Annotated in this window: 115 protein-coding genes, 21 tRNA genes and 2 rRNA genes; 99 read left to right on the top strand and 39 right to left on the bottom strand. The window is 42.2% G+C overall.

Annotated features, from left to right (window positions below; all coding sequences use genetic code 11):
• From ACFFGV_RS09530 to rocF, 12 genes are all read left to right on the top strand, one after another.
• Window positions 1–104: ribosomal RNA gene (locus ACFFGV_RS09530) — 23S ribosomal RNA — on the top strand; the annotation flags it as partial.
• Window positions 105–224: 120 nt separating this feature from the next.
• Window positions 225–339, top strand: a 5S ribosomal RNA gene (gene rrf / locus ACFFGV_RS09525).
• Window positions 340–403: 64 nt separating this feature from the next.
• Window positions 404–478: transfer RNA gene (locus ACFFGV_RS09520), tRNA-Asn, on the top strand.
• Between the two features lie 4 nt (window positions 479–482).
• Window positions 483–556: transfer RNA gene (locus ACFFGV_RS09515), tRNA-Thr, on the top strand.
• Between the two features lie 19 nt (window positions 557–575).
• Window positions 576–650, top strand: a tRNA-Glu gene (locus ACFFGV_RS09510).
• 9 nt (window positions 651–659) lie between these two features.
• A tRNA-Val gene (locus tag ACFFGV_RS09505) sits at window positions 660–735 on the top strand.
• A 138-nt stretch (window positions 736–873) separates the two neighbouring features.
• Window positions 874–959, top strand: a tRNA-Tyr gene (locus ACFFGV_RS09500).
• A 9-nt stretch (window positions 960–968) separates the two neighbouring features.
• Window positions 969–1040 (top strand) — tRNA-Gln (locus ACFFGV_RS09495).
• Between the two features lie 49 nt (window positions 1041–1089).
• Window positions 1090–1162, top strand: a tRNA-Lys gene (locus ACFFGV_RS09490).
• Between the two features lie 69 nt (window positions 1163–1231).
• Window positions 1232–1306: transfer RNA gene (locus tag ACFFGV_RS09485), tRNA-Gly, on the top strand.
• 6 nt (window positions 1307–1312) lie between these two features.
• A tRNA-Ala gene (locus tag ACFFGV_RS09480) sits at window positions 1313–1385 on the top strand.
• A gap of 248 nt (window positions 1386–1633) precedes the next feature.
• Entirely contained in the window at window positions 1634–2533 is a 900-nt protein-coding gene (gene rocF, locus ACFFGV_RS09475; RefSeq protein ID WP_377347087.1) for an arginase, read from the top strand.
• Between the two features lie 43 nt (window positions 2534–2576).
• On the opposite strand, the gene ACFFGV_RS09470 is transcribed toward rocF, so the two are convergent.
• Window positions 2577–2729, bottom strand: a complete 153-nt coding sequence (locus ACFFGV_RS09470) for an aspartyl-phosphate phosphatase Spo0E family protein (RefSeq protein WP_377347085.1) — start codon at window positions 2727–2729, stop codon at window positions 2577–2579.
• A gap of 201 nt (window positions 2730–2930) precedes the next feature.
• On the opposite strand from ACFFGV_RS09470, the gene sigW reads away from it, so the two are divergent.
• The 7 genes from sigW (at window position 2931) to glmS (ending at window position 10249) form a co-directional block, all read left to right on the top strand.
• Window positions 2931–3494, top strand: coding sequence for an RNA polymerase sigma factor SigW (gene sigW / locus ACFFGV_RS09465; RefSeq protein ID WP_377347083.1), 564 nt, complete (start codon window positions 2931–2933; stop codon window positions 3492–3494).
• Between the two features lie 15 nt (window positions 3495–3509).
• Window positions 3510–4121, top strand: coding sequence for a zf-HC2 domain-containing protein (locus tag ACFFGV_RS09460; protein ID WP_377347081.1), 612 nt, complete (start codon window positions 3510–3512; stop codon window positions 4119–4121).
• A 279-nt stretch (window positions 4122–4400) separates the two neighbouring features.
• Entirely contained in the window at window positions 4401–5219 is an 819-nt protein-coding gene (gene cdaA / locus ACFFGV_RS09455; protein ID WP_377347079.1) for a diadenylate cyclase CdaA, read from the top strand.
• Entirely contained in the window at window positions 5212–6441 is a 1230-nt protein-coding gene (locus ACFFGV_RS09450) for a CdaR family protein (protein WP_377347077.1), read from the top strand. Before cdaA ends, ACFFGV_RS09450 begins: the two co-directional genes overlap by 8 nt.
• A 39-nt stretch (window positions 6442–6480) precedes the next feature.
• On the top strand, window positions 6481–7830 hold the full coding sequence (gene glmM / locus ACFFGV_RS09445) for a phosphoglucosamine mutase (protein WP_377347074.1): 1350 nt from the start codon (window positions 6481–6483) through the stop codon (window positions 7828–7830).
• Between the two features lie 419 nt (window positions 7831–8249).
• Complete coding sequence (locus tag ACFFGV_RS09440) at window positions 8250–8408, top strand: hypothetical protein (protein ID WP_377347072.1); 159 nt, start codon at window positions 8250–8252, stop codon at window positions 8406–8408.
• Window positions 8409–8443: 35 nt separating this feature from the next.
• The gene (gene glmS, locus ACFFGV_RS09435) at window positions 8444–10249 is read left to right on the top strand and encodes a glutamine--fructose-6-phosphate transaminase (isomerizing) (protein WP_377347070.1); all 1806 of its coding nucleotides are present in this window, start codon (window positions 8444–8446) and stop codon (window positions 10247–10249) included.
• Between the two features lie 81 nt (window positions 10250–10330).
• Here the strand turns inward: glmS and ACFFGV_RS09430 are convergent, their stop codons facing one another.
• Window positions 10331–10831, bottom strand: a complete 501-nt coding sequence (locus ACFFGV_RS09430) for a GNAT family N-acetyltransferase (protein WP_377347068.1) — start codon at window positions 10829–10831, stop codon at window positions 10331–10333.
• Between the two features lie 129 nt (window positions 10832–10960).
• Complete coding sequence (locus tag ACFFGV_RS09425) at window positions 10961–11107, bottom strand: YjcZ family sporulation protein (protein ID WP_377347066.1); 147 nt, start codon at window positions 11105–11107, stop codon at window positions 10961–10963.
• 127 nt (window positions 11108–11234) lie between these two features.
• Between ACFFGV_RS09425 and ACFFGV_RS09420 the strand changes: the two genes are divergently transcribed.
• The 4 genes from ACFFGV_RS09420 to cydC all read left to right on the top strand — a co-directional run bounded on the left by ACFFGV_RS09420 (window position 11235) and on the right by cydC (window position 16746).
• The gene (locus ACFFGV_RS09420; protein ID WP_377347064.1) at window positions 11235–12164 is read left to right on the top strand and encodes a DUF2268 domain-containing putative Zn-dependent protease; all 930 of its coding nucleotides are present in this window, start codon (window positions 11235–11237) and stop codon (window positions 12162–12164) included.
• 78 nt (window positions 12165–12242) lie between these two features.
• Window positions 12243–13157: an FAD-dependent oxidoreductase gene (locus ACFFGV_RS09415; RefSeq protein WP_377347062.1), complete on the top strand. Its 915-nt coding sequence runs from the start codon at window positions 12243–12245 to the stop codon at window positions 13155–13157.
• Between the two features lie 149 nt (window positions 13158–13306).
• Complete coding sequence (cydD, locus tag ACFFGV_RS09410) at window positions 13307–15034, top strand: thiol reductant ABC exporter subunit CydD (protein ID WP_377347060.1); 1728 nt, start codon at window positions 13307–13309, stop codon at window positions 15032–15034.
• Window positions 15031–16746 (top strand): thiol reductant ABC exporter subunit CydC, encoded by a 1716-nt coding sequence (cydC, locus tag ACFFGV_RS09405; protein WP_377347057.1) that lies wholly within the window; start codon window positions 15031–15033, stop codon window positions 16744–16746. The genes cydD and cydC overlap by 4 nt, the downstream gene beginning before the upstream one ends.
• Before the next feature lie 54 nt (window positions 16747–16800).
• On the opposite strand, the gene ACFFGV_RS09400 is transcribed toward cydC, so the two are convergent.
• Complete coding sequence (locus tag ACFFGV_RS09400) at window positions 16801–17184, bottom strand: MerR family transcriptional regulator (RefSeq protein ID WP_377347056.1); 384 nt, start codon at window positions 17182–17184, stop codon at window positions 16801–16803.
• A gap of 159 nt (window positions 17185–17343) precedes the next feature.
• Here ACFFGV_RS09400 and ACFFGV_RS09395 point away from each other — a divergent pair, with 159 nt between their 5' ends.
• Entirely contained in the window at window positions 17344–18087 is a 744-nt protein-coding gene (locus tag ACFFGV_RS09395) for an SDR family oxidoreductase (RefSeq protein WP_377347055.1), read from the top strand.
• Between the two features lie 148 nt (window positions 18088–18235).
• Here ACFFGV_RS09395 and ACFFGV_RS09390 read toward each other — a convergent pair whose 3' ends face one another.
• From ACFFGV_RS09390 to ACFFGV_RS09375, 4 genes are all read right to left on the bottom strand, one after another.
• Window positions 18236–19909, bottom strand: coding sequence for a glycerol-3-phosphate dehydrogenase/oxidase (locus ACFFGV_RS09390; RefSeq protein ID WP_377347053.1), 1674 nt, complete (start codon window positions 19907–19909; stop codon window positions 18236–18238).
• Window positions 19910–20162: 253 nt separating this feature from the next.
• Window positions 20163–21653, bottom strand: coding sequence for a glycerol kinase GlpK (glpK, locus tag ACFFGV_RS09385; protein ID WP_377347051.1), 1491 nt, complete (start codon window positions 21651–21653; stop codon window positions 20163–20165).
• Between the two features lie 33 nt (window positions 21654–21686).
• A complete protein-coding gene (locus tag ACFFGV_RS09380) occupies window positions 21687–22523 on the bottom strand; it encodes an MIP/aquaporin family protein (RefSeq protein ID WP_377347049.1) in 837 nt (278 codons plus the stop codon).
• Window positions 22524–22730: 207 nt separating this feature from the next.
• Entirely contained in the window at window positions 22731–23276 is a 546-nt protein-coding gene (locus ACFFGV_RS09375) for a glycerol-3-phosphate responsive antiterminator (protein ID WP_377347047.1), read from the bottom strand.
• Between the two features lie 150 nt (window positions 23277–23426).
• Here ACFFGV_RS09375 and ACFFGV_RS09370 point away from each other — a divergent pair, with 150 nt between their 5' ends.
• Window positions 23427–24542, top strand: a complete 1116-nt coding sequence (locus ACFFGV_RS09370; protein WP_377347044.1) for an NAD(P)/FAD-dependent oxidoreductase — start codon at window positions 23427–23429, stop codon at window positions 24540–24542.
• A 160-nt stretch (window positions 24543–24702) separates the two neighbouring features.
• Window positions 24703–25434 (top strand): ZIP family metal transporter, encoded by a 732-nt coding sequence (locus tag ACFFGV_RS09365; RefSeq protein WP_377347042.1) that lies wholly within the window; start codon window positions 24703–24705, stop codon window positions 25432–25434.
• Between the two features lie 99 nt (window positions 25435–25533).
• On the opposite strand, the gene ACFFGV_RS09360 is transcribed toward ACFFGV_RS09365, so the two are convergent.
• The 3 genes from ACFFGV_RS09360 to ACFFGV_RS09350 all read right to left on the bottom strand — a co-directional run bounded on the left by ACFFGV_RS09360 (window position 25534) and on the right by ACFFGV_RS09350 (window position 27729).
• Entirely contained in the window at window positions 25534–26529 is a 996-nt protein-coding gene (locus ACFFGV_RS09360) for an LLM class flavin-dependent oxidoreductase (protein ID WP_377347041.1), read from the bottom strand.
• Between the two features lie 155 nt (window positions 26530–26684).
• The gene (locus ACFFGV_RS09355; protein ID WP_377347039.1) at window positions 26685–27029 is read right to left on the bottom strand and encodes a sunset domain-containing protein; all 345 of its coding nucleotides are present in this window, start codon (window positions 27027–27029) and stop codon (window positions 26685–26687) included.
• 67 nt (window positions 27030–27096) lie between these two features.
• A complete protein-coding gene (locus tag ACFFGV_RS09350) occupies window positions 27097–27729 on the bottom strand; it encodes a uracil-DNA glycosylase (RefSeq protein WP_377347037.1) in 633 nt (210 codons plus the stop codon).
• A gap of 114 nt (window positions 27730–27843) precedes the next feature.
• Here ACFFGV_RS09350 and ACFFGV_RS09345 point away from each other — a divergent pair, with 114 nt between their 5' ends.
• From ACFFGV_RS09345 to ACFFGV_RS09285, 13 genes are all read left to right on the top strand, one after another.
• On the top strand, window positions 27844–28389 hold the full coding sequence (locus tag ACFFGV_RS09345) for an LOG family protein (protein WP_377347036.1): 546 nt from the start codon (window positions 27844–27846) through the stop codon (window positions 28387–28389).
• Window positions 28390–28646: 257 nt separating this feature from the next.
• Entirely contained in the window at window positions 28647–29219 is a 573-nt protein-coding gene (locus ACFFGV_RS09340; RefSeq protein WP_377347034.1) for a sigma-70 family RNA polymerase sigma factor, read from the top strand.
• Window positions 29209–29817: a hypothetical protein gene (locus ACFFGV_RS09335; RefSeq protein WP_377347032.1), complete on the top strand. Its 609-nt coding sequence runs from the start codon at window positions 29209–29211 to the stop codon at window positions 29815–29817. Before ACFFGV_RS09340 ends, ACFFGV_RS09335 begins: the two co-directional genes overlap by 11 nt.
• A gap of 87 nt (window positions 29818–29904) precedes the next feature.
• Window positions 29905–30258 carry a DoxX family protein gene (locus ACFFGV_RS09330; protein WP_377347030.1) on the top strand — a complete coding sequence of 118 codons (354 nt, stop codon included), beginning with the start codon at window positions 29905–29907 and terminating at the stop codon, window positions 30256–30258.
• Between the two features lie 256 nt (window positions 30259–30514).
• Window positions 30515–31522, top strand: coding sequence for a cation diffusion facilitator family transporter (locus ACFFGV_RS09325; RefSeq protein ID WP_377347029.1), 1008 nt, complete (start codon window positions 30515–30517; stop codon window positions 31520–31522).
• A gap of 72 nt (window positions 31523–31594) precedes the next feature.
• Window positions 31595–32041: a GNAT family N-acetyltransferase gene (locus ACFFGV_RS09320; RefSeq protein WP_377347027.1), complete on the top strand. Its 447-nt coding sequence runs from the start codon at window positions 31595–31597 to the stop codon at window positions 32039–32041.
• Between the two features lie 10 nt (window positions 32042–32051).
• Window positions 32052–32486, top strand: coding sequence for a DUF4385 family protein (locus ACFFGV_RS09315; RefSeq protein ID WP_377347025.1), 435 nt, complete (start codon window positions 32052–32054; stop codon window positions 32484–32486).
• 51 nt (window positions 32487–32537) lie between these two features.
• On the top strand, window positions 32538–32732 hold the full coding sequence (locus ACFFGV_RS09310) for a hypothetical protein (RefSeq protein WP_377347023.1): 195 nt from the start codon (window positions 32538–32540) through the stop codon (window positions 32730–32732).
• 84 nt (window positions 32733–32816) lie between these two features.
• Window positions 32817–33092 (top strand): YkvA family protein, encoded by a 276-nt coding sequence (locus tag ACFFGV_RS09305; protein WP_377347021.1) that lies wholly within the window; start codon window positions 32817–32819, stop codon window positions 33090–33092.
• A 108-nt stretch (window positions 33093–33200) separates the two neighbouring features.
• Entirely contained in the window at window positions 33201–34193 is a 993-nt protein-coding gene (locus tag ACFFGV_RS09300) for an NAD-dependent epimerase/dehydratase family protein (RefSeq protein WP_377347019.1), read from the top strand.
• A 287-nt stretch (window positions 34194–34480) separates the two neighbouring features.
• Window positions 34481–35290, top strand: a complete 810-nt coding sequence (locus ACFFGV_RS09295) for a ZIP family metal transporter (RefSeq protein ID WP_377347017.1) — start codon at window positions 34481–34483, stop codon at window positions 35288–35290.
• A 114-nt stretch (window positions 35291–35404) separates the two neighbouring features.
• Entirely contained in the window at window positions 35405–36715 is a 1311-nt protein-coding gene (locus ACFFGV_RS09290) for a DUF2254 domain-containing protein (RefSeq protein ID WP_377347015.1), read from the top strand.
• A 16-nt stretch (window positions 36716–36731) separates the two neighbouring features.
• Window positions 36732–37538, top strand: a complete 807-nt coding sequence (locus tag ACFFGV_RS09285) for a DUF368 domain-containing protein (RefSeq protein ID WP_377347013.1) — start codon at window positions 36732–36734, stop codon at window positions 37536–37538.
• 124 nt (window positions 37539–37662) lie between these two features.
• Here the strand turns inward: ACFFGV_RS09285 and ACFFGV_RS09280 are convergent, their stop codons facing one another.
• The 4 genes from ACFFGV_RS09280 to ACFFGV_RS09265 all read right to left on the bottom strand — a co-directional run bounded on the left by ACFFGV_RS09280 (window position 37663) and on the right by ACFFGV_RS09265 (window position 39222).
• Window positions 37663–37791 carry a YjcZ family sporulation protein gene (locus ACFFGV_RS09280; protein WP_377347012.1) on the bottom strand — a complete coding sequence of 43 codons (129 nt, stop codon included), beginning with the start codon at window positions 37789–37791 and terminating at the stop codon, window positions 37663–37665.
• A 28-nt stretch (window positions 37792–37819) separates the two neighbouring features.
• Window positions 37820–37933 carry a YjcZ family sporulation protein gene (locus ACFFGV_RS09275; protein ID WP_377347009.1) on the bottom strand — a complete coding sequence of 38 codons (114 nt, stop codon included), beginning with the start codon at window positions 37931–37933 and terminating at the stop codon, window positions 37820–37822.
• Window positions 37934–38243: 310 nt separating this feature from the next.
• Window positions 38244–38684 (bottom strand): OsmC family protein, encoded by a 441-nt coding sequence (locus ACFFGV_RS09270; protein ID WP_377347006.1) that lies wholly within the window; start codon window positions 38682–38684, stop codon window positions 38244–38246.
• A gap of 304 nt (window positions 38685–38988) precedes the next feature.
• Window positions 38989–39222, bottom strand: coding sequence for a glutaredoxin family protein (locus tag ACFFGV_RS09265; protein ID WP_377347005.1), 234 nt, complete (start codon window positions 39220–39222; stop codon window positions 38989–38991).
• Between the two features lie 54 nt (window positions 39223–39276).
• On the opposite strand from ACFFGV_RS09265, the gene ACFFGV_RS09260 reads away from it, so the two are divergent.
• Window positions 39277–39957, top strand: a complete 681-nt coding sequence (locus ACFFGV_RS09260; protein ID WP_377347003.1) for a Crp/Fnr family transcriptional regulator — start codon at window positions 39277–39279, stop codon at window positions 39955–39957.
• Between the two features lie 832 nt (window positions 39958–40789).
• Here ACFFGV_RS09260 and ACFFGV_RS09255 read toward each other — a convergent pair.
• The 7 genes from ACFFGV_RS09255 to ACFFGV_RS09225 are packed head-to-tail and all read right to left on the bottom strand — an operon-like array spanning window position 40790 to window position 47369.
• Window positions 40790–42214, bottom strand: a complete 1425-nt coding sequence (locus tag ACFFGV_RS09255; protein ID WP_377347001.1) for a dihydrolipoyl dehydrogenase family protein — start codon at window positions 42212–42214, stop codon at window positions 40790–40792.
• A 36-nt stretch (window positions 42215–42250) separates the two neighbouring features.
• Window positions 42251–42832, bottom strand: coding sequence for a CDP-alcohol phosphatidyltransferase family protein (locus ACFFGV_RS09250; protein WP_377346999.1), 582 nt, complete (start codon window positions 42830–42832; stop codon window positions 42251–42253).
• A 12-nt stretch (window positions 42833–42844) separates the two neighbouring features.
• Complete coding sequence (locus ACFFGV_RS09245; protein WP_377346997.1) at window positions 42845–43495, bottom strand: TVP38/TMEM64 family protein; 651 nt, start codon at window positions 43493–43495, stop codon at window positions 42845–42847.
• Between the two features lie 9 nt (window positions 43496–43504).
• Window positions 43505–44491: an ABC transporter ATP-binding protein gene (locus ACFFGV_RS09240; protein ID WP_377346995.1), complete on the bottom strand. Its 987-nt coding sequence runs from the start codon at window positions 44489–44491 to the stop codon at window positions 43505–43507.
• Window positions 44488–45297 carry an ABC transporter permease gene (locus ACFFGV_RS09235; RefSeq protein WP_377346993.1) on the bottom strand — a complete coding sequence of 270 codons (810 nt, stop codon included), beginning with the start codon at window positions 45295–45297 and terminating at the stop codon, window positions 44488–44490. Before ACFFGV_RS09235 ends, ACFFGV_RS09240 begins: the two co-directional genes overlap by 4 nt.
• 1 nt (window position 45298) lies before the next feature.
• Window positions 45299–46159, bottom strand: a complete 861-nt coding sequence (locus ACFFGV_RS09230) for an ABC transporter permease (RefSeq protein ID WP_377346991.1) — start codon at window positions 46157–46159, stop codon at window positions 45299–45301.
• On the bottom strand, window positions 46137–47369 hold the full coding sequence (locus ACFFGV_RS09225) for an ABC transporter substrate-binding protein (RefSeq protein ID WP_377346989.1): 1233 nt from the start codon (window positions 47367–47369) through the stop codon (window positions 46137–46139). The genes ACFFGV_RS09230 and ACFFGV_RS09225 overlap by 23 nt, the downstream gene beginning before the upstream one ends.
• Before the next feature lie 150 nt (window positions 47370–47519).
• Here ACFFGV_RS09225 and ACFFGV_RS09220 point away from each other — a divergent pair, with 150 nt between their 5' ends.
• The 4 genes from ACFFGV_RS09220 (at window position 47520) to ACFFGV_RS09205 (ending at window position 49676) form a co-directional block, all read left to right on the top strand.
• Window positions 47520–47843: a thioredoxin family protein gene (locus tag ACFFGV_RS09220; protein WP_377346987.1), complete on the top strand. Its 324-nt coding sequence runs from the start codon at window positions 47520–47522 to the stop codon at window positions 47841–47843.
• Between the two features lie 98 nt (window positions 47844–47941).
• On the top strand, window positions 47942–48526 hold the full coding sequence (locus ACFFGV_RS09215) for a hypothetical protein (protein ID WP_377346985.1): 585 nt from the start codon (window positions 47942–47944) through the stop codon (window positions 48524–48526).
• Window positions 48527–49096: 570 nt separating this feature from the next.
• The gene (locus tag ACFFGV_RS09210; protein ID WP_377346983.1) at window positions 49097–49393 is read left to right on the top strand and encodes a DUF2089 family protein; all 297 of its coding nucleotides are present in this window, start codon (window positions 49097–49099) and stop codon (window positions 49391–49393) included.
• A 4-nt stretch (window positions 49394–49397) separates the two neighbouring features.
• Window positions 49398–49676, top strand: a complete 279-nt coding sequence (locus tag ACFFGV_RS09205) for a hypothetical protein (RefSeq protein ID WP_377346980.1) — start codon at window positions 49398–49400, stop codon at window positions 49674–49676.
• Window positions 49677–49714: 38 nt separating this feature from the next.
• Here the strand turns inward: ACFFGV_RS09205 and ACFFGV_RS09200 are convergent, their stop codons facing one another.
• Window positions 49715–50257, bottom strand: coding sequence for an NADPH-dependent FMN reductase (locus ACFFGV_RS09200; protein ID WP_377346978.1), 543 nt, complete (start codon window positions 50255–50257; stop codon window positions 49715–49717).
• A gap of 117 nt (window positions 50258–50374) precedes the next feature.
• Window positions 50375–51052, bottom strand: a complete 678-nt coding sequence (locus ACFFGV_RS09195; protein ID WP_377346976.1) for an SIMPL domain-containing protein — start codon at window positions 51050–51052, stop codon at window positions 50375–50377.
• A gap of 436 nt (window positions 51053–51488) precedes the next feature.
• On the opposite strand from ACFFGV_RS09195, the gene ACFFGV_RS09190 reads away from it, so the two are divergent.
• The 7 genes from ACFFGV_RS09190 to ACFFGV_RS09160 all read left to right on the top strand — a co-directional run bounded on the left by ACFFGV_RS09190 (window position 51489) and on the right by ACFFGV_RS09160 (window position 55411).
• Window positions 51489–51797 carry a hypothetical protein gene (locus ACFFGV_RS09190; protein ID WP_377346974.1) on the top strand — a complete coding sequence of 103 codons (309 nt, stop codon included), beginning with the start codon at window positions 51489–51491 and terminating at the stop codon, window positions 51795–51797.
• A 203-nt stretch (window positions 51798–52000) separates the two neighbouring features.
• Window positions 52001–52330, top strand: a complete 330-nt coding sequence (locus ACFFGV_RS09185) for a hypothetical protein (RefSeq protein ID WP_377346972.1) — start codon at window positions 52001–52003, stop codon at window positions 52328–52330.
• 18 nt (window positions 52331–52348) lie between these two features.
• On the top strand, window positions 52349–52867 hold the full coding sequence (locus ACFFGV_RS09180; RefSeq protein WP_377346970.1) for a GNAT family N-acetyltransferase: 519 nt from the start codon (window positions 52349–52351) through the stop codon (window positions 52865–52867).
• A gap of 61 nt (window positions 52868–52928) precedes the next feature.
• On the top strand, window positions 52929–53249 hold the full coding sequence (locus ACFFGV_RS09175; RefSeq protein WP_377346968.1) for an ATPase: 321 nt from the start codon (window positions 52929–52931) through the stop codon (window positions 53247–53249).
• A gap of 58 nt (window positions 53250–53307) precedes the next feature.
• A complete protein-coding gene (locus ACFFGV_RS09170; RefSeq protein ID WP_377346966.1) occupies window positions 53308–53523 on the top strand; it encodes a hypothetical protein in 216 nt (71 codons plus the stop codon).
• A 180-nt stretch (window positions 53524–53703) separates the two neighbouring features.
• On the top strand, window positions 53704–54063 hold the full coding sequence (locus ACFFGV_RS09165; protein ID WP_377346964.1) for an SH3 domain-containing protein: 360 nt from the start codon (window positions 53704–53706) through the stop codon (window positions 54061–54063).
• Window positions 54064–54277: 214 nt separating this feature from the next.
• The gene (locus ACFFGV_RS09160) at window positions 54278–55411 is read left to right on the top strand and encodes a serine hydrolase domain-containing protein (RefSeq protein ID WP_377346961.1); all 1134 of its coding nucleotides are present in this window, start codon (window positions 54278–54280) and stop codon (window positions 55409–55411) included.
• A gap of 146 nt (window positions 55412–55557) precedes the next feature.
• Here ACFFGV_RS09160 and ACFFGV_RS09155 read toward each other — a convergent pair whose 3' ends face one another.
• On the bottom strand, window positions 55558–56931 hold the full coding sequence (locus ACFFGV_RS09155; RefSeq protein ID WP_377346959.1) for an alkaline phosphatase: 1374 nt from the start codon (window positions 56929–56931) through the stop codon (window positions 55558–55560).
• A 483-nt stretch (window positions 56932–57414) separates the two neighbouring features.
• On the opposite strand from ACFFGV_RS09155, the gene ACFFGV_RS09150 reads away from it, so the two are divergent.
• From ACFFGV_RS09150 to ACFFGV_RS09125, 7 genes are all read left to right on the top strand, one after another.
• Window positions 57415–58338: an aminoglycoside phosphotransferase family protein gene (locus ACFFGV_RS09150; RefSeq protein ID WP_377346957.1), complete on the top strand. Its 924-nt coding sequence runs from the start codon at window positions 57415–57417 to the stop codon at window positions 58336–58338.
• A gap of 213 nt (window positions 58339–58551) precedes the next feature.
• Entirely contained in the window at window positions 58552–58746 is a 195-nt protein-coding gene (locus tag ACFFGV_RS09145; RefSeq protein WP_377346955.1) for a hypothetical protein, read from the top strand.
• A 105-nt stretch (window positions 58747–58851) separates the two neighbouring features.
• On the top strand, window positions 58852–59007 hold the full coding sequence (locus tag ACFFGV_RS20875; protein ID WP_512700586.1) for a DUF4871 domain-containing protein: 156 nt from the start codon (window positions 58852–58854) through the stop codon (window positions 59005–59007).
• A 297-nt stretch (window positions 59008–59304) separates the two neighbouring features.
• Window positions 59305–59571 carry a CD3324 family protein gene (locus tag ACFFGV_RS09140; protein ID WP_377346953.1) on the top strand — a complete coding sequence of 89 codons (267 nt, stop codon included), beginning with the start codon at window positions 59305–59307 and terminating at the stop codon, window positions 59569–59571.
• 159 nt (window positions 59572–59730) lie between these two features.
• Entirely contained in the window at window positions 59731–60753 is a 1023-nt protein-coding gene (locus ACFFGV_RS09135) for a serine hydrolase domain-containing protein (protein ID WP_377346951.1), read from the top strand.
• Between the two features lie 197 nt (window positions 60754–60950).
• Window positions 60951–61598 (top strand): LysE family translocator, encoded by a 648-nt coding sequence (locus ACFFGV_RS09130; protein ID WP_377346949.1) that lies wholly within the window; start codon window positions 60951–60953, stop codon window positions 61596–61598.
• 175 nt (window positions 61599–61773) lie between these two features.
• Complete coding sequence (locus tag ACFFGV_RS09125) at window positions 61774–62274, top strand: GNAT family N-acetyltransferase (RefSeq protein WP_377346947.1); 501 nt, start codon at window positions 61774–61776, stop codon at window positions 62272–62274.
• Window positions 62275–62529: 255 nt separating this feature from the next.
• Here the strand turns inward: ACFFGV_RS09125 and ACFFGV_RS09120 are convergent, their stop codons facing one another.
• Together ACFFGV_RS09120 and ACFFGV_RS09115 are read right to left on the bottom strand one after the other, a co-directional pair.
• Window positions 62530–63153 (bottom strand): pyridoxamine 5'-phosphate oxidase family protein, encoded by a 624-nt coding sequence (locus tag ACFFGV_RS09120; RefSeq protein ID WP_377346944.1) that lies wholly within the window; start codon window positions 63151–63153, stop codon window positions 62530–62532.
• Between the two features lie 185 nt (window positions 63154–63338).
• Window positions 63339–64925 (bottom strand): BCCT family transporter, encoded by a 1587-nt coding sequence (locus ACFFGV_RS09115; RefSeq protein WP_377346942.1) that lies wholly within the window; start codon window positions 64923–64925, stop codon window positions 63339–63341.
• Window positions 64926–65235: 310 nt separating this feature from the next.
• Here ACFFGV_RS09115 and ACFFGV_RS09110 point away from each other — a divergent pair, with 310 nt between their 5' ends.
• On the top strand, window positions 65236–65487 hold the full coding sequence (locus ACFFGV_RS09110) for a DUF2164 domain-containing protein (protein ID WP_377346940.1): 252 nt from the start codon (window positions 65236–65238) through the stop codon (window positions 65485–65487).
• Window positions 65488–65528: 41 nt separating this feature from the next.
• Here ACFFGV_RS09110 and ACFFGV_RS09105 read toward each other — a convergent pair whose 3' ends face one another.
• From ACFFGV_RS09105 to ACFFGV_RS09085, 5 genes are all read right to left on the bottom strand, one after another.
• Entirely contained in the window at window positions 65529–67646 is a 2118-nt protein-coding gene (locus ACFFGV_RS09105; protein ID WP_377346938.1) for a heavy metal translocating P-type ATPase, read from the bottom strand.
• Window positions 67639–68025 (bottom strand): ArsR/SmtB family transcription factor, encoded by a 387-nt coding sequence (locus ACFFGV_RS09100; RefSeq protein WP_377346936.1) that lies wholly within the window; start codon window positions 68023–68025, stop codon window positions 67639–67641. Before ACFFGV_RS09100 ends, ACFFGV_RS09105 begins: the two co-directional genes overlap by 8 nt.
• 202 nt (window positions 68026–68227) lie before the next feature.
• Window positions 68228–69889: a methyl-accepting chemotaxis protein gene (locus ACFFGV_RS09095; RefSeq protein ID WP_377346934.1), complete on the bottom strand. Its 1662-nt coding sequence runs from the start codon at window positions 69887–69889 to the stop codon at window positions 68228–68230.
• The gene (locus ACFFGV_RS09090; RefSeq protein ID WP_377346932.1) at window positions 69886–70848 is read right to left on the bottom strand and encodes a BMP family lipoprotein; all 963 of its coding nucleotides are present in this window, start codon (window positions 70846–70848) and stop codon (window positions 69886–69888) included. The genes ACFFGV_RS09095 and ACFFGV_RS09090 overlap by 4 nt, the downstream gene beginning before the upstream one ends.
• Window positions 70849–71155: 307 nt before the next feature.
• The gene (locus ACFFGV_RS09085; RefSeq protein WP_377347089.1) at window positions 71156–72142 is read right to left on the bottom strand and encodes an LLM class flavin-dependent oxidoreductase; all 987 of its coding nucleotides are present in this window, start codon (window positions 72140–72142) and stop codon (window positions 71156–71158) included.
• Between the two features lie 174 nt (window positions 72143–72316).
• Here ACFFGV_RS09085 and fabG point away from each other — a divergent pair, with 174 nt between their 5' ends.
• The 4 genes from fabG to ACFFGV_RS09065 all read left to right on the top strand — a co-directional run bounded on the left by fabG (window position 72317) and on the right by ACFFGV_RS09065 (window position 76050).
• Window positions 72317–73060, top strand: a complete 744-nt coding sequence (fabG, locus tag ACFFGV_RS09080; RefSeq protein WP_377346930.1) for a 3-oxoacyl-ACP reductase FabG — start codon at window positions 72317–72319, stop codon at window positions 73058–73060.
• 181 nt (window positions 73061–73241) lie between these two features.
• Window positions 73242–74231, top strand: a complete 990-nt coding sequence (locus ACFFGV_RS09075; protein ID WP_377346927.1) for a sodium:calcium antiporter — start codon at window positions 73242–73244, stop codon at window positions 74229–74231.
• A gap of 157 nt (window positions 74232–74388) precedes the next feature.
• Window positions 74389–75051, top strand: a complete 663-nt coding sequence (locus ACFFGV_RS09070; RefSeq protein WP_377346926.1) for a DUF4396 domain-containing protein — start codon at window positions 74389–74391, stop codon at window positions 75049–75051.
• 90 nt (window positions 75052–75141) lie between these two features.
• Window positions 75142–76050 (top strand): YegS/Rv2252/BmrU family lipid kinase, encoded by a 909-nt coding sequence (locus tag ACFFGV_RS09065; protein ID WP_377346923.1) that lies wholly within the window; start codon window positions 75142–75144, stop codon window positions 76048–76050.
• A 40-nt stretch (window positions 76051–76090) separates the two neighbouring features.
• Here the strand turns inward: ACFFGV_RS09065 and ACFFGV_RS09060 are convergent, their stop codons facing one another.
• Window positions 76091–76699 carry a class I SAM-dependent methyltransferase gene (locus ACFFGV_RS09060; RefSeq protein ID WP_377346921.1) on the bottom strand — a complete coding sequence of 203 codons (609 nt, stop codon included), beginning with the start codon at window positions 76697–76699 and terminating at the stop codon, window positions 76091–76093.
• Between the two features lie 278 nt (window positions 76700–76977).
• Between ACFFGV_RS09060 and ACFFGV_RS09055 the strand changes: the two genes are divergently transcribed.
• From ACFFGV_RS09055 to abc-f, 3 genes are all read left to right on the top strand, one after another.
• Window positions 76978–77442 (top strand): MarR family winged helix-turn-helix transcriptional regulator, encoded by a 465-nt coding sequence (locus ACFFGV_RS09055; protein ID WP_377346918.1) that lies wholly within the window; start codon window positions 76978–76980, stop codon window positions 77440–77442.
• Between the two features lie 67 nt (window positions 77443–77509).
• Window positions 77510–77629, top strand: coding sequence for an RAxF-45 family protein (locus tag ACFFGV_RS09050; RefSeq protein ID WP_377346916.1), 120 nt, complete (start codon window positions 77510–77512; stop codon window positions 77627–77629).
• 232 nt (window positions 77630–77861) lie between these two features.
• Window positions 77862–79709, top strand: a complete 1848-nt coding sequence (gene abc-f, locus ACFFGV_RS09045) for a ribosomal protection-like ABC-F family protein (RefSeq protein WP_377346914.1) — start codon at window positions 77862–77864, stop codon at window positions 79707–79709.
• A 38-nt stretch (window positions 79710–79747) separates the two neighbouring features.
• On the opposite strand, the gene ACFFGV_RS09040 is transcribed toward abc-f, so the two are convergent.
• Window positions 79748–80845, bottom strand: a complete 1098-nt coding sequence (locus ACFFGV_RS09040) for an SDR family oxidoreductase (RefSeq protein WP_377346912.1) — start codon at window positions 80843–80845, stop codon at window positions 79748–79750.
• 147 nt (window positions 80846–80992) lie between these two features.
• On the opposite strand from ACFFGV_RS09040, the gene ACFFGV_RS09035 reads away from it, so the two are divergent.
• The 3 genes from ACFFGV_RS09035 (at window position 80993) to ACFFGV_RS09025 (ending at window position 82752) form a co-directional block, all read left to right on the top strand.
• The gene (locus tag ACFFGV_RS09035; protein ID WP_377346910.1) at window positions 80993–81616 is read left to right on the top strand and encodes an SDR family oxidoreductase; all 624 of its coding nucleotides are present in this window, start codon (window positions 80993–80995) and stop codon (window positions 81614–81616) included.
• 183 nt (window positions 81617–81799) lie between these two features.
• Entirely contained in the window at window positions 81800–82081 is a 282-nt protein-coding gene (locus ACFFGV_RS09030; protein WP_377346908.1) for a glutaredoxin family protein, read from the top strand.
• Window positions 82082–82308: 227 nt separating this feature from the next.
• Window positions 82309–82752, top strand: coding sequence for a YppG family protein (locus ACFFGV_RS09025; RefSeq protein ID WP_377346905.1), 444 nt, complete (start codon window positions 82309–82311; stop codon window positions 82750–82752).
• Between the two features lie 502 nt (window positions 82753–83254).
• Here ACFFGV_RS09025 and ACFFGV_RS09020 read toward each other — a convergent pair.
• On the bottom strand, window positions 83255–83722 hold the full coding sequence (locus ACFFGV_RS09020; protein WP_377346902.1) for a divergent PAP2 family protein: 468 nt from the start codon (window positions 83720–83722) through the stop codon (window positions 83255–83257).
• 315 nt (window positions 83723–84037) lie between these two features.
• On the opposite strand from ACFFGV_RS09020, the gene ACFFGV_RS09015 reads away from it, so the two are divergent.
• On the top strand, window positions 84038–85315 hold the full coding sequence (locus tag ACFFGV_RS09015) for an MFS transporter (RefSeq protein WP_377346900.1): 1278 nt from the start codon (window positions 84038–84040) through the stop codon (window positions 85313–85315).
• 146 nt (window positions 85316–85461) lie between these two features.
• Here ACFFGV_RS09015 and ACFFGV_RS09010 read toward each other — a convergent pair whose 3' ends face one another.
• The gene (locus ACFFGV_RS09010; protein ID WP_377346898.1) at window positions 85462–86316 is read right to left on the bottom strand and encodes a DegV family protein; all 855 of its coding nucleotides are present in this window, start codon (window positions 86314–86316) and stop codon (window positions 85462–85464) included.
• Window positions 86317–86370: 54 nt separating this feature from the next.
• Entirely contained in the window at window positions 86371–87285 is a 915-nt protein-coding gene (locus ACFFGV_RS09005) for a DMT family transporter (RefSeq protein WP_377346895.1), read from the bottom strand.
• A gap of 220 nt (window positions 87286–87505) precedes the next feature.
• On the opposite strand from ACFFGV_RS09005, the gene cshA reads away from it, so the two are divergent.
• Entirely contained in the window at window positions 87506–89008 is a 1503-nt protein-coding gene (cshA, locus tag ACFFGV_RS09000; RefSeq protein WP_377346892.1) for a degradosome RNA helicase CshA, read from the top strand.
• A gap of 95 nt (window positions 89009–89103) precedes the next feature.
• On the opposite strand, the gene ACFFGV_RS08995 is transcribed toward cshA, so the two are convergent.
• Window positions 89104–89871: a rhomboid family intramembrane serine protease gene (locus tag ACFFGV_RS08995; protein ID WP_377346889.1), complete on the bottom strand. Its 768-nt coding sequence runs from the start codon at window positions 89869–89871 to the stop codon at window positions 89104–89106.
• Between the two features lie 134 nt (window positions 89872–90005).
• On the opposite strand from ACFFGV_RS08995, the gene acpS reads away from it, so the two are divergent.
• The 15 genes from acpS (at window position 90006) to ACFFGV_RS08920 (ending at window position 103456) form a co-directional block, all read left to right on the top strand.
• Window positions 90006–90362: a holo-ACP synthase gene (gene acpS, locus ACFFGV_RS08990; protein WP_377346885.1), complete on the top strand. Its 357-nt coding sequence runs from the start codon at window positions 90006–90008 to the stop codon at window positions 90360–90362.
• A gap of 75 nt (window positions 90363–90437) precedes the next feature.
• Entirely contained in the window at window positions 90438–91955 is a 1518-nt protein-coding gene (locus ACFFGV_RS08985) for an NAD(P)H-hydrate dehydratase (protein ID WP_377346882.1), read from the top strand.
• 51 nt (window positions 91956–92006) lie between these two features.
• Window positions 92007–93023: a LolA family protein gene (locus ACFFGV_RS08980; RefSeq protein WP_377346879.1), complete on the top strand. Its 1017-nt coding sequence runs from the start codon at window positions 92007–92009 to the stop codon at window positions 93021–93023.
• Between the two features lie 672 nt (window positions 93024–93695).
• Window positions 93696–94862 carry an alanine racemase gene (gene alr / locus ACFFGV_RS08975; RefSeq protein ID WP_377346877.1) on the top strand — a complete coding sequence of 389 codons (1167 nt, stop codon included), beginning with the start codon at window positions 93696–93698 and terminating at the stop codon, window positions 94860–94862.
• Between the two features lie 254 nt (window positions 94863–95116).
• A complete protein-coding gene (locus ACFFGV_RS08970) occupies window positions 95117–95392 on the top strand; it encodes a CopG family ribbon-helix-helix protein (RefSeq protein WP_377346876.1) in 276 nt (91 codons plus the stop codon).
• Window positions 95393–95395: 3 nt separating this feature from the next.
• Entirely contained in the window at window positions 95396–95746 is a 351-nt protein-coding gene (locus ACFFGV_RS08965) for a type II toxin-antitoxin system PemK/MazF family toxin (protein WP_377346874.1), read from the top strand.
• Between the two features lie 446 nt (window positions 95747–96192).
• Complete coding sequence (gene rsbRA, locus ACFFGV_RS08960) at window positions 96193–97062, top strand: RsbT co-antagonist protein RsbRA (protein ID WP_377346872.1); 870 nt, start codon at window positions 96193–96195, stop codon at window positions 97060–97062.
• Window positions 97063–97067: 5 nt separating this feature from the next.
• Entirely contained in the window at window positions 97068–97424 is a 357-nt protein-coding gene (gene rsbS, locus ACFFGV_RS08955; RefSeq protein WP_377346870.1) for an STAS domain-containing protein, read from the top strand.
• Between the two features lie 4 nt (window positions 97425–97428).
• The gene (locus tag ACFFGV_RS08950; RefSeq protein WP_377346868.1) at window positions 97429–97830 is read left to right on the top strand and encodes an anti-sigma regulatory factor; all 402 of its coding nucleotides are present in this window, start codon (window positions 97429–97431) and stop codon (window positions 97828–97830) included.
• 15 nt (window positions 97831–97845) lie between these two features.
• A complete protein-coding gene (locus ACFFGV_RS08945; RefSeq protein ID WP_377346865.1) occupies window positions 97846–98856 on the top strand; it encodes a PP2C family protein-serine/threonine phosphatase in 1011 nt (336 codons plus the stop codon).
• 64 nt (window positions 98857–98920) lie between these two features.
• Window positions 98921–99256, top strand: a complete 336-nt coding sequence (locus tag ACFFGV_RS08940; RefSeq protein WP_377346863.1) for an STAS domain-containing protein — start codon at window positions 98921–98923, stop codon at window positions 99254–99256.
• Window positions 99256–99735 carry an anti-sigma B factor RsbW gene (gene rsbW, locus ACFFGV_RS08935; protein ID WP_377346861.1) on the top strand — a complete coding sequence of 160 codons (480 nt, stop codon included), beginning with the start codon at window positions 99256–99258 and terminating at the stop codon, window positions 99733–99735. The genes ACFFGV_RS08940 and rsbW overlap by 1 nt, the downstream gene beginning before the upstream one ends.
• On the top strand, window positions 99707–100498 hold the full coding sequence (gene sigB, locus ACFFGV_RS08930) for an RNA polymerase sigma factor SigB (protein ID WP_377346859.1): 792 nt from the start codon (window positions 99707–99709) through the stop codon (window positions 100496–100498). The genes rsbW and sigB overlap by 29 nt, the downstream gene beginning before the upstream one ends.
• A complete protein-coding gene (locus ACFFGV_RS08925; protein WP_377346857.1) occupies window positions 100495–101094 on the top strand; it encodes a SpoIIE family protein phosphatase in 600 nt (199 codons plus the stop codon). Before sigB ends, ACFFGV_RS08925 begins: the two co-directional genes overlap by 4 nt.
• A gap of 193 nt (window positions 101095–101287) precedes the next feature.
• Complete coding sequence (locus ACFFGV_RS08920) at window positions 101288–103456, top strand: Tex family protein (protein WP_377346855.1); 2169 nt, start codon at window positions 101288–101290, stop codon at window positions 103454–103456.
• 23 nt (window positions 103457–103479) lie between these two features.
• Here ACFFGV_RS08920 and cmpA read toward each other — a convergent pair whose 3' ends face one another.
• On the bottom strand, window positions 103480–103590 hold the full coding sequence (gene cmpA, locus ACFFGV_RS08915) for a cortex morphogenetic protein CmpA (protein ID WP_377346852.1): 111 nt from the start codon (window positions 103588–103590) through the stop codon (window positions 103480–103482).
• Between the two features lie 89 nt (window positions 103591–103679).
• On the opposite strand from cmpA, the gene ACFFGV_RS08910 reads away from it, so the two are divergent.
• From ACFFGV_RS08910 to ACFFGV_RS08850, 13 genes are all read left to right on the top strand, one after another.
• The gene (locus ACFFGV_RS08910; RefSeq protein ID WP_377346850.1) at window positions 103680–104129 is read left to right on the top strand and encodes a SprT family protein; all 450 of its coding nucleotides are present in this window, start codon (window positions 103680–103682) and stop codon (window positions 104127–104129) included.
• A 282-nt stretch (window positions 104130–104411) separates the two neighbouring features.
• A tRNA-Asn gene (locus ACFFGV_RS08905) sits at window positions 104412–104486 on the top strand.
• Window positions 104487–104488: 2 nt separating this feature from the next.
• A tRNA-Ser gene (locus ACFFGV_RS08900) sits at window positions 104489–104579 on the top strand.
• Between the two features lie 9 nt (window positions 104580–104588).
• A tRNA-Glu gene (locus ACFFGV_RS08895) sits at window positions 104589–104663 on the top strand.
• A 15-nt stretch (window positions 104664–104678) separates the two neighbouring features.
• Window positions 104679–104755, top strand: a tRNA-Asp gene (locus tag ACFFGV_RS08890).
• 15 nt (window positions 104756–104770) lie between these two features.
• A tRNA-Gln gene (locus tag ACFFGV_RS08885) sits at window positions 104771–104845 on the top strand.
• Between the two features lie 3 nt (window positions 104846–104848).
• Window positions 104849–104921 (top strand) — tRNA-Lys (locus ACFFGV_RS08880).
• A 17-nt stretch (window positions 104922–104938) separates the two neighbouring features.
• A tRNA-Leu gene (locus tag ACFFGV_RS08875) sits at window positions 104939–105023 on the top strand.
• A gap of 88 nt (window positions 105024–105111) precedes the next feature.
• Window positions 105112–105198 (top strand) — tRNA-Leu (locus tag ACFFGV_RS08870).
• Between the two features lie 80 nt (window positions 105199–105278).
• Window positions 105279–105355, top strand: a tRNA-Arg gene (locus ACFFGV_RS08865).
• A 4-nt stretch (window positions 105356–105359) separates the two neighbouring features.
• Window positions 105360–105436, top strand: a tRNA-Pro gene (locus ACFFGV_RS08860).
• A gap of 15 nt (window positions 105437–105451) precedes the next feature.
• Window positions 105452–105525 (top strand) — tRNA-Gly (locus tag ACFFGV_RS08855).
• Window positions 105526–105535: 10 nt separating this feature from the next.
• Window positions 105536–105612 (top strand) — tRNA-Ile (locus ACFFGV_RS08850).
• The last annotated feature ends 135 nt before the right edge of the window (window positions 105613–105747 follow it).

Genomic DNA, 105747 nt, shown 5'->3' with positions numbered 1-105747 from the left:
TAAATGAGTAAGATCCCTTGGAGATGACAAGGTTGATAGGTTCGAGGTGGAAGCGTGGTGACACGTGCAGCTGACGAATACTAATAGATCGAGGACTTAACTAAAAAAACGAAAAGCGCAGGCGACTGCCTAGGGGTTACGCCCCTAGGAGCCGGAGCTAGATCTCGATGCCGGATAATGATTCTTATCTAGTTTTGAAGGTACTTCACCTTCCATAATCGAAGTATGGTGGCTTGAGCGAAGAGGTCACACCTGTTCCCATGCCGAACACAGAAGTTAAGCTCTTCAGCGCCGATGGTAGTCGGGGTTTTCCCCCGCAAGAGTAGGACGCCGCCATGCTTTGTAGGTAACATCTTCGATAAGCATTGTCTCTCATCGTTCTACTGTCTACATATAGAATTATTCCAACGTAGCTCAGTGGTAGAGCAATCGGCTGTTAACCGATTGGTCGCAGGTTCGAATCCTGCCGTTGGAGCCACTTTGCTTCCATAGCTCAGCTAGGTAGAGCGCTTCCATGGTAAGGAAGAGGTCGCCGGTTCAAGTCCGGCTGGAAGCTTTTGATACGAAGTTGTACTGGCCCGTTGGTCAAGTGGTTAAGACACCGCCCTTTCACGGCGGTAACACGGGTTCGAATCCCGTACGGGTCACCATTTACAATTGGAGGATTAGCTCAGTTGGGAGAGCACTTGCCTTACAAGCAAGGGGTCACTGGTTCGAGCCCAGTATCCTCCACCATTTGAGTATTTGTATTTCATTTGGATAGACACAGCTTACGATAAAGTAAGTTAGGGTGAAGTCCCTTGGCGTCATGATATATAGCCAAAACTTGTATAAGTGATAGGTTACTAAACAAATACGCAATGCCTTTTCTATGGAGGGGTAGCGAAGTTGGCCAAACGCGGCGGACTGTAAATCCGCTCCCTCTGGGTTCGCAGGTTCGAGTCCTGCCCCCTCCACCATTTTCTTATTGGGCTATAGCCAAGCGGTAAGGCAACGGTTTTTGGTACCGTCATGCGCTGGTTCGAATCCAGCTAGCCCAGCTTTTTTTATTTTGTCTGTGCTATGATGAACGTCATCATATTATATAGAGAGCCATTAGCTCAGTTGGTAGAGCATCTGACTTTTAATCAGAGGGTCGGAGGTTCGAATCCTCCATGGCTCATCCTTTTTCACATTTACTCGTTGATATTCATACGATGTTGATGTGTTTTTGTTTTTTCTAAAGATTCGTGCGGAAGTAGTTTAGTGGTAGAACACCACCTTGCCAAGGTGGGGGTCGCGGGTTCGAATCCCGTCTTCCGCTCCATATGACGGGGCCTTAGCTCAGATGGGAGAGCGCCTGCTTTGCACGCAGGAGGTCAGCGGTTCGATCCCGCTAGGCTCCATTCTATTACAAGCCTTCTGTTCTCTTAAGAACGGAAGGCTTATTTTTATGTGATACCAGTACAAAGAGGCGGGGGTTCTAGTAGATTATTTCACTCTGTTTAATCCTTGCTATGATAGGAATAGTCAGACATTTTATTTGTAAACGCTTAACGACCTGTCTCGTATATATATACAAGACTTTGTCCAGTTGAGTCATTTCCTCTTTTCTGTCTACAATAAAAGGAAGATAGAAAGGGAGGACGCATATATGAATCGACAATTATCCATCATTGGGGCACCAATGGATTTAGGACAGAACAGGCGAGGGGTAGATATGGGCCCCAGTGCTATACGGTATGCTGGCATTGTAGAGCGCCTAGAGCAATTAGAGTATGATATTGAAGATTTGGGGGATGTTGCTATTCCACGTCCCGATCGCAAAGAGGAGCAGAAGAGTCATCTTCGTAATTTAAAGGAAGTAGCTGAGGGGAATGCTAATTTAGCAAGGACAGTGGATGACGAGGTGAATAAAGGAAGATTTCCGCTCATAATTGGTGGTGATCATAGTATTGCGATTGGTTCTCTTGCTGGTATTGCGAAGCACTATAATCAATTAGGGGTCATTTGGTATGATGCGCATGGAGACTTGAATACAGAGAGTACTTCTCCTTCTGGCAATATTCATGGTATGCCATTAGCGGTAAGCTTAGGAATTGGCCATGAAGAGCTTGTCAATATCGAGTCCTATCAGCCTAAAATAAAGCCAGAAAATATTGTTATTATAGGAGCGCGCTCCTTAGATGATGGGGAGAAGGAATTAATTCAGGACAAAGGTATTAAGGTTTATACGATGCACGAAATTGACCGAATGGGAATGACCTCAGTCATTCAGGAAAGTGTTGACTATTTACAAGATAAATGTGATGGGGTTCATTTAAGTCTTGACTTAGATGGGCTGGATCCTCAGGATGCTCCTGGTGTAGGGACACCTGTAATGGGTGGCATGAGCTACAGAGAGAGCCACCTAGCGATGGAAATGCTGGCAGAGGCTGATATGATTACGTCTGCTGAATTCGTGGAAGTGAACCCTATATTGGATGAGAAAAACAAAACGGCATCAGTTGCTGTAGGCTTAATGGGTTCTTTGTTTGGGGAGAAACTAAAATAATTCATAAAAAAACAGCAGCTTATGCATTAAGTTGCTGTTTTTACTATTTATTAGAACTGCTTTCATATTGATTTAATAAAAAATCCAATTGAGCACTTACTTGGACAACCTCTTTAGAGGAAAGCGGCATACATGTTGCTAGATGTACCATTTTCTCTCTAGTAGATTCTATTTCATTTAATAATTCTTTACTCATAGGCAGATTACCCCCTTGTACCTTTTGCACTATCCATTTACAGTATTATATATCCGATTCTATTACATTTAAACACATTTTATAAAAAATAGAAAAAATATGGGCATTTATTTGGAAAAAAGATATTTTTTTTCATTTTTTGAAACCTGTGCGGGGTGTCTTTCGTAAAGGGAATAACCGCAAGCAGCGGAGGTATAGTAGATGGAGTTATTTATCAAACAGAAAATAAAAAAGGTTAAAAAGGGCGATCAAGCTGCCTTCGAAGAGATTGTTAGTTTCTATCAGAACAAAGTGTACCAGATTTGTTTTCGAATGCTGGGGAATGCACATGAGGCAGAGGATATTGCACAGGAAGCTTTTGTTCGGGCCTATACGAATATCCATTCCTTCGATGAAAATCGAAAGTTTTCCACTTGGTTATATCGTATAGCAACCAACCTGTCCATAGATAGAATCCGTAAGAAGAAGCCAGATTACTTCTTAGACGCAGAGGTAAAGGGGACAGAGGGGTTAACGATGTATTCGCAAATATCTGCGGATCAAGCATTGCCTGAGGAAGAAGTAGAAAGCCTTGAATTACAAGAGTATATTCATACTCAAATTCTAGGGCTTCCAGCGAAGTATCGATCTGTTATCGTACTACGCTACATTGATGAGTTATCTTTACAAGAGATAAGTGACATACTGGATATACCGGTAGGGACTGTGAAGACTAGGGTTCATCGAGGTAGAGAAGCACTTCGCAAAAAGCTTCGTCACGTGTAAAAGGAGTGATGGGAAATGAAATGTCCAAAAGAAGCAGTAGCTTTAATGCATAAATATCTTGACGACGAGTTAACTAAAAACGAAGAAAGAACGTTACGCAGCCACCTAAATGGCTGTGAGACATGTCAGCACCATTTTCATGAATTGAAACGAACGATTGCAATGGTACAAAGTACCAATCAAATACACGCACCGGACAACTTTTCTTCTCGTGTGATGCAAAACTTACCTTCTGAAAAGCGAACGCAAGGGTATAAGCGCTGGTTCCGAGCACATCCAATGATTACGGCCGCAGCTATTTTCTTTCTCTTTATGTTTGGAAGTATCTTCTCCGTCTATAATGGCGATCAGCATTTGAGTGTGTCCAAGCAAAAGGATATTGTTATTGAAGATAATACCGTTATTGTCCCGGAAGGAAAGGTTGTGGAAGGGGATTTAGTGGTGAAAAACGGCAACCTTCGTATTGATGGGAAGGTAGACGGGGACGTTGTTTTAATCAACGGGAAGAACGTAATGGCCTCGGCAGGAGAGGTTACTGGCGAATTGGATCAGGTTAACCAGGTGTTTGAATATATTTGGTATAATGTTAAGAAGTTAACGAAAGAAATATTCTCTCTCGATGAGTAATAGGATGAATGGATGAGATAGAAGTCACTTTTTAAAGTGGCTTCTTTTTTATATCATAAGTCTTCTATATCATATAAGGAATATTTTAGTAAAAATCCAAGCTGTCTTTCCTGTGAAGACGGGTTTAGTTTCCTCTATTTACATAACGTTAATGTTATTGAGGGCGCCGTTGTGTTATTTTTTGTATAGTAAATTATGATATAATGGAAATACTGTTTACATTACATAAGTTGTACAGGACATCGACATTCGAATTAAGGGACAAAAGGAAGTGTAGGCATGCTTGATGGGGGATTTGAAGTTTTAGATTACTTACGAATAATAATTGATGTAGCCCTTGTCTGGTTTGTTTTATATAAATTAATCATGTTAATTCGGGGCACAAAGGCGATTCAATTACTGAAGGGTATCTTTGTTGTGCTTGGGATATGGCTAGTGAGTTATTTCCTTCAACTGAAAACATTAATGTGGTTAATGTCTCAAGCAATTACTTGGGGCTTCTTGGGAGTAATAATTCTATTCCAGCCAGAGTTACGTCGAGCATTAGAACAATTAGGACGAGGGAGCTTCTTCGCCCGTAATTCCAGTGCAGAAGATGATTCCATTAAAACGGTAGAGGCCATTATTAAATCGTGTAATTATATGGCGAAGCGGCGGATAGGTGCCCTCATCACCATAGAGCGAGAAACGGGGATGGGTGATTATGTGGAAACTGGGATTCCAATTGAAGGGCATCTTACCAGTGAACTGCTGACCAACGTGTTTATTCCGAATACACCTTTACACGATGGTGCCGTTATCATAACAGAAAATCAAATAACAGCAGCTGCGTGCTATCTCCCATTGTCTGAAAGTCCATTCATTTCAAAAGAATTAGGGACAAGGCATAGAGCTGCATTAGGGATTAGTGAGGTCACTGATGCGTTAACGATTGTTGTTTCCGAAGAGACAGGAGCTATTTCCTGTACGAAAAACGGTGAGCTTCATCGAGAATTGGATCATGAGGCGCTGCGAGATATTCTGCAAAGTGAATTAGGCGGTATGGCGAAAGATCCTGCTTCCAAGACGTGGAACTGGAGGGGGAAAAAGGATGGATAGATGGTTAAAGAACCCATGGTTTATTCGTGTCTTAGCGCTTATATTAGCTTTGTTACTTTACGCATCCGTTAATCTTGATGAAACTACTACAGAAACGGGCTCGATTTTACCGGAGGGAAACAAAGAATTAACAAGTATGAACAACATCCCTCTTCAGGTTTATATGAATGATGAGAAGTATGTGATTGAAGGAGTTCCTCAAAATGTAACCGTGACGGTCGAAGGACCAAATTCTGAAGTTACGAAAACAGTAAGGCAGAAAAATTTCGATGTCTATGTTGATTTAGAAAATCTGGAGCCAGGCACTCATACGGTGCCAATTGAGCATCGTGGTATTTCTAATCAATTATCTGTGTACATGCAGCCAGAGGAAGTAGAGGTTACGATTGAGGAGAAGTCACAGGCTAGTTTTAATGTGGACATTGATTTTGTGAACCGTGGAAGTATGGAAGAAGGGTTTGAAGTAGGGGATCCTAAGGTAGAACCCGCTAATGTACAAGTAACTGGCTCTAAGACGGAGGTAGCCAAGGTATCGTTAGTAAAGGCTATCGTAAATCTTAGCGGAGCTAGTGAAGATATATCTATTAAGGATGCACCAGTAAAGGTGTATGATCAACAGGGCAATGAGCTAAATGTATTTGTAGAGCCAAATACCGTTCAAGTAGATGCTCCAATAGTGCCTCCTAGCACAGAGGTATCTTTAGATATACAAACAAAGGGGGACTTGCCGGAAGGATTAAGTATTGAGTCTATTACTGCAAACCCAGAGAAAGTGAATGTATTTGGTCCTTCTGATACGCTGGGTGATATAAGCGTCATCGATGGCATAACCGTTGACCTATCTACCATTTCAGAGGATACGACGCTGGATGTGGATGTACCGGTACCAGAGAATGCGACAAAGGTAGAACCAGGATCAGTAAAAGTAAAAGTAGATGTAGAAGAAACTGCAGAAAAAACAGTGAATGATGTTAATCTGGAAGTGAGGAATCTTTCAGAGAACCAGAATATTACGTTTCTGGATCCGGAGAGTAAAAGCGTTAATCTAACCATTCAAGGCACCAAACAAGAACTCGAAGCCATTGAAAAAGATCAGTTCGAAGCTTATGTCAATGCGGAAGATGCAGAAGCAGAAGAAGCGGAACTTCCGATAGAAGTTAAGGGGCCTGATAATGTGAAATGGAATATGAGTACAGAGAAGGCAAGAGTTCGTATAGAATGACAAATAATACATCTGCAAAGATTGAAGGAGCGATAGAAGATGGGAAAATATTTTGGTACTGATGGAGTTCGAGGCGTTGCAAACAAGGAATTAACTCCAGAACTAGCATTTAAAGTAGGGCGTTATGGTGGATATGTATTAACGAAAGAAACGTCAAAACCAAAAATTCTAATCGGACGCGACCCGCGTATTTCAGGAGAAATGTTAGAAAACGCTCTAACTGCTGGCCTACTGTCTATAGGAGCAGAAGTAATGCGACTAGGCGTTATTTCTACACCAGGCGTTGCTTATTTGACGAAGGCGTTAGGTGCAGCGAGCGGTGTGATGATCTCAGCTTCTCACAACCCGGTAGAGGATAATGGGATTAAATTCTTCGGTCCAGATGGCTTTAAGCTGACAGATGAGCAGGAGAACGAAATTGAAGCACTTATGGATCAGGAAGAAGATTCTCTGCCACGTCCGTCTGGAGCTGATTTAGGGCAAATTAATGATTACTTTGAAGGCGGCCAGAAATACTTACAATATTTGAAGCAGACAATTGATTACGATTTTGACGGCATACATATTGCACTTGACTGTGCGCACGGCGCTACGTCTGCAATTGCGTCTCATTTGTTCGCTGACCTTGAGGCGGAGCTATCGTCAATTGGTTCCTCTCCAGATGGATTGAATATCAATGAAGGAGTAGGATCTACTCACCCGGAAACACTACAGCAATTCCTATTAGAAAAAGGAGCAGACATTGGGCTTGCTTTTGATGGAGATGGAGATCGATTGATTGCTGTGGATGAAAAAGGCAATATCATAGACGGAGACCAAATTATGTTTATTTGTGCGAAGCACCTAAATGAAAAAGGCCGTCTTCGTAATAATACAGTAGTATCTACCGTTATGAGTAATATCGGCTTCTACAAGGCCCTTGAGGCAAATGGTATGAAGAGTGATAAAACGAAGGTTGGCGACCGCTATGTAATGGAAGAAATGCGTCGCGGTGGATACAACCTTGGCGGAGAGCAGTCTGGCCACATCATCTTCTTGGATTACAATACAACAGGGGATGGTTTATTATCCGCCCTTCAGCTTGTCAACGTCCTTAAGGAAACAGAAAAGCCGCTTTCTGAGCTAGCAGCGGAAATGCAGAAATTCCCACAAGTGCTCAAGAATGTTCGCGTAACAGATAAGAAAGCAGTATTTGAAAACGAGCAAGTATCCGAAGCAATTAAAGCAGTTGAAGCGGAGCTTGGCGATGACGGTCGAGTACTAGTGCGTCCATCTGGTACAGAGCCGCTTGTACGTGTAATGGTGGAAGCACCAACGGAAGAAGACTGCGAGAAATATGTAGGTCAAGTGGTGAGCGTCGTAGAAGAACAGCTAGGCTTACAAGTTTAATACAGGAACTATGTGCAGTTGGTACTTTTTGTGCCGACTGCGCATATTTTTATAGGGAATGCAGAACAACATCACAGAAACCATTAACGACTGTAATGGTAACGCTTTACTTTGACACAGTGATGCAACAAACATGTAATGAAATAATAATTGACCCTCGTAACATACTAAGATAAAATGAAAGATGTTTCTTGCGCTTTTACAGATAAAGCCATTTATCATGTGAGGAAAAGCACAGAGACACACAATCCCCCGTCCTTGGTTTGAAACGCCATTATATTGGTTAAACAAATGAGGGAGTATGTTGGAATGCATTTCATTTTGTAATATGAGGGGAGGACTAATGATATAGCATTACACTTAAGCGCCTGGACTATCTCTCCCTGGTGAGATTTAGTTGACGAGGAGGAGGTTTATCGATGATCGGCGGATGCCTCCCGGTTGATAACATCTCAATCGAAACGTTCTTTTCTGAAAACAAAGGGGTGACTCTTTGGACAAAAGAAAAGAGCATGATGTTAGAGAAACATAAAACAAACATGAGAAAGGGGCAAACGCTTGCCCCGAAAACAGGTTAAGTTGTTTGCCCCTCATTGAAGGAGGAAACAACACTATGTGTGGAATTGTAGGATATATTGGAACAGATAAAACAGCAGAGATACTGCTTAAAGGTCTAGAGAAGCTGGAATACCGTGGATATGATTCAGCGGGAATCGCTCAATTAAATGAGAACGGTGTTCATATTTCTAAGGTTAAAGGCCGTATTGCAGCACTTCGCGAGGAAGTAGATCAAAAAAGCATTAGTGCAACTATGGGAATCGGACATACCCGCTGGGCGACACACGGTGCGCCAAGCTACGACAATGCGCACCCGCACCAAAGCGCGTCTGGTCGATTCACTATCGTTCACAACGGTGTTATTGAAAACTATGAAGACGTGAAGCGGGACTATCTTGCTGATGTTGAAATGAAGAGTGAAACGGACACAGAAATCATTGTCCAGCTAGTGGAGAACCTACATCATGAATTGGGAGATACTCAAGAAGCTTTCCGTAAAGCTATTTCCCTGTTAAAAGGGTCTTATGCTATCGGAATTATTGATCAAGAAGATCCAGATACCATTTATGTTGCGAAAAACAAGAGTCCTTTATTAGTAGGTCTAGGAGACGGCTTTAATGTTGTTTCTAGTGACTCTATGGCAATGCTGCAAGTGACCGATCAATTTGTGGAATTGGAAGATAAAGAGGTTGTTATTGTTCGCCGTAATAATGTAGAAATCCAGAAGCTAGATGGTTCAAAAGTAGATCGCGAGCCGTTCACAGCAGAAATCGATGCAACGGATATCGAAAAAGGAACGTACCCACACTTTATGCTTAAAGAAATTGATGAGCAGCCGTTTGTTATTCGTCGTATTATCCAGAAATACCAAGACGATAACGATCAAATAAAATTAGATCCAGATGTGCGAAAAGCAATGACAGAATGTGATCGAGTGTATATCATTGCATGTGGTACTAGTTACCATGCAGGTTTGGTTGGAAAGCAGTTTATCGAGAAATTAGCTAATGTTCCTGTAGAAGTACACGTAGCTAGTGAGTTCTCCTACAACATGCCGCTTATTTCCGATAAGCCATTATTTGTCTACATCTCTCAAAGTGGAGAAACTGCTGATAGCCGTGCAGTGCTTGTAGAGACAAAGGCAAAAGGCTATCCATCCTTAACGATTACAAACGTACCTGGTTCTACCCTTTCTCGTGAATCAGATTACACACTGCACCTTCATGCAGGCCCTGAAATTGCTGTAGCCTCCACAAAGGCATACACAGCTCAGCTAGCTGTTCTAGCTATTCTCGCTGTAGATACAGCACAGGCAAAAGGAATCGAGCTGGATTTCGATCCGATGAAGGAATTAGGCATTGTAGCCAATGCAATGGAAGCTCTATGTGATCAAAAAGAAGAAATTGAACGTGTAGCAGCAGAATTCCTGCCAACTACTCGTAACTGCTTCTTTATCGGTCGCAGCGCAGACTATTATGTTGGGTTAGAAGGAGCTCTAAAGCTAAAAGAGATTTCTTACATCCAAGCAGAGGGCTTTGCCGGCGGTGAGCTAAAACACGGAACTATTGCACTAATTGAAGAAGGTACACCGGTTGTAGCTCTTGCTACTCAATCCAATGTAAACTACTCCATCCGCGGCAACGTGAAGGAAGTAGCTGCTCGTGGAGCAAACCCTTGCATCATTAGTATGAAGGGCATGGATCAAGAAGGAGACACATTTGTACTGCCAGAGGTACACGAATTATTGACTCCCCTTGCATCTGTTGTACCACTTCAGCTTATTGCTTATTACGCAGCACTACACCGCGACTGTGATGTGGATAAACCACGTAACCTTGCTAAGAGTGTGACAGTGGAATAGGATAGTATAATATAGTTTTAACATAACGGGCTACAGACAATCTGTAGCCCGTTATGTATGTTACATAATGAAAAGTTCCTGCTATAGCCTCATTTGATACCTACTATGTCCATCCTCGAATCCAACCAGTTCAAATCCATTATTCCGATAGAAGGCATTCAATTTGAAGTTATCTGCAACACAATCAAGTCTGAGATACTCTGTTCCGTCCAGATGATGCTGCATCCATCCTAGCAGTTCGCGGCCTACGCCCTTGTTCATATAGAGGGGGGAAAGGGCAAGTCTATGTAAGTACACGGATGGAAAGGTTGAGTCCTCTCCCCACATTTTCTTGTCCCATTCACTTTGTTTGGAGAGTAGAGTAAACGTAGCGGCTGCTTTGTCGTTGTCTAACACTATGTATGTGTCTCCATTCACAATAGCCTGTTCGATTTCCTCATCGTCCCCTCCTGCTAAAAGAAACCTCCATTGCTGAATACCGTTATCTTTCATCCATTGGGCACTTTCCTTTAGCAAATCCATTACAGAGCTACAATCTTCCGTACCAGCCTTTCGAATCGTTAATCCTTTTACCAAATCCATATTGCCACATGCCTCCTTTACTAAAATGTCTTCGGCATGAGAAGGACCTATCCCTGCTGTTTGTATATAAGTTTATAAGTGAAACAAACCCTATCCTTTTGAGGATAAGGTTTGTTTACTCCTATTGAATTAGCAAATGAAAGTTGCACCAACAATGATTAATAGGATAAACAATACGACGATTAAAACAAATCCGCCGCCATATCCATATCCACCTTGTTGTTTTCCACCGTAACAGCATCCGCCGCCGCCGAAACCACCGTATCCGTAACTCATAGATATCTCTCCTCTTTCCGTATTTGTAAGTGGAGGAGGCGTTTCTCCATCCTCGCTCTCTCTATATAGTATGTAGAGGGTTCGTTTTCGTATGGGTGTACAACTAGGGAGAGGATAATTAGTAGGGATGCTTGTCACAATTGCCGCAGGGCAATGCACGTTAACGATAGACGATGGATATATATGGAGTATCTCAAGATGTGGAGCGGTGATGATCATGTCCGTTATAAATACAAGACGCTGGCTAGAGGAGTTCGTAGCTAAATGTGAAAAGGGGTCTTCCTTTCAGGCAGAGTCCTATCAACGGCAGACGTTGATCAAACGATTGATCAACTATTTTCCTGATTTAGATGCTAGTACACTGCAAGGGCAACTGCAGGAGTATGGATTATTCCAGCCAAGAGAATGGAAAAAGATGAAGAAGATAGGAAAAGCGTTAGAGAAGGAGCGCACATTGGAATTAGCGCAAAAAGAGTTTCGCAGGCTCCAGAATGAATGGCAGGGACCAGACGTTCCGATTTTTATTTTTCCGATTACACGGGCTGAGGCAGATGAGGAACGGGTTTCTACGAACAAAAGTGGAGTCGCCTATGACCACATTATCTTTTTATTTGTCTCGCCTGGTTTGCCTCGCGAAAGCTTATATGCGTTATTAGCTCATGAATATAATCATGTATGCCGTTTACAGCACCTTGGCATTAGTCCTCGTGATTTAACGTTAAAGGAGTTGGTGGTATTAGAGGGGATGGGGGAATACGCCGTGAAGGAACAGTATGGAGATAAATGGCTTGCCCCATGGTCTAGTATGTACACGGTAAAGGAAGCGAAGCAGAGCTGGAAGCGGTTGTTTGTTGACGACTTACAGCTAGATGACCGGAAAAAGCATAATCTATATATGCTTGGTAAAACATGGAGCCGGTATCCTAAGTGGATTGGATATAACGTCGGCTTTCATATCGTTCAATCCTATGCTAAGGCTAACGGAACTATAAAGGGGAAAGAGCTGTACAAAAAAAGTGCAGATGAAGTAATTAAAGGATCGGGGTTTTCGAAGTAGTGCGCCGTGGAAGTGCTTTTCGTATAGAACCCTATACTTGGTAAAGAATAGAAAGAAATAGAACGAAGGGGTACGTTTATGGTACAGGAAAGCATGTTTGATGTCATTATTGTAGGAGGAGGACCTGGTGGGATGAGTGCTGCAATGGTGCTTGGCCGGGCGTTGCGTACCGTCCTGCTCATTGATGAAGGTGAACCTCGCCATGCCGTAACAAAAGCTTCGCATGGATACTTAACAAGAGATGGTATAGAACCCGATACGTTCCGGACCATTGCCCAGCAAGAGCTACAGCAATATCCTACTATTCAGAGATTGGGAGATACGGTACGTGCTGTAGGGTGGGAAAAGAGTTATTTTTCTATTGTGACAGCCTCAGGAGCTCGGTGGTGGAGCAGGAGAGTAATCATTGCCACAGGAATGAAGGAAACGTTACCGTCTATAAAGGGCTTAAAGGATGTGTATGGCATTTCGGTTTTCCCTTGTCCCTATTGTGATGGATTTGAGCGAAAGGGGAAGAGCCTCGCATTATTTGTGAGTGGGGAAAAGCTTTTATCCTTCACGAAGTTACTCTACAATTGGAGTAGGGATGTAATCGTGTTTACAAATGGTTATTCAGAGGTGCCAGTGGCTGCTCAGAAGGAATGTGAGGAGCGGGGTATTCGTATTGTAACATCCCCCGTGAAAGCGCTCCTTTCTCATAGAGGTGTGCTCACCACTGTTGTGACACACAACGGAGAGCATATTGCACGTAATGCAGGGTTTATTGACCATCCTCCTGCTTATGTTCCGTTATACATACCAGGAATTACCCACAATAAACGACACGGACTAGAGGGAGATCACCACGGGGAAACAAAGGTAAAAGGGCTATACGTTATAGGCGATGCCAAAAACGCTTTTACAGGTCTTATAGGAGCGGCAGCAGAGGGTTATGAGGCAGGGGTCGAGATTAATCATTCCCTTGTAGAAGAGGACTGGGACAGACGCAACTAATGAGTCGTCCATGTTATAAAAATGTTAATCCATTTGCGTGCATTTCCCTGCTGATTATTCTATAATATAGGAAACAGATAATGTGAAAAGATTCACATTAATGAAGCGGACGTTGCTCTAGTACATCATAGAATGTTGGGAGTTTATATATGAATGATTTAAAAAGGATGGCAAAGGAACATAAGGGAACGAGATGGTTTCTTATTCTGTCTTCTATCCTGTTAGGGCTGACGGTAATTGGACAGGCGTATTTCTTTGTGACAATCGTTGATCGAGTGTTTATACAAAATGAATCCTTTCAACAGGTCCTCCCTTATATCGGGGGCTTACTGTTGGTGTTAGTGCTGAGGGCTCTTCTCTCTTATGGAAATGGCCTGGCAGGGGTGAGGATGGCTGCGAAGGTCAAGCAGCAGTTTCGGGAAAAGCTGCTGCACAAGTTTACTAGAAATCCGATGCAGGCATCCATACAAGGGCAGTCTGGGCATAAAGTAAGTGTGCTGATGGATGCTGTGGATGAAGTGGATAGTTATTTCAGTAAGTATATCCCGCAAGTTATTGAAACATCTATTATTCCATTATTCATTCTTATTGCTGCATCCACAGAGCATATTTACACAGGAATTATTATGGTGGTGACGGCACCATTTATACCACTTTTTTACGTTATTATTGGAATCATGACGAAGAAGAAGTCAGAGGAACAGATGGATAAGATGGCTATCTTCTCAGGACGATTTTTAGATACACTGCAAGGCTTGACGACCTTGAAGCTATTCGGTAAATCAGAGCACCAGAAGAAAAGAATTGAGAAGGGAAGTCTTGATTTTCGGGATGCGACGATGGAAGTCTTGAAGATAGCCTTTGTATCTTCGTTAATGCTAGAGCTGATTTCTATGCTGAGTATCGGAATTATTGCCTTAGAGGTTGGCATACGTCTCGTGATTTTTCAAAGTATATCCTTTTCTACAGCGTTTTTCGTGCTCGTATTGGCACCTGAGTTCTACCTATCGTTAAAAGACTTAGGGAGTGCCTTCCATACGGGACGAGGGAGCATGGGAGCCGCTAACAAAATTAATGAAGCGCTGGAAGAGGAGCATGTTGTGTGGGGTACAGAAGCGTTAGGGGAAGATGCTTCTCCTCCTGCTATTCGCTTCCAACATGCTGGCTTTGAATATGAGCCAGAGGGATTTGCGTTGAAATCTGTGAGCACCACTATTTCACCGTATGAAAATGTAGCGATCGTAGGTAGAAGCGGATCTGGAAAAACAACACTGCTTTATCTCTTAGCTGGTCTAATACCTTTGAAACAGGGAGAAATTACGTTAAACGGTCGTCCGTTGCAGCACTATCAGGAAACGGCTTGGTATAGCGAGCTAAGTTATATTTCCCAGGATCCTTATTTATTTTCTGGAACTATTCGAGAGAACATTATGCTTGGTACAAATCAGGATGTATCAGAGGGAGCTGTAGAGGAAGCGATTGAAAAAGCAGGTATTGCTGCTTTAGTTGATTCTCTAGATGCGGGCTTAGATACATTGGTAGGAGAAGGCGGCAGAGGTTTATCGGGCGGTGAAATGCAGCGTATAGCCATTGCTAGAGCCTTTTTGAAGCAGCCTTCTGTCGTATTATTTGATGAGCCTACCACAGGATTAGATTTGCATACGGAGAGAGTATTACAGCACTCTATCCGGGAGCTTTCGGAGCGTGCTACCGTGATTACCGTTGCTCATCGTCTGCATACGATTCGCAATGCAGATAAGATTCTGTTTCTATCAGATGGAGTACTAATAGGGGAAGGCACGGATCAGGAGCTCATGGAAGCGTGTGCTGAGTATAAAGAAATGATATCTATTCAGCAGCAAGGGGTGACCTCATGAAGGATTTACAGATTGTCTTAAAGGAATTAGCTTTTGAAAAACGAGATATCCTCTTATCCGTCCTCTTTGGATTCCTAGCCGGGATTACAGCTGTCGGGCTGTTTGCTTCGAGTGGCTATTTAATTTCCAAGGCAGCCTTAACACCGCCAATTTATACGCTCTCTATTATGATCGCCTTCTTGAAGTTATTTGGATTTGCAAGGGCGTTTGGGAGATATGTAGAACGGTATTTTTCTCATCGGGCTACCTTTACAATCTTAAGCCGGCTCAGAGTATCGTTCTTTGAACGCATTGAGCCGCTTGCTCCAAGGATTTTTCGAGAGTATCGAAGTGGGGATCTATTAGCACGTATTGTAGGGGATATTGATCGATTGCAGCATTTCTTTCTGCGCGTCTTTTATCCGCCCATAGTATTGGTGCTCATCTTTCTTGCGACCATCTTTTTTACCACCTTCTTCTCCCTTTCTATTTCACTCCTATTACTACTTGGGGTAGGAATTACAGGGTTTGTCCTGCCGGGTTGGTTTTACTATAAACAGCGGACGATGGAACCACAGGTGAGAAAAAATCGTGGTATGCTTTCTACAGAGGTTACAGAGTTCTTCTATGGGTTTAAGGACTTGAAGCTGAACCAAAAGCTCTCTGCTAAGCAGAAACAGCTAGAAGAGGTATCCAATACGTATGTAGCAGAACAGGAACAGGAAGGAAAAGCGGAGGTCTTTCACCAATCGTTAAGTACGATGGCAACGCTCGTGGTTTCTTGGCTTGTCATTACTGTCGGCTCCTATTTAGTGGTACAAGGGGATTTGAATGGAATCTTCTTAGCCATGCTAGTAATGATTTCACTGACAGCGTTTGAGAACGCAACGCCGATGTCCCTTGTTCCTGGATATCTGCAGGATAGTAGGGTGGCAGCGAAGCGGTTGTATTCTTCTGTAGAGAGAAGAAGCACCTCAGAGAAGGAAGAGGGAGCGCGATTGCCAGAAGAAAGAGCCTACACCATTGATATGGAAGAGGTCTCTTTTGCCTATCCGAAGGAAACAAGATTATCTGTTAACGCGGTAAGTCTGCATTTGAAAGCTGGGGAGAAGGTGGCTATTGTTGGCCCGAGCGGCTCAGGCAAATCTACACTGCTAGAATTACTGCTCTCGTTCTACCCGGACTTTGATGGAGCAATACGCTTGAATAAAAACAATATAGACGAGGTAGAGGAGAGTGATCTTTGGGCGAAAACCAATGTAGTGCTTCAGCACAATCATTTCTTCTACGGGACCATTCGAGATAATATTCAGCTAGCCAAGGATGATGCCACGGATGAGGAGATACGAGAAGCATTAGCGAAAGTACAGTTAGATCATTTTGATGTGGAGCAAGAGGTGCTGGAAAAAGGAGAGAATTTATCCGGTGGGGAAAAGCAGCGCTTGGCCATTGCTCGTACCTTACTAAAGAGCGCGCATGTGTGGCTGCTAGATGAGCCAACGTCTTCTGTAGATGTTATTACAGAGCAAGCTATTTTTCGTCATCTGTTAACCCAGGCACAGAACGATACGGTCCTATTAGTCAGCCACCGATTAATAGGGCTTGAGAACATGGATCGGATTATTGTGATGGATGAGGGAGAAATCATTGAATCTGGTACATGGGATGAGTTAATGAAGCAGCAAGGCTACTTCTTTGAAATGAAGCAAATTGAACAAAGTATTTTAGTATAGAAGAAAGGCGCAAGCTAACTGAGCTTGCGCCTTTCTTCTGGAGAGAGACGCCCTTTACACCCGTGATTGTATCTCACAAGCAGTCGTATCTCCCTCATACCATTGTATTTTCTTATCAATTTTGTGCAGGTGCTGCTGCAGGTTATCCATTTGCTGTTGTACCTTTGCTTTATGCTCCTGCAGTATGTGTTTTCGTTCTTCAAGAGTGTCATGCCCTTCGTTAGTTAAATCAACGATATGTTTAACATCCTGGAGAGACATGCCGGTATCTCGGAAGCATCGTACCATATCAATCCAATATAAATTGTCTTCATTAAATTTTCGTATTCCTTGTTGGTTGCGCTTGATAGAAGGAAGCAGACCTTCTTTCTCATAGAAACGCAGTGTATAGGTGGACATATCAAGTTTTTTTGATACTTCTCCAATGGTATATTCCACAAGTATCACTCCTTGGTGAATGGTGCTCTTCTCCTTAGATTTAAGCTTACAAGTATCCTTTTCGTCAACTATTTGAAACAGTGTGAGTATATTAGTTGATTTAGAGTCGACTCTAACCGTTAGGCTTAACGTGAATCATAGTTAAGGAGGTTTCAAACCATGGAAATGATTAAAGATTCTGTAGTAATCCTAACCGGTGCTTCTAGTGGTATTGGAGAGGAAACAGCGAAAGAGCTTTCTTCTAAAGGAGCTAAATTAGTATTAGCTGCGAGAAGAGAGGAGCGACTTCAAACGTTAACAGAGGAAATCAATAGCAATGGTGGACAAGCAGTCTATAAAGTGACAGACGTAGCTTCCTCCGAGCAAATAGTAGAGCTTGCTCAATATGCTCATGAAACATTTGGCCAAATCGATGTACTTGTAAACAATGCAGGTCTCATGCCTTTATCCTTGCTCAATAAGCAGAAGGTGGAGGAGTGGGATACCATGATTGATGTGAACATTAAAGGTGTTCTATATGGTATTAATGCAGTACTTCCATATATGCGTGAACGAAAACAGGGTCATATCATCAACCTGTCTTCTGTAGCGGGCCATGTAGTATTCCCTGGCAGTGCTGTCTATAGTGGTACGAAGTTTGCTGTACGTGCTATTACAGACGGACTACGTATGGAAGAATCTCCTGAAAGTAATATCCGTGCCACGATTATTTCACCGGGAGCCGTGTCTACAGAGCTCACAACTACCATTACGGATGAAGATGTCAAAGGCGGGGTTGATCAATTATATAGTGACGCTATTAAGCCTGACAGTATTGCCCGTACGATCCGTTACGCAATGGAAGAGCCGGCAGAGGTAGCAGTAAACGAAATTGTCGTACGACCTACTTCTCAACAGATGTAACCATAATAGAAGTGCAATGCTTTGTCATATAGGCGCAGTCCCAATGGGGCTGCGCCTTTTTTACAGTGTTGATCAAACGTTTGTTCAAAAACGGCATAGCGCACAAAAAAGACAGCCCCAGCGTAATGTCTGGGGCTGTCTCTTGTCTTTATACATATTCAGGTGTTGGTGTAGGGGTGACGGCTTCTTCTAGTAATTGATTTAATTGATGGGTATATGCTTCTGTCTGCTCCTGGCTGTAATGGAGCTGTTTAGCCATGTGTTGAATTACCGGCTCTTTGTGCAGATGAACCCAATGGATATCGAAGAAGAGAGCTCCTGTACGTCGAATAAAGAAATCAACTGGTTTTACGGTATTTTCTTCCTCAATCGCGTACGTTAGCATGGCAAATACAAGGGGGTCCAGGTTAGCCGCCTTTGCTTCGTCCTGTCTATTATTATAAATATCCATAACCTTATCAATATTCGCTCCGTACAACTGCAGAAGAGAGGAAGCTTTCTGTTCTGATAATCCGAAGGCAACACATTCTTCTACTTTACGCTTCTTAAATTGTTTGAAGCCTTTCGCACCCCCGACTTCTCCACCAGCCATTGGAAGCTCTTTCGTTTGAGAGCCTGGGTACTCTTTTCCGTTGATGTCCTTCAGCTGAGTAGTGACCAAATCAATTACATTCTCAGCCATCTTACGGTAGCCTGTTAATTTACCACCAGCAATGGATATTAGACCAGAATCAGATTCGAAAATCTCATCCTTTCGGGAAATCTCCGATGGATCCTTGCCTTCTTCATGAATGAGTGGTCGTAATCCAGCCCAGCTTGATTCAACATCCTGTGCGGTGATGTTTAGGGATGGGAACATGTACTTGATAGCTTTTAAGACATAATCACGATCATCCTCTGTCATAGTTGGGTGGGAGATATCTCCCTCATAAACAGTATCAGTTGTGCCGACGTACGCTTTGCCATCCCTTGGAATAGCGAAGACCATACGTCCGTCTGGTGTATCGAAGTAAATGGCTTGTTGAAGCGGGAAGGTTTGCTGATCGAATACAAGGTGAATTCCTTTCGTTAGTTGTAGGGTCTTCCCTTTCTTAGAGCCATCCTTTTCACGTAGGGTATCTACCCATGGACCTCCAGCATTAACGATTTTCTTAGCATAAATCGTGTGGCGTGATCCGTTCAGCTGATCTTCTACTTCTACCCCAACAATCTTATTGTTTTGATAAATAAAATCTACTACTTTGGCGTAGTTGATGGAATGGGCGCCTTTTTGAACAGCTTTTTTCATCACTTCTAATGTCAATCGAGCATCATCGGTGCGGTACTCGACATAGTAACCACTACCGCGCAGGTCTTCTTGCTTTAGAAGCGGCTCGCGTTTCATCGTTTCCGTTGAGGAGAGCATTTTACGACGCTCTTCCTTTTTTACACCTGCTAAAAAGTCATAGACGCGCAGGCCGAGATTGGTAGAAAACGGTCCGAAATTGCCGCCCTTATGGAAAGGGAGGAGCATCCATTCTGGTGTAGTAACGTGTGGTCCATTTTGGTACACGATGTCACGCTCTTTTCCTACTTCTGCAACCATGGCTACCTCAAACTGCTTTAAGTAACGAAGCCCTCCGTGGACGAGCTTTGTAGAGCGACTGGAGGTACCAGCTGCGTAATCCTGCATCTCCACGACACCCGTAGATAATCCTCTTGTCGTTGCATCTAACGCAATTCCTGCTCCTGTAATGCCACCTCCTATAACAAGGACATCTAACGTCTCTTGTTCCATTGCTTCATATATCTCATTTCTTTGTAAACTTGAAAAATGATTCATCGGTCATCCGCTCCTTCTGTTGTGTGCATCAGTATCGGTGGAGAATTCATGAAAAAGCGTAAAAACAGTGCTCCTTTTATATTTCCTTCCATCTGAAGAACTAAACAAAAAGAAGAGCATAAAAAAAGAGACCACAAACACTCTTTATGGTTCCCCATAAAGGCATTGTGGTCTCTCCGTTTCTCCAACCGAGTCCTGTTAACTTGTTACTCTTATTGTAGCACGTTTCTTATAAATGTAAAATAGATTGATATTATTTAAAGGCTTGGGCTGCTTTCACTGCTTTCTGCCAGCCGCTGTAGAGCTCTTCACGCTTTTCCTCAGCCAGCTCTGGAGTATATTGCTTGTCCAGGTTCCAGCGCTCTTGGATTTTATCTTTGTTATCCCAATATCCAACAGCAAGTCCGGCAAGGTAAGCAGATCCTAATGCTGTTGTTTCGTTTACAGTAGGGCGTTCCACTTCTACATCAAGGATGTCACTTTGGAATTGCATGAGGAAATTATTTTTAACTGCACCGCCATCTACACGAAGCTTCTTCACATCTATGTTAGAATCACTTACCATTACATCGAGTACGTCCTTGGTTTGATAGGCTAGTGACTCTAGCGTCGCTCTTGTGAAGTGAGATTTGCTCGTTCCGCGAGTCAGTCCAAAGACCGCTCCACGGACGTCACTATCCCAGTATGGTGTCCCAAGACCAACAAAGGCAGGTACTACGTAAACTCCATCGGTAGAATCCACTTGAGTGGCCAATTCTTCACTATCTGGTGCATTTTCAATCATTTGCAGACCGTCGCGGAGCCATTGAATAGCAGATCCAGCAACGAATATACTGCCTTCAAGGGCGTATTGTACTTTTCCGTCCAGCCCCCATGCGATTGTGGTTAGTAAACCGTGCTCAGAAGGTACAGCTTCCTCTCCGGTATTCATAAGCATAAAGCAGCCGGTACCGTATGTGTTTTTCGCCATCCCTTTTTCAAAGCAGGCTTGTCCAAACAGAGCTGCTTGTTGATCTCCGGCAACTCCAGCAATCGGAACCTCTTTGCCAAAGAAGTGATAATCGACTGTGTTGGCATACACCTCTGAAGAAGGTCGTACGTCAGGAAGCATAGATTTCGGTACATCCAAAATGTCTAATAGCTCTTCATCCCATTGTAGATCATAAATATTATACATTAGTGTACGACTAGCATTAGAGTAATCTGTTACATGGGCTCTTCCGCCTGATAGCTTATAGATAAGCCACGTATCAATCGTACCGAACATCAATTGTCCGTTTTCTGCTTTCTCTCTAGCGCCTTCCACATTGTCTAAAATCCACTTCACCTTCGTACCAGAGAAATAAGGATCTAATAGAAGGCCAGTCTTATTACGGAATGTTTCATTTAACCCTTGCTCTCGCAGCTCATTACAGATGTCTGCTGTTTGGCGGGATTGCCAAACGACTGCTTTATAAATAGGGCGTCCTGTTTCTTTGTCCCAAACAACGGTAGTTTCTCGCTGATTCGTAATCCCGATCCCAGCAATTTGTTCTGGTTCTACTTCTGCTTTACGTAGTACATCGGCAATAACAGCGAGAACTGATGTCCAAATTTCGTTAGCATCGTGTTCTACCCAGCCTGGCTTTGGAAAGAACTGTTCAAATTCCTTCTGGGCTGTTTCAATAGCGTCCCCTTCTTGATTGAAAAGGATTGCCCTTGAGCTTGTAGTTCCTTGGTCAATAGATAAAATATAGGTTTTCATGTATTCCATCTCCCTTTGTGTAATGTTTTTATCTTATGCATGATGAGAAGCTTGCTGCTTGATGGTTGCTTCCCGTTTCGAGGTTTTCAATTCCTTCTGTGCAGAAAGGAAGAGAATAAGGACTATGAGAGCGGAGAATGCCCAGAATAGGAGGCTGATTTCTCCTTTAAACATAGTTTGATAGAATAGAGCACCGTAGCAACCTCCGATAATAGGACCCAGTAGAGGGACAATGGCGTATTTCCAGTCTGAGCTACCCTTCCCTGGTATAGGGAGAACCATATGAGCAATTCTAGGTCCAATATCACGAGCAGGGTTGATAGCATAGCCTGTCGTACCACCAAGGGACATACCTATTGCCACAATAAGCAGTCCTACGATGACAGGGTTTAATCCGTCAGTAAATTGATTTGCTCCGATGAAAAGCAGTCCCATCACTAACATAAATGTTCCAATTATTTCACTAACCAGGTTAGAAAGAGGGCTTCTAATGGCAGGATCAGTAGAAAAGACTGCAAGCTTAGCCCCTTTATCTTCCGTTTCTCTCCAGTGAGGGAGGTAGTGGAAGAAGACGACAACTGCACCAATAAAGGCTCCGATAAATTGAGCAGTGAGGTACTTCGGTACTTTACTCCAAGGAAATTCCCCTATAGTTGCGAAGCCAATCGTAACCGCAGGGTTAATGTGGGCTCCGCTGAAGTTGCCGACTGCATAAACCCCCATTGCTACAGCAAGCCCCCAGCCGATGGAGATAAGCACCCAGCTTGTCCCTTCCGCTTTAGACTTCTTTAACACAACGCCGCCTACGACGCCTCCGCCAAAAATAATGAGAATCATTGTACCAATTAATTCCCCTAAAAACTCCGTCATATAAACACCTTCTCCATAATTTATATAATATCGCTTACAAAAAAGCAGTCCGGAAAATATAAAAAAGCCACACGTATTCTGCCTGTCCTCCTCCATGGTAGGTGGACAATCGAACGTGTGGCTCTCCATTTCTCCCGCACTATCTCTTAACTTACGTTTTACTTTAAAGGATACGTGTAAGCGGTGTCAATGCTTTTTTTTCAAGCATTATAGGTTCCACAGCTCTGTAACGGAAGTAGTGACGGCAATGGCCCCGCCATCAAGGGCTTTCGTAACATCTTCTGGTGTGCGGATTAACCCGCCGGCAATTACTGGAATCCCCGTTTTTTCGTTAATTTCCTGAATCATTTCAGGGATAAGACCTGGTAGGATTTCAATGTAATCCGGTTTGGATTTATGAAGGATTTTAAGATTATGCTCGAGCGCTTGGGAATCTAATAGGAAAAGGCGTTGGATCGCAATAATTCCTTGTTTCTTGACGCGAGTAATGACATTGGCTCTCGTGGAGATAACCCCGTATGGCTTAACCTCGTTGCAAAGAAATTCCACCGCATATTCATCTGTTTTTAATCCCTGTATCAAATCAGCGTGGAGAAGGATTTTTTTATTGTGCTTTCTCCCAAGCTTAACTAAATTGTTTACTTGAGATATTCTCACTTCCAATAGGATGATAAATTCCGTAGAAGAGTGTAACAGCTTCTCAAAATCTTTAATATTACGAGCGGCTGGCAGTATGTTTTGTTGGAATGGCATGGTTATCTTCCTTTCTTTCAACGACAAACCATTACATATCGTTATTTTATCACAGTTCTGATTTGGGTATGAGCAAAAATTGAGTAGATAGCTTATCTCCTGTACAATAACTACAGCGATAGTGAATTTTACAAGCAGAAGGGGATAGACATGCAATCCTATATCGTTATTGGAGCAGGGGTGCTCGGAGCCTCTACAGCTTATCATTTACAGAAATCCGGAGCGAATGTAACCATTATCGATCGAATGGAGCCAGGGCAGGCGACAGAAGCGGCGGCTGGTATTATTTGTCCGTGGCTCTCTCAACGTCGCAATAAGAAATGGTATCAATTAGTTAAGGGAGGGGCCCGTTACTATCCAGAGTTAATTCAACAGCTGGAATCGGATGGGTTAAAGGAAACAGGATATCATCAAGTAGGAGCTATTAGTCTTCATACCGACGACCATAAGCTTGATCAAATGGTTGAACGTGCCAAAAAGAGGCGAGAGGATGCGCCGGAAATAGGCGAAATTACCAAATTGTCTAAGGAAGAAACCAAATCCTACTTTCCACTCCTTTCAGATGAATACGCGGGAGTTCATGTGACAGGTGGCGCGCGCGTAAATGGAGGAGCACTGCGAAAAGCCTTGATAGAGGGGGCAGTGAAGCACGGAGCTACCTTTATGGAAGGAGATGCGTCCTTAGCCTTTGAAGGGACCTCCATTACGGGCGCCTACGTAAATGGCTTCAAACAGAAAGCGGATAAGGTCATAGTTACCGCCGGTGCATGGGCCAAGGAATTGCTCGCTCCACTTGGAGTGCATTTCCAAGTATCGTTTCAGAAGGCTCAAATTACCCATTTGGAGCTCAATGATGCAGATACGGCACAATGGCCGGTCATCATCCCGCCAACTAATAAATATCTGCTTACCTTTGGAGGAGGCAAGATAGTAGTAGGAGCTACTCATGAAGATGAGGCAGGGCTGGATTACCGTGTAACGGCAGGTGGCATTTACGATATCCTCGACAAAGTGCTAGCAATTGCTCCTGGCTTAAAAGATGCTACGTATAAGGAAACGAAGGTTGGATTCCGCCCTTTCACACCAGGATTTCTGCCTGTATTTGGCTCCCTTCCTGGTTTTGAAAATATTTATGTAGCCAATGGACTCGGCTCATCAGGTTTAACGAGCGGCCCATATATTGGGCGGGAACTAGCCAAATTAGCTCTAGGAGAAGAAACAGAATTAAATCCAGAGCAATATCATCTTCAAGAGGCAATCGAATAAATGATAGAAGAAGCTCTCCACTAACGGTTGGAGAGCCTTTTATTTAAAATATCCCCGAAGGACTTTATTGGTGCTTTATCGGGCCTGTTATTCCGAAAAGCTATTCATGCAACTCTGCTTGTCCTCATATATTAGGAAAGATAGAGAGGGGGAGGGCTGCATGGAGTCTTTTTATGTCTGGAGTATAGTGATATCTTCCTTTTGTACAACGCTCGGGGCTTTGCCGGTGTTGTTCATACGACACCTCTCCCACCGTGGTAAGGATAGTCTGCTCGCTTTTACTGCCGGAATTATGGTAGCAGCTTCTACATACGGATTAATACCGTCCGCTTTGAAGCTTTCTAACGTCTATGTCCTTATTATCGGTATTCTCATCGGTACTTGTGTCCTTTTGTTTCTAGAGATTACTGTACCCCATCAGGATTTGGATAATGCAAACCATCAGCATCACAATGGGAGCGTATTTCTTTTTTTAGTGGCCATGTCTCTGCACAATCTTCCGGAGGGACTGTCCGTTGGAATGAGCTATGCCAGTGCTTACGAGGATTTAGGTCCGCTCGTCTCCTTTGCAATAGGTCTCCAAAACCTTCCGGAGGGGTTTCTTGTTGCATTATATGTACTGTTACAGAATATAAGCAGGATCAAAGCCGTCTTATACGCGTCCATAACCGGCGTGATTGAGTGCTGTGCTGGGCTGATAGGGGTGTACTTTGGGGAGAGCTTTACAAGTATTATCCCATATGGATTGGCCTTCTCCGCAGGAGCGATGTTATTTGTTGTGTATAAGGAGCTTATACCTGAGAGTCATGGAGACGGCAATGAGCGGGTTTCTACTGTATCATTTATCCTTGGCTTTATTGTTATGATTGTGTTGACACATGCTCTGCGATAAAAAAAATCCCATCCAATATTTCGGCGGATGGGATTAAGGTTTGCCAGAACCCTTGTCATATCAACACGTATCGACAATGTTTCACGTGAATCATTATAGTTATTGTAGAATTTCGTCAGCTAATAATTGGTAGGATCTTTTGCGTGCTTTCTGATCATGGATGTTCGTAATAATCAGGAATTCGTCGGTGCTGTATGCTTCCTGTAATTTCTCAAGCTCTGCTTTGACGTGCTGTGGTGTTCCAATAATCGTACGGCGCCGGTTCGCTTTCACCTTTTCCAGCTCCTGTGAGGTAAAAGTATGCTGCTGTACTTCATCGACGGAAGGTACGCGTGTTTCAATATTTTTCCCGACATGTAACAGCCACATATCCTGACTAAGTGCTAACCGTTCAGCTTCCTCTTGCGTTTCGGCACAAACGACAAATACGCAAGCATTAATTTTAGGCTGCTCATGAGCAGGGGAAGGCTTGAAATGGTTTTTGTAAGTAGAGATGGCATCCTCATATTCATCTGGGTTTATAAAATGGCCAAACGTAAAGCCAGTCCCATTTATGGCCGCATGCTTCGCACCTCGTCCAGTAATACCTAACACCCATGTCTCTGGATTTGTTTGGGTTCGTGGTGTAGCCAGTACTCCTTTATAAGCATGGTCCTCCTCTAAATCATCATACAAAAAGCCATGTATTTCCTTCACCTGACGAGAGAAAGCACTCAACGTCTTCTTCATCCCATCGGTCAAAGCTAATCTTGTCAGCTGCGAGCCACCTGGTGAACGGCCTAATCCAAGATCAATACGGCCCGGAAATAAAGCTTCTAATACTTTAAAATTCTCTGCTACCTTTAACGGGCTGTATTGGGGGAGGAGTACCCCTCCAGAGCCAATTCGGATGGTGTGGGTGGCAGATGCCAGCCTCGTTATAAGTACTTCTGGGGAGGAGCCTGCCAATCCATTTGTATTATGATGCTCTGCAACCCAATATCTGGTGTAGCCGAGCTGTTCTGTTAATTGCGCTAGTTCAATACTATGCTGCAATGCTTGTTCAGGCGTTTTGCCTTTTGGTATAGGAGATTGATCTAGAACACTGAGCTTCATGTTGCTCGCTCCTCTCTTTCCAATCTTTACAGTAATTAGTGTTATCGTATCATATCCAATAGAGTAGCCTCTCTTTATCTGCTTAGTATGGGCTTTTAAGGAAGGCCTCAACCTAAAAAAAACCACTGCTGAACATCCATCAGCAGTGGTTTGAGTTATCGTTTTGATTTTCGATATCCTTTACCCTGTGCTTCCTCTTCAGAGGAGAAGGTTTCCACAGGGGTTACACGATGGTAGTATTGTCCACCAGGAAGATGGTAGATTCTTTCTCCTTTAGAGTTGCGGTTTCCCTTGATGACGATTTCTGCTGCTTCGATAGGAAGCAGCTCCTCAGGCTCCTCTTCCGGTACTGGTGCTTCTTTCGGTACGGGTAATGTTAACGTTTGAAAATGATCCATCGCTTTACGTTTTTGTTGAAGAGAAGAGACGTACCATAAGAGCGCAATGATTCCACCAAAGACAAATGCAACATATGTACTGATTCGTAGAAATGTCTTCATTGGTTCTCCCCCTTATCCTTATTGTATTCCATCAATCTAGTTCTTTTAAACCGGTTCCTTGTCTTTCTTATGATAATAAATGTCTGAGGTTTGTAAAGTCCTTTTCAATCGTTTCTTGTAGGACTTGGCGATAAAATACAGATGCGGGATGGAAGGTAGGGTAAATAGAATAGGATTGCTCTGTTTTTGTATAGGTCGTATCCTTATCATCCTGTAAATAATAGATAGGCTGGTATAGTAACTCCCCATGAACCTCTGTTATTTTGTAGGAGTCCCCCAATAATCTTTTCAAGGCTACGTTACCAAGCGTGACGATAATATCAGGTTGAAGATGCTGGATTTGGTAGTCTAACAAAGGGGCGTGCGCCAGCATTTCCTTCTTATTCGGTGCCCGGTTTGGAGTTTTTCTCGTAATAGTACCGTCCTGATTGGTCTTTTCCCTAATATGATAAGGACGACTGCGTACGACGCTTGTAATATAGATTTCTTCTCTTGAAAGTCCGGCAAGAGTAAGGAAATCATCTAGTTTATCTCCTGCTCGACCGATGAAAGGCTCCCCTCGTTCTACCTCATTTCGACCGGGCGCTTCTCCTATAAGCATGATTTTCGGGGTAGAGGAGCCTTTCCCAAGCACAAAGCCTTCTGTTTGATAAGGATCCATTCTTTGCTGGCTCTTTTTAATTACATGATTTGGGATCATGGAATATACCTCCTTTTTCCATCATATATTCTTAACATTTACCCACTTTTTTCCCTATTGAAAATACACTATACTTTTAGTAACTCACATCTGTAAAAATAAAGAGGTGTTCAGATGAAAAAGATAGCAGTTTTCTGCGGCTCTAATGTAGGCGCTTCCGAACAATATAAGCAAGGTGCCATAGAACTCGGCAAAGTGCTTGCTGCTAGAAATATAGCTCTTGTCTATGGCGGCTCCAGTGTAGGCTTAATGGGAGTGCTGGCCGATACTGTACTAGAAAACGGAGGAGATGCAATAGGTGTCATTCCAAAAAAACTAGTAGAAAAAGAAGTGGCCCACCAAAAGCTGACCGATCTTCTAGTTGTAGATACGATGCACGACCGTAAGGCTAAAATGGCAGAACTCTCCGATGCCTTTATCACTCTTCCTGGTGGAGCAGGAACCATGGAGGAATTTTTTGAAGTGTACACATGGGCTCAAATTGGTATTCATCAAAAACCATTTGGTCTGTTGAATATTAAAGGATACTATACCCCTTTAATTCATTTATTCGACCATATGGTACAGGAAGAATTCCTAACCCAGGAAAACCGCAATATGGTATTACTCGAAGATGATGCAGAAACATTATTAGAGCAATTCCAACGTATGAACGTCTAACAAGAAGGTACCCTCCACAGGTCCTTCTTTTTTTCATTTCTAGCGCTAAACAGAAGGCTCGCAGTGAAGGTAAGTAGAGGGCACTTTTTCAGCTCACTCCGCTAGTCCTGGTCTTTTATTCATTATACATATATGAAATCAACCTAACCTAATCAATAATACCTTTATTTTAGTTATGGATAAAAGTTTTCGAAAAGGGAAACCACTTTCTGTCTTATTGCGTCTAAGGTGGTGTAAAGGAGGTCAAGCATATTGTCATGACAATAGATTTATCTGATTCCCAATTAAAGAAGATTCGCGAATCGGAAGCTGATAGAGAGCAGTTTCTAGAGCTGCTTATTGATGAATACAGCCAGGCAATCCTGTGGCTCTCTTATACGTACGTGAAGGATATGCAGTTAGCTGAAGAAGTCATGCAAGATGTATTCCTCACGTGCTACCACAAAATAGACTCATTTCGAAATGATGCCACCATTAAAACGTGGGTCTATCGAGTTACAGTGAATAAATGTAAGGACCAGCTTCGTAAAAAGACGATAAAACGATTCCTAACAAAAGAGGAGAAGGCAGACGGTTATTTCGGGAAAGATAGTCGGCATCCTGAAGATATAATAGTGAACAAAATGGAAGATAAGGCCTTAGCAGATAAGGTGATGTCGTTGCCTACTAAATTTAAAGAAGTGATCTACATGCATTATTTTGAGGACATGAAAGTAAGGGAAATGAGTGAAATACTGAAGATGAATGAGAATACCATAAAGACTAGACTTAATCGTGGCAGAGCGATGCTGAAGAAGATGTATGAAGAGGAGGGGTTGGATGGATATTGAAGAGCGTTTGAAGAACTTGCGTCAGTCCATGACAACTACAACCTTTAAGCATGTAAACGTAGATAAACAATCTGTGAAGGAAAATGTTCTAGCTCGTTCGAAGAAAAGAAGGACCTCCCCTTTATCTCCTTATCCAAAGCGGTTAGTACAAGGACTCGGGAGTATGGTTGGGGTCACCATTCTTTGTTTATTGATTGTGTATGCTGGCATGTCCGGTCAAATCCCTTTTCCAAATCAATCATCAGAGGAGAACACGAAATTAGAAATCACAAAGGAAGACCACAGTTTGATGAATACGTGGACGGAGAGATCCGTAACGGATGCGCAAGGGCATTACAACATATTTATTGTTCATGACGGTAACTTAGAGACAGCCAATGCAAATAAATGGGAGGATGCCAAGGACGAAGTATATGAGCTGGAGCAGCTTGCTCAGATAGACAGGGTGGATTATGTCGTAACCGGTGAATATCAGAAGGCGTTTCAAATAGAGCAACTCCCAACAGCTCTCGTATTTGATCATCAGGAAATGGTGTTTGAGACCAATGAGCCTGAGCAATTGCTGACCTATATCTCCGACTCAACAGATGCTCCTTAAAGTATCCACGTGAGTGTCATTTCTTTCCCATGATATTCCTGTGTGATACGTTAGTTGTATGACGATATACAAAGGATGACGACGAGAATGAAACGATTGGGATTATGGTTGTTTACGGTATTCTTTTTTACTGCTGGTGTGATGCATTTTATTGTAGTGGATAGCTTTGTAACGATTGTTCCTGCAGCATTGCCAGCGAAAGAATGGATTGTCTATGTGACAGGGGTTATGGAAATAGTATTAGCGATTGGTCTGTTGCTTCCTAATACAAGAAGAATCTCGGGGAAAATGATTGCCCTATTTTTAGTGCTAGTATTTCCCGCTAATATATATTCTGCCATTGCAGGCATTCCAGCCACTGTAAATCCGATGTTTCTATGGATCCGTTTATTATTCCAGCCACTACTGATTTGGTGGGTTTGGGCCGTTTCGAAAGAATAAAAAAATACTTCTACAGGAGAAAGAACCTCACTTAAGGGGTTCTTTTTTTATAGCATGAAAGAACATACAGAGAACGAGCTCATTCCAGCTTTCATCAATAGACAAATGCTAATGCATGGGTATTTTTATCTCCTCATTATATTGATTAAGCTGCAGCAACCTCTCGATAACAAAACCCCTCGAAAAATCTCTTTCATGAAATCCCTTATAAAACGTCATACTAAACCTAACTGTTACGGTGAAGGAGAGTATGGTAATGGAAGACCAATCATGGAAGGAATTATGGAAGAAGGGTAATAAGTCATCGCTCGCTGCTGCGTCTGGTAATTTGGTGATTACGATTGCGAAAGCATTTGGGGCATATTTTAGTGGAAGTGGAGCTATGCTTGCGACAACGTTACACTCACTAGCAGATACCGTCAATCAGGGATTTGTATTCGTGGGGAGTGTACTTGCAGAGAAAGCACCAACGAAACGTTTTCCTACAGGATTTGGAAGGGTCATTAACATTTTCGTTATGATTGCCGTGCTCATTATCACGGTGCTTGGCTATGAATCCATCAAGGAGGGCTGGCACCTTATCCAACATCCGAAAAGCTCTGGAGGATTCTGGCTTAATATGGGTATTTTACTACTCAACATTATTATTGATGGTGCCATCTTGGTTAAGGCCATGAAGGAAATTGTTAAAGAGGCTGAAGCCACAGATAGCGAAGGTGGGCTCGTGTCCAAGTCGCTACGCCATCTCTCAGATGCTACCCCGCCAACCAGGCTGGTATTTTTCGAGGATGTAGTTGCTGTAATGGGAGCTATTCTAGCAACCATCGCAGTTGTTGTAACCACATTTACCAACTTTGCTATTTTAGATGGAGTAGTTACGTTGTTAATCGGTGTGCTAATGCTAATTGTTGCCTTCCGGCTGGGCTTTGAGAATATGATTGGCCTGATTGGTGTTTCTGCACCAAAAAAGGTCGAGAAGGAAGTGGCGCACAATATTATGAATCATCCAAGGGTGGAGGATATAAGAACGATGCGAGTCGTAAAAGAAGGCAGAGCCTACCATGTGGAAGCTTTACTGGAGCTGGAAGTAGGCCTTTCTTTAGCAGAAGCGGATGATATCAAATTTGCTGTGTGGCATCAATTACTGGAGAACAAGGATATTTCCGATGTGACCCTTGGTATTATTGAGTCTGATGATCAAAAAAATTGGGATGGAGAAAAAGAGGAGGAGAAGGGATACTGGAAGCCTCCCAAACAGGATTAGTGAGTCTATTTTATTTTCAAATACACTCTCCCATACTACACTGTAGTGTAATACATAAGGAGGGTGATGAAGATGGAATGGAAAGGGAAGTCCTTTGACGATTTAACGAAAGAAGAGCTGTATTCCATTATGAGAGAAAGGGTAAATGTCTTTGTCGTTGAGCAGAATTGTCCTTACCCTGAATTAGATAACGATGATCAAGAGGCATATCACGTATGGCTGGAAAAACAAGAGGAATTGGTTTGCTATTGCCGTATCTTTCCTTCTGGTACAAAATACGAACAAGCTGCTTCTATCGGTCGTATTTTGGTTAATGAACATTATAGAGGGAAACAGTATGGAAGAATGTTAATGAAGCAAGCATTGTCTGTAGTGCGGGACGAATGGCAGGAAGAGCAAGTGTATTTGCAGGCACAAGAGTATTTGTTATCGTTTTACCAAAGCTATGGATTTACCGTTACATCGGAAATGTACTTAGAGGATGGTATTCCGCACAGAGACATGCTGTTAAAAAGGTAAGGTGGTATGTATGCAGAATCATCCATTTGATGGTATCAATCTCAAGGACCATCCGAGTGCTTATCGCATTGGGCGTGGGGAGTATGGTATTTTTCATGCAGAGCCCTATAAAAGTGAACTACTCCCCTTATGGGGGTTTAAGAACGAGAGGATAGCAAGACAGGCAGCGGAGGCTATTTATAACAAGTACAAGCAATACCGGAAAGAAGAAGATTTCGTAGGAATGGATGTGGCTCGTAAGTTTCTGCGAATGGGTTATACCAGAGCAAGGCGGTATGCGAAATACCCTGGCGGAAAAAAGTATAACGAGGATGGGACAGTGAAGGAGGTAACAGCGCTGGATGAGGAGAAGCAGCGGGCAGCTGAAATATTTGATGAAAGTCGTTCTAGCATTGTAGAGGACCCTAAATATCAACGCTTGAAGGATGAGTTTATAGGGGAATAATCCTTCAGCTAATCGCACACTCTATGGGGGAAGATGAAAGGGGTGTATCGATTGGCGACCCAGAAAAAGGCAAGCGTTGTACTTGGGAAGGTTATTGTATTAATCTTTGTCCTCATCATTATTACTGCGCTGATTATGTTTATTGCCTATGCTACATTTGGGAATAAGCAGACACAAGCGTTTTGGGATGAGCTGGCGATACAGCAGCATTATATATTATCACTTCCTATGAAGAAGGTCCTGTAGCTGCAGGACCTCTTTTATTTGGGAGTGTGATAGGATATGAGCAAGGGAAATTAGTAACTAGGAACGTGGAAAAGGATGATGTAAATGTTCAAATTATGGAAACGTATAAAGTTCGTCTTTCAATTACAGAAATCTATCCCATTTCTTATCTCCTTCTTTCGGTCCAAGGAAGTGGCTGGATCGAAAAAGGGGTTATCCATCTTATTTCTAGTCGCCTACATTCTCTTGCCAACAGATCTTATTCCTGATTTCTTCGGACTAATTGGATTTGTAGATGATCTTACTATCTTCACCTTCGTCTTTCAGCAAATCGTCAAGATGGCTCCTGATTCTCTAAAAGAGAAGTATGAGCTTGAATAGAGTATTCCCCTTGTAAAGGAGTTGCTTCTTTAGAGCAGCTATATGGACGATTAAAAGGTTTGAACTATTGGATTTTCGATAATGAGGGATGTAAAAGGAGGAATAAGCGTGAAGGTATTAATTATTGGTGGCACTCAATTTGTAGGTCGGCACATAACGCAAACCGCTCTCGATAATGGACATGAGGTAACATTATTTAATAGAGGGAAGACAAACCAGGATTTATTTACAGACGTAGAAAAAATTAAAGGTGACCGTACCAAAGACCTTAATAAACTTAGTCATCGAGAGTGGGATGTGGTTATTGACACCTCTGGCTATCATCCCGAGGTCGTACGACAATCTGCGGCAGCATTAAAGAATTCGGTAGAACGATATGTTTTCATCTCTACTATTTCGGTTTATAAAGATTTCAAAAATGAATATGTAGACGAATCGTATCCTGTTGGAACAGTAGACGACCCAAATGTAGAGGACATTAACGCGGAGACATATGGGCCACTGAAGGCCCTGTGTGAACAAGCTATTGAAGAAGAAATGCCAGGAAAGACGCTCAGCATTCGACCTGGATTAATTGTAGGACCACATGACCCTACCGATCGATTCACATATTGGGTGATGCGATTTGCTCGTGGTGGGGAAGTGTTAGTACCTGGAAAAGAAAATCGGTCGATTCAATTTATTGACGTCAGGGATTTAGCCGAATGGACTATTCATATGACGGAACAGCAAGAGACTGGCGTGTATAACGCAACTGGTTTCGATGAAGAGATAACGATGAAGGATGTAGTTAATACCTTCCTTCAAATCAGCCCCGAGGCAGAAGACAAATGGATTGGAGATTCTTGTTTACAGAAACATGATGTTCAGCCATTCCATGAATTACCGCTATGGATACCTGAGTCTGAAGAGCTGCCATATGGATATTTTCTAGTATCCAATCATAAGGCAAGAGAAAAAGGGCTACGCTTTCGTCCGTTGAGAAAAACAATAGAGGAAACGAGAGAATGGTTTGTAGCTCGGGAAAACACAGATATGGCTGATGGCATCGGTTTAGACCCCGCCAAGGAAGCTAGAATCGTAAAAGAGTGTGCTAAATAAACAGAACAGAGCTCCTACCCTTTCAGTAAGGGTGGGAGCTTTTTAAGCTTAAGGACCCAATGTTTTGCTTCATCCACATATCGGCGCTACTTAAAAATATCAACAACCAGCATAAACTAAGATCAGGTGGGACACTTTTCTTTATAATAGGGAAGGTCTAAGGGAAAGATGTAATCAGGTGAGTTGACTGTATTGCGTATTACCATATAAAATGGTTGCGACAAGAAAAATTGGACGAAGGCAAAACTTATATATACACTAAACAAATGACAACAGAGGTGAGAAAAATGATAGAAGCATTTAAAGAACTCAATCCAGTTATGCAAGCATTAATCGGTACGTTATTTACATGGGGAATGACTGCTCTTGGTGCATCACTGGTATTCTTTGTGAAAGGCGCCAATCAGAAATTTTTAGATAGTATGCTAGCATTTGCTGGGGGCGTAATGATTGCGGCAAGTTATTGGTCTCTTCTTTCCCCGGCGATTGAAATGGCTGCTGATGGACCTGTTCCTTCGTGGGTTCCAGCAGTAGTAGGCTTCCTGTTAGGAGGGGTGCTCTTACTGTTCGTAGATAAAATGCTCCCAGCACTGAACACAGAGAAATACCTTCATGATATTAAGGATAACAAGGCAAAAAACCGAACGGCATTGCTTGTATTCTCTATGACGCTTCATAATATTCCTGAAGGTCTGGCAGTCGGGGTTGCATTTGGAGCACTAGCATCTACTGGAACGGAATCAACGCTAGCTGGTGCGGTTGCCTTAGCGATTGGTATAGGAATTCAGAACTTCCCAGAAGGAACAGCCGTATCCATGCCATTACACCGAGATGGCATGAAAAAAGGAAAAAGCTTTATGTTCGGCCAGTTTTCTGGAATGGTAGAGCCTATTTCTGCCGTCATTGGGGCAGTAGCTGTTATTGCTATTGAGCCTATTCTCCCTTATGCACTAAGCTTCGCTGCAGGCGCGATGATTTTCGTTGTAGCTAAGGAAATTATTCCGGGCTCGCAGGAAAAAGGAAATGTAGACGTTGCGTCCATTAGCCTTATGATTGGTTTTGCCATCATGATGACGCTGGATGTAGCTCTTGGCTAATAATAAAATATAGACAAATAAGTACCCCCTGAAATAATTCCCCTGGTTTATGGGAAATATCAGGGGGTAAACTTTTATACGTTGATTATTCTATTTAGCCTAGGAGGCACATATATGCAAAATACGAGATTGTGGTTAAGTGTAAGGGATAGCTTCTGGTTTGTACCGTTAATTTATGGTATATTATCATTTATTGCAGTAGCCCTTACGAAGGTGCTGGATATGTACTTTATGGATACGATGAAGCAGATTGTCCCATCCATATTTCTAGGTAAGAAAAGTATGGCGTTATATTTATACTCGTCTCTCATAACCGCTATGCTGACCATGACTACTATTAGTTTTTCATCTATTATGGTCGTGTTAACTACATATTCCTCGCAATTCTCTCCAAGAGCGTTGGAGGATTTTATGACGGATCGTATTACCCAGCACGTCTTGGGTGTGTACGTTTTTGGATTTTTGTATGCACTAGTAAATCTGCTGCTCCTGCCGCGAAGTAAGGATGCTGTCATTGTCAGTCCGTTTCTAACGGTAATAGTAGCATCTGTGACACTAGCCTTCTTTGTGTTATTTATCCACCACTCGGCACGCTGGGTGCAGGTAAATAATTTAATTGGGAAGATACAAACGGAAACCATCCACGTCATTAATCGAAAATTTGCCGAGCAGACGTATGATATCTATGAGGATTGGGATGAGGAAGAGCTCGAGCAATTAAAGAATAAAGAGCGGTACTATATGCAGGTAAAACAAAGCGGCTATGTACAGCACATTGATTTTAGACCGTTTATTAATTGGGCGAAAGAACACAACCTTATGATTTTTGTAAATGTACAGGTTGGAGATTATGTGGAATCGGGCTCGCCCATTTTTTATTATGTGTTCAAGGATGGCAAAGAGCAATTAGATGAAGACATCAGCTTGGACTACATTATTATTGGCAAGGAGCGAACCAATGTTCAGGATATAGAATTCTCCATCCAGAAATTAGTGGAGATTGCCTTAAGAGCTATCTCACCTGGCATTAATGACCCACACACAGCGATTAATTGTATAAACCGAATTGGATCTATTCTTGCAGAGATAGGCCACAAATATAAGGAATTCCGTTATTATACGGATAATGATGATCAGTTACGCCTGAAGGTAGAACCGAAACCATATCATCAATATTTATATAAAAGCTTTTATCAAATTAGATTGTATGGTAAAAAGGATGTATCTGTCATGAACAGCATTCTGGAATCATTATATAAGATAGCACTCGTTAATGACGAGGATATAAAAGAGGAAGTTTGGAAATTCAGCCTGTACATCCTAGACGCTGTGAAGGATGAGGATTATCATGAATATGACCTGCAATTAATTAGAAAAGTTGCGAATGATCTAGCAGCATTATGTGAAAAAGATCCAGCAATTTAGAAGGAGTTTCGAGCAAATGGAGTGGAGAAACATTTACAGGGGAATGCTGATGGGCACAAGTGATGTAGTTCCAGGTGTTAGTGGAGGAACCATTGCTGTTGTCCTCGGCATATATGATCGTTTAATTGAAGCGGTAAACGGTGTTTTCAGTAAAGAGTGGAAGAAGCAGCTAGGATTTCTTATCCCGCTTGCCATTGGAATAGGGGCAGCCATATTGCTGCTAAGTAACCTTATCGATCATCTATTGGAAAACTATGAACAGCCAACCATGTTCTTTTTCCTCGGGCTGATTGTGGGGATTATCCCGTTCCTTCTTAACAAAGCAGATTACAAACGTAATTTCGAAGGTTCCCATTATGTATTATTGCTTATCAGTGTGTTGCTGGTTGGCTCTCTGGCCTTTTTCAACACTGGTGAACCTGAAGCGTGGAAAGGGAGTCTGTCAGTGAGTCAGTATATCTTCTTGTTCTTCTCTGGCTGGCTGGCTAGTATGGCTATGCTATTACCTGGAGTAAGCGGCTCCTTCTTGTTGTTACTAATAGGAGTCTATCCAACCGTGGTAGGAGCTATATCTGAGCTTCAATTTGACCGTATCATCGTAATTGGATTAGGCGTGCTCATTGGAATTGCTATTAGTGGAAAAGGAATTAACCATTTGTTTAAACATTATCCATATTACACCTATGCAGTGGTTACCGGGATGGTTATCGGTTCGATATTCGTTGTTTTCCCAGGTGTCCCTGCTTCCATGGTATTGTGCCTAATCACCTTAATGGGAGGGCTGTTAGCAGCCTTTCTTCTTGGAAAAGTAGAATATGAATAACACGAAAAACCAGCACAGATGAGTATGTGCTGGTTTTTTGCTCATAATTTAGGAAGCCGTTGTTTCTATGAAGCTCATGAAAGCTTCTCCTTCAGTGAGTAAAAAATATCACTGCTGGTAGTAATTAGTAACTAAACGCTGTTGCACCAACAATGATAAGAAGAATGAATAGAACCACGATTAATACAAAGCTTCCATAACCGTAGTTGCCACCACCCTCGTAACAACAACCATATCCACCATATCCGTACATGTTATTTCCTCCCTTTTAAGAAATTATATTAGTAGCAGCAATAGCCACCATATCCGCCAACCTGTGAGGCACCAACAATGATAAGAAGAATGAACAATACAACCACTAAGGCAAATCCTGTTCCGTATTTACTTTCGCCCACCAAAACCCCTCCTTCTATAGTGACTTCATCCATAATGTATGCGAACGCCCTTGTTTTGGTGGATAAATTCAGCGAATTCCCTAAAAATGGGCTGGTGTACTAAAAAAACCCCCATTGCTACAATGGGGGTTAATGTTCTATATTCTCTTTAGCTGCGGAAGGGAGGGGATTGACGGCTCCCAGCGACTAGTGAGCTTCCTCTCCCTCCTTACGATAAGTCAACATCGATTCGTTACACTCATCGTGTTTCCTTTATCTCATACGGGAGCGTCCAGCTCATACGTCGCTAAACGGGCACCTCCGCTTTTCTTTATGCCTTTTGCCAGTTTACGTTTAGTTCTACGTCTGCTGCTTTTAGGGTTGTGAAGACTGGGCAGCGTTGGTCTGTGATGCGTTGTAGTTCTTCTACACGTTCTTGTGTTTCGCTGGTTTGTACTTCTGCGTTAATGGTAACGGTTTGGAAGTATGGGCGGACTCCTTCTTTACCCATTAGTCCTTGTGGGTCTAGGGAGCCTTTAATATCGAATTTAATATTTTGCAAATCGAATTTGATTTCTTTAGCAACCATATTAGCGATAACTGTTTCACAGCCTGCTAATGAGCTTAAAAGAGTTGAAAGCGGGTCGGCGCCTTGGTTTGTACCTCCCATGCTTTCTGGCTCATCAATAACAAGCGTGTGTCCGTGTTCTGCTGATACGTCTGTTTTCATACCTGTATTGTTACTAGTAATATGAAATGTTTGTTCTGCCATGATAAGAACCTCCTTTAAGTTTGTACATGATTTATTGTAGTATGTGTAGCAGTCTTTATGATGTAATTCAGCTTACATATCAAAAGGGAAGCGACACATATGGAGTTTTCCCGTATTCGATAAAATCAATCTAGGTAGAGCATATTATCATGAAAAGCTCTAGCTTGATTTACTAAGCAATTATTAATATGTTTGATATATAGAATAGGGGAGATAGTTTTTTCGTTATACTCATCGTGTTTTCTTTATCTCAATGCGGGAGCGTCCAGCTCATACGTCGCTAAACGGGCACCTCCGCTTTTCTTTAAGCTCTTAGGTCTTCTTTTTGGTGGTGGAGGATGTTTTTGCCTTTGAGGATTTTGTTGTTTGTTGTTACATAGACAGGGGTGTAGACTTCCCCGATTAGATTGATTAGTGTGTTTGCTGCCTCTTGTTGTTCGAGTATATTTATTTCTTTATATGATATATTGTAAGAATCTAAATGTTTTTTTGCTTTATAGCAGTTTATACAACCATCCATTGTGTACAGTACATTCATGGCTAATACCCCCTTTTTTTCTTGATGTACTAAATTTCTAAAGAGGTGATATGAGTGGATAAATTAATGATGCTTTCTCAAATAAGCTTATTTGATGAGCTGCCTAAAGAAGAGCTAATGGTAATTGACGATATGAGTGAAATGAAACCAGTTAAGAAAGGGACCGTCATTCTTTCGCCGGAATCTCCGGTTAAAGCTCTATTTTTGTTAAAGCAAGGACAGGTTCGTTTATACCGGATGAATTCACAAGGGAAACAGTTTACCGTTGATATCCTTGTGGATGGAAACATTTTTGGTGAAACAAGCTCTTTATCCCTTACTGATGATGAGATATACGCAGAAGCGATGACGGATACGTATCTCTGTATTTTAAGCAGGGAGGATTTTGAGCATTTTATTGAAACCAACCCTAAGATTGCATTAAAACTTATCGACATCTTATCCACTCGATTAAAAGAGGTATATACCATAAGTGAAAAAATAGCCTTGAGTGATGTGAAAAATCGTTTGCTGTATTTGCTGTTGATGTTAAGTGAAAAAACAGGACGTCGTAAGAATGAATGGCAAACCATTGAAATGAAGCTTACTCATCATGACCTTGCCAATATGATTGGTTCCACGAGAGAGACGACTAGCGGTATTATTAGCCAGTTAAAAAAGGAAGGCTATCTGAAAAAAGGAATTCAGCATTTTTCCATTCATGCTGAAAAGACAAAGGAGTTACTGGATGTGTGATACATATCCAGCTTTTTTGTTATGTTGCCTTTCTCCATAAACCGGATGAAGTTTGACTAAGACCGCCGCGTCCTGCGGCAACGTGGAACTGACCAACATCGTGTTGGTTTCAGTTCATACGTCGCTAAGCAGTCGCTGCCGCTTTTCGTGATCCAGCTGTGGCTCCTAGGGGCTAGTGGACTTCCTTCTTCTTCTTGCGATAAGTCAACATCAACTCACTGTGTTCGTTGTGTTTCCTTTATCTCATGCGAAGCCGTCCAGTCCATACGCCCCTGAGCAGTCGCCTCCGCTTTTCGGGATCCAGCTCCGGCTCCTAGCTCCTAGCGTCATAAGCAATATCTTCTCCAGAGGCTAATGGCCTCCTACGAAGCTCTTGCTTATGCGTACGGAGCTAAGCAGTCGCCGCCGCTTTTCATTGTCCAGCTGTGGCTCCTAGGGGCTAGTGGACTTCCTGCTTCTTCTTGCGATAAGTCAACATCGATTCGTTGCACTCATCGTGTTTCCTTTATCTCATGCGAAGCCGTCCAGTCCATACGCCCCTAAGCAGTCGCCGTCGCTTTTCGTGATCCAGCTGCGGTGCCCAGCGACTAGTGAGCTTCCTCTCCCTCCTTGCGATAAGTCAACATCGATTCGTTGCACTCATCGTGTTTCCTTTATCTCATGCGGGAGAGTCCAGCTCATACGTCGCTAAACGGGCACCTCCGCTTTTCGGGATCCAGCTCCGGCTCCTAGCTCCTAGCGTCATAAGCAATAGCTTCTCCAGAGGCTAGTCGCCTCCTACGAAGCTCTTGCTTATGCGTACGGAGCTAAGCAGTCGCCGCCGCTTTTCGGGTTACCTAAACAGTTTAATAAATTTCTCTGAGATTTTTTGGATTTTGCCGTTGAATAGTTTGGCGCGCCAGTATTGGTTGCTGGCGTTTTCGATGGATGCTGTATGGTTTGGGTATGGGTATATCATGTTGGATAGGTCGCCGATTTTCATTCCTTTTTGAACGGCTAGTATGACGGTTTGCATCCAGTCGCCTGCGCCTTTGCCGATGGCGTGAGCGCTGATGATTTTTCCTTTCGTGTCGGTAATAATTTTGATAAATCCGTTGGTTGCATGATCGGCTACGAAGCGGTCTACTTGGTCTAATTCTGTTTTGTAGATCATGATGTCTCCGTGTTTTTCTTGTGCTTCGTCTTGGGTTAGGCCGAAGTGGAATACTTCTGGTGTCAGGTAGGTATTCCATGGAATATGGTCATAGGATACTTTCCTTCGTAATCCGTAGAGGGCATTTTGTACGACGGTTTTTCCTTCATATCCAGCTACATGCGTGAAGTATAATCCTCCATTTACATCGCCTACTGCAAAGATGTGAGGGACGTTGGATCGGAGGGTGTCATCTACTTGGACGTGACCCTTTTCATCCATTGATACGCCGGCATTTTCTAGCTTCAAGGTGTCTGTGTTTGGTTTACGTCCAACAGCTAAAAATATGCTATCTGCTTCTAGTACATATTCTTCTTCATCGATAGAGTAGTGTACATAGTTTTGTCCATTCTGCCTGGATGTTTTGGAAACGCGAGCGTTGGTAATGACGTTCAGCTCTTTTTCAAGCATATCCTGTGCTGCTTTTTGTATATCCCGATCCTCTTTCCCAAGCAGGTAGGGTCCGGCCTCTAGTACAGTTACTTCTGATCCCAGACGAGAGTATGCTTGTGCTAGTTCTAAGCCGATTGGACCTCCGCCAATGAAGACGAGTTTTTTAGGAAGTGTGTCTAGGTTGAAGGCTGTTTCGTTTGTAATATACCCTGTTTCCTCTAAGCCTGGTATCGGGGGAGTATTCGGACGGGAGCCGGTTGAGATGACAATTCTTTTGCCATAGATGTTCTCGTGTCCTTCTATTTCGATTTCGTGATCTGTGTGGAAGGAAGCTCCACCTATATACACATCAATGCCCATGTCTTTAAAGCGATTTATATCGTCGTGTTCCTGAATATGGTCAATCGATGCTTTCACACGCGCGTTAATAGCTTTTAAGTCTACTTCTCCAGAGGCATGCACTCCATACGTGCTTACGCTGCGAGCATGGTACACTTCATTAGCTGCTTCTATTAGCGCTTTCGATGGTACACATCCGAAGTGCAAGCAGTCCCCTCCAAGGTCTTCTCGTTTTTCTACTAGTGCTACCTTTGCTCCTAGGGAGGCTGTACCAGCAGCAACGGTAAGACCGCCAGCACCTCCTCCTATCACGACTACATCATACTGTTTCACGTACGGACAGCTCCTTTTATAATTGATTCATTTCCCTTAAGGTAGTATCTTTTTTGCTTCCATAAATCGTTGAAAGCCGGTGAATAGCTCAACTACGAAAAATAGTAAAGTAGACCATAGCAGGAAGGAAGGGAAGAGCATCATGATGCTGAAGAAGATAAATCCTTCTGAACGTTCTGCCATGCCTGCCTGGTAATAAAATGATTTAATACCTTGCTTTTCTGATATAGCACCTACGGTTAAAAAGATGGTCATGGAGATAATGATAGATATACTTAATAGTAATAAAGGCCATAACAGGTCGGGGTGCACATAGGCTATGCCCAGGATGATGCTGATTTCTACTATTCGATCAAATGTAATATCCATAAGGGTTCCAAAGGGGGATGGTTTCGTAAGTCGTGCCATGGTTCCATCCACCGCATCCAGAAATCCGGAGAACCATAAGGTGAAAACGGCTAGTATAGGGAAACCAATACTGTAGAGAATTCCGGAAGAAATCCCAATAATGAAAGCGATAATTGTTACTTGATTGGCAGTGAGCCCTCTTTTAATAAACCATTTAGCGGTATGCTCAATAGAGGGCTGTACGTACTTGCGGGCATGGGTATCTAACACGTTTGCTCCTCCTTATTCTGATAATCCGAGCCATTGTTTTACTTTGTTGCGGAATAGGTAGGTTAGCACCATTAATAGTACTAGGATGCCAACTGCGATAGCAATCATACCCGCATCTCCTGTTCCGAGGCTAGAGCCTAAGAAGGCATAGGCAAATGTTCCAGGAATCATTCCGACACTTGCTAGAATAAAGGGTCTGAACTTCACGCGAGCAAGGCCGGACATGTAGCTAAGGACATCAAATCCCATGAGCGGCACTAACCGCAGAATAAATACATATAAGAAGGAACGTTCTTGAATTTTATCTGATATTTGGTTAAACCATTTGAAATTATCCATTTCAATGACGGACTTCCCGAAGAATCTTCCCATAATATATCCGGTAGCTGCTGCACCAGTGGCACCAAGGATAATATAAATAACTCCAGGAAATAGACCATACACAAATCCAGCAGCGAGGGACATCACGGAAGTAGGAAAGAACACAATAGGTCCTAAAGCATATAAGAGGAAGAATATGATTGGTCCCCATATACCAAAGGATAGAATAAAATCGCTAATATCATTGGCTCCGATATTAAATTCAAATCGAACGATGTAAGCAGCTAAAGCAAAAAATAGTAGGAATAGAATTGGTTTGATCCAGTTTTTAATGTGTGTCATTAGTTACCCTCATTCCTTTTCTGGTTCAGAAGAAAACGTGCGTACCTGTTCCGAATCGGCTAGTAAGGTTACAGGTTCCCCTTCTGATAAAGATAGGGAGCTCGGTAACGTTAGGCGCTTATGCAGTGCATCGATCCATACCTGATAAAATGTTTCCCCATGGATGAAGACTTGATTCTGAACGGTAGCTTCGTACTGATGCGAAGTTTTCTCTCTGTTGTTGTTCTTACTCATGTAAAGTTGTTGTACTGGGATGTAGGTATCCTCATCTAATACGAGACAGTCACTAAAGAAATTAGCAACGAAAGGATTGGCGGGGCTATGATATACCTGCTTTGGAGTTCCAATTTGCTGAAATGCCCCTTCTTGGAATACACCGACGGAATCTCCCATTTGCATCGCCTCTTCTCGGTCGTGCGTAACGAATATCGCAGTGATTCCTTGTGTTTTCAATAGCTTTCTTACCCAATCCCGCATTTCATGACGAAGCTTCGGATCTAAACTACTGAAAGGCTCATCAAGCAGCAATAGTTCTGGTGAGATGGCCAAGGATCGAGCTAGAGAAACACGCTGTTGCTGACCTCCCGATAATTCATGAGGGTAACAAGCAGCATACGCCTCCAATCCGACTCGCTCTAGGAAATGCGCAGCTTTTTCCTTTCGCTCTTTTTTGTTGATCCGTTTAAAGGATAAACCATAGGCTACGTTTTCACTGATGGTCATATGAGGAAAAAGCAACGCTTGTTGAAATACTAAACTAACAGGGCGCTTATTGGCTGTAAGCTTCGTTACATTTTGATTATTTATGGAAAAAGAGCCCTTAGAAAAAGGCTCTAATCCAGCTAGGCAGCGAAGCAGTGTTGTTTTTCCGCTTCCAGATGGACCAACAATACTCAGAATGTCTCCTTTTGGAAGAGAAAGATTCAACTCTTGAAATATAGGCTTTTCTGCAAAGGATTTAGCTGCATGCTGTAGGTGAATGAATGCGTCTGTCATTTAGTAATCCTCCATGGTTTTTGGTATGGTAAAAAGCATATAAGAAGCTCCACCAACAGGTAGAATAGAATGGGGAGTAAGGCAAACCACATAGAAAAAGCGGCCAAAATCGTACTGTTGGCGGATTGCAGGAATGGAAAATAGACCATTGCCAACGTAACGACGCTTCCACCCCCAATAATCGCTGTAATTACATATTGACTAAGACTAATGATAAAGGCGAGAAAGACCGTACTTCGAATGGCAGGCATCAGCATAGGGAATTCTACCGTCACAAAGCGTCTCCAGGAACTGGCCCCAAGCATGGTAGCTTGATCCAATATGTTAGTGCCAAGTGAGACGTACCCGTTACGGAGTATTTTAATACTGTACGGAATAGTTGGTACGAGATGGATTAAAATGACCCCTATCCACGTATCAGCAAGTCCTAATCGAATCATCGCAATGTGTACTCCCATGGCAATGGCTAACAAAGGAAAAATAATCGGCAGTAGAAAGAGTGTATCCACGAGAGATTTTCCCTTAAAGGAATAGAAGGCGAGGGCTTTCCCAGCTACCAGACCGACAGCAGCATTTAACACCACAACAATTGCCCCTATCCATAGGGAAGTGAAGGTGGCGCTGATCAGCCTTTGCTCTGAAAAGAGGGTGCGCCATCCACTTACCGTTAAATCCAGTTGGAAGGCGTCACCGTAACCAAAAGGGAAGGTGAAGCTCTTTAAGATAAGAAATACTACAGGGAAAAGAAATAGCACTCCTGTCATTATCCAGAATAAATATGGCTTGCTTTTTGTAGCAGTAGTCATCCTATCTCTGTCCTTTCGTTAACAACCAACGTTTTCGATTCAATAGGGAGAATCCAACCCAGGCAATAATACCGATAATGACACTCGTAAAGAACATAGCAGCAAAAGCTAATGGTCTTTCACTCCAATCTCCAGAGTAAAACCAGTCATAGGTTAGGATCGAAATCATCTCAGGAAAGGTTGACCCTAATAAATATGGAACTTCATAAGCACTAAATACAAAGGAAAATAAGATAATACCCGTTTCCATTAAGACGGGAAAAACAAAAGGCCATTCTGCATCCTTGAATTGGGCAAAACGGCTTCCACCGAGAGTTTGTACTAAATCTTTATAGTTCGTGTTTTGTTGAGCATAAATCGGTAACAGCATTAACAGGACAAACGGAATTTCTTTTCCCATATACGTTAGGATCATGCCGACGCCTGCTTTGTCATTTGTCCATATGGGAAAGGCATCTCGTGAGTCAATGAGGCCAATCTCAAAGGCAAGATGAGAAAGGAAGCCGCTTTGCTGAAACAGAAGCAGTACAATGTATCCCCACACAAAGTGTGGGAAAAGCATCGGAATCCATACGGATAGCTTGCCGGATAATTGGTTGATATAAGGAAAGAAGCTCCTTGTGATGAGCAACCCGAATAGGAGTGACAATATAGTTGCAATGAAAGCGATTTGTAAACTGTAGAGAAGAGAGGTCCAGAAAGAATCTCTCGAGAATAGCTCCTCATAGACAGAAATCGTAAAGGAACCATTCATAGTAAGGCTGCTCATGAGAGCAGAGAATAGTCCATAGATGGGTAATAAAAGAAAAAGAAAGGCCGGCAGCAATAGCAACCAGGCCTTATTGATTTTGAAAAATTTCATCCTTCCAGTTCTCCTTTATCCACTCCACATACTCTGAATCAGCCTCAGGTAAAAAGCTTTCCTCCAGTGTTTCGGTGGAAGGCACACTTTTTCCACGATCAAGTGAAGTGAATTTCTCTTTTTGCTCTGCTGGTAGTTTGTCGATACTAATGGCCGTGTTGTCTCCCCAATAGTCTGGCTTCAGTTTGTTATATTGAGCATCTGGGGAGAGCAGGAAGTTAATTGCAGCCATCGCACCTAGTTTATTAGCACTGTTAAATGGTATCGCTAGAAAATGGGTGTTTCCAAGAGAACCAGGCTCCATAACAAAGGAGCGAGTAGAGGAAGGAAATACTTTTTCATCAATAAGATGCTCTGCACGAGCCTCATTATACCCCATCGTCATCCATACATCTCCTTGCCCGTATAAGCGATCCAATTCTGTAAGCGTGGCCGGGTATTGTTCTCCAGACCTCCATAAATGAGGTTTAATATCCTGTAAGTACGTCCACATTTCTTCGGCCTGTTCAGCAGCATAGGCTTCGCTGAACTCTTCCTCCACTATGTCCTTAGGACTCTCAACCGTTGCGTACAGAAGCTGGCGCATAAAAGCATTACCAGAGAAGTCATCAGGGTTAGGATAGGTGAATTTCCCTGGGTTAGCCTGAACCCATTGCTTCAGCTCCTCGAAGGTTTGTGGCGGCTCCTTCACCTTATCGCTATTATATTGAAAAACGAATTGAACCTTTCCCCAAGGTGCTTCATACCCCTCTGTTTTAGTTCCAAAATCATATTGAAATGCTAGGCTATCCTGATCATAATATTCGGTAAAATGGGGAAGCTGATCTCGAAACGGCCCATATAATAAGTCATTATTTTTAGCATTTTTAAAGTTCTCTCCGTTAATCCAGACAATATCTATAGTACCATCCTTCTTGCCTGCTTGTTTTTCCGATTGGAGCTTTTGGAGGATGTTAGTCGTATCCATCGGAACACGTTCTAGGGTAATGTTATGCTCCTCCTTCAGTTTAGGAGCAGCATACTCATCCATGTATTGATTAATTCCATCATCTCCGCCCCACATATGTATATTGACAGTGGTACCGCTAGCTTTATTGGCTATCTCCTCCCAGGAAAGGTCACCAGGATCTGCTTGCTGTTCTTTATTCTCACCACAAGCCGCTAGCAGCAGGGAAGCAAGAAAGAACAAGAGCGTAATGATTTTTTTCATGCGGACGTCCTCCTCGTGTTTGTCTCTTATTATACATATATTCTTATCCTTTATAATGTAATCCACCTTACATTTGTAAGCACTGGTGTTTTCTATAGCACATGAATATGGTTTAATTAGAAATGAACCACGTTAAGGAGGTCCTATTTAATGGAAACTATTCATGATAGAAGTGTGTTTGATGAAACGATTCAGAGTGAGCAACCTGTAATTATTAAATTTACCGGCAGCGGTTGCCCAGATTGTAAACGTATGGATATGTTCATCGGTGAAATCGTTGAAGAATATAACAATTATAATTGGTACGAAGTAAGCCGTGATGAGCTTACTGACGTAGCACAGCAATACGAAGTAATGGGGATTCCAAGTATTCTCATTTTCCAAAATGGCGAAAAGACTGCCCACCTTCATAGTGCATACGCAAAAACGCCAGAGGAAGTACAAGACTTCTTAGGTAAGACCGTTACAAAGTAAATAACAGGTTTTCAAAAATCTGGATGAAGAGTACAATGGAACAAGACTCTTCATCCAGATTTTTTTGTCATCAATCCGTTCTAAGGAGGCTGCTCCCTTTGTCAGAATTAACCTATGATCTAGATGACATTAAGTACTGGCGCAAGAAAGCATTTAAGTACACGGTTCTCGTTCGGCTAGCAGGTTTTCTCTTGTTTTTTACATGGGCGTTGTTTGAGCTGCCACTTGCTTATTTTATCATGATAATTGGATTGTACATGATAGCTAATGCGCTGTTAAAGATAACTGGCTATGACGTACACATTTTGAAAAAGAAGCAGACCTTTAGTTTTTTGCTGGAATATGAGCGGCAGAAGCTTGGCAGCCACCTGTTTTATAAATTACGCAAAATCAACGCCATACCTCCTTTGGTGATCGGAATAATTGCTGGAATGGGAGGCGGCCTATTGGATAAAACAGTCGCTCCTTCTATTGGAGAACTGATGAAGCCACTCTTCCTAGGCTCAGTTTCTCTTCTATTCTTTCAAGACGTCATGCAGGAAAAGAATAAGGACTTACAAGCGTTTGATACCCAAACCATCCAGGAAGCCCGCGAACAAGCGGAACACGATAGCTTTAAGCGACCATTTATATGGGGCTTTGGAGGCTTCTTCATTTTATTTATGATCGGACTATTAATATAGGAGCACGTAGCAGTGGATTCTACGAGTTTATCCTCATTGAGAGAAAAAGAGCTTTAATTAAAATCCACTCCCTTTTATTTATATGCGGCAATTAGGGAACTCTTTCAATTGCCGTTTACTATTCTACTGCTATGAATGGTAGTACATTTTACTATCCTATAAGTATCCTAACGGCTACCAGCCAAGTCGTTTTATATTCCCCCTCCCAAGGCACCTTCAGCCGTTAAAACCCTACCAAAAAGAAAAAATGGACTCGAGTTAGAACAGAATCTCTATATTCTGTTCTATTTTTATGAATTGCTCTGTTAATCAATGTTGTGGGTGTATCTGCACAGCGTCCTTGTGTGGAAGACTTGAATCGAAAAGCAGAGTGATTCCAGCTCAATCATCGGCTCACTCCAAACCTCTTTCATGAATTCCACTATCTCACTATTATGTGATTTAACCTATCATGCGTGTGTTTCTTTAATATAATCATAAAAAAATAAATATTTTATTAAATAATGTTAAAATAAATATTAACATTATTTAAATTATTGGTAGAATAATACATATAGAGGTGAGGGAGTTATGGATTATAAAGATATTCCTGATTGGTTGTTGAGCTTAGATGTGGAGGATGCGGAATTCGTAAGGAAATTTGTGCTGAGCTCTGGTTCCTTAAAGAAAATAGCCAAGAGCTATGACGTTTCGTATCCAACGGTACGAACCCGCTTGGATCGGTTAATTCAAAAAATGGAGATGCAGGAAGAGATGGAAAGGGAACCGTTTGTCCACTTTGTTAAGCAGTTAGCTATTGAGGATCGTGTCAGTTTAGAGGATGCCAAGGTTATTATTGACAAGTATAAAAAAGAGAAGGAGGAGTGATTAGATGAATGAGTGGGTTAGGATTGGGTTGATTGTCGCTATGTGTGGTACGCAATATGGACTCTCCTCAAGAAGGAATCCGGCACTCGGAATAATTGTTCCCATTATTTTTGTTAGTGTGATGACCTGGATTTTAATGACAGGACAAATGGAGATGGTGCTATACAGCGTATTACTTGTAGTAGGTTTGTTGTTCTTAGCAGAGGAATGGTCCCGTGGCCGAAAGGAGTATAAAGAAAAAACAACTCAGGAATTACATAAGATGAAGTCGCAGGATTTTTAAGTAAAAGGAGGCGCTCACTAAAGAGGCCTCCTTTTTTGTTAACTATTTTGATGTACCCACGTTTTAAAATTCTCTACGACATTATCAATGAAATCAACCGTTGCCTGATCCGTCAATCTTCCTTCATCATCTATTTTATGTTGAACACTTCCTACAAAAATTTCGTTCTGCGGAAGGACACGGGCAGACATGCCAGGTGAATTTAGGATTTGGCGAAGGTGCAGTTGGGAACGAATCGTGCCTAATGGTCCTTGAGAGGCTCCCGCAATCATAACTGGCTTGGCAGTTAAAGGATTGCCTGTACGGGAGAACCAATCGATAGCATTTTTGAGAACAGCTGGAATGGAGTGATTGTATTCTGGTGTAACAATTAATACTCCGTCACTAGACGTGATTTTCTCATAGGCAGTTTGGACAGGTGATGGAGGGCGGTGTTCCTCATCTTGGTTGTATAAAGGGAATGTGTCAATGGCGACAAAGTCCATATCCATACTTTCTTTATACCGGTCTTGCATATACAACGCTAGCTTCTTATTATAGGAATCTTCCCGATTAGAACCTACAATTGCTGCAATTTTCATCTTTCCACACTCCTTGAGTAATATTTATTATCTGTTTTCAACTTAATAAAGTATGGAAGAGAAGTAAAGTAATAGGCGTTTCATAAAAGAGGAAGAGTCCTTCTTTCTGTGCTGTACTTATACGTACGGGAACTTCACCTCCACCTGGGCGTTGATGCTTAATTGACCCGGTTCCACCTGAGTAGCTGCCCCTGCAACAGCCTCTGACTTGGCGAGGGTTTGGTACGCGCCGGGTGACTGCGTTACCCTTTCGGTGATGCTTAACGGAGAGATATCTAATTGCAGGTTCATCGTTTGAGCCATCGTTTGAGCTTTGGATAAAGCATTTTCTAGTGCCTTACTCAATGCTTCCTCATATAAATCTTCTGGATGTTGAATGGTGAATTGAATATTCGCCACTCGATTGACCCCATTTTGAACCGCTGTATCAATTATTTGTCCTGTTTGCTCGAGGTTATCAATTGTGATAGACAGCATGTGAGTGACCTGGTACCCCTTGAATTCTTGTTGGCCATCTACATAATCGTATTGAGGATAAATATAGTAGTCAGACGTTTGGATGTTGCTTTGCTCTATGCCTGAATCGAGTAAAGCCTGCGTGACCTGCGCAATAAGCTTGGCGTTCTCCCTCTGTGTTTGAGCGAGCTCCTCTCCTCTAGTCACTACCCCCATTTCAATGTTGGCTATGTCTGGGGAGGCTGTCACTGAGCCTATCCCATTTACAGTCATCACTCTTGCATTCGACGAACGTGCTAATGGTCGATTGGGGAAAGGTGGATTAGGAGGATAATACATAAGCATGTCTCCTTTGTACAATAGACTTTGATAGAGAATATGCAACGCTTGCACTACTCATACAAAAAAACGGTAGATACAAAGCGAATAAGTGTAAAAAAAGGAAGACATAGGAAAGGAGGGTGCCATATGGACTCCTCCTATCCCCAATTTGTTAAGCCAAAAGTAGGTAAGCTGGCTGGATGGTTTCTGTACCGGGAAATGCCAAGCAGACCATAGAGCCTTTTAATTAAAGGCTTTATTAAAGTTTATTGTTGATACTTGAATGATTCTTGTAAAAGGGACTAATAAAGATTGGTGCTAGCAAAGAAAACCGGCATTCATGTTCTCCTAAGCCTCAAGACTTATGGTTAAATAAATCTGAAGTTCATATATAAGTATAAATTTGTATGATATGATGGAAAAAATTAGTGTTTGAGATAGGGGATAATGTCGTTTGTTACGTAAAAAAGTTATGAGAGAGGGTGTACGTATGAATGTTGGGATTAAGATAGTTAGCCTTTTTAGTCTACCAGTAATAGTTGTTCTTTATGTTGGATTGCTCTTTTCTGCTTTTATTGCAGTAATAAGCGGATTACTTAGGGCTTCAGGAATAGAGCGCATACCAATGAGTATTTTACCAGGGGTTACTATGCCTGTATGGTTAAGTATGCCAATGGCAGTTATAGTCGCTGGTCTTTTATTATGGTTTACAAATAAGTTATACAAAATATTAAAACAATTACTGTTTAACATAAGAAAATAAATAGACTTTGGTATATTCACAGACCTTTAAAGAACTTCTGGGTGATACCTTGGTTTCGAGTCTTAAAAAACGGGGGCGATAGCTGCACATTGGGCTATCGCTTGTTGTGCTAACAGAGCAGGTTAGTTGAAGAAGGTATATAGAGGTTTCATATTCTTGCTGAATTTTTAAGGATAAATAAGAAAAACAAAAGAGGTGAAAATATGTATTGGGAGACGCTTCCGAATTGGGTTTGGGCGATTTTTTACTTGTTGTTATTGGCGACATCGGGAACTGCAATAATAAATGTAATTCGAGAGAAAGTTAGAGGAATATCTATTATTACAATTTTTATAGCAATAAGTATTCCATTTGTAGGAGTAATAAATAGCATCGGAAGAGCAAAAGGTGTTGATGAATTTGAACACTTAATTACTCATTTACAACAAGGTTCAATCTGGTCTATTTATATTGTGGTGGGTTTACTTAATTTACTTCTTTATTGGGTGATTTTTCTCGTTAAGAATAAAACAAAAGGTGAAGTACCCGATTAAGCAAACGGGGGCGGTTGTATGTTAGAGACTTTTGAAACGGAGAGATTAATTTTACGAGAAAGAACAATGGAAGACTTAGAAGATTGCATTGAAATGGATTGTGAAGAAGAAGTCGTCAAGTATATACCAGAAGTGAGAGAGTTATTAAATAGTCAAAACAAACACATAGCATTTGTGAAAAAAAGGATTGAAACTAAATATCCTAATGGGCTAGGGTACTGGACCATAGAATCCAAGGTAAACAATGGTGTATTTATCGGTTGGATATTGCTTATTCCCGTAGATAATGTTGGTCCGGAAATAGAGATGGGTTGGAGAATAAAACGAGATTATTGGGGAGCAGGTTATGCTACAGAGGCTGCAAATGTTATTTTAAAATATGCTTTTAAAAAAGTTAATCTGGAAAATGTAGTAGCCGATATACATCAATTGAATCGAGGATCTATAAGAGTCGCCGAAAAACTTGGATTTACTGTTGAAAGATCAGTGAATGGGAATACAGATAATTATGTTAGATACTCAATTCATAAAGGATAATTAGCATTATCTCGAATTCAAGTCTTCAGAGGACAATGCTGAAAGAAAGGAGTTACCCGGGATGTCTTTTATAGTTCCTGGGGTTATATCCGCAATCGTCATTGTAGTCTTATCTTCTCGGTATAAAAATAAAGACAAAAAAGACAAAGGCTTTAAACTGAATTATTTTGCTCTTTCATACAGAAGGAAATTGATAAGAACCGTCATCAGTGCTCCGGTTGTCATTTCCTCAGCTTTTTTTCTTTTTTACTCTCCAGAATTTACGACGATGGCGAAAATGCTGTTTATCCCAATATTGCTTATTGTTTTCGTTCTTCAACTTATCTATAACTTTTATATGTGGAAGAAAAAAGAAGCATGGAGATTTCTATTTAAACAATAGGCTCTGTTAAAGTTTGTTGTTGGTATTTGGATATTAAACAGGCAATTGGAGGTGAATGATGGACTTTTTTGATTGGAAAATAGAGATGAGAGAAAGTTTCAAAACATATGTAGACCTTGAGAACAAAAGAGTTGCTATTCTTACAACAGAAGATGATGAAATTCATATGGCTTTAGAATTTGATGATAATGATCATTTAGTTATGCACCCAAGGTGGAATATCAGCATTACTATCTTAGGTGAAAAACATTTAAAAATTACTACGAATTCTTAATGAAATATTCCATGTATCGTGTGCGTTCATTGAAATATGCCTAAATTATCTCGAAATTGAGTCTTAAACAATCGGGGGCGATGCAGGAAGATTGGTTTTGCTTCCTTTCTAACCATGCAGGTGAATGCATTGAATTAACGGAGCAGGATAAATAAAAATCATCGGAGGAAAGAAGTCAATATGAATAATACTATATATATAGTTACAAAGAATCACACAAGTAACTATCCAAACCCAATTAAACTAACTAAAGGACAAACTGTTAGTATTGGAGAAAGATATACCGGAAATGAGAATTGGTATAACTGGATATATTGCTATACAATTGATTCAAAGTTGGAAGGATGGGTTCCTGAACAAATAATAGAAGCCCCAGGAAAGGTATTAGAAGATTACATAGCAAAAGAATTAAATGTAGAAATTGGAGAACTACTTTTTAAACAAAAAGATTTAAATGGTTGGTGTTGGGCTAAAAAACTTAATTCTTCTAATGAAGGTTGGGTACCAAATGAAAATGTAAAATTATATAAACAAGATTAACTTCTTATTCAACTAAAGGGGCAATTATTTAGTAAGAATAATTGCCTCCTTTTAACAAGTGTAAATGACAGAAAATTTCGAATGATAGTTGGATGAGGATTTACATTCGAGTTAGAAGGAGATATGTAAATGGCATTCGTATAACCAAGAGTAATTATAGTAAACGAAGAATCATTTATTAATTAAAGGAGTTTTTGTAGAAAGAGAGGTTAGTATGTCACAATTTAACGAACAACTCGATCAGGTAACAGAATACATTAATAAAATGATGGACGAACAACAAGGTGTAGGTGTAAGCGTTGCTATTGTTAAAAACGAAGATATTATTTATTCCAAGGGGTTTGGGTTCTCCAAAATTAAACCAGTGACTTGTGCTATTGATGGCGATACAAGGATGAGTATTCAAAGTATCTCTAAGAACTTTGTAGCTTTGTCTATAATGCAGCTGGTTGAGAAGAGGTTAATTGCTTTAGATGATCCAGTGGTTAACTATTTGCCATACTTCAGAACAAAGAATAAAGAAGAGAGCGACACTATTACAATAAGGCATATCTTATCTCATACGGCTGGGTTTCCTTCAGACCTAGGGATTGCCAATATGATTGCTCCAAATATTAGAGATATATTCTCTGATACGCCTACAGAATTTCAGGAAGCACTTGATGAATACAACCTTACCGAAGAAGAAATTTCCATGGTGGAATCAAGAGAGGATGTAACGAAGTGGTTTGAAAAAGTAGAGCTGGAATATCCTGTTGGGAATGGATGGAATTATTGTACGGATTCATATGTAATACTAGCTGACTTGATTGAAAAAGTTACAAGTGAAAGTTGGGAGCTACACCTTCAAAAATATATCCTAGGACCATTAGATATGAATCGAACAAATACCGATTCTTCAGTAGTTCAAAAAGATAAGAATAGTGCTAGGTATTATTTAGGTAAGGATAAAATAGAAACTCCATTTCCCATAAACCCAATTTCTGCTCCAATCGGTTATTTATATTCTACGGCAAACGATCTAGGGAAATATCTATCCTTCCACTTGAAAAAGGATCCGAAACTCCTGAGTTCGGGTTCTATTAAAGAAATGCAAGAACCTGTGCATCTTGTTAGTAATGAATGGCAATTTCATAGTGAAGTAAGAAGTTATGGGCTTGCGTGGTTTGCTGATACATATAGAGGGTTGAAAATAGTTGAACACGGAGGCGGTCAATTAGCAGTAAGGTCGCTAATGACATTGGTACCAGAGCTTAATTTAGGTATTGTGGTGTTATTGAATTTCAACGGCACAATGCATCACGAAATATGTGATAAAATTATAGATATTTTTATTGAATCCAATTAATTTATCTTTTTCAAGTCTTCAACAATCGTGGGCAATGTTGGAGCAATGAAAAAATCCCACATCTTTAGGATTTTTGTGGTGGAGGTTTCTTAACGTTGTAAAGAAACGGCAGCCATAAGACTGCCGTTTCTCCTATTTTAGTTATTTTACTTATCACCTAAATCTACTTTCATGGCTTTTGCCATAATGTTGGGAAGGTCAGTGTTATCAATTAGGCCGCTGAATGCATCCGATTGAGGTCCGTAGGCATAAACTGGAATATCTACACCTGTATGTCCAGTGCTGGTCCACCCGACAAGAGCTTCATCACTGACATATTGGTTAATTGCAAGCTTTGGATCTTCAGCTTCCTGTATTTCTTGAACATCTTCTTCTGTCAGGTCAAATGGTGTATGCCTCTCTACAACTTCTTCAACATTGGAGCGGTTTTCGTTTAATTCTTCAGCCATAGCTGCGCCCGTTGCTGTAACATCTTTTACAAGCTCTGGCTTTGTGTCATACTCGCCATTAGATCCAACGGTCATACCGCCAGTTTCATGGTCACCGGCTACAACTACAAGGGTGTTTCCGTCTTCTTCAGCAAATTCAATGGCTTTTTCCACTGCTTGCTCAAAAGCTGCTGTATCCTTTAACGCCCATGTGGGATCATTATCGTGGCCTGCCCAGTCAATTTGACTGCCTTCGACCATTAAGAAAAACCCATCTTTGTCCTGCTCAAGGACGTCAATAGAACGTTCGGTCATTTCTGAAAGACTTGGCTGTTCTGTTTCTTCTCGCTCCATTTCGGGCTTTAATGGGCCATTGGCGAATAAACCGAGCAATTTTTCCCCTTCTTCTACATCAATATCATCCGATTCCATTAAGTCATCACGTGTTTCCACGCTTTTATATCCTGTTTCTTCAGCTTGCGCTATTAGGTTCTCATCTTGTTGTTTCCCACCCTCAGACTCTGGGAGGAAGAAATCTCTACCTCCTCCAAGCATAACATCGACGTCGTTATCCAGCATTTGCTTGGCAATTTCCGTCTGATTATCACGGGACTTCACATGGGAAGCAAATGCAGCAGGAGTAGCATGGGTAATCGTAGATGTGGCAACTAGCCCAGTAGATTTTCCTTTGCCTTTTGAGGCTTCTAGGATTGTTTCAACTTTACTTCCTTCGTCATCTAACCCTATCGTACCATTGTTCGTTTTTACACCAGATGCCATTGCTGTTCCGGCAGCTGCGGAGTCGGTTACCCTGGAATCATCAGAATAAGTTTTGTGTAACCCTTTTAAATGTTTATCCCAAACTGCATCTTCTCCCTTATACCAGCGATAGCTTGTAGCATAATCCGTATTAAAACCATCAGGAATCATATAGATTACGTTTTCGACTTTTTCTTGGGGAGGACCTGCGTGGTCAGTTTTTCCTTTACCATCCCCATCCTGCTTTTGGGAATCAGACTGTTGAACACATCCCACTCCCGCGCTCAAAATCAAACCTGCACTCATTGTCATAACACCTAATTTTTTGAACATATGTATTCTCCTTTACTATTTAATCCACTGAAAGTGTACCAAGAAAATAATTATTTGATTTTAATTAAAAGTTAAGAATATTTAAGAATTGTACAACATGAGGGGATGCGTTGGATCGAAGTAGCACCGTCAATATCCTATGAAACGAGCATCTTGAGGACCACAATGAAAATGAAAAAGTTAGTGTTCAAGTTTAAAGACCAAGAAGCCTATGTATTATTTACTATAAAATATTACATTTAGCTAAAAGGCGCATAAGATATATCTCGATTTAGAGTCTTGAACAATCGGGGCAATTTTCTAACAAAAAGATTGTCTCCTATTTTAGTGTTTATGGCAGTTAAGATAGAATTGAATTCGATATATATTATATTAAATTTCAATATATTCTTGTTACCAATCTTAATTTTTAATTGATTAGAGCAATCTTTGTAACAAAAATTTTCTACCTAGTGTAAAAAATTTTTCCGAAGGAGGGTTATAGTGAACAGTCTTGGTCTTAAACAAATCTCATACATACGTAATGCAGACAGTATTATCGAGCTTAACAAAGGCTTTTCTCATGACAAGAAATATGTAATAGATAACACTTACCTATTGAGGATCTTCCCTATTGAGGATATGAAATCAAGACAAAAGGAATTTAACACATTGAATAACTTATCTATGTACTCTGATTATGTACCAAGAGGGATAGAATTTGGTGCATTAAAGGATACATCGGAGTCTTACATGATTTTATCCTATCTACCGGGTGTGGATGCAGAGGTTTCATTAAACAGTTTAACTTATATTGAACAATATTCATCTGGTTTTAAGGCCGGAAAAGAATTGAAAAAGTTACATAAACTATCTGCTCCATCAGGCTATCCGTCATGGTACACAGTAAAAAAGCAAAAGAGTGATAAATACTTATTGGACCTAAAGAAGATTAATGTAGATGATGAAATGAGAATGATGCTAGAAAATTACATCAGAGATAATGAAGCTTTAATGAAGAATAGGCCTAACAAGTTCCAACATGATGATTTTCACCCTTCAAATATTTTAATAAATAAAAATCAATTTTCAGGAATTAATGATTTTCAAAGAATGGATTGGGGAGATCCCATCCATGATTTGCAAAAATTAGGTTTTTTCTCTAAACCCGTTAGTATTGAATTTACAAAGGGAATAATTGATGGTTATCACAATGGAAAGGAAATAAGTAATTTATTTTGGGAGTTATTCACATTTTACAGCGCAGTTCATATTGTTTCAGCACTAGTTTGGGGAAATAAAACAGGTCAGGAACAATACAATCTACTACATAAGTATTCTCTAGATGTTATTAGTGACCATGATAATTTTCAAAGTGTAATACCTGAGTGGTACAGAAATAGTACGCACTATCTTAAAAAGAGTTGAACACCGAATATCATCAAACTGTATCTGCAACAATTGAGGCTAATCCTAAGCACAGGGTTAGTCCTATTTCTTTGAATTGATTTTCACCTACTGAAATCTCGGTTGAGAAAGATTGGTGATTTTGAAATAATTGTAAGTAATATATAGATTTGCTACCAAAAGGAGTGATTTTTTATGATTAGATAAAAGTTACTTTTTTCTAGTTTGTTTCTGATGTTTGTATTGGTAGGTTGCACATCTAGTGAGAAATCAGAGTCTGAAATTTCTAAGGAAAAGACATCAGAAAAAGGTGAAGATAAAGAAGAAAATACCGTTGTCGCCAGCGAAACTTTTAGGGTGGGGAATTATACCATGAAAGGGGAAGAGGGGAATATAGGCATCATTTATGGAGAAAATATTAGGTTTTAAGCAAATAAAGAGCAGAAGTATATGTGGCATCTTTGGGGAGAAAAAGAGGAATTACAAGGTAATTATAAAGTCGTTTGAAAAAATCTTGAGACAGGGGAGAGTTTAATTGTAGTTGAAAGAAGTAGCGTAAGTGGTCCCAATAATTCTGCAGACGCACACGTACCGTCCATGATCACCCTTCCGTCAAAAGGTAAGTGGAAGTTAAACGCATATGTTGGAGAAAAATTATTTGGTGCAATTGTTGTTCAAGCAAATAGTTAAGTAACCAAGTTATCTCGAATCCGTGTTTTCAAGTAAAGGAGACTTTACTGTAATACCCTCTAAATGGAAAAGGAAGTGTTTATTTGATATGTTTGAATTGAAAATGCTGGGAGGGATTGAAATTAGACAAGTTATTTCGTTTGCTAAATCGCTAATGCCTCATGCAAAGTCTGATAAGGTAAAGAGATACTTTGCGTGAGGATAAAAAAAGTCGCTCGCTATTAGTGACCATTTCTACCTTTTTAGGCTTTGCACCTTGTGATATCTAATTTAAATATCTTATAAGGGGCAAAAGAAATGAGTTATGTTAAAGCTGAAAGTGTACTACCTCAAGAACTATTGGAAGAGTTACAAAAATACGTTCAAGGTAAAACGATTTATATACCTAAGGATAAAAGTGACTATCAGAAGTGGGGGACACATTCTGGTAGTAGAAGAAGGTTAGATCAAAGGAATCGCATTATTAAAGAAAAATTTAAATCGGGTATAAATATTGATCAGATATCTGAGGAATATTTTCTTTCTGCTGAAACAATCAAGAATATTGTTTACCAAAGAAATTAAATGAGGTTGAAATTGAGGGCTACACTTTAAAGGTAGCCCTTTTATATGGTGAGTTTTTTTCATAATCATTTTAAGTATTTAACCGAAGCTCTAAGAAGCATAAACTGTAATTAACTTAATAGTTGAATTTGCGAAACAATGCGGAGGGAAAGAAAAACGATGGGAAATAGTGAATTAAACAATATAATCACTAAAATAAGCGATAGGATTGATTTTTCAGGTGTGGTACATGTAAAACATAATGGAGATGTAACGAATTTATCCTTTGGCTATGCGGACAGGTCTGAAAAAAGGCTGAACAATGTGGACACTCGTTTTGGGATAGCGTCTGGATGTAAGTTATTTACGGCTATCGGAATTTCACAGTTAGTCGAAAGAGGTTTAATAAATTTCGAGACTCGTTTAGGTGACTGCTTAGATCTAGAATTTCCTAACTTTGATAAAGAGATTACGATCCACCATCTTTTAACACATACATCTGGCATACCTGATTACTTTGATGAAGAAAAGATGAGTGATTATGAAGATTTGTGGGAGGACTATCCTGTTTATAAAATCAATACTCTTAAAGATTTTTTACCTCTATTCCAGTCTGAACAAATGAACTTCAAGCCAGGGGAGAGCTTCCATTATAACAATGCCGGGTATATTGTCTTAGGTCTGATTTTGGAAGAACAAACAGGAATGTCTTTTACAGAATACATAGAAAAAGAAGTCTTTTTTAGGTGCAATATGTTAGATTCAGGGTATTTCTCTTTGGACCAACTACCTGAGAACACAGCAAAAGGATACATTGATAACCATGAAGAGAATACCTGGAGAACAAATATTTATTCTATTCCTAAAAAAGGTGGGTCTGATGGTGGTGCATTTACTACAGCAGCCGATATGATTAAATTGTGGGAATCGTTATTTAACTTTAAACTTTTGAATGAAGAGACGACAATGAAAATGCTAAAACCGCATGTTCATGTAAATGGAGAAATCCATTATGGTTATGGTGTATGGATGAACCAAAGGATGCAGCACATCTATAAATATCATGTGATGGGGTATGATCCAGGGGTCAGCTTTAGAGCTTCTATTTACCCTGAATCTAATTTGAAGATTGTTATACCTTCCAATATCGAATCTGGTCCTTTCGATATTACAAAAAAAATTGAGGAAGTACTTTTAAAATAAGTTCGATGAGGAAAATATCTCGAAATCAGTCTTCAACAATCGGGGCTTTTCTTCAATAAGCTTCCTTGTGACTAATCAAGGAATAAAGAGAAGGAGGAGATTTTATTAAAAGAAAATACATCTATGCATTAATTTTTATATTGCTGTTCGTGTTATCTGTAGTTATTTTTAACATATTTAACAGTGGATTAAGCCATATGGCTCTTGGGGTTCAATGGGCTTCCCTTATACCTGCAGCCTTTCTAATGGCTTCCGTACCCGGTGCTAATCAGATCCTTTCTCTGAGAAACGGACTAAGAAAAGGAGCAAAAATAGCTATAATAGCGGTCACGGGGAGGTTCACTGCTTTTGCATTGATGGTTATTGCCGTTTCTTTAGGACTAAATGCCATTCTACAAACGTCTACTCTTGTCTTTAACATTATTAAATGGGTTGGGGTCATGTACTTAGGCTGGCTTGGGATAAAAACGATTTTATCGAGTAGTAAAGAGTACGAGGATGAACAACTAAAAGGGAGTGATTCACAAGGAGATTCTTTAAGTGCTTGGCACTATGCGAAGCAAGAGTTTATGGTGGCAGCAGCTAATCCTAAGGCATTATTATTGTTCACTGTCTTCCTTCCTCAATTTATTACTTCTGGTACAGGTGAGGTTGGGGGGCAAATCCTGGTCGTAGGCGCGGTATATATATTCATTGAGTTCATTTGTGCCACTGTATATGCAACAGTTGGCGGGCAACTAAAAACAATTGGATTGAGTGGAAGAGTCAAAAAGAATTTAGACCGAATAACTGGTGGCATAATGATTGTCTTAGCCGCGTGGTTATCTACAGAAAAAAGTGAATAAAGAAATAAACCTATAAATTATCTTGAAATCATGCCTTCTGTATCGGAGGCGAGAGTAGAACATTGGCTAACGCTAGTTGTACTGTTGTGGATGAATTATTGAATAGCTGAATACATTTCGGATCGATACGGTTTAATAAGACAAGACATAGATTTGAGAAAGGATAGGAATCTATATGATAGAAATTAGGAAAGCTAATGAGAGTCATGTGGAAGGAATCTCAAGCGTTTGTACGAATGCGTATTGGGCTACGTATGGGGAAACTCACTCTAATGAGTATATTGAAAGAGTTATTAAAGATTACTATAATCACGAGAGGATATTAGGAGAAGTAACAGAGTCCAATTGCGATTGGGGTGGATATTTTGTAGCCGTAGAGAAGGGGAAAGTTGTTGGAGCAGGCGGTGGAGGAATGATAGATAATAGGGTGGGTGAGTTATTTGTTTTATACCTTGACCCTACTAGAAGAAATGAAGGTATTGGCACCAAGTTATTGGATATTATTACACAACAACAAAAAGAAGAGTGTGGCGCAGAGGAACAATGGGTGTCTGTTCAAAAAGGAAATATGAGAGGGATCCCATTTTATGAAGCTAAAGGTTTTAAATTTCAACATGAAAAAGTACCCTACGAAAACCCTACATATATTAAATGGAGATACTCTAGAAAGATTTAAGTTATTTTTCTTCTTTAACAAAAATGTGCGTTATTCAAGTTTCTGCTCAAACCTATCTTGAATTCAAGTCCTCACATAACAGAGGCCTTTAGCTGAATAAGCCCACTATAACAAAAAGGAACTTCCACAAAACAGGAGGTTCCTTTTGTTAGCAATATCAACACTACGCTTTAGTAGAGCCAAATTAAAAGAAGCTGGCTTCCACGAGATGAACTCTGGAAAGCCAGCTAAAACTACTTGTGCAGACCCAAAAGCTTAGTAAAGCCTTTTGGTGTAGGATTCGTGCAGGGAGGCAGCGACGTCCTGTTCACTCATTCGAGTAGATTTAGCGTGAGCCGCCATCATTTTAGCAGGCTTTAGCTGCTCCTCTCTTTTGAGCCATGAAGCTGGATGCCAAAGCTTTGATCGCTTGAAGGCTTTGGCGCAATGAATGAATGCTTCCTCTACCTCTACACCAATACCTAATGTTGGGACGTGACCATTCGCTTCTGTCTTTTGAAGCATAGAAGAGTCTTTTACTATAAATGCTCTGCCGTTTATCCGGAGGGACTCCTCCATCCCGGGAATCATAAACAATATTCCGATATGAGGGTTTTCTAAGAGGTTACGCATGGAATCGACACGCTTATTTCCTGGTCGCTCTGGTATAAGGATATGGTGCTCATCTACAATATGTACAAATCCAGGTTGATCTCCGCGAGGGGAGACATCACACCGCCCCTGTGCATCACTCGTCGAGATAGTTATAAAAGGGGAATGACGGATGAAGTCAAAACAATGCTGATCCAGCGTAGAAATAACCTTATGGGAGGCTATCTTGCCTGGTTTGCCAACTAGTGCCTCCAGCTCCTCTACCGTTGCTACTGTGTCCTTAAACATAGAAACGAACCCTCCAAATTTTTTCTGATTGTAACACGCGGGTACCATAAAATACCAGCATTTTACTAGTTACAACGGAATCCATTCCCGCGGGAGTCTCGCAGCTTCCCAACCACCCCTTCAACATTGAAGTTGACCTACCAAAAAAAGGGCCGCCCATTCATTTGGGCAGCCCTTACGCTAGTTTAAGATGGTTTTAAGTTTTCTTCTTCATTCTTTGTAACGGTTGGCTCTGGTTCGGCGACTATTCCTTGATCGATAGCCATTTCCTTAGCTACTTTAGGAGCTAACCATACTGGCGGAAGCATCAGGATGGAAACCGGAACGGCTGTTATAACGATAAAGTTCTGCAGCGTTTGGATGCTGCTTTCTCCTATACCTAATAAGGTTGCTGCGATAGCACCGAATAAGAGTGCCCAGAATACGCGCAAAGCACGCGGTGGATGCGCGTGTCCAGTTAGGGTAACAGCTACCGAGTAGGACATGGAGTCTGCTGTCGTCGCTACGAATACTACGGTTACGAGTAGGAATCCGGAAGCCATGAATAGACCAAGAGGAACCTGATCCATAATGGCCATTACGGCGGCTGGCATACCTGACTCGTTTAAGGCGGTAGATACAGAGCCTGGGTTCTGGATTTCATAGAAGATTCCAGATCCTCCAACTGCAGCAAACCAGAAGTTACTGACAATCGGGGCGATAATGGCTACGGCTAGAATAAGCTCTCGAATGGAACGGCCTCTTGAAATACGGCTAATAAACATAGCCATCGCTGGTCCGAATCCAATAAACCAGCCCCAGAAGAAGATGGTCCAGTACCCAAGCCAGCTATCTTCTCCACGATATAAGCTCATGCGCAGGAAGTTTTGAATTTGATATGCTTCTGCACCGATAAAGGAATCGATAATAAATGCAGTAGGTCCTAAAATAAGCATGCCGACCATTAAAATCAGCGCCAGACTTACGTTCACACGGCTGAGAAGCTGAATTCCTTTGTCTACACCTGTTGCTGCTGAAACAGAGGCAACAATGACAAGGAAAATGATGACTACAGATTGGGTAAACATCGTGTCTGGAATATTAAACAAGTATTGCAATGCATAGCCTACTTGCAACCCTAAGAATCCAATAGGTCCAATTGTACCTGCAGCTACAGCAATTATAGATACGATGTCGGCTACAGAGCCTACGACACTTTTCTTATTGAAAATCTTTTCACCAAACATTGGATAAAGCATTGTTCTAGGTTTTAACGGATAGCCCTTGTGATAGTGTGCATACATTAACACGATAGTTGTAACGGTTCCTAGGCAAGCCCAGGCGGTAAATCCCCAGTGGAAGAAGCTTTGCGCAAGGCCTGGTACAACAGATTGTGCTTTCGTCATTCCTTCCTCTGCAAAGAGAGGAGGAGTTGTTAGGAAGTGATACATCGGTTCCCCTGCAGCCCAGAATACACCTCCACTTGCGAGTAGAGTACATAAAATCATAGAAACCCAGCGAAATAAACTGTTTTCTGGTTTGTCTAGTTTCCCTAGTTTCACTTTTCCATATTTCGATAAGGCAAGTGCGATTCCAACTACAAACGTAGCTAGTAACAACAGCTGCCAGAATGCACCAAAGTATTGAACGGAAAAGTCGAACGAGGTTGAGATCCATTCTCCCATTAGTTTATCGTTAAATAGTGACATGAGTAGAAATAATACGAGAAATCCACCACTAATGATGAATGTGACCCAGTCAATCCCCGATCTCCTATTCGTTTCGTCGGTCATTATTTTCCTCCTAGTTTTTATTAAACTGATGTAGCTATCAGTTGATTGTCCAATTTGTTATGATTAGTTTATAGATAATGAAGTTGTGGTTTAGATTCTTCCAATTCAGAAAGCGGTAGTCCCCTTATAGTTAGACGTTTTTTAATACAATATTTCATTATAGAGATTTGGGACTAACTCGTCAAAGGTGGAGTGTTATGGCGAGTAGAAGGATGTGCTAGAATTTTATAGCTATGTTTCACTCGTAAGGGAGGAGAGCTAAATCTCCATCGATTTGCCTGATTTTCCAGCTTTTAAGGAGGTTTTTTGTATGGATATGAAGTTTCCTAGAGAGGAAAGGGAGCAGATAATAGAAAGTATTCAAGCTTACTTTGAAATAGAGCGAGGAGAAGAAATTGGAAATCTAGGAGCGGAGCAGCTGTTGGATTATATTGTTCAAGAGGTAGGTCCTCTTCTATACAATCAAGGTGTACGGGATGCTAAGAAGATGGTGGACCAGAAGCTTTTGAATATAGACGAGGATATTACATCATTAGAAAAACAAAAGCAGACAAGAAGGTGAAAAAAGCTGAGAGTCTCTAGTGAGGCCCCTCAGCTTTTTATTTATTGTTTATTCCGTAACAGTCTTAGTCCGTTTAGCGTTACGAGCAGTGTTGCACCCATATCGGCAAAAATAGCGATCCATAGGGTGAGCCAACCTGGTATGACTAGTAATAGGGCAATCGCTTTAACGATGAGTGAGAAGCTAATGTTCTGTTTAATAATTTGAAATGCTTTTCGGCTAATGCCAATGGTATATGGAACCTTCTCTAAATCATCTGCCATAAGGGCGATATCAGCGGTTTCTAGGGCAGTATCCGTTCCGCTGCCTCCCATAGCTATCCCTACAGAAGCGGAAGCAAGAGCAGGTGCATCATTGATTCCATCTCCAATCATAGCAATATTCCCATTATAGGACTTAATATGGTTTAATTTCTCGTCAGGTAGTAATTCTGCTTCTACTGTCGTAATGCCAGCTTCCTTAGCAAGGGCTTTTGCCGTGTTCGTATGATCGCCTGTTAACATAATAGTGTCTTTAATGTTGAGCTTGTGTAATGCTCGAATCACACCTGGGACTGATTCTCGTAATTGGTCGCGAATAGCTATCAAAGCGTGAATCGATTCGTTTGTTCCTGCTGCGATTACGGTTTTTCCATCCTTTTGCCACTCTTGAATGCGTGATGAGATAGATGTCTCTAATGTCATAGAAAGATGATCTGTAAATAGACTTGGAGATCCTACATAGAAGGTAGAGCCATCTACATCTCCTTTAACCCCTTTTCCTGTGATGGAAGTGAAGTTTTCGATAGAGACAGAATCGTTTATATTCATTGCTTTTGCTTTATTGGTTATGGCCTTAGCTAATGGGTGCTGAGACATGGATTCTATGGCAGCAATTGCTGCAAAGGTTCTTGCTTCCTCTTGCTGGAATGTTTCCACATCTGTTACTTCGGGCATTCCCTTCGTCAACGTACCGGTTTTGTCAAAGGCAATGGCGTCCAATTTAGCCGCTTCTTCTAAATGGATACCGCCTTTTATCAGCACCCCATTTTTAGCCGCACTCCCGATAGCGGTAACGATGGCTACTGGAGTGGAGATAACTAAAGCACACGGACATCCGACAACTAGCACGGCTAAGCCTTGATACACCCATTCTGACCATGAAGCACCTGCTACGAGTGGCGGTAAAACAGCTACGAGTAGTGCTGCAGCCATAATGGCTGGTGTATAATATTTCGCGAACCGGTCCACGAACTGCTGGGAAGGTGCTCGCTCTGCCTGTGCTTCTTCCACAAGGTGAATAATCTTAGCAAGCGTTGTATCCTCCACTGTTTTCGTAACTGTAACTTCAACATACCCTTCTGTGTTAAGGGTACCAGCGAATACGTCGTCTCCGATTGTTTTCTCTCTAGGAACAGATTCCCCAGTTATAGCAGCCTCCTGGATGTAGGAGCTTCCTTTAGCAATCACCCCATCCATGGCAATTTTCTGTCCTGGTTTAATAAGGAGAGTATCGTTTATTTGAATATCCTCCACCGGAATGGTTTCCTCTTTTCCATTTCTTCTGATGAGTGCCTCATTTGGTGCTATATCCATCAAGGACTGAATAGAGGAACGGGCCTTACCCATAGAATAGGACTCTAATGCTTCACTGATTGCAAAGAGGATAACAACGACGGCTGCTTCTCCCCATTCTCCGATAATTGCAGCCCCGATAATGGCTATGGTCATCAACGTACGCATATCGAATTCAAGCTTCAGCAGATTACGTAAGCCTGTTCTGAATAAAGGTATTCCTGCTACGACTATGGATACAATGAAAAAAGCAATGGTGCCGGCATTATCCTCTCCTCTAAGGGAAGCGGAGATATATCCCATGATTACGAGTAAACTAGCGACCATTTCTTTTGCGTACTTTTGCCAGAAGGAAACCTTTGGTGTAGAAGCCTTTGCCTGGTGAGCAGGCCGAACGGAAAGCTTCTCGAATTCTCCCGCTTTCTCAAGCTGCTGCACGGAGGCGTTACCATATACAGTGATCTTCGAAGCGCCGAAATTAACCTGTGCATCGGTAACTCCTTCGAGGCTTTTTACATTGTTTTCAAATGTTTTCGCGCAGCCCGCACAGGAAAATCCCTCTACCCGGTATTCATTTCTGCTATCATCTCTTGCTGCTTCAGACACGCTCCTTCACCTCCTGTTGGTGAGTGATGGCCAATTGCACGATTTCTTTGACGTGCTCATCATCTAATGAATAATAGACAAGCTTCCCCTTTTTACGGAATTTCGCCAAGCCTTGCTTTTTCAAAAGGCGTAAATGGTGCGAAGCGGTAGCTGTACTGCTGCCCACAATATTAGCTACATCACAGACACAAAGCTCCTCCTCTAATAACAGTGCATAAGCAATGGTCAGACGAGTTTTATCGGATAACGCTTTAAATATATCGCTTACTCCAGAAGGAGAAGCTGCTTGCATATGTTGTTTGACACGCTTTACTTTTACTTCATCTACACAGGTAACTTCACACATTTCCTGTGAGGGGTGGTTGGTGGAAGCCGTCATATACTATTCCTCCCGTTATTCAAACATTCATTTGATTATAGTTTATTCTAATGATCGTTTGAATGTCAATGGGCTATTGCCCGTTTCGAGTGAAGATTCTGAAAGAGAGGGAGGGCTAAGAGCAGGAGAGGAAGAAATTCGAGTACGTTTCCTTACCGGTACGAAATGAACAAAAAAAAAATCTACCCATAAAGGGTAGAAATTAGTTGTTAAGCTTAAATTGATTTAGTTTTTCATCTAATGAGTCTATCATTCCCTGCAGGCTGTGAACCTGTGCTTCTACTTTCTGGAAGGAATTCAATTGCTCCTCGGAGGATGCGGAAATCTCCTCGGTACCTGCTGCAGTTTCTTCTGTGACAGCACTAATATTCTGCATGGATGCAGCTACATGCTGACTCATTTGGTTAGAAGTTTCCACCCCATCAACGAGCTGCTCCAGCTGTCCGAAGATAGAGGTTACATTATCCTTAATGCTTGCAAAGGCGGCCTCTGTCTCTTCCATCGACTCTTCCTGGTCATGAGAATGAGCTAAGGACTGCTGCGTGACATCTTCAATAGAAGATATGCCTGTTTTAATTTGCTGGACCATCTCGAAGATTTGCTCGGTAGCATTACGGGATTGGTCTGCTAACTTACGAACCTCTTCAGCTACAACCGCAAAACCTTTACCATGCTCGCCAGCTCGAGCAGCTTCAATAGCTGCATTTAGTGCAAGAAGATTGGTCTGTTCTGCTATGTTGTTAACGAGCTGGGCAGTGTTTTCAATTTCGTCTGTATATTCTACAAAATGGTGGACGGAAGTAGAAATGGATTTAGTTGAAGCAGTGCTTTTATCTAGAATGGATCGCTGCTGCTGCATAGAGCGCTGGCCTTCCTCAACAGATTGGAGGGCAAGATTACTTTGAGAGTGGGATTGCTTACTATCCTCCAGGTTTGTTTGGAAGCTGGCATGCATGTCATCAATTGTTGTAGTAGCCTCCTGAACATCAGAGGAAATAGATTGGCTTCCCTGCGCCATCTCATCAGTAGACGATGCCACCTGGCGAGTACTTTCCGTTAGAACATTCATTTCCTGTGAAAGCTCGGTACTGAACTGATGTACTTCCTTGCCCATTGTTTCTATGGAATAAATGGTATCCTTCAAATTGTGAACCATATGCTGAAAGGCATGAGATAGCTGCACAATCTCATTCTTCGATTCTTTCTTTGTTTGGGTTATTTCGACTGTCAGATCGCCATTCGCTACTTGATTGGCCTTAGTCGCAAGCTCCCGTAGCGGTACGGCGGTTCGGATTGATAACCTCCACGAGGAGAGGACGGATAGTACGATTAAGACGAGACTTGCAATGGAAGTAATCAGCACTAAACGTTCAATGTGATTTCGTTGCTGTGCCATTTTGGCATCATACCAGTTCTGTGCAGATAGGTTGAACATGTGGACATCGTTTAGAATGCCTGATGTTCTCGCTGCCTGTCTCTTTATTTCTGTTGTATCCATAACAGTGAAAGATTGCGTTGCTTCTGATCTTATGTTCTGATATTTCTCTTTGGTGCTGGCGAGCCATGCTGATTGCTCCTCAGTCTGAACTTCGCCCTCTAGCGCTTCAATGGATTTGTTAATCTCTTCTATCTGGATGAGAGCTTCCTCTTTGTTAAGTTCGGAAGGGTTGGTGGCATAATTAGCTAGTGTTTGCTTAGTCGTAATAATGTCCCCATTTAGCTCCTTTCCTTTTAACAGAAGCTGTACGTCGTTACTGGATGACTGTTGTATTCCAATCATTTGGGCAACGATGAACCCAATGAGAAGTATGCTGAGGACAAGGGGTACGGAGGACATAAGTAAGATTATCTTTCGTATCGTCATTCGTTATTCCCCTTTCCGCTTGCTTGATCGAGTCTGTCCTGCTGCTCAGCAGTTAAAGTAATCACGCGAATAGGAGCAAGCCCCACACCGTTTTCTTGTAAGCCAAGTTCAATATGCTCGCCAGTAAAAGGCTGCTCTTCATCTAGCTGTTTTGCCATATCAAATAGTGCTGTATCGACTCGCTTCAGCATAGAGGTTACCACTGCTTCTTCTGCGATATAGAATTGATCGCTATCTACGCCAAAAGCATATATGCCTTTCTCTTGAGCCTTTTTGAGGGCACCCACACCAGCAAATCCAGCGGTTGGGAATATAAAGTCTGCACCGTCCTTGATTTGCTTTTGTGCTGTGGCTGCTCCTTTTTTGTCGTCGCTAAAGGTGTCTATGTAGTCCACTAATACTTCGGCGTCTGGGTTTACCTCTTTTACACCTGATGTGAACCCTTTCTCAAAGTTCTCAATTAATGGTACCTTTTGACCGCCGATAAAACCGACCGTATTGCTCTTTGTTCTCATCCCGGCGATAAGTCCAATTAAGTAACTTCCTTCATTTTCTTTAAATGTAATGGAGGTAACATTCTTTTTCTCTGACACTCCATCGACTAGAATGAACTGTTGTTCAGGATATTTAGAAGCCATTTCCTCAATGGGCTGTTGCGCATTAAAACCTAGACCGACAATTAGTTCATGCTGGTTCTGTACCAATGCATCGATACTTGCGGCTAAATCCTCAGGCTCTGGTTCCCGATAATCGAATAAAATGCCTAATTCATCTCGAGCCCGCTCCAGTCCTCTAATGGCTGAGTCACTAAAGGAATCGTCTCCTAAGCCGCTTTCTGTTACGACCAAGCCAATACTTGTTTGCTCTTTGAGGCTTTCTGCCTGACCAGAAGCAGAACCACATGCGGCAAGCAGCATAGTCATAACAGCCAGTAACCCCCATAGCAGTGATTTTCTCATGTTTCTTCCCCCTTGTTGGATGTCTGACTTTTCCTATATCGGCTTAATTTCATTATTGTTGTAGAGAAGATGCGTAATTTGTTTAGGGAATTACGGTTAAAAAAAGACGCTAGCAGGAACTAGCGTCTAAAGAGAAATCGTATCAAAATGGGTTTTTATGGTGTCTCCTTTTGTAAGCGTCAGCGTTCCGTTCTCTAATAACCATTGTAGGGAAGGTGTGAGAATTACCAAATGATCGAATGCAAGCATAGTGTCACCGCCTTTACTAAAGATAGTCCCTCTCCAAAGGGGGGGGGGAGGGACGATATTATTGGAAAGCCTCTGCAATTAACGAATAAGATCGTAGTCGCTCTTCAAATGGGTTTACGATTGTATTAATCATAACCTCATTCACGTCATAGGCTTTCGCTAATGCTTCGAGTTCCTTTTTAACTTGCTGTGGATCGCCGACAATCATTCTACCTCTGTTTTCCCGTACACGCTGTTGTTCAAAAACACTATATTCATACTGACTCGCTTCTTCAGGAGTTGGGAATCCATGCCGATTACCCCCTTGTTCAATGCGTAGAATAGCAAGGTCTAGGCTGGAAGCGAGATACTCTGCCTTTTCCTCTGTTTCTGCACACACAACAAAGATCGATACAAAGCCTTCCGGATGCGTTTGCTGGGCTGATGGTTGGAAGTAATTGTTGTATCGCTCCATAGCTCGAGTACCGCCATATCCATTGATAAAATGAGCAAAGGAATAGGATACACCCAATTCAGCTGCTAAACGAGCGCTTGTCCCGCTAGAACCAAGCATCCAAATAGGAGGAGCCGTTTCTCCCTTTGGTGTGGCGTAGACATGCAGGTTATTCGGGTCTTTTCCATGAAGATAGGACATTAGCTCTTGGACTTGCTGTGGATAATATTCGACCTGCGGATGTTCCCCGCGGTTTAACGCAAGGTTTACGTTAGGCATACCACCTGGTGCGCGTCCTAACCCAAGGTCAATACGCTCAGGATATAGTGATTCCAGTACACGAAAAGCCTCTGCTACCTTATATGCGCTGTAATGGGGGAGCAGTATCCCGCCGGTCCCAACTCGAATGTGCTTTGTATTGGCTGCTAAGTGAGTGATTAGAATCTCAGGGGCAGAGCCTGCCAGGCTTTCCGTGCTATGGTGCTCGGATACCCAATAACGGTGAAATCCTAAAGAATCTACATGCTTGGCTAATTCAGTTGTTTGGCGAAAGGCCTCTTGGGGACTTACACCAGCTAGAATGGGAGTTTGATCAAGTACACTTAATTTTATCGTCAACGCTGTTCACCCTTACTTGTTAATATCTAGTCCTATTATTGATGGAGAGGGCTGCCAATTGCAAAAAACTTGTTTATGTCCCCCTTAAGCTGCTGAAAATGGAAAGGGGACAGGCTTATGATAAAATGATAGAAAGTTCTGATATTAAGCTGGGGAGGAGTAATCTATATGCGATTACAAAACAAGGTGGCCATCATTACAGGTGCCGCAGATGGAATAGGATTTGTTGCAGCGAAGAAATTTTTGAAAGAGGGCGCTTTCGTCATTCTGGCGGACCTAAGAGAGGAAGCTTTAGAGAAACGAAAGCAGGAATTGCAGGAAGACTACCCGAATCATTCGATATTTATCACTGTAAACGTTGCAGAAAGAGATAGTGTAGAGAATATGGTTCAGAAAGTGATGGACCATTTCGGGCGTATAGATATCCTCGTGAACAATGCAGGGATTACACAAGATGCTATGCTGTCAAAGATGACAGTAGAGCAGTTCCAACAAGTGATAGATGTGAATTTGACGGGTGTGTTCCATTGTACACAAGCCGTGTTAGCAACAATGACCTCTCAGGAGCAAGGAAAAATAATTAATACCTCTTCAGTGACTGGTACATATGGCAACGTAGGGCAAACCAATTATGCCGCATCCAAGGCGGGGGTCATAGGGATGACAAAAACTTGGGCAAAGGAGCTCGGCAGAAAAGGAATTAATGTCAATGCAGTAGCACCAGGATTTACCGAAACGAGCATGGTAGAGGAAGTGCCGGATAAAGTGATCGACCAATTACTAACACAAGTTCCGAAGCAAAGACTTGGGAAGCCCGAAGATATAGCCAATGCTTACCTCTTTTTAGCTTCTGAAGAGTCAGACTATGTACACGGTCACGTACTCCATGTAGACGGAGGAATAATGATGTAATAGTAACGAAATACAGATTATGATAGTGCCTCAAACGATTTGGGGCAGTTCGGTGTAGCTACAGGACAATAAAACCGGCCTGCAGCAAAGCCAAAATATGCAAAAATAATAATAATGGTTTAGCTGGTCTTCCGGAGGGTTATGGAACATAAGGTCTAAAACTTCCGTTAGGAGATTATATATGTATAATATTCTAGTATTTTCCTTATTCATCGTTACAGCCATTGCGACGTATTATACGGCAAGCCGATTGTCTATGTTTGGCGACGGGGTAAGTGAAAAAACCAAAACATCCTCTGCCTTTATGGGTATTATTATTGGCGCAGCTATATCCTTACCCGAACTGACAGCTAGCGTAACGGCAATTTCCATAAATAGTCCAGACCTTGCCATTGGAAATTTGTTAGGCAGCAACCTATTTAACTTATTAGCATTAGCTATTTTGGACATTGTCTTCCGAAGACATCAAATCATGGGCAGAACCGATGTAAACAGTAAGCTGTATATCTATCTCGTTATAGGGATGACACTCGTCGTTATGATTGGCTTAAGTCTATCCTTGCCTACGCACTTATTTCATATTAGCTATAATTCCGTCGTCTTGGTTTTACTTTATTTCGGTGGAGTAAAATGGATTAATGCTAGAACACAACAAAAGGTGCAGCGGCGCAAAAGGAAAAATGAGAAATACAGTGCATACACTTACAAGCAGGTATTGACGAGGTTTATTGCTTCAGCAGTTGCTATTATGGTCCTCGGGTCGATTCTCACCATAACTGCCGATGAAATTGCATCCATTACGGGTCTTGGGTCATCCTTCATAGGTTCCTTCCTTGTTGGTGCCAGCACATCGCTGCCTGATGCTGTTAGTGTGCTGACTGCATTGACCCTTTGTAACTATAGTATGGGAGTAAGTTCATTATTAGGCAGTAACGCCTTTAATATTATGCTGTTGTCCTTTACCGATGCCATTTACCTGCAGAATAATTTATTTGACCATGCCAGCCCAGCAAATTTAGTAACAAGTGCCTCCTCTATCGTCGTCATTCTAATCATTCTTTACAGCATTAATTATAAAAGGAAGCGCAGCAATCTCCATTATGTCGTCCCTTCGTTATTGATCGTGTTAATCTATTTTGCGGCAACCTTTATGGTATATCAGATGAAATAAGCTTGGAATGCAAGGAAAAGGCATACTCCTTATCATGGGGGTATGCCTTTAAATTTTGGTGTGTATCCCTTATGGGTATAAGGGAAAGGGGGGGAGTTTATTAATATGCCCGTATGGGGTACAGGTTTACGAAGACATAAGTATCGAGGTGATAGGGATGGATATACTTGAATTCATAGCTTGGATATCGCTCGCAGTTGGGGCGCTATCCTCTGTAATTATATTAGTAGATATTATCCAGCATCCTCAGATGATGACCATAATGAATATCGTGTGGCCGATTAATGGATGGTTTTTAGGTCCTGTTGCCTTATGGACCTATTTTAAATGGGGAAAATTAAAAGCAAAGGATAACCAGGCAGAAGACAGAAGAGGTCAAGGAGCTAAAGTGTTTCTATCTACTAGTCATTGTTCTGCAGGGTGTACACTAGGGGATGCAGTCGGGGTTCCCATTGTGTTTTTTTTAGGTCTAACTTTATTTAATTCCACGTTATTGGCCCATTATGTTGTGGAATTTACAGCAGCCTATGTGTTTGGAGTATTATTCCAATTATTTGCTATTCTTCCAATGAACCGAGAAAGAGGGTGGAAGGGAGCTTTGAAGGATTCTATTAAAGCAGATACGTTGTCGCTTGTAGCCTTTGAGGTGGGGATGTTCGGCTGGATGGCTATCGTCCATTTCATTTTATTTCAAAACCCGCCTATGCCATCAGAAGCAACGTATTGGTTAATGATGCAGATAGCGATGATCCTAGGGTTCTTGACCAGCTATCCAGCAAATTGGTGGTTGGTTCAAAAAGGGATAAAGGAAGCAATGTAAAGATTATTTCAAATGCCCTGGAAGGTTTCATCACTAGCTCTAAAGGAAACTAATGTGTAATAGAAACATGTTTGGCTTGGAGGGAGCAAGGTGACAAAGTATCAAAGCGGTGCATTTATTTATAATGGAGATGCGGGTGGCGAGGGCCAGCTAGTAGAAAAGCTGTCTCAAACGGTCCCAATTCTGTCCCAGGACGTTGAAGCTTTAACTGTTGTTCAAACAAACAGTAAAGAGGATTTAATGGAGAAGTGTGAGCGCTACGGAAAGGAAGTAGAAGTATTGTATATACTAGGAGGCGATGGCACGATGTATGATGTCATCAATTCTATCGCGGATATGGACAACCGGCCAGTAATCGGAGTATTGCCGGGAGGAACCTGTAATGACTTTTCGAGAATGCTCGGAATGCCACAAAATCTAGCTCAGGCTGCGCAAGCCATCGTGAATGGGCAAGAAGCCCCTGTGGATATAGGGAAATCCCAAAAGCGATATTTCTTGAATTTCTGGGGAATTGGCCTCGTTACCGCTACATCCTTAAATATTAACCCTAATCAAAAAAACCGCTTCGGGGCGCTTAGTTACTTTTTAAGTGCAATGAAATCCATGAACGATACGAATCCGTTTCAGTATAAAATTACAATTGACAACGAGGAGGTACACGAAGAACAAGGGGTGATGGTACTTGTCTTAAATGGTAGCTATATAGGGACAAGAATGGTGCCTATCCCGTCTCTTTATGTAAATGATGGCAAACTGGATGTCCTCATTGTAAAAAGCTCCACATTGAAGACATTTCGAGAGCTATTAAGTATGAATCAGCCTGGAACAGACATAGACAAAATGCAGGAATTAACCCACCTACAAGCACAAACCATTAAAATTGAAACAGAGGACGATTTGGAGATTGATACCGACGGTGAAGTAGAACGGAAAACCCCGGATGAAATTTCTGTACTTCCTAATCACATCCGTATGATATTTCATCAGGATAAGGTATAAAGAAAGCTCCAATCCCGAATGGACTGGAGCTTTTCAGCTTTTACTTGCGACAAACGGCGATACCTAATGGGTAGTGAACTTCCTCGCGTGGGGGTTCGATCAGCACACCCTTCTGATAATAATACGAAACCGATGTATAGGCAGGGAATAGCTGCAGGAATTCCTCTTTAGTAATTTGATGAACATGGAACGGGGAGCCACATTCTACTCCTCTTCCCTCTCCAAAGGGAGTGGATACTATTAATGTTCCACCGGGCTTTAACAATCGATAATAATTATCTAGCAGCTGTTGTTCCTCTGCAATATGTTCATAAGTTTCAAAACTTAGGATTGTGTCAAATGTTCCTAGCTTATTTGGTAACTCAGGGTCCACAGCGTTCATTACCATAAACGTGGAAACAGGGTGATGGTAGACGCCTCTTGCATACTGAATAATTTCCTCATCAATATCAACCCCAATGACTTCCTCTACATCGTATTTGCAGCCTTTTGCAACCATATGAGTACCATACCCAGCACCGCAGGATAGGTCTAATACACGTCCTGTTACATAGGGCAGTGCAAATTGGTAGCGGGCCATGTGCTCTAACAGCATCCCGTTAGAAGGTTTCATCCGTTCGGGAATGACACGTTCGCCAGTATCATCCATGTTCTCACTCACCGCTTTCTACTGTAATGCTCCTAGTTTAGTACTTCTTATTATGCCATAGAATATACTTCATACAAAGAAGGAAGCCAATAACAGGATGAAGAAGCGCTTTTTACAATTTTTGCAGGAAAGTGGCTTTATACGTCATCATTACGGGTATTTGAATCACGAAGCGGCAATGGAATATCCTAGCGATTATAGGATTTATATGGCATAATTAAAAGGATAAGCAGTAGATTTAATAAGCTGACAGTTCCTATATAGAAAGGCTGAGTATTATGGATCAAGAACAACAATATCGCCAGAAAAAACAAGATCCATCTCTTAAATTATTTGTTGTATTATCGAAAGCATATAGAGCCATAGCAGATCGAGTAGAAGAAGATGTACGTGCTAAAGGATTAAACCCGACAGAATTTGGGGTGCTTGAAGTTCTCTATCATAAAGGGGACCAAGCTCTACAGAAAATCGGGGATCAAATTTTATTAGCAAGCGGAAGTATTACTTATGTAGTAGACAAGCTGGAGAAGAAAGGGCTCTTGGAACGAAAGCCGTGTGCAAAGGATCGGCGAATTACCTATGCTTCTATTACCGAAGAAGGACGCGATCTTCTGCATAATATTTTCCCAGACCATTGGAAACGCATTGAGGAAATAACAGGCGGTTTAACAGAGGAGGAAAAGTCTGAATTGATTCCTCTCTTGAAACAGCTGGGAACCTATGCGGATCAGCTGGAAAAATAGCAGCTTGTGATTGCGCTTTCATCATGATACGATAGACTTACTTGTAAACGAAGGAGGTGGATGAAGTATGCTACACATGGAAATGCACATGATTGATCGTCAGTCCTTATATGTTAATCGTGTGCAAACGCATGATTTTGTTGCCGACGGGACACGTATGTCCTTTTTTCAGCAACTGAATCAGTAACCATGTGTGGGATAACTCATCTATCTAATACAGTACTGCGGAGAAGGCAGGGCACACCACACCATTCTTATGTGTGGTGTTTTTTCAGTAGTTCTTAATTAAGAGACTGCTGTCCATAGGCGTCCTTCTCCCAGTAGTTCTTGTGCAGGCACAGAGATAGAAAGTATCTCTGTGCCTTTTTTTAATGCCATTTATAAACAATAATAACGAATATGAGTTGGAGGAAATTGAAATGCTAGTCACTCTAAAGGATATTAAAAAAATGTATGGAGGAGATGTCCTGTTTGAAGGGCTTCATCTGGATATTCTCCCACAGGATAAATTAGGTCTCGTTGGTCGTAATGGAAGTGGAAAATCTACTATCGTGAAATTGATAACAGGGCTGGAATCAATGGAGGAAGGACAACGCTTCGTAAAAAAGGATACCACCATTGGCTACTTAGCTCAGCTGCCAGCAGAAGAAGACGGAACGGTTTCCCAGTATTTATTTAATAGCTTTGCTATATTGCGGTCACTTCAAGAAGAGATGGCGGCATTAGAAGAGCAAATGCAGGATCCAAACACGATGGAACGAGCGATTAAGCTATATGGAGAAAAGCAAGAAGCATTCCACCGATTAGGTGGATATGAAATGGAATCGAATGTAGAGAAGGTAGCTAGAGGATTGAACATCCATAAGCATCTTGATCAAACGTTTGATCAATTAAGTGGTGGAGAAAGAACGAAGGCAGGACTGGCACGTATTCTGCTGGAGGAGCCTGATCTTCTGCTATTAGATGAACCGACCAACCACCTCGATATTGATGCGATAGAATGGCTGGAGGACTACATTAACCAATATGCAGGGGCAGTATGTATCATCTCTCATGATCGCCACTTTTTGGACCAAACGGCATCTAGAATCGCCGATTTAGAGCAAGGTGAAATAGAAATATATAATGGGAACTATAGCTCCTATGTAAAACAGAAGGAAGAAAAGCTGCTAGCAGAATTCAAGGAATATAAAGAACAGCAGAAGAAAATAAAGAAAATGAAGGAGGCTATTAAACGGTTAAGACAATGGGCAAATGAAGCCAATCCCCCAAGCGAGAAACTGTTCCGCAAAGCCAAAAGCATGGAGAAGGCCTTAGAAAAAATGGAGAAGATGGAAAAGCCATTATTGGATGTAAAGCAAATGGGACTCTCTTTAGGCGGGGAAAAGCGAAGTGGAAACGATGTTTTTTTAGCGGAGAACGTGGAAAAACGCTATGAGGACAAGGTGATCTTAAGAGATGTGACCCTTCATGTACAGTACCAGAATCGGATAGCTATCGTCGGGAAGAATGGAGCGGGGAAGAGTACTTTGCTGCAGCTGCTTTTGCAGCAAGACGAGCCGACAAGAGGCAGCTTGAAGCGTGGAACTCAATTGAAGGTTGGTTATTTGCCCCAGGAAGCACTACAGGAAGTGGACCCTGGATTGCGTGTCATTGACTATTTCAGAGAGCAGGTGATCGTTACAGAAGGACAGGCAAGACGGATTCTAGCAGCCTTCATGTTCTACGGATATGCTGTCTTTCGAAAAATCCACCAGTTAAGCGGTGGGGAACGGATGAGGCTGAAGCTTGCTGTTTTTATGTATCAGGAAGTAAATGTGTTGATCCTGGATGAACCGACCAACCATTTGGACATAGAATCTCAAGAAGTATTAGAGGATGCATTGAAGCAATTCAACGGCACCATTCTATGTGTGTCCCACGACCGATATTTCCTGAACACGTGTTTTGCAGAAACAGCATATATCGTAAACGGGGAACTGCATCGCTTCCCTGGATCGTATGAGGAGACAAAGCATAAGGTGGAAGGATTTTATGCTGTCGAGGACCCTCCAAAGGATAGGAAGCCTACAGATAAAAAAGTGCAGCCTGAAAAACAGCAGGAAGCAGGGTGGGAGGCTAGGATTGAACAGCTGGAAGCGGAAAGAGAAAAGAGGCAAAAGGAAATGGAGAGTCTGGAGACGGTAGAGGAATTAATGGAGGCACAACGAGAGATAGATGAGCTGGAACATGAACTGGAATCTTTGTATGAGCAGTGGTTAACATAAGGGAAGTAAACAGCCTGGAACCCTCCAGGCTGTTTTCATTAGCTCACATGTATTTGTTTGGCCAGATCATGCTTATGCTCCTGATAAAATTGGATCATGGAGGGGATGACCTGTTGGAAGTCCGGGCATTGAATCTGCTGCTGACTCAATAGTTTGTCAGCGTTAGTAGTATCATAATGACAATCATGAGCGAAATATGGCAATGTCTGCTTGGGAATATGTAACCATCTGCGGATCGGCATCATATTCAACGACAATTGAGCTGACCGGATAGGGATGGTATAGCTTGGGGATTGCCCCAGATACGCTTCCATTAACATTCGGTACACATCCTTTGATTTGTATGGGTCTGGGTCAGTCAGGTGAAAGGTCTTGCCAATCGCCTCTTCTGTATGAGCTAAGTGTACAGTGGATTGGACGACATAATCTACAGGAACAAAATTAGCCTCTACATCTCCTTTTCCAAAATAGGGGATAGACCCTAAGAATTTAAGGCGGTCGAACAGATGGAGGAGAAAGTATGGTCCATCAAACTTAGCGGTCTCCCCGGTTTTGGAGTGGCCAACGACAATACCAGGCCGGAGGATAGTAATCGGTAGGCTTCCGAATTGATGGTAGACAAGTTTCTCGGCCTCATATTTCGTAGCTTCGTAGTAATTCTTGAAGCCAAACTCATGCGTTAATTCATTCTCGTAAATAGTGCCGGTTCTCTTGCCCGATACATAGGCAGTGCTAAAGTACACATAGTGCTTCAGCTGCTCTGCTTGTAAAAGCCAATCGTTTACACATTGCGTTCCCTTTACATTTACTTGGTAGGCAGGCTTCAGGGGGACAGATAAATCATATATGGCTGCAAGATGAAAAGCATGTGTGATGCTTGATAATAGTTTATGAGAAGTAGTGGGATCTAAATCTAATTGCTTTTTCGTAATGTCCCCCTGTACTAGCTCGAACCTTTCTAAAGGGAAATGGAGGGAGTCAGCTAATTCCTTTATCCTTTGTTCACTCTCTTCCTTCATAGAAGGCAGAGTAAGAAGGTAGATTTTTTCTACGGGTAACCCCTGCTCAATTATTTCCTTTAGCAGATAGCTAGTCAGAAAGCCCGGAAAACCAGTAAAGAAGTACACGTTTTTCATACCAAATCCCTCCCGATATTGTAATGTAACGATAACCTTTCGCTATTATATAAGGGAAATCCTTCCTAATACTGTGAAGAAACTTTGTTTATTCTTTCCCGGTGAAGGGAACTATGAAAAGGGAAATATAGTAAGGAGGTAATTACAGTGAACGTACTAGTAATTGGTGCAAATGGCCAAGTTGGCAAACATATTGTAGATAAACTGCAAGAGAACGACCACACTCCTGTCGCTATGGTTCGAGACCCAGATCAGGTTCCATATTTTGAAGAACGAGGAGTAAAAACGGTGCTTGGGGACTTGGAACAAGATTTCCGTCATGCCTTCTACCATATAGATGGGGTAATTTTTGCGGCAGGATCAGGCCCACACACGGGTGCTGATAAGACGATTTTAATCGATCAGGAAGCAGCCATTCGATCCATGGAGCTGGCACAGGAATTTGGTGTCAAACGCTTCGTAATGCTAAGCACTATTGCCGCTGATAGACCTGAAATAGGACCGCAAGCCTTGAAGCATTATTTATATGCTAAAGGCAGAGCTGACCAATACCTAAGAAGCACAAACCTATCCTATACCATTGTACGTCCCGGTGGATTAATTGATGAAGAAGGAACCGGGAAAGTGTACGCAGCAGAGCATATTAGCAGTATGGATACAATCCCGCGGGAAGACGTAGCATCAGCTATCGTGCATGCACTGACTGCTGACCACTTAGTAGGTAAGTCCTTTGATGTAATAAGCGGTGATCAGCCTATCGAACAATTATAAATAAGAAACTGTGTCATCCAGAACCTGGTTATGTAACCGGGTTTTGGTTTGAATTTTTAGTACCAATTTCATATAAAGGGGTAGTTTATCCTTGTTAGAATGAGGGTATGCAACATGTATCGATACGCATTCCTGTTATAAATATATAGCGATGGTACTAATATTGCGTGAAGGAGGCCACCTATGACTAGGCAAAATGTAGTGGTGTACACGAGTGACGGTTGTCGGCATTGCTCCAACGTGCTGGAATTTCTCGAGGAATCAGGAGTTCAATACGAGGAAAAGAATATAAGCAGAAGTAAAGAGTATTATCAGGAAATGAAGCAGCAAGGAGTATATGGAGCCCCTGCGACATTTATTGGAGATCAAAAAATCCTCGGATTTCAAAAACGTCAACTAAAGAAGAAGCTGGGTGTAGATGAAATGTATCATTCCACTCATCAACAAGCGATACGTAACACATAGCGAGGAGTTGTCCTATGAGGTAGGATAACTCCCTTTTTTATGTTCCATTTCTTTTAAAATATTCTCTTATTCCCTCTTTAAGGCAATGCCTACCGTGTAGGGTCAGGTGATTGCTCGCAGCTCTTCCCATCTATCATTTTTTCCTGCCCTTTACAAAAGTGGAACACCATTTAGGCGCTCATATCATAGGCTATAGGTGAGATAGCATACGTGGAGGTGGAATACCAATGTTACCGAGAAGTCATCCATCTTATTGCAGAAGAAGGCCGATTCCTGTTCGAGCTTACGGACCTTTACCAGAGCCTATGCCCTACCAAATGGCACACCAAGCCCAACCTTATTATATGCCTCAGCAAGGGTTTCCTATGATTAATCAAAGTGGCACTCCCCCTGTAGAGGAAGCATATCACCCACCCGCATTCCAAACACCGTATGAACAGTTTCAGAAGCCGCCACAACCAACACAATGGAATCCATACGTATCCGCCCAGCAAAATATGCCACCACTTCAACAACAGCAGCAAAAAGGGATTATGCAATATTTTATGGACAAAAACGGACAGCTCGACCTGGATAAAATGTTAAATACCATGGGCCAGGTTGCAAACACGGCGAATCAATTCTCGCCCCTTGTCAAAGGAATAGGCTCTTTTATGAAGGGCATTGGATAACAGGAAAGCGTATTGGTTTAAGGGAAGGAAAGGGGAGCATTCACAAAGGAAATGCCCCTTTTTTTAGAGCTGATCTAGGACGGGCCTGTGTTTTGTTGCCTGTCGGGGGTTAGCAGGGCGCCTGTGCTTTTCATTTATGTTCTAGCTCCGGCTCCTAATCCCTAGCGTCATAAGCAATAGCTTCTTCAGAGGCTTGTTGCCTCTTACGAATCTCTTGCTTATGCGTACGGGACTAAGCAGTCGCCTGCGCTTTTCTTTATGATCCAGCTCCGGCGCCCACCCCCTCGGGGTCTTAAGCCAATCCTCTTTGTGGCAAATGCAGCCACATAGAGGCTCGTCTTAAGCCTGTGGGGGGTTAGCAGGGCGCCTGTGCTTTTCATTTAGGATCTAGCTCCGGCTCCTAGTCCCTAGCGTCATAAGCAATAGCTTCTTCAGAGGCTTGTTGCCTCTTACGAATCTCTTGCTTATGCGTACGGGACTAAGCAGTCGCCTGTGCTTTTCTTTATCTATTTTCATATTTGGCGGAGGCGTAGCCTAGGGCGCTGCCTAGGAGGGCGCCGCCTACTACTTCTACTGGTTGGTGTCCTAGTAGTTCCTTCAGTTCTTTGTCACGTTCTACAAATTCGAAGCTTGGAAAGTCGCCTGATATTTGTGCTACGCTATCTTCTAAATCGTTGACGAGTTGGGCGATTTCGCCTGTGTGGCGTCTTATTCCTTGTGCATCATACATCACTATAACGCCAAATACAGTGGCGAGGGCTGTTTCGGTATGGCGACTGCCTCGGTTAGAGGCTATATAGGTTGCCAGGGCTGATACTCCGGCGGAATGAGAGCTTGGCATTCCACCTGTCGTGCCGATTTGCTTCCAATCCCATTTACCGGTCAATCGTTTGTGAGTAAGTATTTTTAGTCCTTGCGCTATTCCGATTGCGGACAAGGCGGTTAAAATGCCGCGGTTCATTCTTTGCATGATTGATCCCTCCACTTTTTTGCCTCAAAGGCTTATCTTATTTTCCTTACCCTTGAGTGGACTTTTTTATTCGTTCTCAACTCTCGAATATGTAGGATGTGCTATAAAAAAAGGTGGATCCCTGTTATTTCATCTGTATATTTAGAGTGGTGCGGGTTCGGTACGCGATAGAGAGGAAGATAAGGCTCGGAAAACTCCCGCATTGCTGATGGTTGCTAGTTAATAGCTTAAGGTATATGCTTGTAGGAAATTAATTCCTCAACATGGTATAGTGCTGCATGTAGAAGGAATGAAAAAGGGAGGAGGCAGGGTGGTATGGAAGGAAAGCAAAAAGGACAGCCACCTTTTCAAACACCGTTTTACTATGGGTGGGTCGTTGTTTTTATTGCAGGTCTCGGTATGTTTTTCTCAGGACCTGGTCAGACCTATTCCATTTCCATTTTTATTGATTATTACATAAGAGATTTTGATTACTCCCGTTCCCTTGTGTCTGGTATTTATTCCTCAGCTACGCTGTGCGCCGGGCTGATGCTGTTTCTTGTTGGACGGCTAGTTGATCGGTTCGGTCAGCGTATCCTTATGACAGTAGCAGGAGTCATGCTGGCCCTTGCTTGTATTTGGAACGCCTTTCTACTCGGAACGGTGATGATGTTCTTTGGCTTCTTTATGATTCGCCTCTTTGGGCAAGGTTCTTTGACGCTTATACCTAACACGCTTGTACCGCAGTGGTTTATATCCAAGAGAGGACGAGCATTAAGCGTCATGGCTATTGGAGGATTTGTAAGCTCTGCCTTGCTGCCGCCCTTAAACACGTGGCTCATTCATCAGACAGGGTGGCGTACTACGTGGATCATATGGGGAGGACTGCTGCTCGTTGTGTTTGTCCCGCTAGCTTACTTCCTTATTCGCAATCAGCCAAGGGATATTGGTGAGGTGCCGGATGGAGGGAGGAAACAGTCACTCTATGATGAAGAAGGGAATTCAGATGCAGCAACCCCAGAACAAAGCTGGACGCTAAGCGAAGCGATGAAAACGAAAGCGTTCTGGCTTATCCTTTTCTGTGTCAGCGTACCTGCTCTCGTAAATACGGGCGTAACGTTCCATTTGGTTTCCATCTTTGACGGTCATGGTTTATCGGCAGGGCTGGCGGCTACGGTGCTGTCTATTATGGCGTTCGTCGGCTTTCCCATTACCTTTATCGTTGGCTATCTAGTAGACCGCATTTCTGTTCACTATGTTTTGGCGATAACCTTCTTTGGGCATATTGTGGCACTACTCGTACTGCTTGAGGTTTCTTCGTGGACAGGGGCTATTTTATATGGCGTGGTCTGGGGAATCGTAAATGGCTTTGAACGAATTGTGTTAAGCATTGTCTGGCCCAATTATTTTGGAAGAGAGTACTTAGGAAGCATTAAAGGGGTTGCGCAAACCGTTATGGTATTAGGTTCTGCTTTTGGGCCATTACCATTTGGTCTGTTTTTTGATTGGTACGGAAGCTATGAGGAGATATTAATTGTTATGATTTTCTTTCCATTGCTTGCTGCTATCTTTTCTCTCCTGTCACCAAAGCCTAGCTATATAAAAGATGCATAATAAAAGTCTGATTTGTGAGAGCAGGATACCATAGCAGCTTCTTCGAATCATATAAGCAGATCAATAAAAAAAGCTCCCAATCCAACAAGCGGAAAGGGAGCTTTTTCTATAATGGAAATGTTACCAGGACATTCACGAGAAACTGATTAATCATGGAAGAAGGACATTACATAGCCGCCTTCACCAGCGTACGTTGCACATAGCGGTCCCATCTCCATTAACATGGTGTCTTGGAAGCCATATCGGTCTTTCATTTCTTGTACTAGCTTTGCTGCTGCTTGTTCGGTAGTACTATAGGATAAGGCGAGCACTTTATTTTCAAACGAATGGGTGTACTCTCCGATTTGATCGACGAAGCGGCGCATGGCTTTTTTGTTTCCGCGCACCTTCTCTGCTACCTCAATCGTACCCTCCTCGCTGGCTTTCATTAACAGCTTAATGTTCAGTGTCTTTGCGATGGCACCTTTCACTCGGTCCAGGCGGCCGCCTTTAATTAAATTTTCTACTGTGCGAAGAATGAAGAGGGTGGATGTCTTTTCGATTCGTTCCTCCATATGGGGAATGAGCTGTTCGATTGTCATGCCGTTCTTGATTTGTCTTCCTGCTTCATCAATAAGAAGGGACATTCCGGACGTGGCTGTCTTCGTATTTAGAACGACGATGTTTCGGTCAGGCTCTTCTTCTAACAGCATGTCTCTTGCGATGAGAGCATTGTCGTGTGTTGTACTCAGCTCTTTGGAGAGAGCGAACATCACAATCGGCTTGTCTTTATCCACTTCTTTATAGGCTTCATAAAAGGAGTGCGGGCTAGGTGCTGAAGAACGAGGGAGCTCGTCCTCTTCTTTCATTTTACGATAAAAGGTTGCTATATCTAAGTCGACTCCACTCACATACTGCTGGTCACCAAAGTAAATGTTTAAGGGCACTATGGTAACGTTGTATTGCTCTTGGTATGCTGCTGGGAGATCTGAACCCCCATCAGTCATTAACTGAATATGCATAGTTTCACCTGCTTTATAGTAGTATGACGAATATCAATCGTCTTGTTATAGGTTTTATTCCCTATTCGGCTCATGAGTAATTCGAACTTTTTTTTGATGAGACGTACTAAAGATGAATAAGCTTAGACCAAATATCACAATGGTACCGCCCAGCCACTGAGTCCAGGAGATAACCTCCCCTAGAATAAAGTAGGCTAAGATGGAAGCCCCGATCGGTTCGAAAACGACACTCATCGATATGGTGGAGGTACTTACCCATTTTAACGCCCAATTGAACAATGTATGTCCGAAGAAAGTTGGAATGATAGCTAGCGCAAGGAAGTACATCCAATCCTCAGCCGGGTAACCGGAGAAGGGCTGTCTCGTCATTACATTGTATAGGAATAGCGTCACGGAACTGACACCATACACAAGGAACGTGTAAGTTACAAGGGATAGTCGCTTCCGAACATGTTGTCCAACGAGGAAGTATCCAGTGACCATGATAGCTCCGAGTAAGGCTAGAATATCCCCATAAAGGGCCATGCCGCTTACCTGGAAATCTCCCCAGCTAATAACCACACTACCTGTAATCGCTATAATCATACTAATGAGCGTTCCTGCTGTAAACCTTTCTTTAAAGAAAAAATAGGTCCCAAGAAAGGCGAATATGGGCTGAAGGGTTACTAGTACGACGGAACTGGCAACCGAGGTGAAGTTTAATGATTCAAACCACAAGATAAAGTGGAATGCCAGAAATACACCTGCTACAATAGAAAGTAACCAATCCCTTTTGGAAACAGAAAAGAATTCTTTTCTTGTTTTAATTAACACATATGGGGTCATAATGAGTACTGCAAGGAATAAACGATAATTTGCTATGATAGAAGCAGGGGCGCTATCCGCTAATTTAACAAATATAGCAGCGGTGGATACAGAAAGTACACCGATAATAACAGCAATATATGGATTAAATGGTGGTTTAGGCAATATATCCCACCTCCGTTCATAATCGTAGCTTTTTCTCATTTTATCACTGATATGAGGGAATGGATACTTTAAAGTGAAGTGAATTGCTGTTTGTGCTGTTATGTGTTAAGATAAATTTAAATCATTCGTACGGAAAGCCCTCTTCCAACTGTGAGGATGGCTTTTTTTTACGTGTTTTTCTTTCAAATGCAAAGAAAACGAAAAGGAGTAGAAAATAGAAGTGACAACATTTAATTCATTAGGTTTATCCAAATCAGTTTTAAAATCTGTTCTAGAAATGGGTTTTGAAGAGGCAACACCAGTTCAGGAACAGACCATTCCAATCGCAATGGACGGAAGAGATGTCATTGGACAGGCTCAAACAGGTACAGGTAAGACAGCAGCATTCGGTATCCCTATGATTGAGAAGATCAATCAGGACATTAAGAAAACACAAGGTATCGTTATTGCACCTACTCGTGAGCTTGCCATGCAGGTAGCAACAGAACTTAATAAGCTCGGACAATATAAGGGAGTTCGTGTACTTCCTGTATATGGCGGTACCGATATGGGTCGTCAAATTCGCGAGCTGAAGAAGCAGCCGCAAATTGTTGTGGCTACACCTGGTCGTCTATTAGACCACGTTCGTAGAAAGACCATTAACCTTACGAACATTCATACAGCCGTTCTAGATGAAGCGGATGAAATGTTAAACATGGGCTTCATTGAAGATATTAAGGCAATCTTGGCTGAGCTGCCTCTGCAGCGTCAGACATTACTCTTCTCTGCAACCATGCCAAAAGAAATTCATGAAATTGCAACGAAGATGATGAAAAAGCCTGAAACAGTTCGTCTAAAAGCGAAGCAAATGACTGTTGAACGTATCGATCAATACTTCGTGGAAGTCAATGAAGGAAAGAAATTTGATACACTGACTCGTCTGCTGGACATTCATGTACCAGATCTTGCTATCGTCTTTGGACGTACAAAGCGTCGTGTTGACGAACTTGCTGACGGTTTGACCGCTCGCGGATTCCGTGCAGAGGGTATTCATGGCGACTTAACGCAAGGGAAGCGTCAAAACGTTCTGAAGAAGTTTAAAAACGGTGGAGTAGAAGTGCTAGTTGCAACGGACGTTGCAGCGCGTGGGCTAGATATTTCTGGTGTAACACACGTGTATAACTTTGATATTCCACAGGATCCAGAAAGCTATGTACACCGTATTGGACGTACTGGTCGTGCTGGTAATGATGGGTACGCCGTATCATTTATTACACCAAGAGAGATGTCTCATTTAAACTTAATTGAGAAAACGACTGGCTCGAAGGTGAAGCGTCTGCAAATCCCATCTCCTGATGAAGCACACAAGGGTCAACAGAAGATTGCGGTAGATAAGCTTGTAGAATCCCTTGAAGCGAACAACCTGGATGCATTCCATGCACAGGCAAGTGAGTTGATTGAACAATACGATTCTGTATCAGTCGTATCTGCTGCACTGAAGATGTTAACGAAAGAGCGTAAGAACGTTCCGGTTAACCTAACATCTCTTTCTCCAATCAGCACGAAGCATGCGGAGAAAAACAAATCAAACAAAAAACGCTACAATGATCGCAAGAATGGTGGCAAGGGTTACAACCGTAACCATAAGTCAAAAGGCTACAACAGTAAAAAATCTGGCGGTGGCCAATACCAGAAATCTGGTGGCGGACGTAAACGAAGCTACCAACGTAATCAGAATAGCTAAGCTATGACAGGAGACTGTTCTCCTCCAGGGAGACACATTTCCAATAGCATATAAAGAAGCGCCCAGGGTCCTCTAACCCTGGGCGCTTCTTCTGCTTATAGCAGTCTGCTGACTAATCCGAGCAATATCAATACGACTAACGCTCCCCATAGTAAACGGGGGACGAAGCTTTTATTGGAGAATTTCTTATTCTTCCAACGGTTAGGGTCAAAACCAATTTCATTGTCATCTAACCTTCTTCTCGGTTGTGCGTTGCGATAAGGGGAATAGGGCCTGGCGCTTTGTAACAATATAGGCGCAAGCACCGCACCTCCCAGCAATCCAAACATATGCCCGTATATATTAATATTGGATCGTGCCAGTGTCATAATCACTCCTATGACAGCTATGGTTAACACTACTTGTGCATTGGCTTGATCGATAAGGTCCTTGCGGAAATAAATCATATACAAATAGATGCCGAATAGGCCGAAGATAGCACCAGATGCACCGAGGTGCAGGTACACGTCAGGACCAAATACGTAAGTGCCAAGATTGGCAATGACGCCAGCACCTAAATAGGCTGTGATAAATTTTGCCCTGCCAAGCATTTGCTCCAGTGCAGGTCCGAATAAAACAAGAGAAAAGGAGTTGAATAGCGCATGAGTAAAGCCTCCATGAAGGAAAATAGGAGTAACTAAGCGCCAGTACTCTCCATTAGCAATTCCCTGGTTGCTGCCAACGCCGATTCGCTCCAGCTGCCAGAAAAAAGGTAGCCCCAGAACGTCAATCATCACCCAAAGAAATAAATGTAACCCTACCAGGAACGTTACGATTGGGTAGGAGCGAATGAATTGCTGAAACGATTCAGTCCGAAAAAACATAGTCAGTTCTCCTTCAAATAAATTTTCCGATGGTATCATTATTTATTATACAATGAAACCGTAGTATTCATGTTATAAACAGCTTGTGGAATGGGTAAACATCAGAAGAGGATATAGAAAAAAGGTGATAGTCAGTGATAAAAGGTATTGGAATTGATATGGTAGAAATCAAGCGAATTCTACGTGCAATGGAAAAAAATGAACGGTTTGTATATAGAATTTTAACAGCATCGGAGCTGGAACTCTACCACACATTAGAATCAATGCATAGGAAAGTAGAATTTGTTGCGGGTAGATTTGCTGCCAAGGAGGCACTTGGCAAAGCAATGGGCACAGGGATAGGAAGCTGCTTTTCTTTTCAGGATATTGCTGTTAGCAGGGGAGAGCACGGTAAGCCGATGATGGATGTAAAAGGCTGTGAGGAGAAGATTTGGGTATCTATTTCTCACAGTCAATCGCACGCTATTGCTCAAGTAATTGTGGAAATCTAAATACGCTTGTCAGGCTAGTCTGCATAAACACAAAGTTTGTCTCATATATTTTAGTGCGGGTAGGAGGGAACTGAATTGTTTGTAGTCACCGCAAAAGAAATGTACGATACGGACCGATATGCAATGGAGCGTGTCGGGTTAGAAGGTAAAATGCTGATGGAGAATGCAGGGAGAGCAATTGCAAGGGAGATGGAAGCCAGTCTTGCGGAGAATGATAACATCATGATACTAGTTGGGAAAGGAAATAACGGTGGAGATGGTTTTGTCATCGCTAGAACGTTATTAGAGCGCGGGTATGCTGTAGAGGTGCTTCAATGTGCTGAAACATCTGACATTAGAGGGGATGCTGCTTTTCATAGAGAAGTCCTCCTCAATATGGGCTACAGTATTTCGGAGTATGAGGGACAGGATGTAGAGAGCCTGTTGCAGGACAAGGACGTCGTAATAGATGCCTTGCTTGGAATTGGGATAAAAGGGGCGATCCGTCCACCATACGATTACCTCATCACGCTCATCAATCAGTATCAAGGAAAAGTTTTATCAGTCGACCTCCCAAGCGGAATTCCTGCAGATGAAGGATATGAAGTGCATCAAGCTGTTGAAGCCGACCAAACCATCGTGGTTCAGTTTCCGAAGGTCTCCTCGTTCCTTCAGCATACAGCTGCATTTTATGGAGATTGGACAACAGTCGATATTGGGTTACCCTCCAATGTCATTCAATCAGGAGAAAACCAGAAGAAGGTGTGGGGCAGACGGGATGTGGTACGAACCTTACCGAGTCGGAGCTCCTTTTCCCACAAAGGGACCCACGGTAAGGGGCTCGTGATTGGTGGAGCGGTTGCCATGCCCGGATCTATTGCCATGACATCGCGTGCTGCATTAAGAGCAGGAGCGGGCCTCCTTACCATTGCAACCGTGCAGGAAAATGTGACAGCGCTAGCCGCTAATGTAGTGGAAGCTACCTATCACACTCTTCCCTCTCAACATGGCCATATCAGAAGTCTTGGTGAGTTGGATTTTTCCTATGATGGTATTGCAATAGGTATGGGGATGGGGCGGCACGAGCAGGCTCCAACCATTATGAAGGAAGCGCTTCTCCAAACAGAAGGTACGCTTCTTATCGATGCGGATGGACTCTATGCTCTGAAGCAAGTGCTGCCTAGCTTGAGTGACAGAGAAGGTACAACCGTTCTCACTCCTCATCCTGGTGAAATGGCCCACCTCCTTGGTATAACCGTTCCTGAATTGCTGCAACGTCCTTTCTCCTATGCTCAATCATTTGCAACAGAGCATGATGTATATGTGGTGCTGAAGGGAGCTTTCACACTCATCACTAACCCTAAAGGGGATCAATGGATCAACCCTACAGGAAATGCTGGATTGGCAAAGGGTGGTACTGGAGATGTCCTCTCGGGTATCCTGCTCTCTATGCTGATGCAGCCTCAGACAGTGGAGGAAGCGCTCTGCAATGGGGTTTGGATTCACGGATACACAGCTGATATACTCATAGAACAAAAGCATTCCTCCTATGACTTGTTAGCAAGTGACGTCATAGATGGCCTTCCAGCTACGTATCGTAACATATTTTCATAGCGGTGCTTTCGTTCCCTTTGTCCTCTGAATCGAGACAAAGGAGTTGTGAGCATGAAGAAAAAATTGTGGCTTTTCCTTGTCGCATCGTTAATTCTTGTACTGGCAGCTTGTGGCGAGAAATCCAAAGAAGATGTCCTCAAATCGTTAGAGAAGAACATGGAACAAATGAGCGGCTATAAAGCGCAGGCCACTATGAGCTTAAAAACAGGGGAAGACGCTCAGAAATACAACATCGAAGTTTGGCATAAGAAGAAGGATTATTACCGAGTTCTTTTAAATAATGAAAAAGATCAAAAAGGCAGCCAAATTATTCTTCGTAACGAAGACGGTGTGTATGTGTTAACGCCTGCGTTAAATAAAAGCTTTAAGTTCCAGAGTGAGTGGCCGGATAATAGCAGTCAGCCATATTTGTACGGATCGCTCGTCAATGATGTGAAGAAAGACCAGGATGCAAGCTTCACAATAACCGACAACTATTATCAATTCGAAACAAAGACTAACTATCAAAATAGTAAAAACCTACCGTACCAAGAAATTTACTTTGATAAAAAAGATTTAAAACCAGTAATGGTAAAGGTATTAGACAAAGATCGTAAACCGGTAGTGGAGGTGCAATTCACGTCCTTTGAGGTGGACCCTAAATTTAGTGACGATGCCTTCACGACAGAAAAGAATATGACTAGTGGAGCTTTGGGGATACCGGTCATGGCGCAGCAGTCAGATGCTACCTTTAGCGTCGTGTACCCAGAAAGCGTCATTGGAAACGCCGAGTTAGAAGAGAAGAAGGAAGTAGACACAGAGAACGGCAAACGAGTAGTTCTGACGTATAAAGGGGATAAATCCTACACATTAATTCAGGAATTCTACGAAACAAAGCCAACCAGCGCCACTGTGCCGATGGCAAGTGCTGGAGAGCCAGTTAACTTAGGATTCACAGTAGGGGCACTATCTAGTTCTACGTTAGAGTGGGCTCAGGGCGGGACTGAATTTATTCTGGCTAGCGATGAGCTAACAAAAGAAGAGATGATTGAGATTGCCCAATCTGTCCAAGGAACCGCCGTTAAATAAAAATAGCTCCATCGATGAAGCAGACTCACAATAAACGATTAGTGGTCTGCTTTTATTTTCTTTTGTACGAGGGGGGCTTTAGCTCATATGTCGCCTTCGCTTTTCGGGTGTCTAGCTCCGGTGCCCAGCGACTAGTGAGCTTCCTCTCCCTTCTTGCGATAAGTCAACATCAACTCACTGTGTTCGTTGTGTTTCCTTTATCTCATGCGGGAGCGTCCAGCTCATACGTCGCTAAACGGGCACCTCCGCTTTTCGGATCCAGCTCCGGCTCCTAGCTCCTAGCGTCATAAGCAGTCGCCTTCACTTTTCGAGATCCAGCTGTGGCTCCTAGGGGCTAGTGGACTTCCTGCTTCTTCTTGCGATAAGTCAACATCGATTAGTTACACTCATCGTGTTTCCTTTATCTCATGCGAAGCCGTCCAGTCCATACGCCCCTGAGCAGTCGCCGCCGCTTTTCTTTGTCCAGCTGTGGTGCCCAGCGACTAGTGAGCTTCCTCTCCCTTCTTGCGATAAGTCAACATCAACTCACTGCGTTCGTTGTGTTTCCTTTATCTCATGCGGGAGCGTCCAGCTCATACGTCGCTAAACGGGCACCTCCGCTTTTCTTTGTTGACATGGTTTGTTGGAGGTTGAATAATAGTAGGTATCATATTTGTAAGGCGGGGGATTGGTGTGGTTTTTGATACGTATTATCGGGATTCCTGGGTTGAGGTTAGGCTGGATGCTATTCGAGCTAACATCAGGGAATTGAAGAAACATTTAACAGGGAAAACGGGTATATATGCAGTGGTTAAAGCAAACGCTTATGGACATGGAGATATACAAGTGGCTCAAGCGGCTTTGGAGGCGGGGGCTGATGCGCTTGCTGTTGCCTTGTTGGATGAAGCGTTGCGCTTAAGGGAGGCTGGCTTCACGGTTCCTATTCTTGTAATGGGGTGGGTTAGACCGACGGATGCAGCCGTTGCTGCGGAACAGAATATTTCCTTGACGGTGTTTCAAAAAGAATGGCTGGAAACGGCGAAGCAACAAACCTTTGATGGAAAGCTTTCTTTGCATGTAAAGCTTGATACAGGAATGGGCAGAATCGGTATTCGTACAGAAGAGGAATTACAATCGGTGTTGGAGGCATGGGATGAGCAGTCCTTTCAATTAGACGGAGTGTTTACTCATTATGCAACAGCTGATGAAGAGGATACTAGCTATTTTCAAACACAGCAAGCGCGGCTGGAAGAGCTTCTCGCGTCCTTTGCGAAGCGGTGGCCGCACCCTGTTCACATTCATACCGGTAATAGTGCAGCGAGTATGCGATTCCCGGAAAAGATGCATCATATGGTTCGTTTCGGCATAGGCATGTATGGGTTATACCCTTCACACGATGTGAAAGAGATAAACCCAATCCCTCTCTATCCTTCTTTTTCATTGCATACCACGCTAGTTCATGTGAAAGAGCTTCCGAAAGGAGAATCCATTAGCTATGGAGCTGTTTATACTACGGAAGGTCCTGAATGGATTGGGACACTGCCCGTAGGGTATGCTGACGGATGGATTCGCAAGTTGCAAGGGCTGGAGGTTCTTGTCGATGGAAAACGACAGCCGATCGTAGGGAAGATATGTATGGACCAATGTATGGTGAAGCTTGATCAGTCGTATCCTGTTGGGACGCAGGTAACGCTGATCGGTAAGCAGCGGGACTCGGAAATTTCAATGGATGAAGTTGCTGATTATGTCGATACTATCAATTATGAAGTTCCCTGTTTGATTAGCAGTAGAGTTCCAAGAATGTACTTGGAGCAGGAGGAAACGACAGAGGTTCGAAACGCTCTTATCTTTAAATCATAACCCATAGATAGAAAAGGCTTGTAGGTGAGGCAGGCTGGATGTATCGAGGCTCATATTTTCCTGGCATTTTACAAATGATAACAGATATAAACAAATGGAGCTCTCCCAAAAGAAAGCACCTGAATTTGACAGAAAAAAGCGTAATTTGTAATAAAATCTTCTGAGAAGGCTTTGCAAACACAGGGTATCAGTGGTATTATTGGTTTAGACTTAATCGATCAATGGTGTCTAGTTGATGGTGGAGGTGCATTTTTGTGTCCGAAAGTTCACAAGAGATTGTAATTAAATTGCCACAGCAATTATTAAATGAGCTTGATGGTGTCGTAGAGCTTGAGAATAGCGACCGAAGCAACTTTATTTATGAAGCTACGAAAATGTATTTGCGAGAACGCAAGAAACGTCAAATCAGAGAATCCATGCGCCAGGGTTATATGGAAATGGCTAAAATTAACCTAAACCTTGCTTCAGAAGCTTTTCAGGCTGAAGAGGAGGCAGAAAACACCTGCGAACGCTTAGTGAGCGGGGTGTAAAGCTTGATCGTCAAAAGAGGCGACGTCTACTTCGCTGATCTCTCACCTGTGGTTGGTTCTGAGCAGGGAGGCGTTCGCCCTGTTTTAATTTTGCAAAACAACATCGGAAACCGTTTCAGTCCCACAGTTATTGTAGCCGCCATAACAGCGCAAATACAAAAAGCAAAATTACCGACCCATGTAGAAATCGATGCAGAAAAGTACGGATTTGAAAGAGATTCAGTTATTTTGCTGGAACAAATAAGAACAATCGATAAACAACGGCTTACGGACAAAATTACTCATCTGGATGAAACCATGATGGGGAGAGTGGACGAAGCACTCCAAATTAGCCTTGGACTTGTCGACTTCTAGAAGTAAAGCTACTCAAGAAAGAGTAGCTTTCTTTTTTTGTGTTCGCATTTCAATGTTAGGTACACTACTCTGATCCTAAAGCGGTCTGTACAGGTCGTGTCCCCTGTCTTATTATGGAATATCGTTTGTTCGATCTGTCGAAAAGATGGGTTTTTTAACCATCTTCTCGATTAGAGGATAATATTTTTTATTTATTTTCCAAATACCTTTTTATTTGAGATAATAAACATATTAAGATGTATAGTGTTCGAGAGACGCTGGTACTATATAAATTTTTGTTACCAAATGTGGATGTCATTTCATTGGCTGTTTGCCCTAGTTGGTGATAGAGTATTAGGTAGAATTTTATTTTATAAATATAGCGCATGTGTGTTTGCGTCGGATGATGAATCATGTGAAAATAGACATAATCATTTTTCCAAATAGAAAATAAGGGGGGAATCCGTATGGAGGCCAGTTTAAAAGAAATAGTTCTAAACAATAGTAATGAAATTGTAGGTATGTGGTTAGACGAGGTAGAAAAAAATCGAAAACACGATTACACCTCCACTATTTCGGACGAGCTTTTCGAAAGTACTAATAGAGAATTCGTAAACGTTATTTTCTCTAGTCTTGAAAAGCAAGGTTTAACAAATGATATCGAGGTATTCGCGGAACGGTTGATTAACCTTGGGTGGCCGCTAAGTTATTTGACGGATGGCATGCAGTCTTTTCGCAGAGTCACCATTAATTATATATTAAGCCAGTCCAATAAAGTGGATACGGAATACTTTTCTGAGATTTTAGCCAAGGTGGATGAATGGGTCGATCCTATTATTAATCAACTGGTTAATGAATACTCAGGCAGCTGGGAAAACATCGTTTCTCTTCAAAAAGTAGCCCTCCAAGAATTATCTGCTCCTCTTATCCCTGTCATGGAGAACATCACCATCATGCCTCTAATTGGTACGATTGACACAGAGCGAGCGAAGCTTATTATGGAGAACCTTCTCGATGGGGTTATAAAAAACCACTCAGAGGTTGTCCTCATTGATATTACCGGAGTTCCAGTAGTAGATACGATGGTAGCGCATCATATTATCCAGGCAGCAGAGGCTGTCCGTTTAATTGGCTCTACTTGTATTTTGGTTGGTATACGTCCGGAAATCGCACAAACCATTGTGAATTTAGGAATTGACCTTAGTAAGTTCCCAACGAAGAGCACGTTGAAAAAAGGGTTTGAGTCTGCTCTTGAAATTACAAACAGACAAATCGTTGGCATCAATGAAACCCAGAAGAACGTTGAAGAGCTTGTTGATTCCTTGGATAGGGAGTGAAAATAATGAGAATACCGATTTTAAAGTTGCATAATTACTTGCTAATTTCTATCCAAATAGACTTAGACGACCAGACAGCTATCCAGTTTCAGGAAGATTTGCTCAATAAGATACATGGTAGTGGCGCTACAGGTGTTGTCATTGACTTGACGTCTGTAGAAATCATTGATTCCTTTATCGCAAAAGTATTAGGCGATGTAGTTTCCATGTCAGATTTAATGGGCGCGAAAGTAGTTCTTACCGGCATACAACCAGCAGTTGCCATGACTTTAATCGATCTAGGTATCCATCTTCAAGATGTACCGACAGCACTAGACTTAGAACAAGGGTTGATTAAACTTCGACAGGAATTGGAGGACTGAGTGAATGGACTTTCAATCCTGTGTCAACATTAAAAAGGAATGGGACATTGTTGGTGCTCGTCAATTAGGGCGGGATATTTCCAAGAAAATCGGGTTTGGCACAGTTGATCAGGCTCGAATAGCTACCGCCATTTCCGAATTGGCAAGGAATATATATTTGTATGCTGGAACTGGGAAAGTCTGTTTTGAAGTAATAGAGAATTTGAATGAAAAGGGACTGCGCATTATTGCTATTGATGAGGGGCCAGGAATACGTGATGTCACTCAAGTAATGGAGGATGGTTTCTCCACATCAGGTGGACTAGGAGCAGGTCTTCCCGGCGTTAAACGGTTAATGGACGAATTTGATGTGATTTCCAAGTACGGAGAAGGGACTGAAGTTAACGTAGTGAAATGGCTCCGTTAAAGGGGGAAATAAACTATGAGTACGTTGAAGCTTGATTTGGAAAGCTACAAGGACTTACTAAAACAATATATAGAATCACAAGATGAGCAAGCTTTATATAGAGCGGAGCAATTTAGTAAACATTCTATTCAACAAAATATATCACCAGATGTAATTATAGATGTACACATTCAAGCGCTAATGGAGTTGTATCCCAATTTACCGGAGAACGTCAACAACTCCATGAATTTCTTGCTAGAGACGATGATATCGTATGGATTAGCTTACCAAGAATATCAAGCCTTACGTGAGAAACAGCTAGAACTTCAGTCAGAGATATCCGTAGCGGCTAATATGCAGCAAACGTTATTATCGACTACAAAGCCCGAAATGGACGGGGTAGATATTGGGGCAATCAGCACCCCTGCTAAACAAATGAACGGGGACTATTACCACTTTGTCAAAGATGGAGAAGGATCACTTGGAATCGCGGTGGCAGATGTTATCGGTAAAGGTGTTCCTGCTGCTTTATGTATGTCTATGATCAAATATTCTATGGATAGTTTTCCAGACAACCGTATGGATCCAAAGTTAATTTTGGAAGGTATGAACCGGGTGGTGGAGCGTAACGTCGACCCGAGCATGTTCGTTACGATGTTTTACGGCCTGTATGATACGGATACGAATGATTTTAATTATTCTTCCGCTGGACACGAACCAGGCTTTTACTACTCTGCTGAGGAGGATACCTTCTATGATATAGAAGCAGAGGGGCTTGTGTTAGGGGTAGACAGAAGTGTCACTTATACCCAATATACCCAGCACATGAATCCTGGAGATATGGTTATTTTATTAACAGATGGAGTAACGGAGTGCCGGACGGGGGATCGATTTATTGAACGAGAAGAAATCTCGGACGTCATAGCCCAATACAAACATCTCCCTGCCCAGGACATTACTGAGCAGGTATATCACCATTTTGAACGGTTGCAGGATTTTCAATTACGAGATGACTTTACCATGATTATTTTGAGGCGGAACGTTTAGGTTAAATAGTATATGGGTATTGTCATATGATGCATACACTATAAGAGCGGGAGGCTAATGAGTCATGAACTTAAATATCGATATTCAAGAGCGTGAGCATATACAGCATGTATCACTTTCAGGTGAAATTGATGCTTATACAGCACCTAAACTAAAGGAGTCCATCCTACCTTTAACGCAAAGCAGTGAGGCGGAGGTTGTAGTTGATCTTCAATCTGTAACCTATATGGACAGTACAGGCTTAGGTGTTTTTATTAGTGCGTTAAAATCTACGAAAGAATACGGAAGTCAACTTACTTTAATTAACCCGCAAGAGCGTGTGTACCGATTATTCAAGATTACAGGGTTAACGGAAATAATCAATATAGATACTGATTCTACAGTACGAGGTGGATTGTAATGACAGAATCATTTGATTTTATTGAAGTAAAAGTACCTGCGAAGCCAGAGTATGTCGGCGTTGTCCGTCTTTCTATCTCCGGTATTGCTAATCGCATGGGATTTAATTATGAGGATATAGAAGACCTGAAGGTTGCTATATCTGAAGCTATTACGAACGGGGTAAAGCACGCTTATAATGAAACGGGTGAAGGCGAGATCACCATCGGCTTTGGTGTGTACGAGAACCGTTTGGAAGTAATGGTTGCAGATCATGGCGGAAGTTTTGATTTAAATCAAGTAAAAGAAGATATCGGCCCTTATAAAGAAGAAGACTCTATTGAAGAGTTAAGGGAAGGTGGTTTTGGACTGTTCCTAATCGATGCCCTAATGGATAAAGTGGAAATTAATAATAAATACGGCGTAATTGTATTAATGACGAAATATCTCCAACAAAATGGGGTGGGGCTCAATGACGACCAAATCTCAACCACACAATAGACGGGAAGGGGAGGTCTATGAATGGATTCGCCATCTTCAGGAAAATCCGGAAGATGAGGAAATCCAAGAGAAAATAGTCCTTCAATACGAGGATCTCGTTCAATCCATTGCAAAGAAATACTCCAAGAATAGCTCTATCCATGAAGATCTTGTTCAAGTAGGCATGCTAGGATTGTTGGCTGCGATTCGTCGTTATGACCCATCCTTTGGCAAGTCCTTTGAATCCTTTGCGATACCTACTATCATTGGAGAAATTAAACGCTTTATCCGAGATAAAACGTGGAGTGTACACGTTCCCCGTCGTATTAAAGAATTAGGGCCAAAGATTAAGAAGGCTTCCGAGGACCTGACAACAGAATTACAGCGTTCCCCATCCATTGTTGAGATTGCTGATTACTTAGAAGTGTCAGAAGAGGATGTCCTAGAGACAATGGAAATGGGCAAGAGCTACAAAGCACTCTCTGTTGATCGAAAGATTGAAGCAGATTCTGATGGCAGTACCGTTACCATCCTAGACCTAATCGGTAACCAGGATAAAGGGTACGATCACATTGATCAGCAAATGCTGTTAGAGAAGGTTCTGCCAATCCTTTCCGAGCGAGAGCAGGAAATTTTGAAATGTACGTACTTTGAGAATATGAGTCAAAAGGATACAGGAGAACATTTGGGGATATCACAAATGCATGTTTCCCGACTCCAGCGACGAGCATTGCGTAAACTGCGGGAAGCATTACAATCTGATAATGCTGAGGCGTTCTATTGAACAGTGAAAATAGCAGGGTAGAGATTGCTATTCACCAAGAGCCCAAAAAAGGCAATTATTATTGTGGGGATAGCTATTTCTATCAAGAGACGGATCAAGAATTTGTGTGTGCACTAGCTGACGGGCTAGGTAGTGGAGAATATGCCCTGGAATCTTCGAAGGCAGTAATGGAGACGATTCAAGAGTATATCCATCACTCGATTGATACCATCATTACGAAATGTAATGAAGTATTAAGTAATAAACGGGGTGCTGTACTCGGTTTGTTACGAATGAACTTTGAAGAACAACGCTATTCTTTCACCTCAATCGGGAACATTGGCATCATAACGATGACACCCGATGGGAAGAAGAAACGAAATATTCCTACAGCAGGGTATCTTTCTGGTTATCCTCGTCAGTATCGTGTCACCAAGGATCAGTTAAGCCCGGGCTTACTTTTCTTCATGTTCTCCGATGGGGTTAATGAACGAACCCTTTCCTCTAAAACGTTCATTTCTCAAAATCCTGATAACATTATGAGTTCGTTCAGGCTTCAGCATGCAACGCCTAACGAAGATGATACCACCTTTATCGCAATGAAATATCAACCATGAACCCTTTGTCTCTCCCTTAAAGGAAAGGCAAAGGGTTTTTATGTATCGGAAATGAAGCAATGATTCCAGATGTTTCAGCTGATATGACAAAGCGGTTTATGATACTTAGCGATCTCTACAGCCGCGAGGAACATGCAGTGGCCTAGTTGTTTTGATAGAATAGAGGGTAGAGTTGTACGAAGGAGGAAAATGTGTGAGTGATCAAAACCAAATTGTTCAGTGGGTTGCCCGAGAAACAGAGATCAAATCCCCATTAATTGAACAAGTAATTTCGTTGTTAAACGAAGGGAATACCGTTCCGTTTATTGCTCGGTATCGTAAGGAGCAAACGGGTGGATTAGATGAAGTTCAAATTAACGCCATTCAAGAGAAATGGGAATATGGATTAAATTTAGCAAATAGAAAAGAGGAAGTCATTCGTCTCATTGAAGAGCAAGGGAAGTTAACAGACGAACTAAAGAAAAACATTGAACAAGCTCAGCAGCTTCAAAAGGTGGAGGATTTATACCGACCATATAAGCAAAAAAGGAGAACGAGAGCGACCGTTGCCAAGGAAAAAGGCTTGGAGCCACTTGCTTTACAAGTGTGGAAGCAGGAGCCGGTATCCATACAGGAGGAAGCAGCTCAGTATTTCTCTGAAGAACACGAATTACATACGATAGAAGACGTCCTTCAAGGAGTAAATGATATTATCGCAGAATGGATTTCAGATGAGCCATCCTTTCGCGAGTACATCCGACAGAAGACTTTCGATAAAGGGGTAATGGAAACAGTAGCGAAAGAGAAGGATCAGGCGAAAGATGAAAAAGGTGTCTTTGAGATGTATTACGATTATAAAGAACCGATAAAGTCAATAGCTTCCCACCGTGTATTGGCCGTCAATCGCGGTGAAAAAGAGGGCGTCCTAAAGGTTAACATTGACCCACCGGCTGATATTGTAACCGATTATCTTCATCGTAAACTCGTCCCTAAGCATATATCGTCCCATCAGGAGCTCTGGAAGGCTGCAATTGAAGATGCCTATAAACGGTTAATCCATCCATCGATTGAACGAGAAATTAGGAACGGGCTATCGGAAGTAGCGGAAGAGAAAGCAATCGATATTTTCTCTCAGAATGTACGGAATCTACTTCTTCAGCCTCCGTTAAAAGGAAAAGTAGTATTGGGATGGGACCCCGCGTATCGAACTGGCTGTAAATTAACAGTAGTGGACGAGACGGGGAAGGTGCATGCCATCAAGGTAATCTATCCAACCCCTCCAAAAAATGATAAAGCCGGAGCGGAAAAAACGATTCTAAGCTTAATTGAGCAATACCCGATAGAGCTCATAGCGATTGGAAATGGTACGGCGTCTCGCGAATCCGAACAATTCGTAGCAGAGCTTATTCAGAAAAACAACCTCGATATTGCCTATATGATAGTGAATGAAGCTGGCGCAAGTGTGTACTCTGCATCGCCACTTGCTAGAGAAGAGTTCCCTGATCTACAGGTAGAGGAACGAAGCGCGATCTCCATTGCGAGAAGAGTTCAGGATCCTCTGGCAGAATTGGTGAAGATTGACCCTAAGAGCATTGGAGTGGGGCAATACCAGCACGACGTCGGTCAAAAGAAATTAAATCAATCGCTAACGTTTGTAGTAGAAACCGTAGTAAACCAGGTGGGAGTGAATGTGAACACAGCTTCCTCCTCCTTGCTGCAATATGTATCTGGCTTGAGTAAAGCGGTTGCTACGAATGTCATTAAAGCACGAGAAGAAAACGGCAAATTTACTGACCGAAAACAATTAAAGAAAATCCCGCGTCTTGGAGCAAAAACATATGAACAAAGTATCGGCTTTCTGCGCGTGCCGGATGGAAAAGAGCCTTTAGACAGAACACCTATTCACCCAGAAAGCTATCAAGCAACGAAAGAGCTATTACACATGGTAGGAGCGACAACGAACGATTTAGGCTCCGACAACCTAGAGAAAAGCCTGAAGGAACTCGATGTTGAACAGGTTGCAGAGCGTTTGCAGCTCGGTGTGCCAACCATGCAGGACATCATCAAATCGCTTGTCCAGCCAGGAAGAGACCCGAGAGATGACCTTCCAAAACCATTATTAAAAAAAGACGTACTTTCTATGGAAGATTTAAAGCAGGGCATGGAGCTGCAAGGAACCGTACGAAACGTAGTGGACTTCGGCGCCTTTGTTGATATTGGTGTGAAGCAGGATGGACTAGTGCATATTTCCAAGCTGGCCAATCGCTTCGTCAAGCATCCATTAGACGTAGTCGCAGTTGGAGATGTCGTAACCGTGTGGGTTGATAGTGTAGACACACAAAAGGACCGAATTGCACTAACGATGCTTTCTCCTTCCTCCTAACCTAACGAAAAGAGCACTGCTGTCTAGCAGTGTTTTTTTCTGTAAAAATACCAGCATTGATTTAACATTTTAATCTGATATGTGTTTTTTTCTAAGTACGCTCTCATGAGTTGGTTCTTCAACCATCCAGGCATTATGGATTCCCACCTTTCCAACTAGTAAGAGTCGGGTTATTATAAGATATGAAATGAGAAGCCTAATCGTGATAGGAAGTGATGTAAATATGGAACAACAAATGCTACAGGAGTGGGTAGATCGCTTGTCGAAGGAATGGTTCCACAAACCGTTTATCGATAAGGTCGTAATGAACAATCGATTACGCACAACCGGAGGCAGATACTTGCCGAAGTTCAGAAGAATTGAACTGAATCCGAAGTATTTGAGTGAATTAGGGGAAGTAGAGTTTGAGGGGATAATTAAGCACGAGCTGTGCCATTATCATCTTCATATAGAAGGGAAAGGGTACCAGCATCGTGATGCTTCCTTCAAGGCATTGCTTGCGAAGACTAATGCCCCTAGATTTTGTACGCCGCTACCTTCAAAGGAGCAGACAAAAACGTATCACCACTATGCATGTACTCAATGTGGCGCCGTGTATCGTCGGCAGAGAAGAGTTAACACCCAAAAATATCGATGTGGAAAATGTAAAGGTAAGTTAAAAAAGATGAAATAATTCGTTGACTTAAGGACATCCCCGTGTTAAATTATTATAGCGTTATCAAACGGAAGATGCCGTATTACATAGCGCTTTTCATTCGTTAAAAAAGGTTTGACACATTTTAGCGGATTGTTGTAAAATATCTTTTGTCGGTTAAAGAAGCTTTTCTTTTATCTACGGAGATAAAAAATTAAAAAAGATATTGCAAAACAGCAATGATTCTGTTAACATTAATAAATGTCGCTGAATGAACAAAAGCGATGAAACAGTTAACATTACAGCATTGTTTCACATTATTCCAACGTAGCTCAGTGGTAGAGCAATCGGCTGTTAACCGATTGGTCGCAGGTTCGAATCCTGCCGTTGGAGCCAGTGGAGAAGTACTCAAGTGGCTGAAGAGGCGCCCCTGCTAAGGGTGTAGGTCGCGTAAGCGGCGCGAGGGTTCAAATCCCTCCTTCTCCGCCATTTTATATTGGCCCGTTGGTCAAGTGGTTAAGACACCGCCCTTTCACGGCGGTAACACGGGTTCGAATCCCGTACGGGTCACCACTTACATATTTAAAAGGTCCGGTAGTTCAGTTGGTTAGAATGCCTGCCTGTCACGCAGGAGGTCGCGGGTTCGAGTCCCGTCCGGACCGCCATACTTATTTCTTTTTTGGGCTATAGCCAAGCGGTAAGGCAACGGTTTTTGGTACCGTCATGCGCTGGTTCGAATCCAGCTAGCCCAGCCAAGAGAGCCATTAGCTCAGTTGGTAGAGCATCTGACTTTTAATCAGAGGGTCGGAGGTTCGAATCCTCCATGGCTCATCGTTTACAAACACCTTGCGGGTGTGGCGGAATTGGCAGACGCGCTAGATTTAGGATCTAGTGTCTCTTGACGTGGGGGTTCAAGTCCCTCCACCCGCACCATTTTTACAAGCAGCTTACCTATGATGTTTTCAATCATTGCTGTGGCAAACACGGCATTTTATTTTGCTCAATTTCTTCATTTAATTGAGCGGTCGTGGCGGAATGGCAGACGCGCTAGGTTGAGGGCCTAGTGGGGGTTTACCCCGTGGAGGTTCAAGTCCTCTCGACCGCACCATTTAGCAGCAAAAAAAGATTTAAATTAATCCTTGCATCCACGATGCAGAAATGATATTATAGAATATGTCGCTTTGAAAGGCGCCCGTAGCTCAATTGGATAGAGCGTCTGACTACGGATCAGAAGGTTAGGGGTTCGACTCCTCTCGGGCGCACCATATACGGGAAGTAGCTCAGCTTGGTAGAGCACATGGTTTGGGACCATGGGGTCGCAGGTTCGAATCCTGTCTTCCCGACCAGCGAGAATTTAATATGCGGGTGTAGTTTAGTGGTAAAACCTCAGCCTTCCAAGCTGATGTCGTGGGTTCGATTCCCATCACCCGCTCCATTACATTCTTGGGCCTGTAGCTCAGTTGGTTAGAGCGCACGCCTGATAAGCGTGAGGTCGGTGGTTCAAGTCCACTCAGGCCCACCATTGAAGCAATTGATCTTTGAAAACTGAACAAAACAACTTGTAAACAACCTGTTAATTTTTAACATTAGCCAGTAATCATGTTCACATGATGTTAGGCGAACTCTTATGGAGAGTTTGATCCTGGCTCAGGACGAA

Source organism: Pontibacillus salicampi (assembly GCF_042434395.1).
GTDB lineage: Bacteria > Bacillota > Bacilli > Bacillales > BH030062 > Pontibacillus > Pontibacillus salicampi.
This window is presented reverse-complemented; position numbering and strand designations above follow the sequence as displayed.

Coding starts and splice junctions, on each gene's coding strand:
- rocF (WP_377347087.1), top strand. CDS start 1,634: ATGAATCGACAATTATCCATCATTGGGGCACCAATGGATTTAGGACAG.
- ACFFGV_RS09470 (WP_377347085.1), bottom strand. CDS start 2,729: ATGAGTAAAGAATTATTAAATGAAATAGAATCTACTAGAGAGAAAATG.
- sigW (WP_377347083.1), top strand. CDS start 2,931: ATGGAGTTATTTATCAAACAGAAAATAAAAAAGGTTAAAAAGGGCGAT.
- ACFFGV_RS09460 (WP_377347081.1), top strand. CDS start 3,510: ATGAAATGTCCAAAAGAAGCAGTAGCTTTAATGCATAAATATCTTGAC.
- cdaA (WP_377347079.1), top strand. CDS start 4,401: ATGCTTGATGGGGGATTTGAAGTTTTAGATTACTTACGAATAATAATT.
- ACFFGV_RS09450 (WP_377347077.1), top strand. CDS start 5,212: ATGGATAGATGGTTAAAGAACCCATGGTTTATTCGTGTCTTAGCGCTT.
- glmM (WP_377347074.1), top strand. CDS start 6,481: ATGGGAAAATATTTTGGTACTGATGGAGTTCGAGGCGTTGCAAACAAG.
- ACFFGV_RS09440 (WP_377347072.1), top strand. CDS start 8,250: ATGATCGGCGGATGCCTCCCGGTTGATAACATCTCAATCGAAACGTTC.
- glmS (WP_377347070.1), top strand. CDS start 8,444: ATGTGTGGAATTGTAGGATATATTGGAACAGATAAAACAGCAGAGATA.
- ACFFGV_RS09430 (WP_377347068.1), bottom strand. CDS start 10,831: ATGGATTTGGTAAAAGGATTAACGATTCGAAAGGCTGGTACGGAAGAT.
- ACFFGV_RS09425 (WP_377347066.1), bottom strand. CDS start 11,107: ATGAGTTACGGATACGGTGGTTTCGGCGGCGGCGGATGCTGTTACGGT.
- ACFFGV_RS09420 (WP_377347064.1), top strand. CDS start 11,235: ATGCTTGTCACAATTGCCGCAGGGCAATGCACGTTAACGATAGACGAT.
- ACFFGV_RS09415 (WP_377347062.1), top strand. CDS start 12,243: ATGGTACAGGAAAGCATGTTTGATGTCATTATTGTAGGAGGAGGACCT.
- cydD (WP_377347060.1), top strand. CDS start 13,307: ATGAATGATTTAAAAAGGATGGCAAAGGAACATAAGGGAACGAGATGG.
- cydC (WP_377347057.1), top strand. CDS start 15,031: ATGAAGGATTTACAGATTGTCTTAAAGGAATTAGCTTTTGAAAAACGA.
- ACFFGV_RS09395 (WP_377347055.1), top strand. CDS start 17,344: ATGGAAATGATTAAAGATTCTGTAGTAATCCTAACCGGTGCTTCTAGT.
- ACFFGV_RS09390 (WP_377347053.1), bottom strand. CDS start 19,909: ATGAATCATTTTTCAAGTTTACAAAGAAATGAGATATATGAAGCAATG.
- glpK (WP_377347051.1), bottom strand. CDS start 21,653: ATGAAAACCTATATTTTATCTATTGACCAAGGAACTACAAGCTCAAGG.
- ACFFGV_RS09380 (WP_377347049.1), bottom strand. CDS start 22,523: ATGACGGAGTTTTTAGGGGAATTAATTGGTACAATGATTCTCATTATT.
- ACFFGV_RS09375 (WP_377347047.1), bottom strand. CDS start 23,276: ATGCCATTCCAACAAAACATACTGCCAGCCGCTCGTAATATTAAAGAT.
- ACFFGV_RS09370 (WP_377347044.1), top strand. CDS start 23,427: ATGCAATCCTATATCGTTATTGGAGCAGGGGTGCTCGGAGCCTCTACA.
- ACFFGV_RS09365 (WP_377347042.1), top strand. CDS start 24,703: ATGGAGTCTTTTTATGTCTGGAGTATAGTGATATCTTCCTTTTGTACA.
- ACFFGV_RS09360 (WP_377347041.1), bottom strand. CDS start 26,529: ATGAAGCTCAGTGTTCTAGATCAATCTCCTATACCAAAAGGCAAAACG.
- ACFFGV_RS09355 (WP_377347039.1), bottom strand. CDS start 27,029: ATGAAGACATTTCTACGAATCAGTACATATGTTGCATTTGTCTTTGGT.
- ACFFGV_RS09350 (WP_377347037.1), bottom strand. CDS start 27,729: ATGATCCCAAATCATGTAATTAAAAAGAGCCAGCAAAGAATGGATCCT.
- ACFFGV_RS09345 (WP_377347036.1), top strand. CDS start 27,844: ATGAAAAAGATAGCAGTTTTCTGCGGCTCTAATGTAGGCGCTTCCGAA.
- ACFFGV_RS09340 (WP_377347034.1), top strand. CDS start 28,647: ATGACAATAGATTTATCTGATTCCCAATTAAAGAAGATTCGCGAATCG.
- ACFFGV_RS09335 (WP_377347032.1), top strand. CDS start 29,209: ATGGATATTGAAGAGCGTTTGAAGAACTTGCGTCAGTCCATGACAACT.
- ACFFGV_RS09330 (WP_377347030.1), top strand. CDS start 29,905: ATGAAACGATTGGGATTATGGTTGTTTACGGTATTCTTTTTTACTGCT.
- ACFFGV_RS09325 (WP_377347029.1), top strand. CDS start 30,515: ATGGAAGACCAATCATGGAAGGAATTATGGAAGAAGGGTAATAAGTCA.
- ACFFGV_RS09320 (WP_377347027.1), top strand. CDS start 31,595: ATGGAATGGAAAGGGAAGTCCTTTGACGATTTAACGAAAGAAGAGCTG.
- ACFFGV_RS09315 (WP_377347025.1), top strand. CDS start 32,052: ATGCAGAATCATCCATTTGATGGTATCAATCTCAAGGACCATCCGAGT.
- ACFFGV_RS09305 (WP_377347021.1), top strand. CDS start 32,817: ATGTTCAAATTATGGAAACGTATAAAGTTCGTCTTTCAATTACAGAAA.
- ACFFGV_RS09295 (WP_377347017.1), top strand. CDS start 34,481: ATGATAGAAGCATTTAAAGAACTCAATCCAGTTATGCAAGCATTAATC.
- ACFFGV_RS09290 (WP_377347015.1), top strand. CDS start 35,405: ATGCAAAATACGAGATTGTGGTTAAGTGTAAGGGATAGCTTCTGGTTT.
- ACFFGV_RS09285 (WP_377347013.1), top strand. CDS start 36,732: ATGGAGTGGAGAAACATTTACAGGGGAATGCTGATGGGCACAAGTGAT.
- ACFFGV_RS09280 (WP_377347012.1), bottom strand. CDS start 37,791: ATGTACGGATATGGTGGATATGGTTGTTGTTACGAGGGTGGTGGCAAC.
- ACFFGV_RS09270 (WP_377347006.1), bottom strand. CDS start 38,684: ATGGCAGAACAAACATTTCATATTACTAGTAACAATACAGGTATGAAA.
- ACFFGV_RS09265 (WP_377347005.1), bottom strand. CDS start 39,222: ATGAATGTACTGTACACAATGGATGGTTGTATAAACTGCTATAAAGCA.
- ACFFGV_RS09245 (WP_377346997.1), bottom strand. CDS start 43,495: ATGACACACATTAAAAACTGGATCAAACCAATTCTATTCCTACTATTT.
- ACFFGV_RS09240 (WP_377346995.1), bottom strand. CDS start 44,491: ATGACAGACGCATTCATTCACCTACAGCATGCAGCTAAATCCTTTGCA.
- ACFFGV_RS09235 (WP_377346993.1), bottom strand. CDS start 45,297: ATGACTACTGCTACAAAAAGCAAGCCATATTTATTCTGGATAATGACA.
- ACFFGV_RS09230 (WP_377346991.1), bottom strand. CDS start 46,159: ATGAAATTTTTCAAAATCAATAAGGCCTGGTTGCTATTGCTGCCGGCC.
- ACFFGV_RS09225 (WP_377346989.1), bottom strand. CDS start 47,369: ATGAAAAAAATCATTACGCTCTTGTTCTTTCTTGCTTCCCTGCTGCTA.
- ACFFGV_RS09220 (WP_377346987.1), top strand. CDS start 47,520: ATGGAAACTATTCATGATAGAAGTGTGTTTGATGAAACGATTCAGAGT.
- ACFFGV_RS09210 (WP_377346983.1), top strand. CDS start 49,097: ATGGATTATAAAGATATTCCTGATTGGTTGTTGAGCTTAGATGTGGAG.
- ACFFGV_RS09205 (WP_377346980.1), top strand. CDS start 49,398: ATGAATGAGTGGGTTAGGATTGGGTTGATTGTCGCTATGTGTGGTACG.
- ACFFGV_RS09200 (WP_377346978.1), bottom strand. CDS start 50,257: ATGAAAATTGCAGCAATTGTAGGTTCTAATCGGGAAGATTCCTATAAT.
- ACFFGV_RS09195 (WP_377346976.1), bottom strand. CDS start 51,052: ATGTATTATCCTCCTAATCCACCTTTCCCCAATCGACCATTAGCACGT.
- ACFFGV_RS09185 (WP_377346972.1), top strand. CDS start 52,001: ATGTATTGGGAGACGCTTCCGAATTGGGTTTGGGCGATTTTTTACTTG.
- ACFFGV_RS09180 (WP_377346970.1), top strand. CDS start 52,349: ATGTTAGAGACTTTTGAAACGGAGAGATTAATTTTACGAGAAAGAACA.
- ACFFGV_RS09175 (WP_377346968.1), top strand. CDS start 52,929: ATGTCTTTTATAGTTCCTGGGGTTATATCCGCAATCGTCATTGTAGTC.
- ACFFGV_RS09170 (WP_377346966.1), top strand. CDS start 53,308: ATGGACTTTTTTGATTGGAAAATAGAGATGAGAGAAAGTTTCAAAACA.
- ACFFGV_RS09165 (WP_377346964.1), top strand. CDS start 53,704: ATGAATAATACTATATATATAGTTACAAAGAATCACACAAGTAACTAT.
- ACFFGV_RS09160 (WP_377346961.1), top strand. CDS start 54,278: ATGTCACAATTTAACGAACAACTCGATCAGGTAACAGAATACATTAAT.
- ACFFGV_RS09155 (WP_377346959.1), bottom strand. CDS start 56,931: ATGTTCAAAAAATTAGGTGTTATGACAATGAGTGCAGGTTTGATTTTG.
- ACFFGV_RS09145 (WP_377346955.1), top strand. CDS start 58,552: ATGTTTGTATTGGTAGGTTGCACATCTAGTGAGAAATCAGAGTCTGAA.
- ACFFGV_RS09140 (WP_377346953.1), top strand. CDS start 59,305: ATGAGTTATGTTAAAGCTGAAAGTGTACTACCTCAAGAACTATTGGAA.
- ACFFGV_RS09135 (WP_377346951.1), top strand. CDS start 59,731: ATGGGAAATAGTGAATTAAACAATATAATCACTAAAATAAGCGATAGG.
- ACFFGV_RS09130 (WP_377346949.1), top strand. CDS start 60,951: ATGGCTCTTGGGGTTCAATGGGCTTCCCTTATACCTGCAGCCTTTCTA.
- ACFFGV_RS09125 (WP_377346947.1), top strand. CDS start 61,774: ATGATAGAAATTAGGAAAGCTAATGAGAGTCATGTGGAAGGAATCTCA.
- ACFFGV_RS09120 (WP_377346944.1), bottom strand. CDS start 63,153: ATGTTTAAGGACACAGTAGCAACGGTAGAGGAGCTGGAGGCACTAGTT.
- ACFFGV_RS09115 (WP_377346942.1), bottom strand. CDS start 64,925: ATGACCGACGAAACGAATAGGAGATCGGGGATTGACTGGGTCACATTC.
- ACFFGV_RS09110 (WP_377346940.1), top strand. CDS start 65,236: ATGGATATGAAGTTTCCTAGAGAGGAAAGGGAGCAGATAATAGAAAGT.
- ACFFGV_RS09100 (WP_377346936.1), bottom strand. CDS start 68,025: ATGACGGCTTCCACCAACCACCCCTCACAGGAAATGTGTGAAGTTACC.
- ACFFGV_RS09095 (WP_377346934.1), bottom strand. CDS start 69,889: ATGACGATACGAAAGATAATCTTACTTATGTCCTCCGTACCCCTTGTC.
- ACFFGV_RS09090 (WP_377346932.1), bottom strand. CDS start 70,848: ATGAGAAAATCACTGCTATGGGGGTTACTGGCTGTTATGACTATGCTG.
- fabG (WP_377346930.1), top strand. CDS start 72,317: ATGCGATTACAAAACAAGGTGGCCATCATTACAGGTGCCGCAGATGGA.
- ACFFGV_RS09075 (WP_377346927.1), top strand. CDS start 73,242: ATGTATAATATTCTAGTATTTTCCTTATTCATCGTTACAGCCATTGCG.
- ACFFGV_RS09070 (WP_377346926.1), top strand. CDS start 74,389: ATGGATATACTTGAATTCATAGCTTGGATATCGCTCGCAGTTGGGGCG.
- ACFFGV_RS09060 (WP_377346921.1), bottom strand. CDS start 76,699: ATGGATGATACTGGCGAACGTGTCATTCCCGAACGGATGAAACCTTCT.
- ACFFGV_RS09055 (WP_377346918.1), top strand. CDS start 76,978: ATGGATCAAGAACAACAATATCGCCAGAAAAAACAAGATCCATCTCTT.
- ACFFGV_RS09050 (WP_377346916.1), top strand. CDS start 77,510: ATGCTACACATGGAAATGCACATGATTGATCGTCAGTCCTTATATGTT.
- abc-f (WP_377346914.1), top strand. CDS start 77,862: ATGCTAGTCACTCTAAAGGATATTAAAAAAATGTATGGAGGAGATGTC.
- ACFFGV_RS09040 (WP_377346912.1), bottom strand. CDS start 80,845: ATGAAAAACGTGTACTTCTTTACTGGTTTTCCGGGCTTTCTGACTAGC.
- ACFFGV_RS09030 (WP_377346908.1), top strand. CDS start 81,800: ATGACTAGGCAAAATGTAGTGGTGTACACGAGTGACGGTTGTCGGCAT.
- ACFFGV_RS09025 (WP_377346905.1), top strand. CDS start 82,309: ATGTTACCGAGAAGTCATCCATCTTATTGCAGAAGAAGGCCGATTCCT.
- ACFFGV_RS09020 (WP_377346902.1), bottom strand. CDS start 83,722: ATGCAAAGAATGAACCGCGGCATTTTAACCGCCTTGTCCGCAATCGGA.
- ACFFGV_RS09015 (WP_377346900.1), top strand. CDS start 84,038: ATGGAAGGAAAGCAAAAAGGACAGCCACCTTTTCAAACACCGTTTTAC.
- ACFFGV_RS09010 (WP_377346898.1), bottom strand. CDS start 86,316: ATGCATATTCAGTTAATGACTGATGGGGGTTCAGATCTCCCAGCAGCA.
- ACFFGV_RS08995 (WP_377346889.1), bottom strand. CDS start 89,871: ATGTTTTTTCGGACTGAATCGTTTCAGCAATTCATTCGCTCCTACCCA.
- ACFFGV_RS08980 (WP_377346879.1), top strand. CDS start 92,007: ATGAAGAAAAAATTGTGGCTTTTCCTTGTCGCATCGTTAATTCTTGTA.
- rsbRA (WP_377346872.1), top strand. CDS start 96,193: ATGGAGGCCAGTTTAAAAGAAATAGTTCTAAACAATAGTAATGAAATT.
- rsbS (WP_377346870.1), top strand. CDS start 97,068: ATGAGAATACCGATTTTAAAGTTGCATAATTACTTGCTAATTTCTATC.
- ACFFGV_RS08950 (WP_377346868.1), top strand. CDS start 97,429: ATGGACTTTCAATCCTGTGTCAACATTAAAAAGGAATGGGACATTGTT.
- ACFFGV_RS08945 (WP_377346865.1), top strand. CDS start 97,846: ATGAGTACGTTGAAGCTTGATTTGGAAAGCTACAAGGACTTACTAAAA.
- ACFFGV_RS08940 (WP_377346863.1), top strand. CDS start 98,921: ATGAACTTAAATATCGATATTCAAGAGCGTGAGCATATACAGCATGTA.
- rsbW (WP_377346861.1), top strand. CDS start 99,256: ATGACAGAATCATTTGATTTTATTGAAGTAAAAGTACCTGCGAAGCCA.
- sigB (WP_377346859.1), top strand. CDS start 99,707: ATGACGACCAAATCTCAACCACACAATAGACGGGAAGGGGAGGTCTAT.
- cmpA (WP_377346852.1), bottom strand. CDS start 103,590: ATGCCTGGATGGTTGAAGAACCAACTCATGAGAGCGTACTTAGAAAAA.
- ACFFGV_RS08910 (WP_377346850.1), top strand. CDS start 103,680: ATGGAACAACAAATGCTACAGGAGTGGGTAGATCGCTTGTCGAAGGAA.